Genomic DNA, 115,343 nt, shown 5'->3' with positions numbered 1-115,343 from the left:
GAATTCGTTGCCTTTGTTCAAGTGCTGATCTATGCTGGCGCAGTGTCCATTCTAATGATTTTTGGCATTATGATGACGAAGCATCAGCAAGAGGAGCGGGAGAAAGCGAAGCCGCTCCATGAGACGCTTGCAGCCGTTGGGGCACTGAGCCTGTTCGGCATTTTATTTTATGCCATTCGCACAACGACTTTCCCAGAGCCGACGCCGTTCCAAGGGAGCCATGATAATACGATGGCTATTGGCGAGCTGTTGTATACGGGCTATGTCATTCCGTTTGAACTGCTCTCCGTGCTTCTGACGGTCGCTTTTATTGGGGCAATTGTGCTTGCGAAGAAGGGGGCTGATGAATAGCATGCTTCCATCCTATTTAACGATGGCTGCCATATTGTTTTGTATCGGGTTATATGGCGCGTTGGTGAAACGAAATGCAATTGTGGTGCTCCTGTCGCTTGAGCTCATGCTGAATGCGGTCAATTTAAATCTGATCGCTTTCTCGAAATACGGTGTTGTACCGTCATTGACCGGACAAATTTTCTCGTTGTTCACGATAACGGTTGCTGCAGCGGAAGCGGCGATAGGGGTAGCAATTTTGATTGCGTTGTTCCGTAGTCGAGGCACGGTTAATGTCGATGAATTTAATAAGATGAGGAGGTAGCGAGGAATATGGACATCTATTCACAGACGGCCTGGTTGATTCCTCTCTTTCCGCTTGCAGCCTTCCTCGTGCTAATGGCGCTCGGACGCGGTTATCGGAGAGCAGGAGTATTCATCGGCTCGGTCGGATCGTTAGCTGCCTTTATCCTATCTCTTATTATTGTTATTGATCGGCTTGGTGCGAATTCAGTCGACTACAATTATGCATTTGATTGGATCGTCATAGGTGATTATACGCTGCGAATCGGATTTGAAGTAACGAATCTTACTGCGCTAATGCTGACCGTGGTTACGCTTGTAAGCTTTCTCGTTAACGTCTACTCGGCTGGCTATATGAAGAAGGATGAGCGAATTACCGTATACTACGGCTATGTAGCTTTGTTTACTTTTTCAATGCTCGGCCTTGTTCTCTCTGATAATTTGCTATCTCTTTATATTTTTTGGGAGCTGGTTGGCGTATGTTCGTTTCTGCTCATCGGGTTTTGGTTTACGCTGCCGAAAGCGCGAGCTGCGGCCAAAAAAGCATTTATCGTTACACGTATCGGAGATGCCGGACTGCTGCTCGGCATATTGCTATTGTTCTGGTACATGCCGGATCATGCGCTTGATTTCACTAGAATACAAAGCGTATTTGCGGGACACTCGGGATCGATTGCGAACGGTGTAACAACGCTGATCGCCCTGCTTATTTTTGCTGGTGCCGTCGGCAAGTCTGGACAGTTTCCGCTTCATGTCTGGCTGCCGGATGCGATGGAGGGACCTACTCCAATCAGCGCACTCATTCATGCGGCAACGATGGTTGCAGCGGGCGTTTTTCTAGTCGCACGGACCTATGATATATTTCTGGCTTCAGCGGCTGCTATGGAAACTATTGCGTATATAGGCGGCTTTACAGCTATTTTTGCTGCGACAATTGCGCTCGCGCAAAATGACATTAAGCGAATATTAGCCTATTCCACGGTAAGCCAGCTTGGTTATATGATGATGGCGCTTGGCCTTGGCTCGTTGACAGGAGGCATATTCCATCTGTTCACGCATGCCTTTTTTAAAGCGCTTCTGTTCCTAGGGGCAGGCAGCATTATTCACGCAGTACATACACAAAACATTAAAGAAATGGGCGGTTTGGGCTCGAAGATGCGCCTAACAGCCTGGACCTTCGGAATCGGCGCGTTAGCGCTGTCGGGCATTCCTCCATTATCCGGCTTCTGGTCGAAGGATCTCATCTTAACGATTGCACTCGAGCAAAATCCGCTGCTGTTTGCCGCCAGCTTAGCTGCTGCTTTCTGTACGGCGCTGTATATGTCGCGATTGTTCTTTCTGGTCTTCACAGGCAAGCCGACTGCCGCTGCTTCAAAAGCGAAGGAATCTCCGATTTCAATGACTGTCCCGCTGATTGTGCTTGCCATTCTGGCGATTGTTTCCGGGTTTGTGGAAACGCCTTGGAACGGCTGGTTCGGTTCTTGGCTTAGCGGTGAGGAAGAGGCTGCACACGGAAGCAGCTTTGCAATCATTGCTTCTATATTGGTTGGCTTCCTCGGTATTTATACAGGATGGATATGGTATGGGAAAGAAAGCAGCAGAAGATCAGCTGTCGCCGATAAGTCTCCTGGGCTTGTCAAGCTGCTCGAGCGAGGCTATTTCGTTGATGATCTTTATGCGGCTGTATTTGTTAAGCCGCTTAAAGCGATGGGTGACGTGCTCACTTTCTTTGATGTGCATGTGATCGGGGGCATCGTCAGGATTGTTGGCGCTGCAGCCATCTCTACAGGGAGAACAGCCGCGCGGCTGCAGAACGGGCAGGTGCAGACCTATAGCGTAACAGCTGTAATAGGTCTAGTTATTATTGTGGCTGCCATTGCTTTGAGGAGGTTCTTGTCATGAGCATCCTGAATGATATTCCAATATTGTCGATTATCCTTCTTTCACCGCTTCTAGGACTGCTAGTTGTTCTTCTGCTTCCGAAGCATCGGAGCAGCTGGATGAAAGCTGCGGTTATCATCACGACGCTTGTGCCTCTCGTGCTGTCATTATGGCTGTATGCCAATTTCGACAAGCAGCAGGGCGGAGCTGCCTTTGAAGAGCAGTATGATTGGGTGGAGGTACCGCTTAACAAGGAATTGCAGGATGCAAACGGCGTATCCTCTATTTTATTCAAGTTTCAATATGAGCTAGGAATAGATGGGCTATCGCTTCCGCTAATTCTGCTGACGGTTCTCGTAACGGCGATGGCTGCTCTAGCTTCTGTTCATATTAAGAAGCGCTGGAAATCGTTTTTTGTTTGGTTTCTGCTGCTGGAGACCGGTATGCTGGGTGTATTTCTCGCCCGTGATCTATTTTTGTTTTTTATCTTCTTTGAAATCACCCTCATAGCAATGTATTTCTTGATTGGGATATGGGGCTACTTTAATCGCGAACGAGCGGCCAACCAATTTCTAATTTATAACGGTATTGGATCGGCCATCATGCTGTTTGCTTTTGTGCTGCTTGTTAATACAGCAGGCTTTCATATTGATCAGGCAGGCGAACAAGCAAGCTTTATTTATAGCGGCAGCTACGGCGATATATTGCACAATTTGACCGACCCTGCTGCTTGGGTGAATCTCTCATCCAGCCAGCTAGGCATGAGCAATCCATTTCAAATGACGGATACGTTGCAGTGGGCCATATTTATTATGCTGCTCGTTGCCTTCGGCATTAAGCTGCCCGTTTTTCCTTTTCATACTTGGATGCTGAAAGTACATACGGAAGCTCCGACATCGATCGTTATGATCCACTCTGGCATATTGCTGAAGATGGGAGCATACGGCTTATTGCGATTTGGCATCCTGCTCTTTCCGGAGCAGGCACGAGAATGGGCTTTCGTGCTGGCCGTTCTGGGACTCATCAATATATTGTACGGGGCGCTCCTCGCCTTCAGGCAGAAGGACTTCAAGCTCGTGCTTGCCTACTCATCTATAAGCCATATGGGCATTGTACTGCTCGGTCTGGCTGCATTTAATGAGATTGGATTACAAGGTGCGATATTCCAGCTCGTCTCGCATGGACTTATATCTGCACTGCTTTTCTTAATAGTAGGGAGTATTTATGAGCGAACGGGCACAACTATGCTATCTGAGCTTGGAGGACTGGCACGATCCATGCCGTTCATGAGCGGTGTCCTTCTTACGGCGGGACTCGCTTCGCTTGGTCTGCCAGGTCTGTCCGGATTCGTTGGTGAGATTCTATCCTTTCTTGGGCTGTTCGAAACGATGCGCTGGCTTACAGCTGTTGCATTGCTAGGTGTTATTTTGACGGCGGTTTACGTCCTGCGCGCCGTACTGAAAATAACTTTCGGGCCCGAGCCCGATACATTTGGCGCGCTTAAAGACGCTAGGCTCATTGAAGCAGTTCCGATGATTGTGCTGCTGGCGTTCATACTGCTGCTCGGCTGTTATCCTTCCGTGCTTACGGATACACTGCAATCCAGCCTTGGTGGCCTGTATGATCAATTATTTGCAACTAGGGCGGGGGGTTAGACCATGTACGAAGGCGTTTCTTTCATACCGATAACATGGACGGATATGTTCTATCTTGCCCCGGAAATTTCGCTTGTTGCCGCATTTATATTACTTGTCGTGCTTGATTTGCTGTTGCCAAGACGCGTAACCAGATTAACGATTGGCTGGTTAACCTTGGTTGGCTTGCTTGTGTCACTGGCACTCGTAATATGGCGGATGTGGGATATGAATCAAGGAGGCGTATCGGCAGAAGCCATAGGGTTGCTTGGCAACAGCTATCGGATAGATGATTTCGGCAGTTTGCTCAAGATTGTATTCCTATCAGGGACCGTGCTTATTGTACTGTTAGCGCTTGGCTCGGTACGGGATGACGAGGCAATAACCGATAGAGCTGAATATTTCTATCTGCTCCTGCCTGCTGTCGCAGGAGCCATGATTATGACCTCCTCAGCGAACCTCGTTACGCTGTACATCGGTCTTGAGCTGCTAAGCCTTGCAAGCTATGTACTCGTGGGGTTAAAGCGTAAATCATTTGTATCCGCAGAGGCTGCATTCAAATATGTCGTTATCGGCGGAATATCATCCGCCTTGGTGCTTTTCGGGATGTCATACATTTATGGTGTGACGGGATCGGTAGATTTAGTTGTTATAAGAGATGCTTTGCCAGCAGCGCTGACTAATTTTAAAGCACTTGTTTATGTAGGCTTCTTCTTCATGCTGGCTGGCTTCGGCATTAAGATCGCTGCAGCACCTTTTCATGCTTGGGCACCCGACGTCTATCAGGGCGCTCCAACGCCAGTGTCTGCCTTTCTAGCTGTTATTGCCAAAGGGGCGGCACTTGCGGTTGTGTTTAGAATTTTATATGCAACGGTTTTCTTCTCTGTTAATGGCCAAGATGCTGAAGTGCCCAAAAATATTTTCTACGGCTTGCTGGTGCTTGGAGCAATAGCGATGCTTGTCGGTACAACGGCCGCACTGAGGCAAAGGAACGTAAAGCGCATGCTCGCTTTGTCTGGCGTGGCGAATGCCGGATATATGCTTGTGCCAATTGGGATCTCCATTACCGTCGTCCACAGCAATAACTTCTCAGAATTTATCTATTACTTGATTGCTTACCTCTTTATGACGATAGGCGCATTTGCCGTTGTTACGGTCGTCTGCCGCGCTTCGGGTCATGAGGAGCTCAAGGGATTCTCGGGTATGTATTATCGAGCGCCGTGGACAGCTGCCGCAATGGTTGTGTTTATTTTATCACTCGCTGGCTTACCTATTTCCGGAGGGTTTTTCGGAAAGTTGTTCATTCTGCTCGGAGCGGCTAGTGCCAAAGCATACTGGATTGTTGCTATTATTGTAATCAGCAGCGTCATCTCGTACTATTTCTACTTCGGCTTAACGCGCCAGATGTTCATGCGAAGCGGGAGTGACGATAGCGCGATCTCAGTGTCCGCACCCACAGCAATCGTTATCTGGGTGTGTGCAGCAGCTACACTAGCGCTCGGTATATTTCCGGGACCGCTCATGGGATGGATTGATGCTGTATTCTCGGTTAAAGAAGATCTGATGCTTATTATTAAATAACGCTGGCAGCTATTGTTGGTAAAACCAGATTAAGTAATGCAAATAAAGTGATGGGAATTTCTTTCGTAGAGGCGCTTTAGCGTTTATAGGGAGGAAATTTGCATCACTTTTTTTATGGGTTAAAGCTAATCCAGCTGGTAGGTATTTGAAACTATGCTTAATGAGTAAAATTTTGTTTCAGCATAATGTAGAATGGGTAAATTTGCGGGGAGAGTGCAGGTAGAGTGGAAGTACTAGCTTCGTAGAGGCAGGATAGTAGATTCGCCATTATTCGCTATTATTTATTAACCGGGAAATAATAGAATGCCTCATTCGCGGATTTACGACGGTGAAAAAGCTCGAAGATATAGGACTTTTGTCCTTATGTCTAAAAGAAACAAGGTAAATGTTGTTCGAAAATAGAAATAGTAGTGAGAATGTTTAAATTGGAAGAGGGAACACATTATTAGCTTTATAAATATGATACCCAAAGGCAGAATGCAATGTTAAATCGATTATTACTTCATCTGAAAAGAGCAACAAAACGGACGCTTCTGCGCAGCGGGTTGCTCATGCTCTTAATAGGGAGCGTTACGCTCGGGGGCATAGCCCCCGGGCGGTACGCTCCCGCAGCGACGCCTGCGGCGCTGGCGGCCGCTGAGGATGCGGCCGATGGCGCCAGCGGCGCCGATGCAGAGCAGCCGCAGAGCTGGCTGCTCAAATGGCGTGATCCCGCGCTCGCGCAAGAGCTGCGCGGGACGGAAGTGCTCCGCCGCCAGGATGAGGCGGCGGTCGTGGTTGTACGTCCGCAAGACGAAGACGCGGACGTGCAGGAGTGGCTGCGCCGGCTGCAAAGCACGCCGGGCGTAGAGTATGTGCACCCGAATGCAGCGGTGCACATACTGGCATTGCCTCCCTCAGCGGCTGATGCCGCAGATGAGCCGCCGCCGGAGCAGCTCTCGCCGGCGGCAGCTGATCGCTTGCCTCTGGAGGCTGCTGCCTCGCCCCAGCAAGCCATCGCGCCGGAGGGCTCGCCAGCTGCGCGGACGAGTGCGACTCCTCAAGCAGCAGCGGCCAATGCTGCAGCAGCTGTACCGTCAGCTAATGATCCTGAGCTGGCAAAGCAGCTTTATCTGAACCAAATTGGCGCGATAAAAGCATGGGAAACGGTTCGTGAGCAGCAGGCTATCACGATTGCGATTGTGGATACAGGCATTGATCTGAGCCATCCTGATTTGAAAGCTAATCTTGTCACTGGCGCTAATCTCGTTGACCCTAATGAGCCGCCTAATGACGATAACGGTCATGGAACAAACGTTGCGGGAATAATAGGCGCGGTTGGAAACAATGGAATAGGTGTATCAGGTATCCTTTGGAAGGCCAAAATAATGCCGATTAAAGCTCTTGATCGTCAAGGGGATGGTACCGAGCAGGAGCTCGGAGAAGCTATCCTATATGCTGTTCGCAATGGAGCCAGCATTGTTGTGCTGTCTGTTGGCTTGCACCGCTATTCTCCATACATGCTGGACATTGTACAGTATGCAGAAAGCAAGGGTGTGCTGCTTGTGGCGGCCGCAGGCAATGACGGCGAATCCTTGGGGGAGAAAGCGGAGGTGAAATACCCAGCTGCTTACCCAACGGTGCTCGCGGTCGGAGGCGTGAAAGCGAATAATACGGTGGATACGCGTTCTAATAAAGGTACGGAGCTGGATTTGGTCGCACCTTGGAATGTGTATACGACGGCATTGGGCGGTTTGTATAGGAAAGAAGAAGGCACCTCAATGGCTGCGCCGCAAGTCGCCGCAGCAGCTGCTCTCATATGGGCTCGCAACAAAGAGATGAAGCCTTATCAAATTCGTAATCTGCTAAGGCAAACAGCTAAGGATATAGGCCCGTCAGGTGTAGACAACGAGTCTGGCTATGGCGTGCTTCAAGTGGGCCGGGCGGTCACTACAGCTTTAAAGCCAGACGGCTACGAGCCGAATGACAGCATGGCTACTGCCTCACGCTTTCCGCTGAATTCGCAAATTTCAGCTGTTTTGGAAGGAATAGACGATCATGACTGGTACCGTATTGATGCACCGTATGTCGGGACATTGACGATCAATTATGAAGCGCTTGTGGACAGTGGTAAGATCGTGCCTCCAGTCAGAATGACACATTACACCAATGGTATTCAACAAAGCGCTGCCGATACGAAGCTGGCAAGCAAGTCCTTTGATTTTAACGTGAAGAAAGGACAGCAGCTTATCCATTTGGAGCTTATCAATCCAAGCAGCAAGGATGACTTGCCTTATCTGCTCACGTCAACCTTTACGATGAAGCCGGATGAGTACGAGAAAAATGATAAATCCTATGAGGCGTATACGCTTCAGCCGCGCTCACAATCTATAACGGGAAATTTCCACCAAACAGCGGATCGTGATTGGTTCGTAGTTACTTTTACACAAAGTGGAAAGCTTAGTCTTACACTCAGCACCAATACGGCGCGTATCGATCCTGGGCTTGCCCTCCAAAGAGCGGGTCAGCAATTGCTGCTCTATGATGATGAGGGGGAAGGAGTGACAGAGCAATCACCAGTCATAACTGTGACTCCTGGCAAATATTATATTCGTGTTCATAATGCGATCTCCTCAGAGGCGAGTCCAACGATAGGTACATACACGCTCAAGATGGAATACCAGCCTAAATATGACGATCCGAATGAACCAAATGATAAATCGTATGAAGCTTTTATGGTTAATCCCGGCACGGAATATTTAGGCGTGATCGGAACGAAGTCCGATATTGATTGGTTCCAGTATCGAATCTCAAATGAAAGCATCGTAAGTGCCACAGTCAATGGCGTCCCAACCGATATTGATTTGAGTCTTGTTATGTACGACAAACGTATGAAAGAAATAACGAAAGCGAACACAGCGGTTTCTGGGAAGCTCCAGACGTCAGAGCAGCTCGTTCAGCCAGGCGTTTATTACGTGAAGCTCACCGCGAATGCTCCATTTGACAATCAATACTATCGGTTGAAAATAAAATCGGAGGAGCTTGTAGGCGGGTTTCGTGATATTAGAAATCATTGGGCAGAAAGTGAGATCGTTGATTTAAGCGAACGGGGCATTATTAATGGTACGGGAGCAAATCGTTTCGAGCCAAAGCGGCCTATTACAAGAGCCGAGGCGGTTGCGATGGTAGTAAATGCGTATAAGCCTATCCCTAAAAACACGGCTCAAACGAAACGCTTTAAAGATGTTTCAGCCAATCATTGGGCTTCTGACGCCATTACAAAGGCTGTCCAGCAGGGCTGGATAAAAGGGTTCCCGGATAATACGTTTAAACCGGATCAACCCATTACACGTGTCGAAATGGCGCTCATTATTGGAGGAGCCAATGGTGTTCAGCCTAAATTACCGCTTGTTGATCCGTTTGGAGATGTGGCCAAAACCGATTGGTCTGCTCCAATGCTATCCGTTATGAAGCAAAATGGTCAAATTAAAGGTGAACAATCGAATCTTTATAAGCCGAAGCAGCAGGCAAGCCGAGCTGAATTCAGCGTACTGCTGCACCGGGTGTTTATCCAGAAAAAATAAATTCATTAAATTCATTTCAATAAGTTTAGTTTAGTCATTTCAAGGAGGATTCATGGACGTCGACAATGAGCTTTATAGGGATATACAAAACTATACGGGTATGACAGGGCTGTTTTCCATCATCATTGTCATTCTTTGTATTATATTTGTTTGGTTTGTGCTGCAAGAGGTGAAATGGGAAACCTTTTTCAAATTCCCGCGAAGCCCGAAGGCAAGAGTATTTCAGGTCATTGTCGCGATCATAATGGGCAATTTATTGGCCAAGTTTTTTTTGGATTATTGGGGTTATACCGTATTGCTCAAAAGCTTTGTCGAATAACAAAAGCGAAATATGTCAACAATGGGTAATACATGAGGACTCAAATTCCAACATGCTCACGAATAGTTATGATCTGGGCCTATTAAAGAGTTGTAAACGTATTTTTATGATCAAAAAAAGTCTGATTTTATTGAAAAAAGTCATTTACTGGAAAGAAAACGGTTGTAAAAAAAAGCAAGAATTTAACGCTTGTCGATTCATGTTATGGAGTGATAAGATGAGGGTTGGGTAAAATGTTCAATTCCTAAATATTCACGGTTTGGAAATAGAAATTGCAGTTCGCGGAGGGAACCAAAAGATGACCAAAATTATCGTCCGCGGAGGCCAGCGTTTGACGGGAACGGTCCGTGTTAGCGGAGCAAAGAATGCAGTACTCCCCATTTTAGCGGCCTCATTATTGGCGACAGAAGGAGACAGCGTCATCTATGACGTACCCCTCCTCGACGACGTTATGACGATCCAGAAAGTGCTCGCCTCTTTAGGAGCACAATTAACTTATAACAATGAAACCATGCGCATATCAGCGCAGGATATTACGTCGTTCGAAGCCCCCTATGAATTAATTCGTAAAATGCGGGCAGCCTTCCTTGTCATGGGACCTCTTCTGGGGCGTATAGGCAAGGTTCGGATATCACTTCCTGGAGGCTGTGCAATTGGCACGCGTCCAATTGACCAGCATTTGAAGGGCTTTGAGGCCATGGGCGCTGAGATTACATTAGGCCAAGGCTTTATCGAAGCAAGAACGAAGACACGTCTTAAAGGGGCCAAAATTTACCTCGATGTGGCTAGTGTAGGCGCCACGGAGAACATTATGATGGCTGCTGCTTTAGCAGAAGGAACGACTATTCTTGAGAATGCGGCCAAAGAACCGGAAATTGTTGATTTGGCTAACTATATTAATGCAATGGGTGGTAAAGTTCGCGGCGCAGGCACGGGTCTCATTCGAATCGAAGGCGTAGAACGCATGCATGGCGCAGTGCATAATGTAATTCCTGACCGAGTTGAGGCAGGAACGTATATGATTGCTGCTGCTATTACAGGCGGAGACGTTTTTGTTGAAGGAGCTATTGCCGATCATCTGACTCCCGTTATTTCAAAGCTGCAGGAAATGGGCGTAGAAATTTCGGAAGGCGATAACGGTGTTCGCGTACAGTCAAGCGGCGTATTGAAATCAGTTGATGTCAAAACGCTGCCGCATCCGGGTTTTCCAACAGATATGCAATCGCAAATGATGGCGTTATTGCTTGTTTCTGAAGGCACTAGTGTCGTTACAGAAACGGTATTCGAGAATCGTTTTATGCATGTTGAAGAGTTCCAGAAGATGAATGCTCAGATCAAGGTTGACGGACGTACTGCAATCGTCAGCGGCGGAGTGCCGCTAACAGGAGCTAAGGTTTGCGCAACTGATCTGCGGGCAGGAGCAGCACTTATTTGTGCGGCTCTACGGGCTGACGGCGAGACAGAAGTAACCGGATTGCATCATGTAGATCGTGGATATGTGAATATTACGGGCAAGCTCGCCGCACTTGGTGCCGACATTCGTCGTGTTGAGCTTACGGATGAGAACGCTGCTGTCACAGCATCTTCGACTGCACCAAGCAAGAATTCTTCGTCGCGTACGGAGCATAACTCACGGGATATCGCTTCTGTAGTAGCGATATCCGCAGCAGCAGCTTCCGAGAATGAATCAACTGCAACCTACAAGCGTGAGAAAGAGGTTGTGCTCAAAATACAGCCGACATGGGCGTAATTGCTAATAAATGAATTAAGAAGCTGTATCCAATAAGCCGCTTAGCGCTTGTCGGATACAGCTTCTTTTTATTCTAAATGGTAGAGCATGTATGATTTAATGTTTGATTTCGTTATAATAGTTGGAAACATAGCAAGATGCAAAGGGGCGGCCATGGCAACGATACATGATGTGGCAAAAATAGCAAACGTGTCTGTAACGACCGTTTCCCGTGTTTTAAATAATCGCGGCTATATTAGCGAGGCAACAAGGGCCAAAGTTTACAAGACGATGGAGGAGCTTAATTATCAGCCGAATGAAATTGCTCGCTCTCTTCTGAGAAAGCAATCCAACGTAATCGGATTGATCATACCGAACGTATCCCATCCTTTTTTCAGCGAGCTTACGAATTATGTGGAAAACTATGCATATGAGCAGGGCTTCAAAATGCTGTTATGCAATTCGCAAATGGATCCGGTTAAGGAAAAAGACTACATTGAGATGCTTAAGCGGAACCGTGTCGATGGAATTATAATGGGCAGCCATACGTTGCAAGTGGAGGAGTATAAAAGTCTAAGCTCACCAATTGTTACGATTGACCGCCAAATCAGCAGCGATATACCGTACATCTCTTCTGATAATTACGCGGGCGGAAAGCTTGCGGCTGAGATGTTAATCCATAAGGGGTGTACGAAAATTGCGCATATATGCGGGAATTTAGGACTGCGAATGCTTTCGAACCGCAGAACGGATGCCTTTCAAGCTGTCATGAGCGATAAGGGTGTAGAAAGTATTATTATTCAGACGGATATGAATGTGTTTGATCAGGAGCAGTATGAGCTAATCATGCAAAGGCTGCTTGAGGAGCATCCGGATATCGATGGCATATTCGCAACAAGTGACATTATTGCCGGCTATGCAGTAAAGGCATGCACAGCAGCCGGCAGACGTATTCCAGATGATGTAAAAATTATTGGATATGATGATGTTAATGCGGCCAGGTGGATGATGCCGGAGATTACGACGATTAAGCAGCCGATAAAGCAAATTGGACAAATGGCGTTTGATTTAATTATGAAGCAAATGAATGCTGAACCATTCGAGGTCGACAATATTTTACCGGTGTCGCTAATTGAACGGGCAACTACATAGCAGTAATAAGGAAAAATCCCATAAGCAGCAAGGGATTTTTTATTTTTTTAAAATATGTTAAACCATTGACATGTCAAACGATTGACATATAACATAGCCCCCTATTATAATACGATATGAAAGCGGTTTATACGATCGATAAGCCGTATATGCATCTCAATAAACGGGGGTTGTGAAATGAAATCTTTAAAGTGGATTCAAGCAATTGCATTAATGCTTATGGTAGTTATGATTGTAGCGGCATGTGGCAATAAGTCTGGCGGGTCTGATAAGGAGGCGGCAGTCAAGATTACGCTTCTTAATTCAAAGGGTGAAATTCAGTCACAGCTGGAAGATGCAGCGAAAGCATTTAAAGAAGATAATCCTAACATTACTGTTGAAATCATACCGGTCCCTAGCGGACAATCTCCATTCGAGAAAGCGTCAGCCCTTTATGCATCCGGCAATCCGGCTACCATTACGATGCTGGATACAGGAGATGTTGAGAAATTTAAGGATCGTGTGCTGGATCTTAGCGGCGAGAAATGGATGGCGGACACGGTTGACCGCAGCACGGCTTTGACTACATTTGATGGTAAAAACTACGCATTTCCGCTTGCAATTGAAGGCTATGGATTTATTTATAACAAGGCAGTAGTGGATCAAGCGGTAGGCGGAACATTCGATCCGGCTTCGATTAACACGACGAATGCGCTTGAGCAATTATTCCAAAAAATTGAGGCATCAGGAAAAGCTCCATTGATCATTTCGCCGATGGACTGGTCTCTAGGTGCTCATTATTTGCCGCTTGCTTACGCAGGTCAATCTGCAGATACAGAGGCAGTTGCAAAATTCGTGAACTATTTGAAAGCCGGAACAGTAGATCTAGCCAGCAACAATGTGTTTAACGGCTTGCTTGATACATTTGATGTAATGACTAAATACAATATTGATAAAGCATCGCCATTGTCTGGAACATATGAGCGTGGACCGGAAGTGCTTGGCAAAGGTGAAGTAGGCATTTGGTTCCAAGGAAACTGGGCTTGGCCGCAAATAAGCAGCTTTGATACAGCGAACGGCCAATACGGCTTCCTGCCTGTACCAATAAGCAACAATCCATCTGACTTTGGCAATACGCAAATTTCTTCAGCGGTATCCAAGCGCTTAGTGCTTGATAAGGAAAAAAATACAGCTGAGCAGCAAGCGGCTGGCAAAAAGTTTTTGGAGTGGATGGTTTATAGCGAGAAGGGTCAAGACTTCCTAGTAAACAAAGCGAATATTATTCCAGCATTCAAAAATATTACGCTTGAGGCGAAGGACCCGCTTGCGAAGTCGATTTCCGAATATATAGCGAACGGCAAAACAGAGGATTCCATGAGTACGCTGCCTGCTGATCACTGGGCTAAAATTGGAGCTTCGATGCAGAAATATTTGGCCGGCGCAGGTGACCGTGCAGTACTGACGAAAGAAATCCAAGAATATTGGAAAACGGTTAAGTAATTATTTATTGCTGGACATTGGCTTACCCCGTAGAAATGATGGGGTAAGCCGTTTAATCTTGTTAGCCTATTCTTCACATAAACCAAGTATGAATGCGAGGGATCATCATGATAACGGAAAAAGGGCTGTGGAATCGTTTGCGACTGCGGCTGCTGTTTACCGGACCTACTTTGTTTGCGTTTCTTGCCGTAATGATTATTCCTTTCCTATATGGCATATACTTGACCTTTACGAACTGGGACGGAATATCGACATCAAGCAGCATGGTCGGCTTTGACAACTACTTATCTGTATTTAAGGACACCGTGTTCTGGAAAACATTCCTTCTTACATTGGAATACGTTTTTATTTCCGTTGTGCTTATTAATATTGTTGCTTTCCTGCTAGCCTATATTTTAACAAGTGGCTTGAAGGGTCAAAGCATATTCAGAGCGGGCTTTTTCATTCCGAACCTTGTCGGCGGAATTGTGCTTGGCTTTGTGTGGCAATTCATTTTCTCTAATGTAATCGTGTTTGTTGGGAAAGAAATGAGTATTCCACTGTTCAGCAATTCTTGGCTGGCAGATCCCACTAAAGCATTTTGGGCGATGATTATTGTTACCGTATGGCAATATGCAGGCTATATGATGGTTATCTATGTAGCAGGATTGATGAACGTGCCAAAGGATATTTTGGAGGCGGCTAGTATTGATGGCGCTAGCTTATGGACCAAAATGCGTAAAATGACTTTACCGCTCATGGTCCCATCCTTTATTGTTTGTATTTTCTTGTCGCTGCAAAGATGCTTCATGGTATATGATTTGAACATTTCCTTGACCAAAGGCGGTCCGTTCAAGAGTACAGAGATGGTATCCATGCATGTATATGAGAAGGCTTTTCTATCGAGGGATTACGGAGTAGGCCAAGCGGAAGCATTTGTATTATTCCTGCTTGTTGCTACGATTACAATAGCACAAGTCTATTTTAGCAAGAAGTTGGAGGTTGAGGCGTGATGAGAAATAGAAATTCATCAGCAGTATGGACCAAATCCATCCTCCTCTGTATCTGTTTATTGCTGTTTATATTTCCGTTTCTGATGCTTCTGGTCAATTCGTTTAAAGAGAACAAAGCAATTACTTCAAGCCCACTCTCATTGCCAGACCATTTAAACTTCAGCAATTACATCAATGCATTCGACAAAATGGATTACGTTTCAGCATTTACAAATTCAATTACAATTACGGTACTTAGCGTATTGATTATTTCACTTCTAGCGGCTATGACGGCCCATTATTTCGTTCGAAATCAAACTAAATTTAACCAATATACATTTTTCCTGATGGTTGCGGCAATGATTATTCCGTTCCAGGCCATTATGATTCCTCTCGTGAAAATATATGGCTCCATCGGCTTTCTAAATAGCAAATGGGCCCTCATTTATATGTATATCGGATTTGGCAGCCCGTTGGCCGTATTTATCTATCATGGATTTGTAAAGAGTATTCCTGCTGAATTGGAAGAAGCTGCGCTTATTGATGGCTGCACGAGAACTCAGACCTTTTTCCGTATCGTATTTCCAGTACTTGCTCCGACTACAGTTACGATTGCTATATTGAATGTGTTATGGATTTGGAATGACTTCCTCCTGCCTTCCTTAGTGCTGATTGCACCGAGCGAGAGGACATTGCCGCTGTCGACCTTTTATTTCTTTGGTACGTACTCAGTAGATTATGGCCCGTTAATGGCCGGCCTGATGCTAACCATACTGCCTGTATTAATCGTGTACTTATTCGCGCAAAAATATATTATTCAGGGAGTTATGCAAGGCTCAATTAAATAACAAGTAAGGGTTGGATGCTTTATTTTGTATACACGGGAAAATGCAGATAAATTTATAGCGGAACGTAAATATTTGCTAAACGAGCAATACCGGCTTCGCTATCATCTTATGAGCGATTTTGGCTGGATGAACGATCCGAACGGCTTCATTTATTACAACGGGGAATATCACCTATTTTATCAGCATTACCCTTATCAGCCCGTATGGGGTCCAATGCACTGGGGGCATGCGGTTAGCCATGATTTAATAGAGTGGAAGCATTTGCCGGTATCCCTTGCTCCGGACCAACAGTATGATCGTGACGGCTGCTTTTCCGGCAGCGCCATTGAGCGTGATGGCAAGCTCTATGTCATGTATACCGGGCATCTGGTGACAGGTCCGGATATGAATCATGATTACAGCCAAAACCAAAATATTGCTGTATCGGAGGACGGGATTCGCTTCGAGAAGCTTGCTTGCAATCCAGTCATCGGGCCCGAGCAAATCCCGGCAGGCTTAAGCCAGAAGGATTTCCGTGATCCTAAAGTATTCGAACGCGATGGGGTCTATTATATTGTATTAGGTTCAAATGACGGTCAAGGCAGCGGACTTATACTGCTTTACCGCTCAAATGATCTGATCAGCTGGAGCTTCGTTGGCGAAATAGCACGCAGTGACGGAAAACTGGGCGACAATTGGGAGTGTCCGGACCTCTTTGAGCTGGAAGGACGCGACGTGCTCATTATGTCGCCGCAGAGGATGCCAGCACAAGGAGAAGATTATCAAAATCTCCACTCTACGACCTATATGATCGGTCATCTGGATACCGCGTTAGGTAAATTTCAATATGATCGATATGAGCCGGTAGATTATGGTTTTGATTTCTATGCTCCGCAAACAACCATAGATGACAAAGGCAGACGCATTGTCATGGCGTGGATGGAAACATGGGAAACGGAAATCCCGACGCAGCTTGGGCACTATTGGGCTGGGGCGATGACGATGCCGCGCGAAATTGTTCTGCAAGGCAACGAGCTATGGTTTAAGCCAATAGATGAAATGAAAGCCTATCGCCGAAATGGCTATGAGCAGTCCGATATCCTGCTGAATGGAATGCAGGAAATAGAAACCGATGGCGATTGCTATGAGCTTGAAGTTGTATTCCGGGCAGACGAAGCGGAGGAATTCGGCTTAAACCTGCGCGTTCATGGAGAAGAAGCTACTGTCATCAGTTATCGTCCATCGGATGGCTTATTGCGCTTTAACCGCGACAAGGCTGGCATTGGCCTAGGCGGAGAGCGTAGAACGAAGGTTGAACTGAATGAAGGTCTTCTCAAGCTTCAAATATTCGTAGACAGATCATCCGTAGAAATCTTCATCCAAGGCGGCAAAAAAGTAATGACCGGACGGATATACCCAGGTCCGCAATCGTTAGGCATCCAAGCTTATGCCAAAGGCAGTTGTTCTATGGTATCCTTTAAAAAATGGGATATTAAATGATGATGTCGAAATCGGATTGTGAATGCTGAGGAGGAGCTTGAATTGTCAGTTGTATATACGATTGGAGAAGCATTAATTGATTTTATTCCGGACACTCGCGGCCTTGAGCTGAAGGCTGTCGTTAATTTTAAGAAAGAAGCTGGAGGCGCTCCCGCTAATGTAGCCTGCGCAGTTGCAAGGCTGGGCGGCAAAAGTGCCTTTATCGGCAAGCTGGGCATAGATGCCTTCGGCGATTTCCTAGAAGAAACGTTAGAGAGTGTGGGTGTGGATACACGTTATATTGTTCGTACAAGTGAGGCGAATACGGCTCTTGCATTTGTCAGCCTAAAGGCTGATGGTGATCGGGATTTTTCCTTTTATCGTAATCCGAGCGCAGATATGCTTCTTTCTGAGAGTGAAATAGATGCTTCATGGTTTGCCGCAGATGATATATTACATTATTGTTCCGTAGACCTGATAGAAGCACCGGTGAAATACGCTCATCTCAAAGCGATTAAAGAAATGAAAGCGGCAGGAGGTCTCATAAGCTTCGATCCTAATGTCCGGCTTCCGCTGTGGCGGGATCACGAAGAGTGCAGACAAACGATACTATCTTTCATACCATTGAGTCATATTGTGAAAATCAGTTCTGATGAGCTTGCATTCATCACTGGCATCGAGGATGAGCAACAAGCATTGGCCTCCCTGTTCGTCGGGGAAGTCCAAGCTGTAATATACACACGTGGCTCCGAAGGGGCAGCCTGGTATAGCAAAGATTATCATGCGAACGCCCCTGGCCAAAAGGTTGCAGTAGTCGATACGACAGGCGCCGGGGATGCATTCATCGGAGCATTACTTTATCAGCTGCAGCTTCATAACGGCTCACTAGAAGGGATTAATTCCGTTGAAGCTGAACGTATTATCACCTTTGCCAACACGGCCGCAGCTCTTACAACGACTCGAGCAGGCGCCATCTCTTCCCTCCCTAGTCTTGAGGAGATTACGAAATAGCTCGCAAGCATTGCAATCATATCAATCCCTTAAGGAGTGGCTAATCTGTTTCTACCAGACAGATTAGCCACTCTTTACTAATATATTTCTCCATTTGAAAATAAAGAGTAATTGTCCTTGTTTCTCCTTTGCTTCACTATCCCCTTAGCTCAGAAAAAATAGATCGGTCTAATACAGGTAGAATCGCAAATATGATGTGATGCGGTAACAAATATATATATAGATAATCTATGGAAGCTCATGTTATTATCGTAAACTCTTTATATATTCCTCCGACTCTAACTTCGCTATCGCGAAAACAGCTCTCCATATATTTACAAGTATTCCAACAATACAATCCTCTCAGGCCACATCTTATCCGGAATTGCCTAAAGAAACGATATTGATTGAATGAATATGAATAGTGCTAGTTCATTCAACAACTTAAGCAGCCGCTAATGATTTTGTAGCGCTAGATAGAGTTAAACCTAGTAAATACTCAAATGGACAAGTGCCTAGTTTCGCTTTATGGTTTTGCCTAAAACAAAATTCGTCTAAGTAAAATTGAGAATACGCTAGTCCGATCCCGTGAAATGTTTCGTTCATCCATTCAAAAGCGGATCTAGCTATACCAGGTAAAATAGCTTGGCACCTTGGCGGATGAACAAATCTTCTGTTTATCTCAAGGTGAGTATAGTCAATGCTGACATGATCTTTTATGAATTGTTTCTCCGCATGGTTAGTTAATAGGCCGCGCGGGTGTTTTTGTGCAGGAAGCAGCTTGATCTTGAAGTATGAGCAGTTAGTAGAAGTGACTGTGCGTGCAATAATGGCAGCATGCTCGCGTTGCAGTGCCTCGTATGTCGGTATTGGTTGTTTCATATAGACTTCAAGCTTCGCTTCTACTGCACCCGAGAGGAGGATACCTCGATCTAAGTCAGATATGGCCTGTCTGAGTTTCTTGAGCATAGACCAGGCGGTTTTATAAGTAACGTCAATTCGTTTGGCTAGACTGACAGCATTGATGCTAGTATCCGATGTTGAGATGATGTACATCGTCAGCAACCATTTTCGCAGGGGAGTGCGGCTTTTATCCATCACGGTGTTTGAAGTTAACGAAGTTTGGTGTCGACAATTATGACATTCATATAAGGGAAGCCTTCTAGAACGGATGATATAGGCAGAGCAGTGTTTGCAATATGGACATTGAAAGCCAGAAGGCCATTTAAGCTTGTAAGCGAGTGCGATACACTCTTCTTCACTCGAATATAACCGTTTGAATTGTTTGATTAAGCTTAGAACGTCCAATGTCCCACCCCTCTTTTGCGAAAACAGGAACACTTGTTCGTATTGTTATAATACCGTTTTTGTTTATGAAATGCAACTAATTTAACCTTTTTTATCTTTTTAAATGAGTGACTATTTCTTTTTATAAATGGTTGAAAGTAGATAGGTGGAAATTGCTTTAAGTGGGAGGTTAGGGCTTGTTCCTGAGCAGAAGGGATAGTGAAGCAAAGGAGCAAGAAGTGCCATGCAGCAAGCAGCAGCGTGCATACCAGGATGGGGGAGGGCTGGCTCTCTTTTTGTTCTTGTTCATGTAGCGTTCATTTTTGGATGCTATAGTCGACGTGAATAAGACCGATGGAAGGTGGAGTACAGTAAATGAAAAGATGGGCACTGTGGATCGGAATCATAATCGTTATTGGGGCTGCTGGGGCGGGTGCGTACTATTATTATTTTGCACGCGATGCAGCCGTTGCCGTGAAGACATTGACTTCGAGGACGGTAAAGGCAAGTAGAAGCGATATAGAGGTTAAAATAAGCGGAACGGGAAAGGTTACGGCAGATTCAAGGGCAACGGTAACAGCTCGAACTAGCGGTACGATTGAGAAGCTCGGTTTTAAGATTGGAGATACGGTTAAACAGGGGCAGGTGCTTGCTGTTTTTGAATCGGCGGATGTAAGCAATCAAATCAACCAAATCGAACTCAGCCTCAAAAAACAAAAGCTGCAAATGGCGCAGTATGAGACGCAGTATAAAGAATCAATCGGCACGGATAAAGAAGAGGCTACGAAACAGTCCGTTGAAAACAGCATTCAGCTGCTAAAGCTTGATATGGACCAAAATAATAAATCGCTTGCGGATCTTTACAAGCAGCAGGCAGAGGTTGTGCAAGTGGTTGCGCCGATCTCAGGTAAAGTTACAACTACTGCTGTTGCAGTTGGCGACAGTGTACAGGGCAATACAGTGCTTGCTGAAATTGTAGATTATACAGCGTTGTCGTTTGTTGTCCAGGTTGATGAGCTTGATATCCCTCAGTTGAAGGTAGGACAAGCTGCTCAGGTGCACTTGAATGCTATGACGGATAAGACGATAGAGGGAACTGTTGAGGAGCTTGCATTAGAGGGTACAGTATCAAGTGGTGTGGCAGCCTATGATGTTACGATTGGGTTGTCGCAAATAGATGGCATTCTCGCTGGCATGTCCGGGCAGGTTGATATTATCATTCAATCGAAAAAGAATGTAGTAGTCGTACCTGTTGATGCTGTTGTAAATATGCGGGGATCCACATTTGTTAGAGTGCCAAGCACAGATACTGCAGGTGTGACGGCAGGAACGGAAGGGAAAGCAGGCAGCCAGGTTGAGGGCGGAACACAAGGTCTACCGAATCAACAGGGCAGCCAAGTCGAGCAGGGTTATGCAGGAAGGCCTCAAAGCATGCAAGGCGCAGCGCAAAGCGGTCAAAGATCAGCAGCTGGTGGCAGCAGGGCTGGCGGTATGCAGATGGAAGGAACGCTTATGCCAGTTAAAATCGGGATTAGCAATGAGACCTATGTAGAGATAGAGAGTGGTTTAGAAGAAGGCGCATCTGTACTTGTGCCGCTTCCGCAAGGCACGGTAGGTACAGCCTCATCGCAGCAGACACAGACGACATTCCCAGGAGGATTCGGCGGCATGGGCGGCATGCAGTTTCCAGCTGGTGGCGGCGGTGGATATACAGGCGGCAACGGGGCCAGATCCCAAGGCGGTGGGCGATGAGTAAACAGAACGGTGCAGTTTTAATTGATATTCAAGAGTTGACGAAGTCATATGTAATGGGCCGAGAGGTTGTTACTGTGCTGAAGCAAGTGTCATTGCAGGTGAAACAGGGGGATTTTGTAGCTATTGTAGGTCCTTCGGGGTCAGGCAAATCGACTTTAATGAATGTTATTGGCTGCTTGGATAGTCCCTCAGAGGGCAGCTACAGGCTGGACGGAATTGAAGTGAAAGGGCAAAGCGATAATAAATTGGCAGAGATCCGTAATCGGAAGATCGGATTTATTTTTCAGGGGTTTCATTTGCTGCCAAGGCTTACCGCTTTTGAAAATGTAGAGCTCCCGCTTATTTACAGTGGTTTATCTGCTAAAGAACGGAAAGGGCGCACAATTAAGGCATTAGCGCAGGTGGGGCTCGAGGATAGAATCAATCATCGTCCGAGTGAGCTATCAGGCGGACAGCAGCAAAGGGTAGCAATCGCACGCGCTCTTGCAACACATCCCCCTATTCTGCTGGCGGATGAGCCTACAGGGGCGCTTGATACACGGACAGGACAAGAAGTGCTGAAACTGATTGAGCAGTTGAATAGGGAAGGACACACGATTGTGCTTATTACGCATGATATGGATGTAGCTAAACGCGCTTCGCGCACTGTCATCATGAGAGACGGTGTGCTCAGCGAGCAAAGGAGTGACAGCAATGAAGCTGACGCAAGGCTTCCGAATGGCGTTCAAGAGCGTCTTATCGAACAAGCTTAGAACCGTTCTCTCCATGCTCGGCATATTAATTGGCGTTGCAACCGTAATCGCACTTGTAGCAATGGGCGAAGGCTCTTCCAAGCGGGTGGAGGCGCAGGTCGCATCACTTGGTACGAATATGCTATCTGTCACGATTACAGGTCGTGGTACAGATACGACGCTTTCCAAGGAAGAAGCAATGGCTTTCGCTGATCTTCCAAACGTAGCGGGGGTATCACCTGTTGTTAGCAGTACGGCTTCCGTGAAATTTGAGAAAACGAGCACATCGGTAACGGTTGAAGGCATAACTCCAGAGTATGAGTTTGTTAATGATTTCAGTGTACAGACGGGGAGATACATTGCACCTGTGGATGAAATGAATGCGCAGAAGGTAGCGCTCATTGGTGTTACAACAGCTGATGACTTATTTGGCTCGGATGATCCGCTGGGGAAGATCGTTCTTATTGATGGAATGCGTTTCACTATAGTCGGGCTTCTTGAATCGAAGGGGAGCTCGCTCACGGGATCGAATGACGAGAAGATACTTATTCCTCTTGCAGCGGCGCAGCGGCTGTTTAAAACAGTAGGCGTCCGCACCATTTATATGAAGGTTACGGATATGGATTTGATGGACCGGGTAATGGCGCTGCTTGAAGTACAATTAACGGAGAAATTCCGCGGAGCAACGAATAGTTATCGTATATTCAATCAAGCCGATGCTATGAAAACACTCAATTCGGTCAACGATACGATGAGTACAATGCTCGTTGGCGTTGCTGCCATTTCCCTCGTCGTTGGCGGAATTGGAATAATGAATATTATGCTTGTTTCAGTTACGGAGCGAACGCGTGAAATCGGCATTCGAAAGTCTCTGGGAGCGAAAAGGCGAGATATCTTATTTCAATTTCTCGTTGAAGCCGTTACGATAAGCGCGCTAGGTGGCATACTAGGCATATTACTTGGCTACGCTGCTTCTATTGTAATCGGGAAAGTAATGGCTACGGAGACGTCCGTATCTACGGATATGGTGCTAGCATCGTTTGTTTTTTCGGCATTAGTTGGCATTGTTTTTGGTATTTTCCCTGCCAACAAGGCGGCTGGATTGAAGCCTGTTGATGCTCTGCGACACGATTAATATGGACGTTGATATAGCCGAACGAGTTCTACCCTACTATTTCCGCTCATAGAATAAACCATCAAAGCCGGATTAAGAGAGAGGCTGATCCAGCTCTAAGGAATGGAGCTTGCAGCTCACGGCTAGGATGGGAAGGAGAGGCATGAGACGGAATAGAGAGAGCTTGATAAGGCAGCTGCGTCTGCTTAGGACAAGTCGTTTTTGGCAGATGTTTGGGGTTGGTATTTTGCTAGGCGCATCGATAGTGTTTATAAAATTATCTTTAACCGAAATTGCCGGGAGCAGAAGCTCTGTAACGAATACGAATGAAAGCACTTTGGGATATCATGTATCAGAGGGATTAGGTGCGAATTCAAAAGTGGATCTAAAGCCTATGACGGAGCTGGAAAGCCCGGATGGATCAGATATGAATGCTTTGGATAGGCTGAATGTCCGTGTCTATTTAACAAAGGAAAAAAGAATGGAAATAGTTCCGCTAGAGACGTACGTTCAGGGTGTCCTTGCGGGAGAAATGCCCGTAGATTTCGAACTGGAGGCGCTAAAGGCGCAGGCGATAGCCGCTCGCACCTATATTGTTCGTAGATTGGCACTTAAAGATAGAAGCGGGATGGAGGTAGAGAACGCGGATGTGACGGATACGATCGAGCATCAAGTATATGTTCCTCTCGCAAAGCTTGCTAGTAAATGGACTGGCGAGGATAAAAAAAACAATTTGGCCAAGCTGAAGAAGGCTGTAATGGAAACCAAGGGGCTTATCATTACGTATAAGGGCGAGCCCATTCAAGCTGCTTTTTTCTCAACAAGCAATGGATTTACGGAAAATTCGGAGGATTATTGGGAGCAGTCGCTTCCTTATTTACGCAGTGTGGCGAGTCCGTGGGATGAAGTCATTTCTCCACGATATAAAGAAACGATTGAGCTGAATAGACAAGATTTTTATAGGAAGATGGGTCTCTCTGGCAAGCTTGCTGAAGGGAAGCCTGCTATTAAATTGCTTGAGAAAACAGCCGGAAATAGAATAAAAACAATAGCAATAAATGGTCAAAGTTTTAGCGGCCGAGATGTTCGCGAAAGGCTGGCTCTAGCATCATCCCAATTTACTTGGTTGATTAAGAATGATAGCGTTGCATTTACGACCTTTGGCTTCGGGCATGGTATAGGCATGAGCCAATGGGGAGCTAACGGAATGGCAAAGGAAGGCAGCTCGGCTGAGGATATTATTCGTCACTATTATACCGGCACAAAGGTAGAACAAGCTTCGAAGCTTCCAATTCAATCAAACTCTTAAAAATGCCTTTCACCTCACGTATAAACCTAGCATATTTGGTAACAATGGCTAGTGAGGTGATAGAAAATGAATGATCAAAATCAAAACAAACCGAAGCAAAGACCAGAAGAAACTCCCAAAACTGTTCTGGGAGGAACGTCTGCCGCCAAATCTAGCAGTGGATGGAAGAGCCTTTTTGCAAAGCGATGGGTTTCTCCAGCAATCTTCATGGCCGCGGCAGCAATTATCGTAACCTTAATGTGGATCTATCAGGGGGCGGATGAAGGAAAACCTGCAACAGCAAATCCGGACTCTACTGAAGTTTCACAAGGGGACAAAACAAAACCGCAGGGCAAGGATAATGATGCACCAATGGTTATGGCTGGTGACGAAATGATGGAGTGGCCAGTTGTAGACAAAGCAGCACTGAAAGTTGAGCTTCCGTTCTATGACGAGAAAGCTACCGATGCAGAGAGGGAAGCAGCCGTAGTTCAAATGGGTGACACATTCGCTCCGCACATGGGTATTGATTTTGTTGATCCGAATGGCAAAACCTTCGATGTGCTTGCTTCGATGTCAGGCAAAGTTACACATGTAGAGCAGCATCCGATGAACGGCAACATCATTGAAATTACGCATCCGGGCGGTTTAGTAACCGTGTACCAAAGCGTTACAGATGTTCAGGTGGCTGAGGGCGATGATGTGCGTCAAGGAACTAAGATTGCTGTAGCAGGCCGAAATGATCTGGAACGCGATCTAGGCATTCACCTTCATTATGAAACACGAAATGAAGGCAAAGCCGTCAATCCGAGCTCGTTAATCACGGAATAGTATCGGAACAGAAATAACGTATCGCTTCAAAAAATAGGTCTTTAGACGTACAGGCAGGGGCTAATCCCCTGCCTGTTTTATGTTTTTATGAAAAATTATTAACATTCGGGCTTGTCAGGCTTGGCCATAACGAATATCTATCCGCTCCACTCATATAATGTACCAAACTATCTCGAGTAGGGAGGCGGGAACGTGCACGATTACATTAAGGAGCGAACCATTAAAATAGGCCGCTGCATCGTTGAAACGAAGCATACGGTGCGAACGATCGCCAAGGAGTTCGGTGTGTCCAAAAGTACGGTGCACAAGGACTTAACGGAGCGGCTTCCTGAAATAAACCCCGATTTGGCCGATCAGGTTAAGCACATTCTCGAGTATCACAAATCAATTCGGCATTTGAGGGGAGGGGAAGCAACAAAAATTAAATACAAAAAAACAGGCACAAAAAAACGTGAAGTTTTGGCGGCGGGAAAAGCGTGAAGTTTTTTCGCGATTCATAGAGGGTTTTTGTATTTTTTGGCGAATAATGAACGTAGCGGTTTCTATGACAAGGGAACTAAATGTGCGTTATGCAAACATTATTCGTTGGGGGACTTAAGCCTTATGTTGAGCAAGGATATTGGGATTGATCTTGGTACAGCCAATGTTTCCATTCATGTGAAAGGAAAAGGCATTGTTCTTGATGAGCCGTCAGTCGTTGCGATTGAAAGCGATTCGAAGAAGGTGCTGGCCGTTGGCGAGGAAGCACATAGAATGGTTGGACGTACGCCGGGCAATATAGTGGCAATTCGCCCCTTGCGGGATGGCGTTATTGCGGACTTTGAAATTACGGAAATTATGCTTAAGGAATTCATTAATCGTGTTGAAGGACGGAAATGGTTTAGCCGACCACGTATCCTCATTTGTGCTCCAACGAATATTACTTCGGTTGAGCAGAAGGCGATTCGCGAAGCAGCGGAACGCAGCGGTGCGAAGGAAGTATTTCTTGAAGATGAGCCCAAAGCTGCCGCAATAGGGGCTGGAATGGATATTTTCCAGCCCAGCGGCAATATGGTTGTAGACATTGGCGGAGGCACGACGGATGTAGCCGTTCTTTCTATGGGCGACGTTGTGACCGCCTCTTCTATTAAAGTTGCAGGGGACAAGTTCGACGATGCGATTATGAAATTTATTAAGAACAAATATAAGCTTCTGATCGGTGAGAGAACGAGCGAGGATATTAAGATAAAGATCGGCACCGTGCTTGAGGGAGGACATCAGGAAGAAATGGATATCCGCGGCCGAGATATGGTATCGGGACTGCCTCTTACGATTACTATTCGTTCGGGAGAGGTTCGCGAGGCGCTATGGGATCCCATTATGTCTATCGTTTCCGCAGCGAAGTCTGTGCTTGAACGGACACCGCCGGAGCTGTCTGCAGACATTATTGATCGCGGCGTTATATTGACTGGTGGAGGCGCGCTGCTTGGCGGACTTGATAGTCTTATGGCCGAAGAACTGAAGGTGCCGGTACTAATTGCCGAAAATCCGAAGCTTTGCGTAGTTAGAGGAACGGGTATTATGCTTGATAACTTGGACAAGCTCGGGAAGAAGTAAAGCATGCAGCGGCCAGATTTATTTGTGCGGGTAGGGAGCCTTAGGGGGGCGCAGCCGAGGCGTAAATGAGTCGAAGGTCGCATGGACAAGCTATACATGCAGCCTTGCTTTCAACCGATAATATATAGAGGTAAATTCGATTGTAAGCGGCCAAGGGGGTAGCAACTATGTTAAGAGGATTATTTACCGCAGCGTCGGGAATGATTTCTCAGCAGCGCAGACATGATACGGTAACGAACAACATATCTAATATAAATACACCTGGATATAAACAGACGAATGCGGTTACGCGCTCATTTCCGGACATGCTGCTGTCTTTGACAGGAGCGGGTCCAGAGAATGCAACGACGGTCGGGAAATTGACGACCGGTGTTTTTGCGGAAGAAAGCTTGTCTATCCATCTGCAGGGTGATTTGACACAGACGAATAATGCTTCTGATTTCGCGCTTATTTCGAATATTGAGTTGGATGGGCATGCGTTTGATGCATCAGGTAAATATACAAGTCCTGAAGGCGAGGTTACTTTTCAGCCGCAAGCATTTTTCACGATTCAAGATCAAAACGGCGATGTAAGATATACAAGAGGCGGTAAATTTACGCTAACGGAGCAGGGCTTCCTCATGACAAGCGATGGCTCGAGCGTTCTTGGAACAAATGGTCAGCCTATTCGAATGCCGGCAGGAGTCGGTCTCGACAGCTTGATTCTTACGGGTGATCAACGGTTCGTTGATGCAAATGGAGTAGATGTTGGCGTTCAACTGCTTATTAGCCGAGTTGATAATCCGAATCAGCTTGTACGTGAAGGAAATGGTAATTTTCGCTTCGCAACAGCAGATGGTCAAGCAGCAGCAATTGCTCAAGGCGAACGCGTGGAAGTCAGACAAGGCTATGTTGAGCGTTCGAATGTAGATACTGCACAAGCTGCCGTAGATCTCATGTCAGCACTTCGTGCCTATGAGGCAAACCAGAAGGTTATCCAATTTTACGACCAAAGCTTAAGCAAAGCAGTCAATGATGTCGGCCGTGTATAAAGGCAGAAGGAGGCGCATGAAGCATGAATAGTTCAATGATTAATGCAATGGTATCGATGAATGGGCTTCAGCAAAAGCTGGATCTGCTTGCAGATAATATTGCTAATGTAAACACGGTTGGCTATAAACGGAAGGAAGCAACCTTTGAGGATCTTCTTACGAATGCAACCGTGCAGCCAGAAGCCTTTAATCAGAAAGGCCGACTTACCCCGCTTGACTTTACGCAAGGCTGGGGTGCAAAGATGACGATGGTTCAGCCTAATTTATCCCAAGGCCCTATGCAGCTCACAAACAAGGATACGGATCTTGCTGTGGAAGGAAACGCCATGTTCGAGGTTGTGGTGGACGCGGCAGGAAACCGCGGTTATACGCGCAACGGAGCGTTTCAGTTGACGGTAGGTGCAAACGGTGATACGATTTTGGCAACGGAAGATGGATACCCCGTTGTGTCTAAGATAAGAGATGCGACAACCGGTAATTTGGTTGAAAGCAATATTGTGGTACCTGAGGGCTACAGCCTCCGCGTAAATTCGGATGGATCGGTGCTCGGCGTATCCTCCACAAAAACGATTGAGCTGGGGAGCATAAAGCTGCTTCATGCTTCGCGTCCAGCTGCATTGACTGCGGTTAATGATAACTTGTTTGTTGTTGCAAACGGAATTAACGTGGATGATGTGGTTCAGGAGGTAATCCCAGATTCAGATAATCTTATTTCACTGCGTCAAGGCTACTTGGAGCAATCGAACGTCGTGCTGACGGACGAGGTGACTGAGCTTATTAATGTGCAGCGCGCTTATCAATTGGCAGCTAGAGCGTTATCATCCAGCGATACGATGATGAGCCTTGCAAACGGATTGCGCGCATAAGGATAGGATGATGTTGATGAGTATGGCCGATGAACGAATGGACCGCGATGCAAGCGGGTTCGGGAATCAAGCTGAAGAGGGCGGCTCTAAGAAGAAGAAGCGCAGTAATCGCGTGAAGACTGACGTGAGCTCAAAAAAGAAGCAACGGCCCGCAGGGGTTAGGGTGCTGCTGTGGCTTTTACGCAAAAGCATCGTACCGCTCATAATGATAATTATGCTTATTACAGGTTTATATGTCGGATATGTTGTCGTCGGTAAGCAGCCGGAGGATGAAGTATTCCAGTGGTCTACCTGGCAGCATATTTATGATTTAATATTCGCGGATTCCTAATAAACATAATAAAAAGCAGATCAAGGTTTAATCCTCGATCTGCTTTTTATTATGTTTAGTTACTATTTTACAGTTACTCGTATGGCAACTGTTTTGCCTGCGAAGGTTGCTTTAATAGAAGCAGAGCCTTTCTTGACAGCTGTAATTTTGCCGTCCTTCACGGTAGCTACGCTGGCATTGGACGTTGTCCAGAGCGCTTCTTCTGTCACGACTACAGGATTTCCAGTCGTATAATTAGCTTGCAGCTTGGCTGTGAAAGTACCGCCAGGGCTGAGCTGAACCGACTTGCTGGAGAGAGTAAGCGACTTCAGCTTCGGTGAAATGACTACAGGGATGATAAGTGTCTTTTCTTGATATGATCCAGAAATTTTTGTTGTGCCAACAGCGATTCCTTTTACAGATGTTCCGCTGACGCTAGCGAGATTCGGATTGCCGATTTCCCAGTTCATTCTGGAGCCGAGCGAAACCTGTTTGCCGCTCTTGTAATAACCCGTTACTTTAACTGATTTCGACTTGCTCGGGAAGAGCTCAATAACGGTTGGCTCAGCGACTAGTTTAATGATTTCTTCTTCAATTTTCACACGTATGGTTAGTGTTTTATTCAAGTAAGTAGCAGTTATCGTAATGTTGGATTCCTCAATGCCCTTCATCGAAGATTCCTTCAAAACAATGTTGTCAGATGAAGATTTCCAAATTGCTTTAGCAGTAACATTCTCTTCTTCGCCATCTTCGTTAACAACGTAAAGAGTAGGGTAGGGTCTTTCTTTACCCAGAACAAGGCTAAGATCCTTCGTATCAGACAGAAGCTTTAACGGTTTTATATGAACAATCAGATTAACTTCGGCCGTATAGCCTTGCGCGGTTGCTGTAAGAATGGATTCTCCAAGGGCTTTAGCGGTCCATTTGCCATCCTTAATTTCTGCAATTTTCTCATCTTTAGAAGTCCAGGTTACTAGCTTGGACACATCTACCTTTGAACCATCAAATGTCGTTGCTGTTACTTTAGGCAGGTCGCCGCTTAGTTCGGCAAAGCCGTCAATGGTTTCTGTTTCTATGCTAAGCTCGCTAATGCTAGGATAAACAGTAACCTCGATGCTTCGGCTTACTCCTTTATAATTAGCAGTTATTTTTGTTGTGCCAACTGCTTTCGGATATACTTTACCGTTCAGGACTGTAGCAACTATGATATTGGAGGAAGTCCAATCCGCCTTTAATGTAGCATCTTCAGAGTCATTCTTGTTGTCCAGAACATCGGCTTTTATTTGTAATGGCTCGTCTTGCAAAAGCATATGGTATTCTTTCTCTGGCGAAAGCTTAATCGATTGGTATGCAGTACGCACTACAACTTCGATCGATGTGGACACGCCTTTGTAAGATACGGTGATTGAGGTTTTGCCCGCTGTCTTGGCGGTAACGACACCTTTGTCAACGGAAGCTATTTTATCATTTGCGCTGACCCATTTCGCTGTGCTCGTAACCACTTCAGTTCCACCTGTCTTTGGAGCGACGGTAGCGGTCAATTCTTGGTCATCTGAGCCGAGATCCATCTCAAGCAGTTTGCTTGATGTGTTGGAATCTATGCTGATTGATTTATAAGGTGATGATACATTAATGATAATACTGTCTGATTTTCCTTTAAGCTTGGCCGTAATCGTAACAGTGCCGACACCAATCAGCGTAATCGTTCCGTCGTTAACTGTAGCGATAGCGGAGCTGGAGGTTGTCCAGACTGCATCTGTCGTTACGTCTTTCGTATCGTTTGATTTGGTTCCATTCAATTTAAACACCAAAGGCTGACCAATCTCGATATCCATAGTGGCAGGAGCAGTCACTCCGCCGTTCATTAATGTAACCGTATCATAAATATAATCGGAGGAAGCTTTCACGTTGATCGTAAATCCTTTATAAGTAGCGCTGATCGTCGCGGTTCCCTTGCCAACGCCGGTCAAAACGCCTTTATCCACTTTTACATAGGAAGTATTGGATGATTTCCAGGCTGCCTCTGAGGTAACGTCTTTCTTCGAAGACGAACCTGATAAAGAGGCAAGAACGGAGACAATGACTTTATCATCTTCAACGAATGTTTCGAGCGATGATGTGCTGTTATTGTAATCTGACGGCAGATAATCAAATTCAATGCCAGTCACTGTATCCTCTGCAGCATGCGCAACTCCTGTTACTGACATCATAACAAGCACGAAGGCTAACGCAGCCGCCAACCACCTACGAGTTTCTCTCAACGACATGTTAAATCGTAAACTAAAATTCACTACATCCCTGTCCTTTCTGGCTTAAAGTTTTTGATATCTTCTAATTATTAACGGTTAATAGTGCGGGAAAGTGAATAACGAAGGTGTAATTTGTATTTAAAAATTTGGTTAAATGCTAATAAAGCAGCAATGGATAGGGGAATAACCTTTATTCTGGATTAGTGATAGTTTTATTTTTGGGGGAGGTAGTTGTATAATAGTTGGGAACCTTCGTGGACAGTCAGCAATAGGTAGAGGAGCGTGAATAGTTGAATCTGCCGAATTTATTAACATCATTGCGATTTGTTTTAATTCCTGTTTACATAACCGTGTTTGCACAAGGGCATATGATTCCTGCATTTTTCATTATGGTCGCAGCTGGCATTACAGATGTACTGGATGGATATATTGCACGAAGAAGCGGCCAGGTAACGACGGTTGGCATGATGCTTGATCCGCTGGCCGACAAGCTGATGCTTATTACTGTCATTGTATCGTTGCTTGTTTCTCAGCATATTTCTTGGGCAGCGGCAGCAGCGATGTTTTTGCGCGATTTGGGTATGATAGCGGGAGGGTTTTATTTTCATTTTCGTGGAAAAAAGACAGTGCCCTCGAATTGGATGGGGAAGCTGACTACGGTTTTATTTTATTTGGCGATCATGCTTATTTTCTTTGAAGCGCCCCATGCACATCTGTATTTGTGGGCAGTTATTGCATTTTCGTTCGTAACTTCTATCATGTACATCGTAATGTTCAAAGCGCTTAATAAGCCAGCTGCCTTCTGAACTGCCATGATATATAGCAGCAATGCCATTCATGAACAAAGAGGCTTGGCAATGAACCTAATCTGGTTCAAGCAGCCAAGCCCCTTATCTTAACCTTCATGAACTGCAGTTTCATGAGGGGTAGGCATAGTATTGACCATAGGAATACGTTTTATACCGAATAACAATTGGAGAAGGGAAGTTTTTTAACATGTTGGATATCAATCAAATTCAAGAAATTATACCGCACCGTCCGCCGTTTTTGCTTATTGACCGTATTTTGGAGGTCGAGCCTGGCGTACGAGCAGTTGGACTCAAAAATGTAACCATGAACGAACCTTTCTTCGTAGGACACTTTCCAGGCTACCCGGTTATGCCGGGCGTGCTTATAGTAGAAGCACTTGCGCAAGTGGGTACAGTTGCCATGCTGATGATTGAAGCAAACCGCGGAAAGCTAGGCTTCTTTGCTGGTATTGATGGTTTCCGCTTTCGCGGACAAGTAAAACCAGGCGATACGTTGACCCTTGAGGTGCAAATTACAAGGCTGAAAGGCTCTATTGGAAAAGGACAGGGAACTGCGCGTGTAGGCGATCAGATAGTCGCAGAAGGCGAGCTTATGTTTGCTTTGTCTAATCCTTCATAAAAAAATAAAAGTATGAAAGAGGCTGCTAAATATGAACAAACCAGCGACTGATACGATTAAAGCAAAATATGAAGCATGGCTGAATGATCCGCTTATTGATGCTGCGACAAAGGAAGAGCTTCGCGGTATTGCAGGTCAAGAGAAAGAAATTACGGACCGCTTCTATCGTGATCTTGAATTTGGAACGGGTGGCTTGCGCGGCGTAATGGGTGCGGGTACGAACCGTTTGAATGCATATACAGTCGGCAAAGCAACGCAAGGTCTTGCTAACTGGCTGCTAGCTGGAGCAACTGACGGTGGAAGTCCCTCTGTCGTTATTGCGCATGATTCACGCAATTATTCACCTGAATTTGCTCTTGATGCGGCACTCGTACTGGCAGGGAACGGTATTAAGACATACTTGTTTAAATCTTTGCGTCCAACGCCGCAGCTGTCCTTTGCGGTTCGCGAGCTGAAAGCGGCGAGCGGCATCGTAATTACGGCCAGCCACAATCCGCCTGAGTACAACGGCTACAAAGCTTATGGAGCAGACGGTTGCCAGCTCATCCCTGAGGAAGCGGAGCAGGTTATCGCCTCAATCGGCCAAATTGCTAGCTTTGATGAAATAAAGCGCGTGTGCCGCGAGGAAGCGGAGGGGAGAGGCTTGCTGTGCTGGCTCGGCGAGGATGCGGACCAAAAGTTCATCGACACCGTTGTAGCGCAAAGCTTGAATGCTGAGCTGCTGCGAGGCGGAATTGGCGAGAAGTTTAGCGTGGTCTTCACACCGCTTCATGGCACAGGCAATATGCCTGTTAGTGAAGTCCTCAAGAAGGTAGGCTTCAGCAATGTTCATATTGTGCCAGAGCAGGAGCAGCCGGACGGTTACTTCAGCACTGTGAAATCACCAAACCCAGAGGAGCGCGAAGCATTCACGCTTGCGATTAAACTGGCTCAAGAGGTGAATGCCGATATTATTATCGGTACTGATCCTGATGCAGACCGGATGGGTGCGGTCGTGAAAAACAACGAAGGAGAATACGTTGTCCTGACAGGCAATCAATCTGGCGCACTGATGGTCCATTATGTATTGAGCCAGTTGAAAGAGCGCGGAAAGCTGCCGGAGAATGGCATTGTCATTAAGACGATTGTAACAAGCGAGCTTGGAGCTGATATTGCGCGGTCTTATGGAGCGGCAGTCGAGAATACGCTAACCGGCTTTAAATATATTGGGGAAAAAATGACGCAATACGAGAAAACAGGCGAGCATTCCTTCCTTTTTGGTTATGAAGAAAGCTACGGTTATTTGACCGGAACTTACGCTCGTGATAAAGATGCTGTCGTTGCTGCATTATTAATTTGTGAGGCAGCTGCATACTACAGCAGTCAAGGGAAAACGCTATATGATGTGCTTCTGGAGCTTTATGCGGAATTTGGAGTCTATCTTGAAGCTTTGGAATCTCGTACGCTTAAAGGCTTGGACGGCGTACAGAAGATTGGCGCTATCATGGATGATTGGCGTAATAACCCGCCAACTGAAATTGGCGGAGTCAAAGTTGCTGAAGTAATGGATTATACTAAAGGCCTTGATGGGCTGCGTCCAGAGAATGTGTTGAAATATTTGCGCGAGGATGGCTCATGGTTCTGCTTACGGCCTTCTGGCACGGAACCGAAAATCAAAGTTTATTTTGCTGTTAAGGGTGAGTCCCAAGCTGCAGCAGCTTCTATGCTGCAAACGTTGAAGACAGCCGTTATGGAACGGGTAGACCGCAGCGAATAGAATTTTATAAACCTGTTTAGAACGGAGGAGTTATGTGTTTTCACGTTGGCAGCAATGGAATCGGCAGGTCAAGCTTGCCTTATGGATTATTGCATTAATCGGAGTTGTAGCAGCATTGCCCCTTGGAGCTTTACGGATGGACATGGAGAAAGCTTCGAAGCACGTAGAGTATGTATTTGATTACCGGGATATTATAGAGGTAGCGGAGAAGCAAGCTCAGCCGCAATTATTTCTTGAGGAGCAGCTGGCGAAGCTGAAGGAATCTGGCGTCATGACGATGTCCGTTTATGAGAGCTCACTGAAGGAACTGCAGCAGTCCGGCAGATTGACTTACTACAGCTCAAGAGACGCTGCGCTGCTGCAAGGAAAGTTTGAGCAAGCAGGACAAAACTATACGTATATTTTATTCAATGGACCGCAAGAGGAAGAAAAGGTTGGGCCAATCGTAAAGGCAGCGTTAGATCGCGAGGAAATCGTATATAGGGATTGGTCCTACGGTGGTCGCAATGGCTTGGTCGTAGAAATCCCAGTTGCGGAAGCGGTTATGAAAACATTGGACTTTGACCCGATGGCACTGCAAACGATCCATGATGCAGGCTTTGGCTTGCTGCCTCGCTTCTCTGATCGCGTGAAGCCTTATGATCAAAAGTCGATGGATGTTCTTCTTGGCCAGTTGAAAGAGCTTGGCGTCGATCGGGTGCTGTTTGACGGCGATAAAGTAAAGGGCGCATCTGATCAAGCGAAAGCAAAGAGTTTAGATGGATTCGCGGTATTACTTAATAAGTATCATATTGGTATCGCTACAATTGAAAACTTAAAAAAACCACAACAAGGTATAAATAAATTAGCCTATCTTACAAACTATAATGTGGTAAGGCTTTACTCATTGTCAGAGAAGGACAGCATGGACATGTCTCCCGAAGCTATTACGGATCGTTTCCTCCTAGCGGCGAAAGACCGGAACATTCGGATGTTCTTCCTAAACGGAACCTCTCAATCCAGTGTGGATAAAGCGAAAATAGTTCATTCTTTGGATAATATTAATGAAGCTATGAGCGGTAAAGATGGTGTTGTAGCAACGCTATCAAATGCTGGATTTACGCCTGGACATCCGGAGCCATTTAAATACGAGCAGCCATCCTGGTCGAAGGCGCTGCGTGGAGTGGTGGCAGCTGGAGCCATTGCCTTGATCGCATTAATGGTTGGCGCATTCATTCCTGGCGTCTACATTCCTGTGTTCTTATTAGGGATAATTGGAAGTGCAGGATTGTATCTGACCAGCAGAACCTCGCTTATGGAGCAGGGGCTTGCATTAGGAGCAGCTGTCAGCGCTCCTACGTTAGCCTTAATCTGGGTAATGAATCGAATTTACGCTAGAACCGTTGGTGATCGCCGTATAGTTGGAGGCGGAAGCTGGTCGGTAGGCCGCAGCCAGTCATCGAAAGCGCCGCATCAGCCAGGTGCTGTCTATGATAAAGGCAATCAAATGAAATGGATATTCCCATCCGCTACAATTGGACGCCGCTTTGGCTTAGCGATCACTTGGTTTGTGTCTGCGTCGCTCATTTCGATAATGGCGATTCCGTTAGTATTTGGGCTTCTTAATAACATTACTTACAGCTTAGTGCTGGAGCAGTTCCGCGGCGTAAGCGTGCTGCATCTTGCTCCAATCGCACTCGTTGCGGTTTATGTTCTTTTCTACAATGGTCAAATGTCTGTAGGAAAACTGCGCTCTTTGCTTACTAAACCTATTACTTTGACGTGGATCATAATAGCAGCTGTCATCGGAATAATTGGTTACTACTATTTGTCGCGTACAGGCAATGCCGGTCAAGTATCTTCTATCGAGCTCGTTATCCGCGGCTGGCTGGAATCGACGTTCGGCGTTCGGCCGCGCTTTAAAGAGTTTATGCTGGGCCACCCGCCGCTTGTACTCGGTTTGTTCTTGGCACTGCGTTACCGTGCAGCGTGGCTGCTTGTAATAGCAGGCTCCATTGGACAATTGACAATGGTAGATACATTCGCGCACATTCATACGCCGTTATATATTTCGGTGATTAGATTGCTGCTTGGGTGGGGAACAGGGTTAATTATTGGCTGTATCTTGATCCTAGCGTGGCAGGTCGTGGAAGGAGCAATACGTAAATGGGCGCCAGCAATCATTCGCAAGTTTGTCGCATAGTTATTTCCGGCTATTATGGCTTTCGAAATAGCGGCGATGAAGCGGTGTTAAAGTCGATATTGCTTGCACTGGAAGTTGAAGGAAAAGCACAAGGAATTCAAATTCAACCAATTGTTTTGTCTGGTGATCCGGCATCGACAAGCCAAATGTACGGCGTTGAATCTGTTCGCCGCATGCATCCGGGCGATCTGATGAAAGCACTGCGTAGCTGTGATGGTCTGATAAGCGGCGGCGGAAGCCTGCTGCAGGACGCGACAAGTGCGAAGACAATTCCGTATTACACGGCAGTCATGAAACTTGCTCAACTTCTCGGCAAACCTACCTTCGCCTACTCGCAAGGTATCGGCCCCGTTAACCGACGCTGGATGGACCCGCTGATCCGCAGCGTAATGAAGCGCAGTGCTTATGTGTCCGTACGGGATGCAGAATCGGCATCCTTGCTTGCCTGGATTGGCTTGCCTGAGAACCGAATCGACGTAGTGCCTGATCCGGTTATGGGCTTGCCGCTGCCGCTTAGCTCGAACGAAAGCTTGCAGCGCAGCTCCACAGCGGACGAGCTGCCGCTCGTTGGCGTATCGCTGCGCCGCTGGCGCAGCGACGGCGGCGACCTTGCTCGCGCCGCCGAAGCGCTAATCGCGCTCTCGAAGCGGACGCCTGTGCGGCTGCGCTTCCTGCCGTTCCACACCCCCTCCGACATCGAAGCGTCGGAGGAAGTGCTGGAACGGCTGCGCGGCCGGCTCGGCAGCGGTTCCACCGCCGAGCTGGCCACCGTCGGCGACGACCCCCAGCAAATGCTGCTGGAGGTCAGCCGTTGCGACGCTTTGTTCGGCATGCGCCTCCATGCGCTTATTTATGCAGCCAATCAAATGGTACCGATGCTTGGCTTGTCTTATGACCCGAAGATCGATCAATTCCTTCATCGATTGGGGCTCAAAGCCATCGGCACAACGGAGCAGCTCGATGCCGATGCTTTCGCAGCAGCGGCAAGCTCGCTGCTGGAAGACAAAGCGGGCTGGCAGGCTGAACATAAGCCAGCAATCGACCTATTAAAACAACAATCGCAAAAACCGGCGCAACAAATTGTCCAGTTCATGCGTCAAACCATATTGAGGTGACTTGCACTTGTCAAAACAAGTACCAACCGTATCTATTTACGGCATCCCATTCTCCAAAATGAGCATGGATGAGACGGTTAATTACTTAACAGAAGCCATAGAAAAGAGACAGCAGACTCATGTCATAACGGCTAATCCCATTATGATTATGTCTGCGGTTGAGGATGCGAACTACAGCGCCATGATCAAGCAAGCGGACTTAATTGTGCCAGACGGCGCAGGAGTTGTATGGGCAGCGAAGCATGTGGGACATCCAGTTGCGGAACGAGTAACGGGCTTTGATCTGTTGCATCGTCTGCTTGCGCAAGGGGAGTCCCGCAAATGGAAGGCTTATTTGCTAGGCACCTCGCAGGAGGTCATTGAAGCAGCGGCTGAGAAGCTGCAGCTGCAATATCCACAAGTGCGTATTGTCGGCTATCGCAATGGCTTTTTTGGGCCGGAGCAAGACGAGGAAGTAGTCGAGGCTATTATGCATGTCGCGCCCGATATGTTATTTGTGGCACGCGGAGCTGATACACAAGAGCCGTGGATCGTCAAATTTAAACAGAGGCTTGGAGTACCCCTAATTATGGGAGTAGGCGGCAGCTTTGATGTCGTGTCAGGTAAGCTGAAGCGCGCTCCAATGATATACCAGAAGCTCCGGATGGAGTGGTTTTATCGCCTGCTGCAAGAGCCTAAACGCTACAAAAGGATGCTTGTTTTGCCGAAATTCGTAGTGAGAGTGCTTCGCGACAAGGAAAACGTAACAAAACCGCGTCATACACCGTAAAGATCCGCAAAACCGTGAAAATCGGATGAAAACGGGGTTGGAGTTTCTTTTTCAATCGGAGTATAATTCACTTCGGTAGAAAGAAAAGGGGAGTTGCACACATGCCAGTTGGCTTGCTGTATACAATTGGATTTATTATCGCTCTTATTTTAGCAATTGCAATGACGCCGCTTGTTAAGAAATTTGCTTTCAAAGTAGGCGCAATAGACAAACCAAATCACCGCAAAGTACATACGCGCATCATGCCGCGTCTTGGCGGTCTAGCTATTTATATCGCATTCGTAGGCGCGTTCTTTATTTTATCTCCATTTATTCCAGAAGGCCTGCTTCGCGCGCAGGATTCCAATATGATTAATGCGCTGCTGGTGGGCGGCACAATGATTATTATTTTGGGTGCTTTCGATGATCGCTTTGAGCTTTCCGCAAAAATTAAATTAATTGGCCAGGTTGCTGCAGCTTGCGTCGTCGTATTCGGATTTGACGTTAAGATCGACCTGCTGAACATTCCTTTCGGGGAAACGATGCAGCCGATTGCTGGCTGGCTCAGCATCCCGCTTACGATTCTATGGATCGTTGGCGTAACGAATGCCATTAATTTAATCGACGGCTTGGACGGGCTCGCCGCTGGTGTATCCGGTATCGCAATCGCAACGATAGTGGTAATGGCATCGCTTATGGGCTTCCAGCCTGTTATTCTGCTCAGCACTTTGCTGCTAGGCGGAATCGTCGGATTTCTCGTATTTAACTTCCACCCTGCAAAAATATTTATGGGTGACTCAGGCTCGTTGTTTCTTGGCTTTAGCCTAGCCACGCTTTCCATGCTTGGCTTCAAGCAGGTAACATTGGTTTCATTCGTAACACCGCTGCTTATTATCGGCGTGCCTCTTTCGGATACTTTTTTTGCGATTGTTCGCCGCTGGGTCAACAAGCGTCCAATCTTTGCTCCGGACAAAGGCCATTTGCATCACCGTTTACGTGATCTAGGCTTCAGCCATCGTCGTACCGTCCTAATCATTTGGGGGGTTGCTGCTTTATTCGGAGGGCTGGCTATTGTGCAGTCTGCCGTTGTTCAATCAAGTGCAGCGAACTGGATTACCTTCGCGGTTATTTGCATGCTCATGTTCTTCTTGCAGATCGGCGCTGAGTTAACCGGTATCGTGGACAAAACGCGTAAGCCACTTATTAATTTTTTAAATAGAATGCGCCTCAGGCTTAAAGTGGATGCCGAATCGCGTTCCAAATAATAGAAGGCTCTGAAATCCCTGATGAAGGGTTTCAGAGCCTTTTTGTATATCTGTATATGTATTTTGATAAGAGATTCATGTATTCCTCCAGCCGCTTCTTCTGTATCGTTCATCTTCTTATAGCCCAGCCTTCATCTATTATTCTTTGCTTCACTCTCCCCTCAGCTCAGGAGGCAAAAGCTTAACGAAATTATTTAAGTGTATCATTTGTAAAATTGCTCAAAAAACTAAAAAAATGATGCTTCGGAACCGATAACAAAGGTACAGAACTATTCAGCGGTCAGCACGGCTTTATTTGAATGTAAAGAAGCTGGCTAAAGAGGAACGAGGAGGAAGGTTTATTTCAAGTAGTTAGCTGCTTTGTTGCCTTTACACTAATATTCTGATATCCAGGCACGTTATATAAATAAAGGAGGAACATTGTTTTGAAAAGAATACTTTCATTAGTACTGACGTTAGCTTTGTTGATTACATTGATGCCGCCAGTTGGTTCGTCAGGAATTGTTACGGCCGCAACGGGCAGCTTCAGCTTCCCATTGGAGAAGGATTTGTCTACGCAAGCACGGGTAACGACGGATCCCACCTTGACATTGACTGGTTCTATTACGGGTGTTGATCCATCCTCGGTCTCATACAGTGTCGTACAAGTTATTAATAATAAAGGAACCGACGATCCATCAGATGATCAGCTTGGTTCTAAACGCGAGAATATTACTAGCAATATTTATATCAACGGCTTTAATATTCAGGTTTATAACGTTGAGCTGTTCCCGGGTCTGAACCGTATTACGTTCAGAGGCATACAGGGCGGCGGGGAAGTGACGAATTCGATCTATATCGAATATCACAACGGTCCTGTTTTTTATGATTTAGTAGCTCAGCTGGACGGCAATAAATTTAATATCGAAGAAGCTGGAACGACGGTTGTTCACTCAACTACATCAGCCGGCCGCCAGTCAGCAGATATTAGCATTACGGGCTTTGCGCCCAATTCACAGCAAGTAACTGTTGATGTTAACGGCAACAGTAAAACGTATTCAGTCAATAGCTCTAACAACTATCAGTTCGCAGCTTCACCCATTACACTCCAAAAAGGTAAAAACCTTGTCACGATCAAAGTGAAAAACGCAAACCAAACGGTTGAAACAACGCGTGAGGTTGCCTTTTATAACGGAGAAGTTACGTTCTATGATTTAAATCTCAATGGGAAAGTAGATACGACCGTTGGCGGAACGACAACTACGGTCGATTCTTCGGAGCCACTTGAGTACAATCCGAATTTACTGACGAAAACTACGAACGTTGCTACGGTTACGGGCACGATCATTGTTCCTAACTTTTTGAAGGATGACAGCATTCCACCAGATGGTATTCTAGAACCGCATCCGAACCCGACACAACCAATACCGGTAAAGTATACAATAACTGGAAGTGGGGTTGTTCAGCCTGCTACTTCACCGTCAGTACTTGCTACTCCTGTAGGCCAATATACAGGAAATGAAGCGTTTTTCATTTACCAGTTTACTGCACCAGTAGGCACCGCTTATGCACTTGGATTTGATAAACCCTACAGTATTCAACTAACCGCCAAAAACGCTAGGAAAACAGCGCTCGGACAACCTGATGATGAGGGAACCGGACTTATGGGCTTCTCTTTGCGGAACGCGGCTGCTCAATTTATCGATACCATTAGTTATTTGGGCGGATATCAGTCAGGCACAGGCGAATCATTAACGGGAACACCGCTCGAAGGCGCTAATTTATACAGCGTGCCGTTCGCCATGGAAGTGCTGGTCGGCAATCCGGACTTGTCCGTTACAACGGGACTCGTTTCAGTTACTGACATTAAAAACGTTTCAAATGCATCGGCCACAGGCTACGATTATAATTCCGTAAACAATATCGAGAATAAGTCGGCAAGTCTCGCCAATAAGTTCGTCAACATTAACGGTAAAACCTATAAACGGGAAATCATCGTATTCAAGAAGCTGCCATTCGAAGGCACTCAAACCATAACGCTAAAGGTTGGCAGTGTAACCAAGCAGGTAAAATTCACGATGCTGTTCGGCCCTTATGTGAACTATACAAGCGTGTTCGATAATATGACGGTTTATGATGATACCAATAAGCTGAAAAGTGAACGGATCACGGATGCGATCACAGGCAGCTTGAGTGATTTCAAAGGGATTATCAATAACATTAATAACACTTCTGAAATTCGTTACGACTTTGCTAATAAAGCAGCACAAACCGTATTTTTCTACGTGAACAATACACCGATAAAGCTGCAGCAGCAAGCGGGCAAGCCAGTCACTAATTTCGAGATTATTCCATCCGAAAGAGATAATGCATTCAATGCGTTATTCAGTGGTGAGAATGAAATTAAATTTGTGTTCCAAGGAAGCAAGAACTCATACGAGAAAAAGATTAAGCTTTATCTCATACCGACCAATCTGCCTGTCATACCGGTAGAGGGAACAACCATTTACCCATACAGCAGCAAGCATACGGATCCGCTCCCGAATGATCCAAACTTTGTGAATCGCGGCGGCATTTTTACAACGAATGAAGCGAATATGAATGTATTCGGAACTTTTGATTTTATCGATTTCATCGCAGCAGGTGCTACTAATACGGATATTGTTAACAATATTCAAGCGAAAATCGATCAAATGAATGTAGCCACCAATGGGCTTACTTCACCAGTGAATTATATTTTGAAAATCGAAAGCAGCAGCTCTACAAATGCGATTCGCTGGAATTTAAACAAGCAGCTCATTATCATGAATGGTCCGAATGTAATTGGAACCGTTAATAACACGGCGAATAATGAAGTTGCTAATCTTGCAGTAAGATACGACATCTTGACTAAGACATTTTCATTTATTTTGACTAATCAAACATTAAACCCAGATGGCAGCTCCAGCGTATATACGTTTACGGTGTATAACAACGGCGAGACGGGCCCGAAAGCATCTTACCGGTTAGAGGTTGATCCTACCTCTTTGCCTTACACGATTCTTCGTCCAATATTGCCTAACAAAGCGATCGTGAATCAAAATTTTGTTGAAGTGATTATCGATGCCCCTGGCGCAGATACGATTACGATTAATAAGCAAGCAGCGGAGAAAATTGAGTATGACTCAGATAATAATCCTGCAACTGTAGAATTGCTGTACAAAAATACGTATCGTGTTTACGTGAATAAGCTGAAGGTCGGAAAAAATAAAATCGATTTCGTTATCTCGAACGCCAACAATAAAGTGCAAAGCAGCATAGAAATCACATATGCACCAACTAATATTCCAGGCGCACAATTCATGGAGACTATGGCAAGCAGCCACAAAGTTTTTGATGGCGCACTTTCTTTGAAGTTTGAGAAAGGAACGACTCTAATTCGCACCGATTACAATGTACCGGCGAACTTGAAGAACCAAGTGTTTACCGGACATAATCTGCTATTCGCGATTGCAAATCCAGAGGATGGTGTTGTTGATCGCCGCGAGCTTGAACCATGGCCGCCGAACTTCAACATTATTATGGAAAGCTTTGGGACAAGGTTCCGGCTATCCTATCCAACAAGATTCACTAAAGCGAGTCCTGTATATTGGATCGATGCTGGTTTAGCAGATGATCCGGCTACGACAGCATATGATCCGTTAACGATGGGTGTTGATCCCTACCAATTCCCGAATGCGAAAGGAACAGGCGGGACGAGAATTCCGACCTATGACGATCGCCCAGACAACCGTGAATTAATTACTTCTAAGACAGGAACTTTAACACTAGCATTTGATCCGAAAATGAAGGATAGCGTAGGTACGATCATTACGGCATACCGTTACGATGTTAAAGCGAAATATTGGGAGAACATAGGCGGTACCGTAGATGTGAAGAATAACACAATTACTGTTCCGTTTAGTAAATTCGGTTATTATGTTGTCGGCAAGATGGTGTATTCCTTCTCAGATATGACTTCGCATCCATATGCGAGAAACTATTTAGAGGCTATTTATGCCAAAGGCATCATGAATGCTGCGGGCTTTGATGATTTTGGCGCCAACATCTATATTTCACGCGGCGAATTCGCTAGAATGATGGTTAAGGCACTTGATATTCCGCTCAATTATGAGCTAAGCAAGCCGCACTTCGACGATGTGCCTGCTATCATTAATCCAGATGCATTATGGGATTACCGTTATGTAGAGACGGCAGCGCGTGAGGGCATCATTCGCGGAACTGGTCCGCGTACGTTCCAGCCAAGCGCAAGCTTGACGCGTGAGGAGGCTTCAGTTATTATCTCAAGAGCATTAGATATGAAGCTTGCTACCGATCCTGCGAAAATTTCTAAAGACCTTGAGAAAACATTCAAGGACGCCGGTAATGTAAATTACTACGCGAAGAGCGCGGTTCTGGCGATTTCCAAGAAAAAATACATTTTGGGCTCTTATGTTGACCCGACCAACCCGAAAGCAGGCTCCGTATTTGAGCCTCGATCAAATCTGCTGCGTTCAGACGCAGCGATTATAGTAGCTCGTATATTAGCGGATTTGAAGAAGCTGCCTAGCATCGGTTAATAACCGCTCAAGCAGTGCTTAGAACTGGCCGCAGAGAAATTTCTGCGGCTGGTTTTTTATTTAGGCAGGAAGCCGAAAGTAAAAGGAATGTGCAACATTATCCAAGGAAAAATTTTAGTATATACGTAGTCTATGAAAACAAGCTATACTGACGAGACCATGCGTTAAGTTTAATGCAGGTGCTTGATTGATTGGATCATACATAGTAAAGAGGCTTAAGCACTTATTTGGTGTTATTTTAAAAAAAAGAGTAAAAGTTTTTTTCGCAACATCGCAACTTTTTAGTTTACTGTGCGTTTAAATACATGACAATGTTATACACGCGCCGAAATGATGCGTGAGACCTACACCCATAATGACTAAATTGGAATGAATTCACAACTTCCTCTTTACGGTACGGGAAGCCCATTGTATAATATTATAGTGGCGAAGCAACTCTATTATTTTCCAGTCATCATTTACAAGTTTCTGCGACATGATCTTACAAAGGGTTTATCATGCTCGTAGACATCATTTATATCAAATCCATGCTCAACTCTGGAAAGGGGGTGAATCGGCTATGAGGGAAAAGAGCAATTCATTAGTTAAAGAAAACTCTCAACAACCGAAGGTATTTAGAGGAGGAGAAACAAAGGTTATGAAGAAAAAAATAGCAGCATTTGTACTGGCAACAGCGCTAGTACTACCAACATCTCTAACAGCTTTTGCAGCAACAACACCATCTGACGTGGTGGGCAAACCAGTACAATCCGCAGTTGAAGAACTAACTGCACTTGGCATCATTCAAGGTTATGAAGATGGTACTTTCAAACCTGAGAACCAAATTACTCGCGCAGAACTTGCGAAAATCATCGTTATTGCTTCCGGTAACGAAGCTGCTGCTAACTTGATGGCAGGCGTTAAGCCTTCTTTCAAAGACGTTAAAGCAGGCGCTTGGTACACTGGCTTCATCAACGCTGCTGCTGCTAAAGGATATATCCAAGGTTACAATGGAAACTTCCGTCCAAGCGACAACGTTAAGTTCGAAGAAGTAGTAGCAATCTTGGTTCGTTCATTGGGCTACAAAGAAAGCCAATTGTCCGGCGCTTGGCCGTACAACTACCTTCTTGCAGCACAAGACACTCAAGACAGCAGCTTGTTTGAAGGTCTAGATGTTACTCCTGGTACTACTGCTAACCGCGGTATCGTAGCAAGATTGACTTCTAACACAATCAACTCCAAAACTGTTACTTACAGTGGCACTAACGGCGACGTAGTTAACTACGGCGACAAATTGGTTACAAAAATCGGTGAAACTTCCAAAGCAGTAGTTTCTGCTGCAGCTCTTAACAGCGACAAAGAAATTTCACTTGATGGTCTTAGAATTAAAACTTCTGACAAATTTGTTGTAACTGGCGGAAAAGCTCTTGCTGATCTAGTTGGTCACACAGTTACAGTTGTTAAAACAAAAGACAAAAAACAAGTTCTAGCAATCACTGATGCACAAGCATCTGAGAAAGTAATTGCTTTCGAAAACAACAACACAGCTGGTGTATCTGATACTGTAGGTTACAGCGTTTATCTTACAGCTAAAGACGGTAAAACTTACCCAACTGTACCAAGCACGAAATACCTAGGCTTCAACAAGAACTATGCTGCAGCAACAGGCGCTTTGGCTAAAGGCGAGAAAGCTACATTGTTCTTGAACGCTGATGGCCAAGTACAATTCGTATCAGTAGTAGCTTACACTGATAACAAATTGGTGACTGGATATGAAGCGAAAACTTCATTCCGTCCTGCACGTGTTAACTACTCACCAAATGCTTCTGTAAGTGTTACAGATGCAACTGTAGTTAAGCTTAACGGTGCTCTTGCATCTGCAGCTGATCTTAAAGAAAACGATGTAATTCGTTTTGTAGCAAATGGTACTGAAGCGGTTATCCTTGAAGCTACTCGCAACACTGTAACTGGTAAAGTGGATTCAGTAAGAGTTGAAGGCGGCAAATATTACTATACTGTTTCTGGTAAAGTATACGAAGATCTATTTGCAACTTCATCTGCTAATGCTCTTACATTGGGTTCAGAGTATACTCTGTTCTTGAACAACGACGGCAAAGTTGCTGGTTCAAAAGCAGCTACAGCTAACACTTCAAGCAACTATGCAGTAGCTCTTAAAAATGCTCTTCCTGGTGTTTCTGTAATTGATAACGGTGAAGTTAAAAATGGTTACACTAAACTTGAAGTATTCTCTGTTAAAGAGAACAAAAACCTCACAGTTTACTTGTTGCCTGCTGACATCACTGGAACTATCGCAAAAAATGCTGTTGTTAAGTTGACTTACAATGCTGACGGTAAAGTAACAAAAGCAGCACTTACAAGCACTTCTGCAGCTGCTGGCGTAACTGTTAAAGAAGTAACTGCAACTTCAATTGCAACTACTACTAACTCGACTTACTATGTAAACAGCAACACTGTTTACTTGGATGCTTCGAATCGTGCTAACGATGTAGTGACTGTTGCAACTGCAGCTAACGTAGCTAAAAACGACGAGATCGCTGTTGTTCTTAACAGCAATGGCCTTAACGCTGATCTAGTAGTTATCGTTTCATCTGCTGGTTCTACTAACACAGATACTACAGTTCGTGGTACTTTTGTAACTAAATACACAGTTCTTTCTGGTACAACTACTTCATTCATCGTGAAGCTGAATGTAAAAGGTACTGAAACTGAAATTGCTGTAACAGAAGCAGCTTACGATCTTATTAACACAAATACTGCTAAACATGAAATTCTCACATTGACTGGCCTTGTTGGCGGTAAATACAACACTGTAGGCGGTACTCCTGCGGTAACAGCATTCTCTGCTGTAAATGCTTCTAACGGTACATTTAAAGCAACATCTGCTGGCGTTGCTAAAGACTACATCGTGACACCTGGAACTACTGTTTATGCAGTAGACAAAGACGGTAAAGTTAACATCGATACTTTCGGTGCAATCTCATCCGTTGATGGTGGAACACTTGGTACTGATTTCAATATCTATGTTGTAGCTTCCGATAACCAAATCGGTGGAACTTACACAGAAGCAGCTGTAGTGGTTGTTAAAGTATTGAAATAGTAACAAACGCTAAGTTGAGCTAATCAGCTTACGGGAGAAAGACCGTCGCTTTTGCGACGGTCTTTTTTTGTTTGATTAACAAATTTACTATATATTTACACTTCGTAATAGAGTAAAATATATGTAGTAAAAAAAGGTAAAGATTTAAGAGAAATCTTGTAAAAGTCGAAACTTAACGGAGGTTCAATACGTCTAAACATGTATACCAAAAAAAGATACGGAGTGAATCAGATGACACGAAAGAGCTTCATTGGAATGACTAAGTACGTTTCATTATTAATTGCAATTATTTTTTTTGTAACCGCAGTTCCAGTATCGCAAGCCGCTGCATCTCCAGAAGTATTTAAAAAAGTATACATATCCAAAGATTCGTATATTCAATTAACGGATGCAAATCTTGTACCTAGTACAAGCGGTGCAACTGCTAGTTTTACTTTCACCTTCTATAATGGAGATAATGCTCCGATCAATCTGATTGATTATTGGGCGCGATTGAACTCAACAGGCGGAAGCAAATACGCATTGACGCTTTTGGATGCGGATAAGAAAAAGAAGGTTTCTCCAAAATCTTCAACGACTTTAACATTCTACAGCGAAGTGAGTCCGAAAATCACACTTGATCAGTTAGTAGTCAATATTATTAAATTTGATTTCAGTGTAGCAGGATATGAGAAGTCAGTTGCTAAATTTACTTTTCCTAAAGGGTTTTCCAACTTTGTAAAAGCTGGAGGCTTTAAAACAGTTCAAATGCAAAATTCGAATGTAAACGTTAGAATTGATCAGATCAATGCAACCAAAACAGAGAAAAACTATATTTTCAATTTATCTTTTGTAGCACGTAATATGGGTAAGTTTGGAGTGGCTCTACCTCAATATAACTATTATGTACAAACACCATCAGGATTATATAAATTAGCACTGCGCAACAAAACAGATGAGACATTAACGTTAGAGCCTACTGTCTTAAATGCAGTCCGTTTAACAGGCAATATCCCAACGAGTGTATCGACTGCAGGCTGGAAATTTATTATTACAGAAGGAGTAGGAGCTGCGGAAACATCAAAAGTTAATCTTCCCGTTGTCATCATGGAAGCGCCTTTTAAATTAACGACGACTACGACAACAGCGAAAACATCATTTACAAATGATCAAGGCACTTACGAGGTTGAATTGAAAAACGTTCAGCGCTTCCCTCTTAATAATGAGGATCAAGTTGTTGCAGAATTAGTTATACGAAATAAAGAATCTGTATTTTTACCGCTCCCAGATTTAACTGGTGCATTCTCGATAGATGAAAATATTAAGCTTACAACGAAATTAATTAAGAACAGCGGAGATATTGGAATTGCGCCTGGCGCAGCTACAACAATTAGTTATGTTGGCTCCATTCCATATGCTTATCAATGGAAGAAATTCAATTTGAAATTAAGTGAGAAGGATAATGAAATTACGACTGAAGTAGCAGAGCTTACAAAGTCAACCGTTACTCCGATTTCGGTTATAGGAGTAGGCACTGAATACTCCCAACAAAGCAACGGAGTCCCGTTCACAGCTAAGGTTACGGATGTTAGAACGTATACGGGTACGAAGAATGACACACTTGCAGTATTTGTGGATGTTACGAATAAGCAGAATCGTAACAGTGCTCTTCCAGTATGGTCAGGCTACTTCCAAACGGCAGATGGAAAGATTTTCGATGCCAAGCTTGAGAAGCCTAATGTATTAATCAACCCATCTAAGAAAGAGCAAATGATCGTTTGGACCGAATTGCCTGAAGGTATTGATAAAGCTGGAATTAAGCTGATTCTAGGAGAAGCTTATAATGATGCTGGTCTAATTCAAGGAAAAGGCGATGCAACAGGATACTTGCGCGCTGTGCAATTGAGTTTACCTGAAGAAAAGAAAGCAGCAACTAGCTTTAAAGATCTTCAAGTAGGACCGTATACGGTTGACTTTAACTACTACGATGCATTCATAGACGGTAATGTACTAGTTGGTCATATTGGCGGAAAACTTATTAAAAATAATGATTATGACAGCTATACACAATCACAATTGACTATTGAACTTGAACGTACAGATCTTAATCAGGTTCTTTACTCTAAGCCATTATCATTTGACGGTAATGTAGAGAATAGTATGAAGTGGAAACTAGGCGATAATTATACCGAAATCAAAGAAGAAATTAAAGATCTAGCTATTTGGGATGATTATACATTAAATATATATGATACTTTTAATGGGAATAAGAAATTGCTAGCTAGTATTCCAACCCAATGGTCAATGGTCGTTAACTGGCTTGACGGAAAACATTAATCTATATAAAAAACTGGTGTCTCCTGCTTAAATCTAGTATCTTTATAGGAGATACTAGATTGAGAGGAGATTGCCAAGTGAAACAAAAAGGATTACGCGTATTGGCTGCTGTTGTATTAGTCGGAGCAGGCGTGTGGGCTGGCGTGAACTTTGCTTCGCCGCTCGAAGCAGAATCGAATGCCCTTTCCCCCGGTTCCGTAGAAGACCCGGTCGTAACGAAAAGCTATGTAGATGAGCAGCTTGCTAAACTAAGCGGAGGCCCCACAGGGGGCTCTACCGGCGGTACAGGTGTTGCCGAGAGTGTTGCATTAGAAGTAGTAACTGTGCCGGCAGGCAAGACGTTAATGGCAGGCCAAGGCACTGAGGTTATTGTACGTGTAGGCAAAGCGATTGCTTACAGCTCAGATGCGAGCGGTATAGCGGATTTGACAGGCGGTACCGACTTGACCAAAGGCAAGGCTATTCCAACGAACCATTTGCTATTATTCCCTCGTGAAGGCCGAGGAATTCTGCCTGATCCGGCTCAAAAAAATGGCTTGACGGTATTGGTAATAGGAAAATACACTCTGCAATAAGATGGGTTACTCCCTATAATTTACCCGAACTGACAATAGATTATACGCTTCAAATGAAGGCTTAGGATACACAATATAAATGTGTTCCAACATCTTTTGGAGGTGTCATGTCATGAGTCGTTCGAATAAAGTCGTTGTGCCAACAAGCAAAGCAGCATTAAATCAGCTTAAGTATGAAATTGCGTCAGAATTTGGTTTGACGTCAGGAGCTTATACAGGCATTGGAGCGGACTCTGAATTTGCTGGTGAGCTGGGTATGTCCTCAGGTGCTGGCGGCGGACATAGCGTCCACTGGTCAGCCCTATCTACCCGTCAAGCAGGATCAGTTGGTGGGGAGATCACCAAAAGGCTTATTGCCCAAGCGGAATCCGTTCTACACGGATACCAATAAAGATTGGAATTTCCGGCGTCCATTGACACTAAGCGACATTTTCGGTATCATACTGTTTTAGAAGAGTTGTCAAACAACCTTTTCCTACGGGAAAAGGTTCATTTTTTATGTAGAATGTATGCACTTATTGTATAAATGCACTTATTCTATATTAAGGTTATAGGAGGTTGATGCGGATGTCGGTTAAAGGACGCCACTTGTTCACATCAGAATCAGTTACGGAAGGTCACCCCGATAAAATTTGTGATCAAATATCTGATGCTGTATTAGATGCATTTCTTGAAGCAGATCCATATGCGCGTGTCGCTTGTGAAGTTTCTGTAGCTACAGGTCTTGTTTTGGTTATTGGTGAGATCAGCAGCAGTGCAGATTATGTTGATATTTCTGCAATTGCTCGTCGCACAATTAAGGAAATTGGTTACACACGTGCCAAATTCGGCTTTGACTCCAGCACATGTGCTGTATTGACTTCTCTTAATGAGCAGTCTGCAGACATCGCGCAGGGCGTTAACGCGGCTCTTGAGACGCGTGATGGTAAAGACATGAAGCAAGAGAACGAAGATATCGGTGCAGGAGACCAAGGCCTTATGTTTGGTTTTGCAACGAATGAAACGCCTGAGCTAATGCCGCTTCCAATTGCATTGTCTCACCGGATTGCTCGTCGTTTATCCGAAGTTCGTAAGAATGAAACGCTCTCTTACCTCCGTCCGGACGGTAAAACTCAAGTTACAATCGAATATGCGGATGGTAAGCCTGTTCGCGTTGACACGATAGTAGTATCTACACAACATGCCGAAGAAATTACACTTGAGCAAATTCAAGCAGACATTTTGGAACATGTAATTAAACCTGTTGTTCCTGTGGAATGGCTGGATGAGCAAACGAAATATTTCATCAACCCTACCGGACGCTTTGTTATTGGCGGACCTCAAGGTGATGCAGGCTTGACAGGACGCAAAATTATCGTTGATACTTACGGCGGCTATGCTCGTCATGGCGGCGGCGCGTTCTCTGGCAAGGATCCTACAAAGGTTGACCGCTCTGCGGCTTATGCTGCTCGTTATGTAGCGAAGAACATCGTCGCTGCTGGACTTGCAGACAAATGCGAAATTCAATTGGCATATGCAATTGGTGTTGCATATCCGGTATCTATCAGCGTAGATACTTATGGCACTGGCAAAATTGGCGAAGATAAGCTCGTTGAGCTTATAACTAACAACTTTGACCTACGTCCAGCGGGTATTATCAAAATGCTTGATCTGAGACGCCCAATCTACAAACAAACAGCTGCTTATGGTCACTTCGGCCGTACAGACGTTGATCTTCCTTGGGAACGCGTTGACAAAGCAGATAAGCTGAAAGCAGAAGCTGGCGCACAATAAAGGCGTATAAGCTCTTTCGGTTATAAATATAAGAAAGCTGATCTTCGAGTAGAAACTTTGCTTGAAGATCAGCTTTTTTTGTATGGAAATAATCACAAAAAACGCGTTTAACCTAAATATTTCAATCCCATATACCGACAAATAAGGTACGAGTGTAATTTTTGAGGAGTGAATAGAAATGAATCGTACCAGCAAATTATCTTTATTTATCGCGATTATGCTATTGTTTCAAATTTGCATAGCGATTTGGTCTGTCGGACCCCAGCAGGCAGCAGCGGCCACAGCAGGCCCGATCGTATTAAGTTTAAGTCCCGCAGATGATCTGATTAATGTGTCGGTAACTGCCCCTTTAAAAATGACTTTTGATGAGAATGTTGTAAAAGGCTCAAGCTCGACAGCTATTTATATTTACGATTATGCAACAAGCAATTTGGTGGAAATGATTCCTGTATCCTCCGGACGAGTGAGCATTGATCCATCTCAACGTACCGTCACTATTAATCCAACAAATTCATTTGCATTAAATACAAATTACTATGTACTCATCGATGCAGGAGCGTTCTTAAGCACTTCAAATGGCGCAGGTTATGCGGGAATAAATAGTGCAACCAGCTGGAACTTCCGTACAGTCAATGAAGTAGATACTACACCTCCGTTACATACGGCTATAACGCCGATTGCAGCACCAATAGCGGTGACGACACCGCTAACGATTACGTTTAATGAAGCGGTCTATGTGGCAAGCGGTAGCATTCAAATTAATTCTACAGAAGACAATAGAACGGTTCTTGTGACCTCTAATGCGGTTAGAGGAAGCGGTACGAATCAAATTGTCATTCAGCCTCCTGCTGCACTGCAGCCGAAGACAACATATACCGTCATTATTCCAAACACGGCTTTTCAGGATGCGGCGGGTAATCTTTATGCCGGAACGTCATGGAGCTTCACAACGGATGCAGCGCCAGTGAATGTATCTTCATTTATACCTGCAGATAACGCTACATCTGTACCAGTAAATACTTCGTTTAATATTGCGTTTGATCAAAACGTACAAGCGCGTTCTGGAAAGTATATTGAAATAAGAAGAGTAAGCAATAATACGACATATGAACGATTTGAAGCGACTTCCTCTCGTGTTTCCGTTGCAAATAGGCAGGTGCGCATAACGCCCAGCTCCTATTTAGAGGCGAATACCGCTTATTACATATTGATTGATGCAGGTGCTTTCACGCGTCCCGACCCGAGCGGAGATCAGTGGTATCATGGGATTTCCGGAGCATCCATTTGGAATTTCAGTACTGACCCTGGTTATGAAACGGATCCTCCGGTCGCAACAGCTATCGTTCCCGTACTGAATGGAAGCATTACTACTCTTAGCTCACTTCTGCAAATTACATTTAATGAGCCCGTATTTCCTAGCAGTGGATTAATAGAAATTCGCGAGCAGTCTACCGGAATGTTATTTCGATCGATACCTGTTACCTCAGAACGGGTAACTGGTGGAGGAACCTATCAAATTACGATAGACCCAAATAAAGCGATCACTGGTGAAGCAGAGAAAGCTTTCGTAAATAATATGAAATACTATGTGACCATCGGCAATCATGCAATTCGAGACGCTGCAGGCAATTATTATGCTGGCATTTCTTCTTCCAGTTCATGGTCGTTTAATGTAGCACAAGATACGGAAAGACCAACACTTACACTATTAAATCCGATTAACAATTCAACTGCGGTAGATTTGAACAGCACTTTCTCTGCGACATTTAGTGAACCGATCAAGAAGGGAACGGGTTCCATCACTTTTATTCCTTCGGCTGGCGGGGATGGAATTCCAGCAAGCTTCTCTGTAGACAGCTATAACAATCGGAAAATAAATATAACGCCTGCGACACCGTTTGCTGCAAGTACTTATTACTATGTGCATATCGATGCAAGTGCTGTAATGGATCTAGCTGATAATACGTTTGCCGGCATCCTAAATGAATATCAATGGGTATTCCAGACCATCGGTTCTGATCGCACGCTACCGGAAATCAGCAAGCTTCAATGGAGCGGTTCGACCATTACAATTTCGTACAATAAAGAGCTGAAATACGCTTCGATTCCATCGGCGGGAAGTTTTTATGCAACGGTAAATGGAGCGCCTCGTTCAATCACTGGTGTGCAGATTAAGGGAGAGGCCGTCATCTTATCCCTATCCAGCCCGATTGTAGCAGGTCAGCTAGTTAAGCTTTCTTACACAAAAGCCGCTATAGGATTGATTCAAGACGTTTCTGGCAATGAAGCGGCCAGCTTTAATAACCTGGATGTAAGCGGAGCAAAAGATACGACACCTCCAGCGTTACTGAGCGGCACGGCTTCAGGCAGTGCCATTACGCTAGTATTTAACAAAGAGCTGACGCCAGTGAATAGTTATGCGTATTTGCAATTCACGGTCAATGTCGGCGGTGTCAATTACAATACGACATCAATATCCAGCACAGGCAGCAGCATTCTGCTCACGCTGAGCGGCTCCATTCAAAACTATCAGACCGTTACAGTCTCTTACTCGCCAGGTTCTTATCCGCTGCGTGATATGGCAGGCAATTATATGAACGCGATTGATAGGTATAGTATTTATAGTGTTCCAGAATCAGCGAATCCAAGCTTGCAATCTATTACCGCTAATGGAGCAGTCGTAACGCTGAAGTACAACAAAACGTTAAATCCATCCAGTGTACCATCCGTTGGACAGTATAGCGTCCTGATTGATAATATCGCGAGAACGGTTATTCAGGTTCAGGTTTCCGGCGATTCTGTCCTATTAACCTTATCGTCTGCTGTGACGGCAGGACAGCAGGTATCTGTATCCTACTTAGCATCTGTGAATCTGATTACAGATCTTGCTGGCAATGCTGCACCATCCTTTAACAGCATGTCGTCTGGCGGCGGGAGCGGCGGCGGACAGAATGGCAATATCTATGGCTCAATTGTTAAGGGCAATAAACTGACCTTATCTTTTGGAGATACGCTTAATAGCGGCTATATACCTTCATCCGTTCAGTTTGTCGTTACAGCGAATAATGTAATAAAAACAGTCTCCTATGTCGATATAACTGGATCATCCGTTATCTTGACGCTGGCCTCGCCAGTTGCGATTGGAGAAACCGTAACCGTTAGTTATACCTCAAATAATTATGGGCTTCGAACGAATAATGGAGCCACGATTAATAGTTTTACTAATATTAGCGTAGCCAATCAAACGACCGTACTGGACAGCTTATCCGGCGATTACGAAGCATCTGAAAGAGGCGGAATCGGCTTAAAAACGACTGCGACAACGATGTTCACAGATATATCGCCAGCCGGGATTCAAGCGAATCGTTATACCGTGATGAATGACAAGGTGATTACCGCCTACCAGACAGCGCGTACAGCAGGAATGGCTGTACCGCGTGTTGCATTCAAAGTCCCGAGCTCTGAGAGGGCAGCAATTGTAGCCATTTCAATAAGCACACTGGATTCAGCCTATCGTCTAAACCCGAACTCTGTGTTTGCAGTCGAGTTTGGGGATGCTTCCTATGAGCTGCAGCTGAATGCAGCTGATTATATTAAATTGAATGCACTGCTTAATGGAAATAGCGCAAGCGGGCAGCTGCTTATTCGTATGGACCAAGGGATATCCTTTCTAACGAATAATTTAAGTACTAAGATTAGCAGCTCAAGCTCCCAGCAATTAGCGGGACCCTATCATTTTGACGTAACAGCAATTAGCGGATCATTGCAGAAGCCATTCAATGATTTTAACGGTTATGTCTCACGCACTATTCAAACCTATCAGACAGTTAGTTTTGCAGAGTCTGCTGTTGTGTGGTTAGATCCGGTGACTGGCGCATTATCCTACGTTCCTACGGAACTAACGACAAGCGGCGGGAAAACGACTGCTGTATTTAAGCGTAAAGGAAACAGCTCTTATGCTTTGATCAAAAATACGAAAACTTTCTCAGACGTATCCTCCCACTGGGCAGCTACAGCTATTAATGCGTTATCTCGCAAGTTTATTGTTGAAGGCCGAACGACTTCAAAATTTGAGCCGAACAAGGAGATTACGCGGGGTGAGTTCGCCACCTATATTGCGAAGGGTCTCGGTCTAAGCGGGGATAAGATTTCAGCGGCCAAATATAAGGATGTGAATACGAATACAGCTATGGCAGCTTATATCGGAGCTGCATCAGCTGCTGGAATTGTTGTGGGCAATACCGATGGCACCTTCAAGCCTAATAGTCTAATCACACGCCAGGAAATGGCCGTTATGATGATTAGAGCGGCAAAGGTAGCTGGGATTACGGTAGAGCTTCCACAAACGGCTTCAGCGTATTTGCAGAAATATTCAGATCGAGCGAAGGTTGGTGCTTGGGCTCAAGCTGATGTGGCGAAGGTTGTTTATATTGGAGTCATGAATGGGAAAACAGCTACAACGATAAGTCCAACAACAAACGCCACTCGAGCTGAGGGAACGGTCATGATTATGCGTTTACTGCAGCATGTAAAGTTTATAACTTTATAAAATGAACATAGCTCCGTCCGCGCTGCCAAAGCGTGAACGGAGCTATTAAGGGTTCAAAAAGAGATAGATTATATCTTTCGCAAGTAATAATGCTATAGCAATATGTTATCACACGTAACTTTTCCACTATATTGTAGTCTATAACTAGTAGATTCTGAAAGAATGGGAGAGTTGCTAAAAAAATGGGCAAGAAAAGAGACATCATCGGGCGGAAGTCGGAATATTTAAGCAAACGAGTCATTGTCGTCGTACTAGGAGGAGTATTGCTGGTACAGCCAATCGCATCTATTGTACCAGGCAATTGGCATACATCAGTTATCGAGACAGCACATGCGGCTGCCGCAAACGAGTCGGTTCTTAAGCTATCGAAGCAATCAATTATTACATCGGGAGCTAAGCGACTAGACTATGTCTGGAATACCACTCGGGGAAGCGCAAAGGTGCAGACGGATGTGCATGTCATTGAAATAGATTTAACTAATCCCTACGTTTCCTTAAACGCGATGAGCGGTAAAAATAACAGCATTGGGCAAACAAACACGACCCTCAGCATGTCGAAGGAAAATGGAGCAGTAGCATCCATCAATGCGGATGTTTTCGTTATGGGTAACGAAGGGGCGCCGCTTGGCGGACAAGTGACTAGCGGATTATTTATGTCCAGCCCATCGAGACTAATAGGGATGCACGCTTTCTCCGTATCGAAGGACCGTAAGCCTATGATCGATAATTACAGCTTCGAAGGAACTGTTACGGCAGAGGATGGTTCATCATTTCCGTTGGAAGGCTTGAATCAATCTGCTTATGAGCCGGAAACGACAGGTTCCAAATTCAGCCATTTCGATATGATGTATATGTATACAAGTGCTTGGGGTGGGACTGAGCGTCCGAAGAACTCGAGTACTACACCTACAGAAGTATTGGTTCGCAACGGCGTTATTGAAGCTATATCAGTTGACCAAGCCATTACTTCACCAATACCGACGGATGGTTATATTTTGCGTGCACATGGCAAAGCAGCTGCTTATGTGAAGGAGCATCTGCAAATAGGACAAGTCATTACATCCAACTACTCGCTTAAATCGGAGACGACGGGTGCCAAGGTTGACCCTGCTTCTTTCCAGATGATGGTGGGAGGACATACATTGCTTGTTAATGCTGGTGCGGCTGCTCCTTTCTCGCGTGATGTTACTGGAGTAAGCGGATCGTCCTACACCTCTCGTTCAGCGGTCGGCTATTCCAAGGACGGCACGAAGGTCTATCTGATTACAAGCGAGAGGAATGAAGGCAATACGGGCCTAAACCTTAAAGAGCTGCAGCAAATTATGCTTCAGCTAGGTGTATTCAAAGGCGTAAACCTAGACGGCGGAGGATCCACAACAATGATTGAGCGTCCGCTTGGAAGCTTCTCATTAGGACTGTCCCATCCTACCCAATACGGAACGACGCAGCGCAGTATAGCGAATAGTATCGGTGTATTTACTTCTGCACCGCAGGGCTCGCTTAAAGGAATTACGATAACAGGAAATAATGCGATGCTTATCGGGCAGAAAGCATCATATACGCTGAGCGGCTATGATACGTATTACAATCCGGTGGCGATAGATAATTCATCAGCGGTTTGGAAGGCAGCGAGTCCGCTTGGAACCATTCAAGGCAATGAATTCACGGCTACAAAAGCGGGCAAAACAACGATCAACGTGAAATCAGGCGATATTACTGCGGCGTATGATATCGAAGTAATCGGCCAAGACCAAATTGCATCATTATCAATAGATACAGCGGCAGGCGTTCTCGCGAAAGGTGCTACAGTCTCTGTTCCGCTTACAGTAAAGCTAAAGAACGGCGCCGGCTATAAGCTTAGCGGCAGCTCCGTTAAATGGGAGTATATCGGCTTTACGGCAACACAGAGCGGCGACAGCCTCACAGTACAGTCTGTTAATGCAGGAACGACTGTAGGCTACGCGATTGCTCGTTATGACGGCTATTCCACCATGATTCCCTTCACGCAAGGGGAAACAGTCAAAACGCTAGAGGATTTCGAGAAGCTGAGCTATGCCATAACGTCGCAGGTGACACCTGATACGACTAAGGGCAATGTTAGTGTGGTATCTGATTTGCCAGGCCAAACATCAGCAAAGGCATTGAAAATTGATTATGATTTCACAAATGGGACCGGAACCAAAGCCTCTTATGCGGTATTGAAATCGACAGGCATTACAGTTGATGGTTCGCCTACCTCTATGAGCGTAGATCTTTACAGCGACAACAGCTTGAACTGGGTTCGCGCTGAATTTATCGATGCAGACGGTAAAGCATATTTGCTTGATCTTGCTAAGCAGCTCGATTGGAGCGGTTGGAAAAATGTGAAGGTGAATTTATCTTCCGCGGGCATGAAATATCCGGTTAAGCTGAAGCGAGTCTATGTTGTAACGATTGGAGAAGGACAGGATGAGCGAGCTTATTCAGGATCAATAGGTCTAGATAACCTCATGCTTCAATATCCTCCATCTGTAGTGGTTAATTCGACTAACAAGGTCGAGATGACTGCTGGAAAAACGGCTGCAATCGTGAACGGCAAAGCGGTTAATCTGGACTCAGCACCCATTATCTTGAATGGAACAACCTATGTTCCCGTTCGATTTGTGGCGGATGCTATGGGTCTGAAGTTTCTATTTAATGGCGGGACAGGGCAAATCAATGTGCTTAGAGGCAGTAAGATGATGGAAATGACAATAGGCAAAAGTGATTATATCCTGAATGGCGTTCGTCAGCCATCAGAACTAATGCCAATTATCCGGAATGACAGAACATTAATTCCATTGCGCTTATTTTCGGAGAAACTAGGGTTAACTGTAGGTTATGAAGGTAAAACGAAAAAGATTACCATCGATTAACGATAGACGAATGATAACCAAACTTGGTATGATAGAGTAGAAAAACCTTTAAGTAGGGAAAGGTTGCCGATCTATCGTGGACCATCTTACAGTCGATATTAATCGAATTATCAAAAACGCTACTGAAGTGATGGAAGACAGTAAATACCAAATTTACGAAATATGTGAATCCGCGCGCACAGAGCTGGAGTCGCTCGAGCAGGAGCTGGAGATTGTACTTCAAGAGACCGTACATACAATTGATAAAGTAGACCAGCTTGAGCAAGACTACCGCCGCGCGCGTATTCGCTTAACGGAAGTCAGTAAGGATTTCGTTAAGTACAAGGAAGAAGATATTAAGACTGCCTATGAGAAAGCGACGCAAATTCAGCTCGATCTCATGGTTTATAGGGAGAAGGAGTCTTATTTAAAAGCACGTCGGGATGATTTGCAAAAACGGGTGCGGAATGTCGAAAACTCCATCGAACGTGCAGAAATGATTGCATCGCAAATAAATGTGGTGCTTGAATACTTATCGGGTGATCTGAATCAGGTTACTCGTATTGTCGAGTCTGCCAAAACAAGACAGCTTTTAGGGCTGAAAATTATTTTGGCGCAAGAGGAAGAACGCAAGCGAATTGCGAGAGAAATTCATGATGGGCCAGCTCAATCGCTTGCCAATATCGTTATGCGGACAGAAATTGCAGAACGTATGCTCATCAAGAAGGAATTTGTAATGGTTCAGGAAGAATTAATAGATTTAAAGGTACAGGTTCGATCTGGACTAGAGGAAATACGGAAAATTATTTTTAATTTACGTCCGATGGCTTTGGATGATTTAGGGCTTGTGCCTACGCTTCGCAAGTTTACGCAGGATTTTGAGGAAAAAACAAAAATACATACTATATTTGAACTTATTGGCAAAGAAGCCCGGATGCCTTCTGCCATGGAAGCAGCCATTTACCGTCTGGTGCAGGAAGCTTTCACCAACGCATTAAAGCATGCGAACGCGTCTTATGTATTATTGGAAATCAACTATCAGCCTACGCATATATCACTTGTAATCATTGACAATGGTGTGGGTTTTAATAGCGAAATCATTGAACAAGCTACTGGCCAAGATGCACATTTCGGATTAGTCGGAATGAGAGAGAGGGTTGAGCTGATAGAAGGGAGGATGGATATAGACTCAAATCCCGGGCAAGGGACGAAGATTATAATAGATATACCAACTACTGCCGAATCTAGAAAGGAGTAAGATGATGATGATCCAGAGACCTGCAAGCAGTTCCCATACAATCAAAATTTTACTTGCCGATGACCACCAGCTATTCCGTGAAGGACTTAAGCGTATTCTGAATATGGAAGACGATCTGGAAGTCATTGGAGAGTGCGGAGACGGCATTCAAGTATTAGAATTTTGCAATCATACGATCCCAGAAATTGTTCTGATGGATATTAATATGCCGATAGAAAATGGTGTTGTAACAACAGAGCGATTGAAGGATATGTTCCCGGATGTCAAAGTTATTATTTTGTCCATTCATGATGATGAGAGCTATGTGTTTGAAACGCTTCGCAAGGGCGCTACCGGTTATCTGCTAAAGGATATGGAGGCAGAATCACTAATTAATGCGATTCGCTCTGTCGTTCAAGGCCATGCTTATATCCATCCCAAAGTGACGGGCAAGCTTATTAATCAGCTTCGTCGGATGACCTATTTGGATGAGATGGGGATTGTTTCCGGTGCAGCAGCGGCTCAAGAGCCGGGAGTGAAATTTGTTGCGGGTGATGAAAGTCCGTTGACCAGACGCGAGGCTGAGGTTCTGCGGCTTATGGCGGAAGGAAAAAGCAATAAGCTTATTGGTGAATTTTTGTTTATTAGCGAAAAAACGGTTAAAAACCATGTCAGCAGCATTTTGCAAAAAATGGAAGTTGATGATCGTACGCAGGCCGTTATACACTCTATCAAGTTCGGCTGGGTGACTTTGTAACAGCTGCTTATCCATTACATATAACAAAAAAATCTCGTATCCGAGGGTGGATACGGGATTTTTTTTGTTGTCGATCTTCTTATTCGAAAGTGTGCTGCTGTTTTTTTCTCTTTGCTTCACTATCCCCTTAGCTCAGGATACTAGGGCGGGGTGATCTATCTGAGTAGAAGGGATAGTGAGCAAAAGAGCGAAACTCCGAAACAGCTCGCTGGCTGCTTCGGAGTTTCGGGTGGGAGGAAACGGTCTTAATTATTATTGTGTTTTAGCTTCTTCTTGCGGAGGGATATGAAGCCGGTTGTAATGGCAAATGCTCCGATGAGGTAGTATGGCGCTGGACTCGAATCACCTGTTTTCGGGAGAGTATCTAACGGCACGGACTCCTCTTCCACATCTATAATGGTATCATCTTGATTTTTGACCCCGCCTATTGGAGGCTCTTCATCATCAATTTCTACAATCGTCGTAGTTCCAGGTGTAGGCTTTGTTGAAACAGTAGGCGTTACTGCTGGCCCAGGTGTTGAGGACGGAGAAGCAGTAGGCGATGGCGATGGTGTGACCTCAGGTGAAGGCGATGGTGTGACCTCAGGTGAAGGCGATGGTGTGACCTCAGGTGAAGGCGATGGTGTGGCCTCAGGTGAAGGCGATGGTGTGACCTCAGGTGAAGGTGATGGTGTGACCTCAGGTGAAGGCGATGGTGTGACCTCAGGTGAAGGCGATGGTGTAGGTGTTGAACAGGATGCTCCATCATAGAGTGCGGTCAGTGTTTGTCCGCTGCCCCAATAAATTTTAATCAGATTTGGATTAGAACCATCGTCGGATGTGACTATAGTAGATAATGTTACAGAAGAGCTTCCTGGAACATTTGTCGCACCGTTCTGCGTCGAACCTGGAATTTCCCATGTGATGGGAACATCAATATTGCTTTCATTCGTTACTGTCCATTCTCGAAGTTGTGTTGGATTGTCTGAGCAGGCTGAGATTAAATTCAGCTTAGGTGTATTAATGACAACCTTTATAGCTGTTGAATTATTTGTGACCACGAATGTGGCGGGTTCAGATAAACTTGTTGTAAATCCCGGCAGCGTTATTTCCTTAAGTACATATGTGCCGATTGGCAGGTCTTTAAATTCAACGACTCCATTACTGTCAGTCACACCGCTTTTGAAGAGAACATCTTTACTCCAAAGCTCAAATGAAATGCCGGTATGCGGTTGACCACTTGCATTGAAAAGCAGTTTATTTACAGTGATTTTTCCGCAGTTACCGTATGACTTTATTTGATACGCTTTAATGAAGATCCCATGACCGCCAACGCCAAGCTTTTTTTGTTCATCTCCGCTATATAAATCTAGTTGGTAAGGTGCGCAGGTTGGAATGTCGATTGTGATGGAATATTCTCCAGCTTTACTGTAAACATTAGATTGGCCATCCTTATAAATTTGAACTTCATATGGTTTCCCGGCGTCCGAAGGAATCCAGTCGCTTGGGAACCCATAGGATGAGAAGCTTACTTTTACGCAATCCTGTGTCGTTTTAAATTTCGCAGTAGCAGTGCCATTGCCATTGTCGACAATATTGGAATGGGTTGCAATAATATGGTCACGGTTTGAGGAATATTGTGGACAGCTGTTGTCATTAATGGACGGATTGGAGTTTTTTCCACCGCTATTGTGCTGCTCTTCTGCCCATGCAAGCGATCCTAGCGATAAAGAAAAAATTAATAAAACAGCTAAACCTAAATAAAATTGTTTTTTGAGATACCTCATTGCTCACTCTCCTTTTAGATTAGGTATTTGAGTAATTGAGGGTCGGTTACACTACCAGCTCTGTATAATCTAAGTGTCCACGTACAGATCATACTTCATCGCTTCCCTAAACAAATCCAATGCGTGAAGCTAGCCCCTTCCTATTCATTAAGACAGAATCAAAAGATTATATGCGCTGTGTAGCTAAATAATAACATATACTGTAAATTGCTCAAGGGTGTTTCTTTGTCGCATTTTGACTGGTTTTATTAGGCTTTTCTTCAGCATTTTACCGCAAGTGCATATTTTGTCATCTTGTCCTCGAATGTCGGAACCAGTGGGCTTCCCGTGGCATATAGTGTCACAAAGAGGAGGTGGCCGCCATGTTACAGCTTCTGATTCTGATCATCAGCTGCTATGCTTTGGCTGCACTATCGGTGCATTTGGCACATTGGATAAGGCGAAGACGGCTGCAAACTAGGAAGCATTATGTGTTAGTAGCTGATGCTCGCCAAAAAAATATGGAGTGGTATATGCGCTCGTTGTTTTCTTTCTCGCGCAGGATAGGCAAGGAGGTTCGTGTAACAGTTATTGACCGCGGCGCTACGGAGGAAACGCTCGCAATCGTTCAGCGGTTGGCAAGAGAGGGTGACCATGTAAAGGCTGATCCAAGAGCTATTGAAACCGAATTAGACAATCAAGATGGTAAGCGCTCACATCAAGTTGGTGTGGATGCTACACAATTGCTCTGGCTGCTGCAAGCGGAAGGGATTATATCGCAAGCCGATCATGCGGTATTGGTTGATTTGCAAAATCCAGCGGATTTGTCGAAAATGCCTTTCTAGTATATAATTTACAGTAATTAAAGGATAAAACCAGTGAAGCACACTTAATGACGCGATTAGCGTTGTTGGGTGTGCTTTTTTTTGTTCTATTCCAAATACATTATGGCGAGAGGGCGATCAGATATGAAGGCATATATGTATATTGTCAAATCGGAAGGCTGCTGGCAGGCGAGAATGACAATTGAACCAGAAGTGGACAAAAGGTTCTGGCTGAGTGGAAATTTCGGAGAAGGCGGAGTGTTAAACGAATCGCTTGCAGCTGTGGGCTGGATATGGAGAGAGGCAATGCCGTTAGGAGATGCGTGCAGAGCAGTAGAGTTTTGGAATGGGGAGAAGAGAAAGAGTAATAACGATCAGCAAGCAATACTGGGAATGTTCGCATGTGTGGAGTCGGCAATACGCGAGGCAGAAGGAAAGGAGGCGCGTACAGGACTTCTGAGCTTGTGGCAGATGCAGAAATCGAAGCATGTCCATCAAGCTGCGCAAGTAGATGCTCGGATGTTAGAGAAAATAGAACGTTGGGAGCATGGGGATGCGGGTAGAGCGATTAGCGAGGCGGAGCTGGGAAAGATTGCGGTAGGTGCGAAGCTTGCCGCAGAGGTGATGCAGGGTCGTGCGCTGCTGCGCGGCGAAGCGCACGCCCTGTTGGTGGGCGCAGGCGGTTCTGATGCCGCGGAAAGGTGGAGCGAAGTGCTCCAGCTTGCTGTGCTGCTCGGGCAGGTGCGCCTGAGCGGATCGATCGCCGCCGATTATGGCGGGCGAGCGGACGCATTAGGGCGCCGCAGGCGCGAGCGCAGCTGCTTGCGCTGCGGGAGCGGTGAGGCGTTTATGCGCCGCACGGCATGCGCGGCGTGCGGGCGGGAATGCGCCTATTGTGCGGCGTGCATTGGGATGGGGCGAAGCCGGGAGTGTGAGCTGCTGGTTATCGGGCAGCGAGCTGGTTTGGCTGGCAGAGCTGCGTTTCAGAGCAGCTCTGATGATTTCAGGAGGCTGTCCTTGGAGCGGCGACTTGTGAAATGGAACCTTAGTCCTGCGCAGACTGCAGCAGCTGCAAAGGCACTTCGATTCGTCGAACATGAGGAGGCGGAGGCTGAAGCGGAGTCGATTCGTACCTTTCTTTTATGGGCAGTAACGGGAGCGGGCAAAACAGAGATGATTTTTCCGCTTGTGGAATCGGTGCTGCTAAGAGGCGGGAAGGCACTTATAGCCACACCGCGTCGTGATGTTGTGATTGAGCTGGATCCCCGCATTCGGAAAGCTTTTCCCGAGGCTGAGGTCGTAACCCTATACGGCGGCAGCGAACAACGATGGGAAAGCGGTGATATTACGCTGTCTACGACTCATCAGCTGCTTCGTTTCCATCAAGGCTTCGATCTCGTCATAGTCGATGAAATTGATGCTTTTCCCTACCATGGCGACCCGATACTCCATTATGCGGCAGACAAAAGCTGCGCGCCGGGCTCCGCGCGTGTATTATTATCAGCGACACCTCCAAGGGAGCTGCAGCGGGCTGCACGGAGAGGCAACCTCGCTCACGCAAGAGTGCCTGTCCGATATCATCGGCATCCCCTTCCCGTACCGAGCTTGCTTCAAACTTTAACCGTGAAAGGGATGCTTCAGCGGCGGAGAATTTCGTCAAAGCTGCTGGCTGCCTTGAAGAAATCATTGGCGAGAGAAGCTCAGCTCTTTGTATTTGTGCAGCAAATTGCTCAAACAGAACCGATGGCTGCTCTGCTCCGTGAAGAACTTAGAATTTCGGAAGTAGCTGCAACTTCATCGCAGGACCCTGGGCGCTCGGACAAGGTCAAGCGATTTCGAGCGCGAGAAATACGTGTGCTTGTGACAACAACCATATTAGAGCGGGGGGTTACCATTCCCAAGAGCGACGTCTTTATTTTGGATGCTGACGGCCGGCTGTTTGACGAGGCTTCTCTCGTTCAGATGGCGGGAAGGGCTGGACGCTCCGCGGATGATCCTTTCGGCAGCGTATGCTTTTGCAGCAAGGAGCGCAATCATTCACAAGTAGCAGCAGTGCGCCATATTCGGACGATGAATCGAATGGCTCGCAAGCATGGCTACTTGCTGCCTCCCGGAAAAGGAGGCGGCGTGCAATGAGCTTCCGGCCAACTAAATGGCTTCAGAGATTGCAATCCGCCTTCACCAGCACTGCGCAGTTGCTTTCACCACAAGCTGCCGCATGCCTCTTATGCGGCAAACTCCATAACGAAGCTCGCAGCGCGGAAGGCCTAAACCGAACGAAGCTGACTTTACGGCTTCAGCAATCGGTATGCGGAGTATGCCTCTCCACAATTCCCTGGCTTACGCGCATCGTCTGCCACAGATGTGGACGGGGCATTCATTGCGACGACTGCTTACGCAATCCACAGCGATCATTCATCTTGAACCGCAGCGCGGTTCATTATAATCCTGCTATGCGTTCGCTGCTTGCACAGTACAAATACCGCGGCAATGAAGAACTGGCAACGCTCCTTGCAGATATGCTGGTGCCTGCTTTCGAACGCATGACCGCTGAACTGGCATTACGAATTACTCCACCCGGTCCTGCCCAACACAAGCAATCTCATAAAAATATTGCGCTATACTGGGATGCCATAACATTCGTTCCAATTAGTCCGGAACGTGCGCTGGATCGGGGGTTTAATCAGGCAGAGCAGCTCGCGAATGATTTGGCTCAGCGCTATCGCATTCCGCTCATGCAGCTGCTTGTTCGTGAGCGCCATACGGAAAAGCAAAGCTTTAAGACGCGTTCCGAACGAATGCGGGATACACGACACCTTTTTAATATAAATGAGGTAGAGTTCGATAAGCTTCGAAATATCAAGCTAACTCACAGAAATAAAGAAGAGTCTACTGATAGAGTGCTTCGAGTGTTAATAATTGATGATATTTATACGACTGGAAGTACGGGGGAAGCCTGCTCACAGGCCCTTTCTCTCTATTCAGGCCAGCCGCTTGAAATTTATATTTTGACATGGGCGCGTTCATAAAAAAGACATTTAAAGTTTGCTCGAAAATAGATAACTAGTGAAAAAAAAACCTCTATCGATTAGAATATTAATAATAGATGAATTCGATAAGACGATAAAGGGGGCGCAGAGTGATGAATTTAGATAATTGTCCTCGCTGCGGAAAGCTTTTTGCGAAAAATTTTAAAGATGTATGCCCGGTGTGCTTGCGGGAAATTGATAAAGAATATCAGCTTTGCGCAGACTATTTACGTGAATTCAAAGGCGCGATTATTACGGAGCTCTCTGATCAGACTGGGGTGTCGATCAAGCAAATTACGAAATTCATTCGAGAAGGCCGGATTTCTATGGTAAATGCCCCTAATATGTCCTATCCATGCGAATCATGTGGAACGCTTATTCGTGAGAATCACATTTGCGACACATGTCGTAAAAGGCTTGAGAAGGATAGGAATCAAATGTTTGAAGATTTAGCGAAGCAGCGAGAAAGACAGGAATCACAATCGGCGGCAACGGTTTATAAAGGTTTAGACCGATATAAGGATAAATAAACGATTTTTTGCTAATATTTTCTTGACTATAAAATTTCACAGTAACGAAGCCGATAATACTTGTAAAGGTAATCGGCTTTTTTTATTATCCGTAAATAATGAGGTGGATAAATTGAAGATAAACGAGACGAATCGTATAGGCGGACTGAATCCTTATCAGAAGCAAAACGAAACGCGCGTGAACGGAACGAACAAGGCGCGTCAGAAGGACGAGGTTCAAATTTCCGCAGCAGCCAAAGAAATGCTGTCAACGAGCCAAACAAGCAGCACGGAGAGAACGAAACAAATCGAACAGCTTAAACGCGCTGTAGCATCGGGCACGTATCATGTGGAAGCCGGCAAGATCGCCGAGAAGCTGCTTCCTTACTTGAAGGAGTAATCCTCTAAATGAACGAATACATTCAGCAAATTTTAGTGATACTGCAGGAGCTATTAGACGAGCATCGACAGCTTATCGAATACGGGAATGCGAAGACAGAGGCAATTACAACAAACAATGTAGAAACGCTTTCGTATATTTCCAGCAAAGAAAAGAAAGTTCTTCAGCGTATTTTGGAGCTTGAACAACGCCGTATTTTCTTAATCGGGAAATACATGCTGTATCAGAAGCTGACCAATCATCGTTCGTTCAAGATGGAGAAGCTTGTCCAAGCTGTTTATCATGCGAATGAAAAGCAGCAGCTGCAGGCAATATGGCAGGAGCTATCCGATGTCATGAAGACACTGCAGGATATTAACGAATTCAATCAGCAGCTCGTTAGAATGACATTGGAGCATTTGCATTTCACAGAAGATTTGCTGCTCGGACCAACGGAGGATGAAGCGACCTATCATCGGGCTGTACAAGGCATGGCCTATAATCGCAATAGTCGCTTCAATATGAAATCGTAACAAGAGAGGACAATATACGATGGCATCGACATTTCACGGGTTAGAAACAGCAAGGCGCAGCTTGTTCACGACCCAGTCAGCTCTAAATACAACTGGACATAACATAGCGAATGCAAATACGCTCGGTTATTCGCGTCAAGTAGTGAATATGACGGCGTCAAGACCGATTGATGCGGTAGGCTTCTCTAAATCTACAGCTGCGGGACAGCTCGGTACGGGTGTGGAAGCGAGCTCCATTACGCGTATTCGTGAGAAATTTCTTGATAATCAGTTTCGGAATGAGTATAAATCACATGGCAATTTTACAGTACAACTAGACACACTTTCAAAACTAGAGGGCATTGTGAACGAACCAAGTAGTACAGGCCTAAGGACAGTCATCTCGAATTTCTGGAATTCATGGTCGGAATTGAGCAAAAATCCAGAAAACGCTGATGGCCGCAAAGTGGTTATGGAACAGACGATGGCATTGGTTGATTCATTTAACTACACAGCTAAGCAACTAGACGACTTGAAAGCAGACTTGACTGAAAATGCTGAAATAAATCTAAATACAGTGAATTCTATTGTTACAAGCATAGCCCAATTAAATGGTGAAATTCGTCGAGTTGAAGGATTAGGCGATAACGCAAATGACTTGCGTGATCAACGCGATTTGATAACGGATGAGCTATCTGGCTTGATTAATATTCGCGTAGAAGATCAAGCGAATGGATACCGAATAACAATGGGCGGTATGGAATTGGTTCAAGGCAATGCCACAACGGAACTGGATATGGCAGCCATTAATACAGCATTCGTTTCTGGCGATCTGAATAGCGGGGCCATCTACGGGACTCTTTATTCTAGAGATCATTTCGTTGGCGGTTATATTAGCGAGCTGGATAAGCTCGTACAAACGATGGCAAATGGTGAATTTGAAATTACTCTGCCCAAGGGTTCTGTATTGCCAGAGGGAACTGTATTGAATAATGTCACTTATACAGGAACAAATCGTACGCTGACAGAAGATACAAAAGTTACTGTGAACGGTCTGAATGGTTTGCATCAGCTTGGCTACTCATTAGCAGGACAAGAAGCGGGGCTGCCGTTTTTTACAGACAGCACAGGCGGAACGAGTAATTTGCATGCTGGCAACATTACACTTAACCCTGCGATTGTAGCTAATTCCAACTTGATAGCATCCTCTATGCGGGTTGTTACGAATGCTGACGGCTCGGAATCTGTGATTAGCGGTAACAACTCATTAGCAGTGCTTTTCTCCCAAATGCGAGATGTTCGCTTCGATTTCGATCCTGGTGCAGGCGAGAACAAAAATACGATGGATGCCTATTTCCGTTCCATTGTCGGTCAGCTTGGCGTACAGGCTGCTGAAGCTACTCGGATGCAGGCAAACCAACAAATTATTGTGGATCAGGTAGAATCCCGCAGACAATCTGTTAGCGGCGTTTCTCTGGATGAAGAAATGTCTAATCTGATTAAATACCAGCATGCATACAACGCAGCTGCACGGAATATGACGATGATTGATGATATTTTAGATAAAGTAATTAATGGGATGGGTCGCGTAGGCCTATAAAATATATGGGGGTGAAACATTATGTCATTTCGCGTTACGCAATCTATGATGAATACGCAGCTGCTGCGTAATATCTCGAATAATATGGGACGTATGAACAACCTGCAGAATCAGCTCTCAACGGGAATGAAGATCAATAAACCATCTGATGACCCGGTTGGCATTACATTTGCGCTTCGCTATCGCAGTGAGCTGGATTCCAATGATCAATATACTAAGAATGTAAGCTCTTCGATATCTATGTTGGAGTATACGGACACTACCATTGGACAAGCCGGAGATATTATGCAACGAGCTCGAGAATTATTGGTCAAAGGTGCCAATGGAACGCTGGAGCAAACGAGCCTTGATGCGATAAAAGTTGAAGTAGCACAGTTATACAATCAAATGGTTGAAATAGGAAATAGCCAATTCAACGGTAAACAAGTATTCAATGGTGAATTGACGGGTGACAAGCCTTATCCAACGATGGAAGTGGATGGTACTGTTGATTTAACAGCAAATCCACCTCTGCTAAAAGCGTTTCAGGTTAGTTCGGATACCGAAGCCATTAAATACGAATTAGCTGCGGGCATGAAATTAGCTGTGAACATCACAGGTAATGAAGTTTTTGGTAATGGTATATCAACTAACGCGACTCAAGCGGAAATAGAAAGCAGTGACAATGTTTTCTTACTTCTTCAACGAGCTCATGATATGTTGGATTCAGGAGATCAAAAAGGAATTTCTTCTTTAATTGCGCAGGTCGATACTCGTATGAATACAATGCTTACGAAACGAGCTGAAGTAGGCGCTAAAATAAATCGTGTGGAGCTTGTCCAAAATCGGCTTGATGATATTGGAATCAATTTGAAAACCGTACAGGCGAAAACGGAAGATGCAAATATGGCAGAAGTCATTACCAACATGAAAACGGAGGAAAATGTTTATCAAGCTTCTCTTTCTGTTGGAGCACAGCTTATACGTCCTAGTTTAGTTGACTTCCTGAGATAGGGGAGAGCCATATGCAAATACCTCATATTCAAATGCACTCGATAAATGCGATGTTGTCCATTGATGCCGATATTGGAACACAGCATCTTGAACAGCCGCGTCCTACAGTGGACATGGAGCAAATTAGACCAGAACAACATTTTAAAACGACCAACGGACGGTTAGAGATTAATCAGGATCGTGTATGGGATGCGTTGGCGCTTGGCAATAATTTGGAGACGATGAGTAAAATATATTCGATGGCGTCTGATATTGCATTGCAAGGCATTGCGCGTATTGTGGAGAAAGGCGATCAAATGGCATCCATTCACTTAGGCGGAAATCCGATTGCAGAGATGGCGCGAGAATGGAAACGAACCTTTCCAGAATTTGATTTCCGTGGGCCGGCATCTTTTGATAATATTGATATTGAATATACACCTAGCGAGCTGTCTATTGAAACAACTCCTGGACAGGTGAAATTAAACGTTCAAGTAAATAGGCCCATTCATGAATACGAGCGAGGCAAGTTGGATATTTATATGAGTCAATATCCTAAAGTGGATATTATTCCGCCTGAAATCAATCAGCTTATCTAGACTCTATTATTATTTAAAACTATAGACCGTCTGCGTATGACGCATGAGGTCTATAGTTTTTATTTTCATAAAAAGCAGCCGAATATGGGAGGTAATCTAGTGAACAGTGATTTGCTTATTTATCAATTCGAGCAGGGAATACCGGGTTTTGAACATGTGAATCAATTTATTCTAGAAGAAGTAGGCAATGACCTGCCGATGAAACTTATGAAAGCAGTTGGGGGTCAAGATATATCATTGCTGATTGCGAGTCCGTTTTTGTTTTACCCAGATTATGAATGGGAACTCTCCGAAACGATAAAACAAGAGCTTAACATCGAAAATGAAGAAGAAGTTGAGATTTGGTCAATTATAACGGTACCATTGGAATTGTCGAAAGCGACTATTAATTTGCTTGCTCCAATTATACTGAACAGTAGAACTAAAGTAGGAAAACAGCATATTCTTCATGACAATACTTACAGCTCGCGTGCACCGCTCAATCGAACATAAGGAGGAAGGAAAGATATGCTTGTTCTTTCAAGGAAAAGTAATGAGTCCATTATGATTGGAGCAAATGTTGAGATCATTGTACTGAACGTTGAAGGCGATAATGTCAAATTGGGTATACGTGCTCCTAAGGAAGTGGATATCTATCGCAAAGAAATTTACCTTACTATTCAAGCAGAAAATCTTGCAGCAGCAGCAAGTTCACATACGATCGAGGACATGTCCAAATTATTTAAAAAATAATCTTATTTTTATGAAACTGCTATAAACAAACGAATAAAATCGCCGATATATATATTAGCGCGATAATAGGGCGGCCGAACTATTATCGTAAGCTTCCGCAAGGATGCGGAAATACGAAAATTTCAAGGAGGAAATATCAATGATTATTAACCACAATATCGCAGCTCTTAATACTCATCGTCAATTGTCCAGCAACAATGCAGGCGCAAGCAAATCTTTGGAGAAATTGTCTTCTGGTCTTCGCATCAACCGCGCTGGTGATGATGCAGCTGGTCTAGCAATCTCCGAAAAAATGCGTGGCCAAATCCGTGGTTTGGATCAAGCTAGCCGCAACTCGCAAGACGGTATCTCCCTTATTCAAACTGCTGAGGGTGCTCTTAACGAAACTCACTCCATCTTGCAACGTATGCGTGAGCTAGCTGTTCAATCGGGTAACGATACAAACACAGCTCAAGACCGTACAAACCTTCAAGATGAAATGGATCAATTGGGTAAAGAAATTGACCGTATTTCTAGCACGACTCAATTCAATACTAAGAACCTAATCGATGGTTCGATGGATAAAACTACTACTTCAACTGCAAATATTAACACCAACACTTCAATCAAGGGTCTAGCTGGCGCTGCTCTTGCAGATACAGCGAAATTTAGTGACTTGACAGATAAAGATAAAAATAGTCTAGGTATTGTTGACGGAGATACTATTGAAGTATCCTACGTTAAAAATGGAGTAACTACAACAGTTACACTTGCTGGTGACGACACTATCGCCGATATCAAGAAAGCAGGTGACTTTGGTGCTGCCACTGTTAATGCTACAGGCGGTATCGAAATTGCTGCAACTGGTAAGGGTTATGATGGAGCAATCAATGGTTTGACTTTCACCGTTAAAGATGCAAATGGGGATGTTAAATCTGGAGCTTCAAATGCATTGTCAAGTTTCTCTGAAACTACTGCTGCAGCTCTAGACCATGCTGATAGCCAAGCAACGTTCCAAATCGGTGCTAACACAAACCAAAATATTCAACTTTCGATTAAAGACATGAGCTCTTCTGCTCTTGGTGTTAAAGATCTTAAAATCGGCAACCAAGGCCAAGCTAACGTTGCGATCAAAGTTATCGATGCTGCAACTCAAAAAGTTTCGGCTGAGCGTTCGAAACTGGGTGCTGTTCAAAACCGTCTTGAGCACACAATTAACAACTTGAACACTTCTTCGGAGAACTTGACTGCAGCTGAATCACGTGTACGTGACGTTGATATGGCTAAAGAAATGATGACATTCACGAAGAACAACATTCTTACTCAAGCTTCCCAAGCGATGTTGGCTCAAGCTAACCAACAACCGCAAGGCGTTCTTCAATTGCTTCGCTAATAGCAATCCATTCGAAAAAGCCTTAGGATTTATCCTAAGGCTTTTTCCTTTTACATATAAGTATTCAAGATAAAGAGGTTCTATTATGATTACTACGATAAGCATGAAATATAGTAATGAGAGATTCTGATTTTCCAGAGTCTCTTTTATAATTACTCTAATCATTTTATGAGATATTGCCGATAAATATATTACAAATAAACGTTGGAGGACTGATTTGTGATGAACATAAATACATCGATCACAGGAACTAGCAGTTCAACTGATCGTGTTGCTTCAGGAAGCAAATCTATAGAGCCTTCTAAGGTTGCTGTAAGCCACTCTACAGAAACGAAAACGACTATCACGAATATAAGTGACCTTAAGAATGCAGAATTGCGCGGAGAGCATTACACGGTTAGTGATGAACAGCTGGTTAAAGCAATTGACAAAGCTATAAAATCAATGCAAGGCAAAGCTACCAATTTGGAGTTTACGGTTCATGATAAAACGAAACTGATTTCCGTGAAAGTACTCGATAGTGATTCTGGTGAAGTCATAAGAGAAATTCCTCCAGAGAAGACGTTAGATTTTGTTGCAAAGCTATGGGAAATGGCTGGGATATTAATAGACGAAAAAAGATAATCATTAAAAAAGGAGTGTGAATTATGCGTATAGGTGGATTGGCATCGGGAATGGACACAGATGCTATTATTAAAAAACTAATGGCTGCACAGCGAATTCCTTTGGATAAACTAGCTCAGAAGAAGCAAGCGTTGGAGTGGAAACGAGATGATTATCGAACACTCAATAGCAAAATATTAGAGTTTCGCAACGCTGCATTTGACATGAAATTGCAATCAGGTTATTTAGCGAAGAAGGTGTCTTCCTCACAAGAAAATATTGTCTCAGTAACGGGAACAGCTAATGCAAATGAAGGACAATATACGATCCAGATTAAAGAGCTAGCTGCGTCTGCTTCCTTGACATCTGGCGATTTAGCTGGTCCACCTGGTGTTGGGAAGAAGCTAAGCGTACTTAACTTAAGTAGTGAGACAGAATTGAAAGTTACCGGGGAGAAAGGGACTGCATCCATAACGATTAAGCCGACAGATAGCATTGAAGATCTTGTATCGTCAATTAATAATAACGCGGCATCAACTGGTGTTAAAGTATCCTACGATGCTAATATGGATAGATTATTTTTTAGTTCTTCCAAATCAGGTCAAACATCAAAAATAAACTTGGAACTAGGAAATGGTGATAACATAAATACTATTTTCGGTTTTTCAACGGCTTCTGTTCAATTGGAAGGCTCGAAGATGCTTGTTCCAAGTGAATTAATTGATAACACTTTATCAGGGACTTCTAAATTTACGATTAAGTACGATAATATTAATTATGATTTCGATGTAACAAGTACAACTACTATGGGTGATCTTGTTAATCAGATGAATAATAAATTGACTAAGGTCGGTGTAGACGCTAGCTTGAATAGCAGTGGCAAGCTTACTTTCGCAAATGCAGATAAGACTAAGGCGATTACTTTTTCTGATGATGCTGGAGGTGCTATTGTAAATAAATTAGGAGTTGATACTCCTCTTAAACCGAACTCAGCAGTTATTAGTGCTACTGGTAAAAATGCTAAAGTTCTATTCAATGGTATTGAGGCTGAGTATGACTCTAATACGTTCTCAATTGCAGGAATGTCTTTTACCGCTAAGCAAGAAAGCAGTACTGTTGTAAATGTAGGAGTAACGCAAGACGTCAGCTCAGTAGTAGATACGATTAAAAAATTTGTTGAAAAATATAATTCATTAATTGATGAAGTTAATAAAGAAGTGCAAGAAAAACGTCAGCGAAATTTCCAACCGCTTACGTCTGAGCAACGTGAGGCTATGAGCGAGGATGAGATTAAGAAATGGGAAGAACGTGCTAGAAGCGGGATGCTGTCAAATGATCAGCTATTAACTAGCGGATTGAGCTCTCTTCGTATTTCATTATCAAATTCAGTAAGTGGTCTTCCTGCTGGACAAATAAAAAGTTTAGCGGAAATTGGAATATCGAACAGTAATGTAAATGGTTCTGTAATCAGCGGCACATATGCTGATCGGGGCAAATTATATATTGATGAAGCTAAGCTTACGAAGGCATTGACTGAAAAGCCGGAGGAGGTAATGGCTTTATTTACAGCAAAGGGGGCTACTGAATCAAGCGATGGCATTGCTTCACGTTTGTATGACAAATCAGTAGTGCTTTTTAAGCAAATTACAGAAAAAGCTGGAACAGCAGAAGCAAATGATAATAATTACTCTATGGGTAAAGAAAATAAACTAATTACAGACCAAATAGCCCGTCTGACTGAGCGTTTGGATGATATGGAGAAACGTTATTATAAACAATTCACAGCAATGGAGACTTATTTAAATAAAATGAACTCCCAAAGCGCATGGCTAACTCAGCAATTTAGCTCATAGGAGGTTTTCCAGCATGCAATTGCAGCAGCGCAATAAATACTTAGAAACAACTGTACAAACAGCATCGCCAGCTCAATTGCTCATTATGCTTTACGATGGTGCAATTCGATTCTGTCGTCAAGGTATTGAAGCAATTAAAGAAAAAAAATATTCTGAAGCGCACACTAATTTATTGAAGGTTCAAAACATAATTAGTGAATTTATCATTACTATAGATCGAAATTCACCTATGTCAGAAAATCTATTGAGTTTGTATGAATATTTTAATACTCGACTTGTTGAAGCAAATATGAAAAAGGAAATCGAGCCTGCAGAAGAAGTGCTCGGTCACTTAATTGAATTAAAAGAAACATGGATTCAAGCTGCCAAACAATACAATCAATTAGCGGGGCAAGGCGTTGGAAGCACTCTTAAAGCAACTCACTCGACTGTCGTCTGAATTAATCCAGAGATTAGAAAGTTGTGAACTTGAAGAGTTTGATATTTATATGCAGGAGCGAGATGACCTTTTTACAGAGCTCGAGAAGGTGACTCTTACTCCTGATCAAGTTGCAGCATGTCGACCGATTGTATTGCATATTATGGAGCTGGACAACGTCATTACTGGCAGAATGACGAAGCTGCGTAATGAAGCGAATATAGAGATTGAGAAAATAAATCGTGGAAAACGTTCAAAGTCGATGTATGAGTCAGGCGCTTATGGCGATGATAGCCTTTTCTTCGATACCAAACGATAATAATCTAGTCTAGAAATAGTGATGATGCTGCTCCGCCCATTGGGCGGTTATTTTTTTATTAATGTAGTGATAGTTGTAATCAACATGCGATGTTATCTGACTCTTTCAACATAACCAACTTATTATGAATCCGCTTACAACAAATTGTTTGACAATTCCGTTAAGTGGGTGTTATAGTCAAATTGTGGGTTATACAATGAGATGCCTCACAGTATTTGAAGATGAAGGGAATGTTTGCACATGCAAGGTAAAGTTAAATGGTTTAATGCAGAGAAGGGTTATGGATTTATCGAGACTGAGCAAGGCGGCGACGTATTTGTTCATTTCTCCGCGATCCAAACTGATGGTTTCAAGACTCTTGAAGAAGGCCAATCCGTTGAATTCGATATTGTTGAAGGCGCTCGTGGTCCACAAGCAGCAAACGTAGTAAAACTGTAATCATTTGGCCAATAGGCCACCTTATAGTACGGCTGAATAAGCATACACCCAAAGCTCCGGGCAACCGGGGCTTTTTTCTGTGTGTAGTAGTCAGAAATAATCCTTCTGCTTCAATAAATAAATACTCTATGACGACCAGCCCACATATAGACTAGTGCTTAAGTATTATTTATCTGAATATTCCGAATAAACAAAAAACGGTTTTGATCTGCCTATAAATATGTGTTATAATAAGAGTATGTAAAGGAGGAGTTCCCCATGAACTACAACATTCGAGGTCAACGCTTTCAGGTCACAGACGCATTGAGAGACTACGTCGAAAAGAAACTCAGTAGATTGGATAAGTATTTCGAAACGCCAGTCGCCTCCGACATTAATGTAACACTATCCGTCACCAAAGGAATACATGCAGTAGAGGTGACGATTCCACTCACCGGTGTCTTGCTAAGAGCCGAAGAGAAGAGCGAGGATATGTACGCTTCAATTGATATTGTGGTGGACAAACTCGAACGACAAATACGCAAACATAAAACAAAAGTAAATCGTAAATTCCGTCAAGCAAGCAGTGTACACTCCTTGTTCACGGAATCAACCGCAGCAGTAGGTGTCATGGATGAAGAGGAAGACGAGCTGGAGCTTGTTAGAACCAAGCGTTTCGCCTTGAAGCCAATGGATGTGGAAGAAGCGATTTTGCAAATGAATATGGTAGGACATAACTTCTTCGTGTTCGCCAATGTAGACAGTACAGAGGTAAATGTTGTATACAAACGCAGTGACGGGAAGTATGGATTAATTGAACAAGGCTAGCTGCTATTATACTTAAAACGAAGAGCCTTTTCTTCTTTATGGAGAAAGGCTTTTTCTTTTCCAATCAGACTCGTTGCGGCGATGTCGACAAACTGATACAATTTAAGGCAAAGAGGCGTAATCACGAAAGGGGAAAACCATGCTCGGACTAGTGAAAAAGATATTCGGTGACCATAACGAGCGCGAGGTAAAACGGCTCCAGCGTACGGTTGATGAAATAAATGCGATTGAATCGCAATTCACGGCTCTATCCGATGAGGCTCTTCGCGCGAAGACTGAGGAATTTAAAGCGAGAATTGAAAAAGGCGAGTCTGTGGACAAGCTGCTTCCTGAAGCTTTTGCAACAGTCAGAGAGGCATCCAAGCGTACGCTTGGCATGCGTCACTTCGACGTGCAGCTGCTTGGAGGCATGGTGCTTCACGAAGGTAAAATAGCGGAGATGAGAACGGGTGAAGGTAAGACGCTCGTTGCTACGCTGCCGGTCTATTTAAATGCTCTTCAAGGCAAAGGCGTACACGTCATTACCGTCAATAACTACTTGGCTCAGCGTGATAGCGAGCTGATGGGACAGCTTTACGGCTTTCTCGGCATGACTGTAGGCTGTAACCTGCATGGCTTGTCACATGATGAGAAGCAAGAAGCTTATGCTTGCGACATTACGTATGGTACAAATAATGAATTTGGTTTCGATTATTTGCGTGACAATATGGTGCTCTACAAGGAACAAATGGTACAGCGCCCGCTTTATTTTGCCATTATCGATGAAGTGGATTCCATTCTCGTCGATGAGGCGCGGACGCCGCTAATCATTTCGGGACAAGCTGCGAAGTCGACAGAGCTTTATTTTGCCGCTGACCGCTTTGTTAACCGTTTGAAGCCGGACGAGGACTTTACTATTGATGTTAAAGTGCGCAGCGTTATGCTGACTGAAGCAGGTGTTACGAAGGCAGAGAAAGCTTTTGGAATCGAAAACCTGTTTGACCACGCTAACGTTACGCTTAACCATCATATTCAGCAAGGCTTGAAAGCTAACTTTATTATGAAACGCGATGTCGACTATGTTGTAGAAGAAGACGAAGTCGTCATTGTCGATGAATTTACAGGCCGTCTGATGTCTGGACGCCGTTATAGCGACGGCTTGCACCAAGCGATTGAAGCGAAGGAGCAGCTGGAGGTTCAAAACGAGAGCATGACGCTCGCGACGATCACTTTCCAGAACTACTTCCGTATGTACCGCAAGCTGGCTGGTATGACAGGTACAGCGAAGACGGAGGAAGAGGAGTTCAAACGGATTTATGGGCTTGATGTTATTCAAGTGCCTACGAACCGTTCTATGATTCGTCAGGATATTGCAGATGTGGTATACAAATCAGAGAATGGTAAATTCAAAGCGGTTGTTGAAGAAATTGTGCAGCGTCACAGTAAAAACCAACCCGTGCTCGTAGGTACTATTTCCATCGAGAACTCAGAGAAACTATCAGATATGCTGAAGCGCAGAGGCGTAGCGCATAAGGTGCTTAACGCAAAGTTCCATGCGGAGGAAGCAGAGATCATCTCGCGTGCCGGACAAGCTGGATCGGTAACGATCGCTACGAACATGGCTGGACGTGGTACGGATATTTTGCTGGGCGATTCGGTTGAAAATCTGGGCGGCTTGCACATTATTGGTACGGAGCGTCATGAAAGCCGTCGAATCGACAATCAGCTTCGCGGACGTGCGGGACGTCAAGGCGATCCAGGATCATCACAGTTCTATTTGTCGCTAGAGGATGAGTTGATGCGCCGCTTTGGTTCTGAGAATATTATGGGCATGATGGATAAGCTCGGTCTTGATGAGGATCAACCGATTGAGAGCCGGATGATTTCAAGAGCTATTGAATCTGCTCAGAAGCGCGTAGAGGGCAATAACTTTGATATTCGGAAAGTCGTCCTGCAGTATGATGACGTTATGAATCAGCAGCGTGAGGTTATTTATAAGCAGCGTCGCGATATTCTAGGCTCAGATGATATTCGTCAGGAAGTTATGGATATGATCAAGCCTGTCGTGGAGCGCATTGTTGAAGCTCACACCTCTGAGGATATTCCGGAAGAGTGGGACTTACAAGCAATCGTTGATTATGCGAATGCTACCTTCTTGCCAGAAGGCGCTTTGACCAAAGAAGAGATTTGGGGCAAAGAGAAGGAAGAGATTATTGATTATATTTTTGAAGAGGTCGTTGCTTGCTATGACGAGCGCGAAGAAAATCTTGGACCTGAAACGATGCGTGAGTTCGAGAAGGTTGTCGTTCTTCGTGCAGTAGACAGCAAATGGATGGATCATATTGATGCGATGGATCAGCTTCGCCAAGGTATCCATTTACGTGCATACGGCGGTACTGATCCGCTTCGCGAGTACCAATTCGAAGGCTTCGAGATGTTCAAGGAAATGATCGAGAACATTCAAGAGGAAGTTGCCAAGTATATTATGAAGGCTCGTGTTGAGAGCAACCTAGAGCGCCAAGAGGTAGCTCAAGGACAAACGACAACAACTAGCGGCGGTGGAGAAGCCGTAGAGAAGCGTCCTGCTAAGCGCGAGGTTCGTGTCGGACGCAACGATGCTTGCCCATGCGGCAGCGGCAAGAAATATAAGCAATGCCACGGCAAGTAATCACCACGCAAGAAGGCACGACATAAAGTATGAGATCGAACAATTATTTTGAGGTGAAGCGAACGCTATGATAGACATAACGGTGAAACAAGACCTGCGTGAAATGGCCAAGCGTCTCCAAGAGCTCAGGGGGTCTCTTTGACTTAGATCTTAAGCAGGAGATCATTTCCAACTTCGAAGAGAAGATGACGATGCCCGATTTCTGGGATGATAATGACAAAGCGCAAAGCGTTATTGCTGAGCTCAATGCAGTGAAATCAGTCGTTGATCATTATGATGGGCTGAACAATGAGCAGGAAGAGCTGCAGATGATGCTGGAGCTGGCGGAAGAGGAAAACGATGAATCGCTTGAAGCGGATGTCGTTAGCGGCGTAAAGGAACTTTTGCGGAAGATCAGCGATTTCGAGCTTCAGCTCTTGCTTAACGAGCCTTATGACAAGCTCAATGCGATTTTGGAATTGCATCCTGGTGCCGGCGGAACAGAGTCGCAGGACTGGGGCTTGATGCTGTACCGGATGTATACGCGCTGGGCGGAGAAGCATGGCTTTAAGGTTGAGCTGCTCGATTACTTGCCTGGTGATGAGGCCGGTATTAAGAGTGTGACGATTATGGTCAAGGGTCATAATGCATACGGCTATCTGAAGGCAGAGAAGGGCGTGCACAGACTTGTCCGCATATCTCCCTTTGATTCGGCAGGCCGTCGCCACACTTCGTTTGCTTCCTGTGATGTTGTACCGGAAATTGACGACAGTATTGAAATTGAGATTCGTTCTGAGGATTTGAAGGTTGATACGTATAGGGCAAGCGGAGCGGGCGGTCAGCACGTAAATAAGACGGAATCTGCTATCCGGATTACGCATGTGCCCTCAGGCATTATCGTTGCTTGTCAGCAGGAGCGTTCGCAAATTCAGAACCGTGAGCGTGCGATGAAGATGCTTCGTTCCAAGCTGTATGATCGGAAGATTGAGGAGCAGAAAAAACATTTAGCGGATATTCGCGGCGACCAATCAGAGATTGCTTGGGGCAGCCAAATTCGTTCTTATGTTTTCCATCCGTACAGTATGGTTAAGGACCATCGGACATCCGTAGAAACGGGGAACGTAGGAGCAGTCATGGATGGGGATATTGATGCGTTTATTGATGGCTACCTGCGTCACCAGATCCGACATGATTAACGGAAAGTCGTTAAGCAGCATAGCTTTGATGAAGAGTTCCAACACCGCTTAGGTGTGGGGCTCTTCTTTTTGCGAAAAAAAGGGCATAGGGAGATAGAAAACATGGTGAAGGGAAGCTCGGCGAAACGAAGAAAGGGCGGGCAGAGCCTTACTCCGCGCAAGCAGTCGATTTGGAATATCGTTCAGCTTCTTGTGGGTACGGTCATTGTTGCTTTAAGCTTTAATATGTTCATGGTTCCAAATGGAATTGCATCAGGCGGCGTATCTGGACTATCAATATTGGTTCAGCGGAAGCTGGATATTACACCGGCCATTACACAATGGGCAGTTAATATTCCGTTGTTTCTTGCGGGCTTATGGCTGCTTGGGAAGAAATTTGCGGCAAAAACAGCGCTTGGCTCAATTCTGCTGCCGCTCTTCGTGCTGTTGACTGCCAATTGGCCGACACCGACCCACAATCCGCTTTTAGCTGCTATCTATGGGGGAATTGGTGTAGGTGTTGGACTTGGCCTTGTGTTTCGCGGTGGCGGGTCAACGGGCGGTATGGATTTGGCGGCTCAAATATTGCATCGGTATACTGGAATTCCACTCAGCTTAGCAATTGTATGCTTTGATGGCTGTGTTATTGTGGCAGCAGGGCTTGTTATTTCACCAGAAGTGGCTTTATATGCGTTAATTGGTCTCTTCGTAACGAGTAAAACGATTGATTTCGTGCAAAGCGGTTTACAGCTCTCGAAGGTGGCCTTCATTATTAGCGATCATTCCGATGCGGTGGCGGATATCATTTTGAATGACTTGGATCGGGGATTGACGCGGCTCGACGGGCATGGGGGTTATACGGGGCAGGGCAAGGCAGTGCTTATGGTTGTAGTTGGGCAGAATGAGGTGCCGAAGCTGAAGCAGCTAGTTAAAGCGATTGACCCGGGGGCGTTTGTCATCATAAGCAATACGGCCGAGGTGCTTGGTCAAGGCTTTAAAGTCGAGGGCTAATGCTGCGTAATAAAGAGCTGATGGAACGGCATTTCAGCTTCTGAAATTGTATGCTTGAAAGTATCGAGTATGTGTAAGACAGAGACAGTTATATGAAGCTTTTGGAAGGCTATGTTGGAATCATCCAGGATAGCCTTTTTGTGCTGTGTTTTGTGACAAAATGTTACGAAAAACGAGTCGATTTGTTCGTTGTATTATTATTAATTCGAATGTATAATAATACGAAACGAACTCTATATTTCCATCAACTGCCGAATGATGTACAATAATAAGTTGTAGAAGTAGACAACCTTTTCCAAGTGAAAAGAGTAATAGATGGAGCTGCAGCGAGCTTGGCCGGATAGGGCGAAATCAGCATGTGGTGTCCAGTTTTGGGGAGAGATATAATTATGAGCGCAAAAGTAAAAATAGCGATTGTTGGCTCGACGGGCTACGGCGGTGTTGAACTTATTCGATTGCTTTCATCTCATCCGAATGCGGAGGTGACTTCAGTCATCTCATCATCCAGCGCAGGAACGCCATTTACGGATGGATACCCGCATTTGATTGGTATTCATGAGGAGCTGCTTGATGATATGGAGCCGGCTTCCATTAAAGCAAAGGCTGATGTTGTATTTCTAGCAACTCCTGCCGGCGTGGCCTCCAAGCTCGCGCCGCAGCTGCTCCAAGCAGGTTTGAAAGTAATTGATTTGTCCGGAGATTTTCGATTGAAATCGCCAGCGCTCTATGAGCAGTGGTATAAGAAGCCCGCAGCTGACGAGGATTACTTGAAGCAGGCGGTATTTGGTCTTTCTGAGATTTATGGCGATCAAGTATTGGATGCTTCGTTTATCTCCAATCCCGGCTGTTATCCAACAGCAACCTTGCTCGGCCTTATTCCCGCTGTGAAAGAGGGCTGGATCGATCCGAACACGATCATTATAGATGCGAAGTCAGGGGTTTCCGGTGCAGGCCGCGGCGCTTCGCTAGGAACTCATTACTCGGAACTGAACGAGAATTTCAGAGCTTATAAGCTTAATCAGCACCAGCATACTCCAGAAATTGAGATGGTGCTTTCTGACGCTGCCGATAAGGAGGTCGTTGCGACCTTCACTACGCATCTCGTACCGATGACTCGCGGCATTATGTCCACGATGTACGCATCCATTCAAGGCAAGCGAAGCACGAAGGACTTTATTGATTTATATCGTTCCTATTATGAGGGTCGCCGCTTCGTACGTATTCGTCCGGAAGGACAATGGCCTTCAACGAAAGAAGTATGGGGATCAAATTATTGTGATATCGGCTTTGCTGTAGATGAGCGTACGGGTCGTCTAACGATCGTATCGGTTATCGATAACCTCGTTAAGGGCGCAGCCGGCCAAGCGATTCAAAACTTGAATTTAATGATGGGCTGGGACGAGTCACTAGGACTGCAGTTTGTACCGGTATATCCATAATATATTTACGGCACTTATAACGAATTAACCCATAAATATACTCATACACGTGAAGGAGATTCGATTCTACCATGGAACAGGGGAATACGGCATCACTATTCTCGATCGTCGAAGACGGCTCGATAACATCGCCCAAAGGTTTTAAAGCAGGCGGGCTGCATTGCGGACTTAAGAAATCTTCTCGTCATGATCTAGGCGCTATCGTCTGCGACGTGCCAGCTGCAGCAGCTGGCGTATACACGACGAATGTATTTCAAGCGGCACCGCTTCAAGTAACGCGAGAAAGTATAGGAGCGGGCGGTGTGCTTCGTGCTGTGCTCGTTAACAGCGGTAATGCGAATGCATGCACAGGAAAACAAGGCGAAGCGGATGCTTATGAAATGCGTGCCCGTTTTGCGGAGTCGATTGGTGTAGCGGCAGAGCATGTAGCCGTAGGTTCCACCGGTGTAATCGGCGAGAATCTTAAGATGGATAAGGTTCGCAGCGGTATAGACGGTCTTCCTGTTCGGCTTGAAGGCAATCGCGATGGAGCCGATGGCTTCTGTCAAGCGATTCTCACAACCGATCTTGTTCAGAAAATGGTATGCGTTCAGCTTGAGCTGGACGGTCAAATCGTTCACGTTGCAGGAGCGGCCAAAGGCTCGGGAATGATTCATCCCAACATGGCAACGATGCTTGGCTTCGTAACAACGGATGCAGCGATTGGCAGCGAAGCGCTTCAACAATTACTGCGTCAAGCAACGGATCTGACTTTTAATATGATTACAGTAGATGGCGATACAAGCACGAATGATATGCTCGTCGCAATGGCAAGCGGGCTTGCAGGCAATGCCGAGCTAACTCCGAAGCATGAGGGCTGGACTGCATTTGCAGCAGCTGTACGTTATGTATGCGAAGTGCTCGCGAAAGCGATCGCTCGTGACGGAGAAGGCGCAACAAAGCTCGTTGAAGTACAAGTAAACGGCGCAGTTAGCGACGATTCTGCACAGGCGATCGCGAAGACCGTTATTGGTTCATCGCTTGTGAAGTCAGCCGTATTCGGTGCGGATGCGAACTGGGGCCGTATTATAGCGGCTGTCGGACGTGCAGGCCAGCCTGTAAATCCAGAAACCGTAGATATACGTCTCGGAAATATTTTGACGCTGGAGCAATCACGCCCCGTTGCGTTTGATGAAGAAGAAGCCTTGGAATATTTAAAAGGCGATACGGTTGTTATTCGTGTTGATCTGTATAACGGTGAAGGCAAGGCAACAGCTTGGGGCTGTGATTTAACTTATGATTATGTCCGTATTAATGCGGCATATCGTACGTAAGCGATAGATTCTGGAGGGTATGGAACAGTGACGGAGCAACGTTTTGTAATGAAATGCGGAGGTAGCACGCTAGCGGCGCTTCCGAATCGGTTTTTTGATGAGCTGCGCGAGCTGCAGCAATCGGGGATTCGTCCAGTTATTGTACACGGCGGCGGTCCTGCTATTTCAGAAACGCTTGGCAAGCTGGGCATTGAGACGGGCTTCGTGAACGGTCTTCGCAAAACGAATGACGATGTGCTGGATGTGGTTGAGATGGTGCTTGCTGGCCGCATCAACAAAGAGATCGTCCGCAAGATTCAAACAAACGGAGCCAAGTCGCTTGGACTCTCGGGTGTGGACGGAATGTTAATTCAAGCGAGGCCAGTTGCGAATGCCGCTGAAATCGGCTTCGTCGGTGATGTGACAGATGTTAATGCAGCCATTATTGAGGGCATTATGGATATGGGATTTATTCCAGTCATCGCTCCTATCGGTATCGATGATCAGGGTCAGCGCTACAACATAAATGCAGATACGGCTGCAGGCGCGGTGGCTTCCCGTCTTGGCGTTGAGCGCATGATCGTCGTGACGGACGTTCCAGGTATTCTGAAAACGGTGGACGGCCAGAAGCAGGTATTGCCGGTTGTTACCGTAGAAGAAATAGATGCGATGATTGCGAGCGGAGAAATTTACGGCGGTATGATTCCGAAGGTGCGAGCGGCAATTGCATGCATCCAAGGGCGAGTGCGTGAGGTTGTCATTGTAAGCGGCGAGGAGCCGGGCGTATTAACGAAGGCCGTGCGTAAGGGCGGAGTTGGCACGCGTATTGTTCAATCGAATGAAGGGCGGGTGTAAGGGCAATGAGCGAGACAAATACGGCAGCAGCAGCTGACCAATCCCTGTTTCCAACCTATGCGAGATATCCAGTAGCTTTGGTTAAAGGGGATGGAAGCTGGCTTTGGGATGATCAAGGAAAGAAGTATTTAGATTTTATGAGCGGCATTGCGGTAACAAACTTAGGGCATGCTCCCAAGCAAATTAAAGCGGCGCTGATTAAGCAGCTGGATGAGCTGTGGCATGTTTCGAATTTGTTCCACATTCCGAATCAAGCGGAAGCAGCGAAGCTCATTACCGATAACAGCTGCGCAGACGCAGTATTTTTCTGCAACTCAGGTGCTGAAGCGAATGAAGCAGCTATTAAGCTGGCCCGTCGCTATAATCAGAAGGTTTTGAACAATGGGCGTTATGAAATTATTACCTTTGAGCAGTCTTTCCACGGGCGTACGCTTGCGACGCTTACGGCAACAGGTCAAGCTAAAGTGAAGGAAGGCTTCCTGCCTTTGCCAGAAGGATTCAAGACCATTCCTTTGAATGATCTGGATGCGCTGAAGGCAGCCGTTACCGATAAGACCGCGGCTGTCATGCTGGAGATGGTACAGGCGGAAGGCGGCATTCATCCGGTTGATCCTGCTTACATGAAGGAACTGGCTGCTCTTTGCGAGCAGCAGGGCATACTGCTCATCGTCGATGAAATTCAGACGGGCATGGGACGTACGGGCAAGCTGTTCGCATATGAGCATTACGGCATCGAGCCAGACATATTCACAATGGCCAAGGGGCTTGGCAGCGGCTTCCCTGTTGGTGCAATGGCAGCGAAGGAGAAGCTTCGCGAAGGCTTCACTGCTGGTAGCCATGGCTCAACATTCGGAGGCACGCCGATTGCGACAGCTGTTGTGAAAGCGACACTGGAGACGATTGTCGGTGATGACCTGTCCGCGCGAGCGGCGCAGCAGGGCGACTATTTAATGGCTCAGCTTCGCGAGAAGCTGGAAGGCAATGCTTTTGTCCAAGAGGTGCGCGGACTTGGCCTGCTCGTAGGAATTGAATGCGCTGGACCGATAGCCGAGATTCTGAATGCGGCGCAGGAGCGCGGTCTCATTGTTATTTCTGCAGGGCCGAACGTCATTCGACTGCTGCCGAATTTGCTTGTTACGAAGGAAGAGATAGATACAGCTGTAAGTATTATTACGGAGCTGCTAGAGGCTAAGAGCCTGTAGCTTTTAAGATAAAGAGGTATAGGCTTCAAACTGAAGGAGGACGTTATTATGCAAGGAACTGTAAATGAGGAACTCGCAATTAGTCTCAAAGGGCGCGATTTTCTAATGCTGGTTGATTTTAAGCCAGAAGAAATTCGTTACTTGATCGACCTAGCTATTGATCTTAAGCAAAAACAAAAAGCAGGCGAAACTCACCATATTCTAAAAGGTAAGACACTTGGCATGATTTTTGAGAAATCTTCGACACGTACGCGCGTTTCGTTCGAAGTTGGGATGTATCAGCTTGGCGGCCAAGGGCTGTTTCTAAGCGGCAATGATTTGCAAATCGGCCGCGGTGAGACGATCTGGGATACAGCGCAGACGCTTTCCCGTTACCTCGATGGCATTATGATTCGTACATTTGCACATCGCAAAGTGGTTGAGCTTGCTCGTGGAGCGACAATTCCGGTTATTAATGGTTTGACGGATCTATCGCATCCATGCCAAGCGCTTGCGGATTACCAAACGATTCTGGAGCAAAAGGGACGTTTGGAAGGTTTAAAAATTGCATATATCGGCGATGGCAATAACATGACTCATTCTCTGTTGATGGGTGCAGCGAAGCTTGGTCTTCATATGTCCGTTGCAACTCCTGAGGGTTATGAGCCGGATGCGGATATTATTCAGCAAACGAAGGATCATGCTGCTGAGACTGGCTCGCAAATTCACATTTGCCGCGATCCTAAAGAAGCAATTGCGGATGCCGATATCGTATATACAGACGTATGGGCGAGCATGGGCCAAGAAGCAGAGCAGAAGGAACGCGAGGTTGCTTTTGCCGCTTATCAAGTGAATGAGGCTTTAACGAAATATGCGAAGAAGGACTATCTATTCATGCACTGCTTGCCTGCACATCGCGGCGAAGAAGTGAGCGAGGGTGTTATCGATGGCAAGCGTTCGATCATTTTTGATCAAGCCGAAAACCGTCTTCATGCGCAAAAAGCGATCATGGCCGCTATCATGTCCTAAGCGTTCATTCCAAATATAATTACATTCGAAGGGAAGTAAACACAACTATGGCAAAAGAAAAAATCGTGCTCGCCTATTCGGGCGGCCTGGATACTTCAGTTATTCTCAAATGGTTGAAAGAAACGTATGACGCAGAAATTATCGCTTTTACAGCAGATATCGGGCAAAAGGATGAGCTTGACGGCTTGGAAGCGAAAGCACTCGCAACAGGCGCATCCAAAGTATATATTGATGATCTTCGCGATGAATTCGCAAGCGACTTCATCTACCCGATGTTCCAAGCTGGTACCCTGTATGAGGGCCAATACCTGCTCGGCACATCAATCGCTCGTCCGCTTATCGCAAAGCGTATGGTCGATATCGCACGCGCGGAAGGCGCTGCTTACATTGCACACGGCGCAACAGGCAAGGGCAATGACCAGGTTCGTTTCGAGCTTACGGCTGCTGCACTTGCACCAGAGATCGGTGTTATCGCGCCTTGGCGCCTTGAAGCATTCCGCGAGGAGTTCCCAGGCCGCGCTGAAATGATCGCATATGCAGAGAAACACAATATCCCTGTAACAGCGTCCGCAGCTAAGCCATATTCAACTGACCGCAATTTGCTGCATATCAGCTTCGAGAGCGGTATGCTTGAAGATCCTTGGTTCGATCCAAGCTCCGAGGAGAACGAGAGCATGTACGTGCTGAGCGTATCTCCAGAGAATGCGCCGGACAAAGCGGAATATGTTGAGCTTACTTTTGCAGAAGGCAATTGTACGGCAATTAACGGCAAAGAGCTCAGCCCATTGGAAGTTATGGATACGCTGAATGAGCTTGGCGGCAAGCACGGCATCGGACGCGTTGACATGGTAGAGAACCGTTTCGTCGGCATGAAGAGCCGCGGCGTATACGAGACACCAGGCGGAACCATCCTATTTACTGCTCACCGCAAAATGGAATCCTTAACAATGGACCGCGAGGTTATGCACCTTCGCGACTCCTTGATCGCGAAATACAGCCAGCTTGTATATAACGGCTTCTGGTTCGCGCCGGAGCGTCTTGCCCTGCAAGCGCTAGTTACTGAATCACAGAAAAATGTGAGCGGCGTAGTTCGCTTGAAGCTTTACAAAGGCAATGTAATCGGAGCAGGCGTACAAAGCCCTGTCAGCCTATATAACCCGGATATCGCAACAATGGAAGCAGATCCGTCACAAGCATACGATCAAGGCGATGCAACCGGCTTTATTCGCCTGAACGCTTTGCGTTTGAAAGTATCATCCGCAGTAACGAACAAGTAAGCTTTACAAGGGAGTGTAACGAACTAGTGAGTAAATTATGGGGCGGACGTTTTACGAAAAAAACGGACCAATTGGTTGAGGAATATACAGCTTCGATTATGTTCGATAAAGAGCTTGCCGAAGAAGACGTTCAAGGCAGCTTGGCGCATGTGACGATGCTCGGCAAGCAGGGTATCCTGCCTGCCGACGATGTCGACAAAATTAAAGACGGCCTGCACCGCGTGCTTCAACGCATCAAACGCGATGATATCGAATTCTCGATCGGTGACGAGGATATTCATATGAATATCGAGAAAACATTGATCGACGATGTCGGTTCAGTTGGCGGCAAGCTGCATACAGGCCGCAGCCGCAACGACCAAGTAGCAACGGACATGCATTTATGGCTGCGCAAGCGCGTAGTTGAGTTCGTTGACATGCTGTATAAGCTGCAATTGGCGCTTATTGGTCAAGCCAAGGACAATTTAGATACGATTGTACCTGGCTATACGCATTTGCAGCGTGCTCAGCCGATTTTGTTCGCGCATCATTTGATGGCTTACGTATCGATGTTCGGACGCGATATTGAGCGTCTGCAGGACAGCTACAAGCGCATCAATGTGCTTCCGCTCGGAGCGGGCGCACTTGCGGGAACGACGTTCCCAATCGATCGCCACTTCGTTGCGAGCCAGCTTAAATTTGACCGTGTATACGAGAACAGTCTGGACGCGGTGAGCGACCGTGACTTTATCGTTGAGTTTCTGGCAGACGCTTCGATCATTATGATGCATCTATCGCGCCTTAGCGAGGAGCTTATTCTTTGGTCGAGCACTGAATTTCATTTTGTCGAGCTGGATGATGCATTCTGCACAGGAAGCAGCATTATGCCTCAGAAGAAAAATCCGGACGTTCCTGAGCTTGTACGCGGCAAGACCGGACGGGTCTACGGCGATCTTGTTGGCTTGCTGACTGTCCTTAAATCTTTGCCGCTTGCCTACAATAAGGACATGCAGGAAGACAAAGAAGGCATGTTCGATACGGTGAAGACACTGCAAGGGGCGCTTCAGCTGTTTGCGCCAATGATCGCTACGATGAAGGTGAACAAGGAACGGATGCGTCAAGCGGTCAACCAAGACTTCTCGAATGCAACCGATATTGCCGATTTCCTAGTTGGCAAAGGACTTCCTTTCCGTCAAGCGCATGAGGTTATCGGCAAAACGGTCTTGTACTGCATCGAGCAGAACAAATACTTGCTGGATCTGACGCTTGAGGAGTTCAAGCAATTCTCATCCTTGTTCGATGACCGCATATACGCGGTGCTTCAACCGGAGCAGGTTGTTAATGCGCGCAATGTATACGGCGGTACTGCGAAACCGCAAGTACAGGATGCTATAGGCCGCGCTGAACTAGCGCTGGAGAATACGGCAGCCTGGGTAACGGAATATTTGGAACGCAGCAGATAAGATAATATGAATGTACAAAAGCCCAGCAAGCAGTCTATCAGACTGTTTGCTGGGCTTTTCTGTTGGAATGCTAAACACCATCCTCGAGCAATCGCTCCTTCGGAGGTGGTGTTGGCGTTGCGGAAGGGCCGCCCACCATCGGGCCAACCTCAATAATGGTTGGCTGCGCCTTATACGTATCCTTGGATATACGATTACGCGATATCGTTTTGCCGTCCTGCACAAATGTACGGTAGGTTTCGACGACAAAGCCCTGCTTGCCCTTCTGAACGGTGACCTTCTGGCCGGGGGAAAGATTGGCATTTATCGTTTCTTGCACGGTGGGCTCAATCGTTTTGGTCGTAAAGGATTCAATATCATAGCGGTCATTTGCATCCATCGTACCGAAGAGTTTAATCGTCAGCTTACGATCCTTAACCTCGGTGCGTATGATCATATGCTTGCCTGTCGTATTTTTAAAGCGAAAATTTATGACGCCGCCTGCGTAGGTGGCATCCTGGCCGATCGGTAAATAAGCAACAGGCAAGGAATGGTTGCGGCGTTCCACGATCTCAAGTCCTGCTCGCAAAATAGCATTATAAAGGGTGCTGGATACTTGGCATATACCGCCGCCGATTCCGGGCACCAGCTTTCCGTTTAAAATAACGGGAGCTTCTCGATAGTCATACAGCTCTTCTGTACGGGCGATCAGCTTGCTGTAGTCGAATACTTCGTCTGGAGCGAGATGCCAGTTATTAAGTGATTCGGCTGTGACCGTAACGTTATGGGCACGGCCCTCTGCGCTCGTTCGGAAATCGGTGGAGAACTCCATAATTTTACGGTCAATGCCTTCATCCTTCAGTTTCTCGAGCGTAATCTCCGGATGAATAATAGCAATGGGCAGTTCTGCTTTATATGACTTCTCTATTGGCTTTGAAATTTGCTCCTCCTTAAGAACAACCCAATCATTGACCTCTTTTGCCAGCGTCCCGACATCAAGGCGGAAAGCATCCGAATGAGGCTCGTAGACCACTTCATCCTCGTCGGTAATGGTAAATGACGCGTTTTTTGTTTCGCTTTTTTCAATCCAGCTCCATTGCTTGCGAACGGCAGCCGTAAAGGCATCACGATTCCAGGTTTGCGACAGCGTATAGGATGGCTGGAAATGATAGCGATAGACAGCGCGATCCCACATATTTCCTTCATCTAATTTTTGCAAAGCTTTGCGAATGTCGGAGAATGAAGCCTTATATCCAAGCTCGCTGACGGTCCACTGCTTGCTATCGGTCGCTGCAGCGGTTGCGTGTATCGTAATGGTCCGCTGCTGCAGTGAGTTTTCAATATTTTCGAGCTGCTCTAATGCTGCATCAACCCTCAGGCCTCCGATGGGAATGCCTCCTGCTATTACCTCGTCTGGAACCGTTTTTTGATTGGCGTAATTATACACAATACCCCAGCCGACAGCAGCTGCAAGCAGCAGAGCAGCCATGGCGATAATTCCAATATGAATCCGTTTAGCGATAACGAATCACTCCTTCCAGCGCAATGACAAGAGACAGTTCTACATGTATATGCGACTTGCTCTGTCATATTGCCTATTGGTTTACTGGAGGCTGATTCGACAATCCTTCCAATTATGAGATTTGTGAAAAATGAAGAAAGCCATCTCCTTATGAAGGAATTCAGCGCAAACTGTCGAAATACTAGTACTGACTATAAACAGGATGTGATAATGTGATTGAAATGCAAGACATATGGAAAACGTACATCGATGGAACACACGCTTTAAAAGGCGTTTCTGTTCGTATAGATCGGAATGAGTTTGTTTATCTAGTAGGTCCATCAGGTGCAGGAAAATCAACATTTATGAAATTAATATACCGTGAGGAAGTACCAACCAAAGGACAGATTTCGGTTAATGGATTTAACATTGGGAAATTGAAGCCTCGAAAAATTCCTTTTGTAAGGCGGAATATTGGCGTAATATTTCAAGACTTTCGATTATTACCCAAATTAACCGTATTTGAAAACGTTGCCTTCGCCATGGAAGTTATTGAAGCGCCAACGCGGGTTATAAAAAAACGAACATTGGAGGTGCTTGATCTTGTAGGCTTGAAGCATAAACACGCTAGCCTGCCCTCTCAATTATCCGGCGGTGAACAGCAGCGGGTATCGATTGCGCGAGCTATCGTTAATAATCCCTCCGTTATTGTGGCGGACGAGCCTACGGGCAATCTTGATCCAGAAACGTCGCAAGGCATTATGAATTTGCTGGAGGAAATCAACTTCCGCGGCGCAACAATCGTAATGGCAACGCATAACAGAGATATTGTAAACTCCATGCGTAAGCGGGTCATCGCCATCGAGGACGGCAATATTGTTCGAGATGAAGCTAGAGGGGAGTACGGATATGAAGCTTAGAACAATACTCCGTCATCTGCGCGAAGGCTTCAAAAATATTATTCGAAACGGCTGGATGTCGTTCGCATCGATGAGCTCGATCTTCATCTCACTGCTCATACTCGGTATATTTCTACTGCTGGCACTGAACGTCAACCATATGGCGGCACAAATCGAGAGCCAAGTGCAAATTAGAGTGTTTCTACAACTGAACGTCGACCAAGCGAAAATTACTGATTTAAAAAATAAAATTGGCAACTTGACTGAAGTAAGCAAAATAACTTTTGTATCGAAGGCAGAAGGTCTTGAGATCCTTCGTAAAAACTTAGGCGAGGATAACAAGGATTTACTCGATGGCTATGATAAAGAGAAAAATCCACTGCCCGATTCTTTTACCGTTGAAGTTTATGATCCACAAACGATAGAATCAGCCGCCAAACAAATTGATGCCATTAACAAAGCAGATGAGCTTGCGCCGATTGGCAAGATTAAATATGGACAAGGCACCGTAGAAACTCTGTTCAAAATTACAAATGCCGTACGTTACATAGGAATCATAATCGTAATCGGTTTGGCCGTAACCGCAATGTTCCTCATCTCCAACACGATCAAGATGACGATTATCGCAAGGCGTCGAGAGATTGGCATTATGAAGCTGGTGGGCGCAACAAATTCATTTATCCGCTGGCCCTTCTTTATAGAGGGAGCATTAATCGGCATTATAAGCTCGGTTATTACAACTATTGTTGTATTGGTAGGTTATTCGGAGCTTGTGAAGTACACACAAATGGGATTATCACTCATGATGATTAAACTTGTCACTCTAGAGGAGTCCGGCTGGCTTACCGCCACACTGCTCATCGGACTCGGTACATTGATCGGTATTTGGGGCAGTACCATTTCTGTACGAAAGTATCTGAAAGTGTAGGTGGACGCGAACGTGCTAAAGAGAAGATGGATTTGGGTTATAGTCATTACGATGGTAACGGTTTTTGTTGTACAGCCAACGGATGGTGAAGCAGCTTCCTTAAGTGAGATTAAGAAGCAGCTTGATGAAGCCAAACAGGAAATGAAAAATGCCGAGAGAAAAGCTGCCAATGCGCAGAAGCAAGCAGAGGCTGCTCATAAGCAGGCAAAAACGGCTGCAAACGAGAAAATAGATATCGAAGGCAAGAAGAAGGAAGCTCTGGCATCCATTACGAATCTGATGGCCGAAATCGATAACGTCGTAATAAACAAAACCAAAACGCAGGCGCAGCTTGAAGTGAAGGAAGATGAAGTACTGCAAACGGGTCTAGAGCTGGAGCAAGCTGAAGAGCGAGTTCAAACGCGCGATGAGCTGCTGCAATCCCGTATGCGTCTTATGTATACGAACGGATTTGTTTCTTATATGGACGTATTGCTTAGCGCGAACAGCTTCTCTGATTTTATTGATCGCTTCGATGCGCTTCAATCCATCCTTGCGCAGGATCGCGATATTCTAGAGGAGCAGAGGCAAGAGAAAGAGCTTGTCATCGTCAAAAAAGCTGAAGTAGAAACACAGCTTGCGGAAATAAAAAAGATTTATGATAAGCTGGAGCTATATGAAGAGCATCTCATGAAGAAAGAAAAAGAAAAAGAAGTAATGGTTGCCAGCTTTAATTCGAATATTAAGCAGCTTGATTCCCAGCTTCAGAAGATCGATAGTGAGCTGGAGCAGCTTGAGGACATAAGCGCTGAACAGGAGAAGCTGTTAATCGCACTGGCTGCGAAGGTGTCCAAGCTGAATGCGGAGAAAAACCGCATTGCCAATCCATACACCGGAGGCAAGCTGGGTATGCCGATTAAGGGTACTTATCGAATAAGCTCAAGCTTTGGTACGCGGATTCATCCGATTACCGGTTTGAAGCATACTCATACCGGAATAGACTTTGCTGCCGTACAGGGAACGGATATTTTTGCGGCCGAGGCTGGAGTCGTCATCGTTGCACAAACGTGGAGCGGATACGGAAATTGCGTCATCATTGACCATGGTAATGGTTTGTGGACATTATACGGCCATATCCGCAATGGCGGAATAAAAGTAGAAAAAGGCGATACGGTCAAGAAGGGCCAGAAAATTGCTGAAGTCGGCAGTACAGGCAACTCAACAGGACCTCACTTGCATTTTGAAGTGCGCAAGAACGAAGTGCCTGTCAACCCAAGCGGCTATTTGAAATAGCTCGAAACCTATCATAATCCAATAGAGGCAGCCCATGCGGCTGTCTTTGTTTTTAAATGGAAAATTTGTAAATGGATTAAGTATCGATTATATTTACCGTATAAGACAAATAATTGTAAGCAGCTTGTCATATACTAGATGGGTCTTAAATATAAGGCCGCGTAAGATGAGAAGGTGGTGTAGAGGGGTGCTTTTCAAAGGACGAACAGTATTTGCATTCGTAATACTGTCCATGCTTGCATCCGTCGTTGTTACTCTAACGGTAGCGGAGCAAATAATTAAGCCAGACAAGCCGTCTGTTCCTGCTCTTACGGCTTCTGCAGCTGTTGATGGCGGGAGCTACAAGCTCAAAACGGAAGAGCTCACGAAGCTTAACGCCGTGCTGGAGCTCATCGAAACGAAATACTATCGCAAAGTGGATCGGAGCGAGCTGCTGGACGGTGCTGTCAGCGGAATGATGTCCTCGCTGAGTGATCCATACTCCGTTTATATGGAGAAGGATGTAGCGAAGCATTTTTCTGAATCTATTGAAGGCTCCTTTACAGGTATCGGAGCCGAGGTGACGCTTGAGAATGGACGGATAGTCGTTGTTTCTCCGATTAAAGGCTCGCCAGCTGAGCGTTCAGGCTTGCTGGCCAAGGATGTGCTGCTTTCTGTAAACGGTGCGAAGCTCGATGGTTTAAATCTACAAGAAGCTGTAGCGAAAATTCGCGGCCCGAAGGGTACGAAGGCGAAAATACAAGTGAAGCGTGATGGTTTCTCAGAGCCCATTCAGCTTGTGCTGATCCGAGATGATATTGATGTGGAAACGGTGTATGGAAGCTTGAATCCAGACGGTGTGGGCATCATTGAAATCCGCCAATTTTCCTTGCATACCGCGGAACGCTTTAAGCAGGAGCTCGCGCGGCTTGAGAAGCAAGGAATGAAGGGGCTTGTGCTTGATGTTCGCAATAATCCGGGCGGCGTGCTGCCAGTCGTTGTGGAGATTGCCCAATCCTTTATGGCGAAGGGTTCAACGGTCGTACAGGTAGAAGATAGGGATGGGAAGCGGGAGAAGACGCTGTCCGAGGGACAGAGCAAGTCATATCCTATTGCTGTTCTTATGAATAAGGGCAGCGCGAGCGCCTCAGAAATATTAGCCGGCGCTCTTCAGGAGGGTGCAGGCGCTAAGCTGGTCGGCGAGACCTCCTTCGGCAAAGGAACGGTGCAGGTAAGCTATAATAAAGCGCTCGGCGATGGCAGCCTCGTGAAGATGACGATTGCCAAATGGTTAACGCCGAAGGGCAATTGGATTCATGAGAAAGGTATTCAACCAGATATTATGGTGAAGCCGCCAGACCTCTATACAGTAGCCAGACTTTCCATGACGGACACGTTGAAGCAAGACATGTTAGGCGAGCAGGTGAGAAGCGTACAAATTATGCTTCACGGTCTGGGATATGAACCGAAGCGCGAGGATGGATATTTCGGAGCTGAGATGGCAGAGGCGGTAAATAAGTTTCAAGCAGAGCATGGCTTGCCGGCCACGGGACAGGTCGACAAGCTGACAGGCGAAGCGCTTGAGAAAGCGGTCATCAAATGGATTCAGGATGATAAGAATGATACGCAGCTGCATGAAGCAATTAAGATAGTAGGCAGGAAATAATTCAAGTATGTCGAATGAATAAGAGGTTGGCTCCGTATAAGGGGTCAGCCTCTTATTCATTTTTTTCAAATCAAAGTCAACGTGGCACGAGCGAAGGAGTGTTAGCTTTGGAAACGGCGATGGAACTGCTCGGAATGCTAGGAAAAGCGGCTGCTCAATTAGTTGTGCAGCCATTTTATTATATTGCGGTCTTATTTATTATATTGCAGTATACAAGACAAATTAGGATGGAGCGTCAATTATTTGCGGTTAAGCTTCATAATTGGCCAGCTTTAGTGTTGAAGGCGATGGCAGCAGGCTTGCTGATCGGGGTCGTGATCTCCATTGCCGGGGCATTTGTAGGTGTCGCCTTGTCGGCAGAGGCCGTCCTGTGGCTTTGGTGTACAGCAGCCTTGCTCATGCTGATGCGTATACGTTACTTATGCTTTGCCTATAGTGCAGGCGTCATCGTGCTGCTGCAGTGGCTAATAGGCTGGACAACGTTAGTGGAGAGAAGCGACTGGATTGGCTCTTTAGCGGGGTCGCTTGCACGAATCGATGGTGCGGGATTGCTTCTATTGGTTGCATTGCTGCATTTAGCAGAAGCGGTACTTGTTCGCTGGCAAGGAGATCGGCTGGCCACACCATTGTTTTTGGAGGGCAAGCGCGGCAAGCTGGTGGGCGGCTATATGCTGCAAGGCTTCTGGCCGGTACCGCTCCTTATGCTTGTACCTGCAGGCGGTCAGGGCGTATCAACGATGTCATTGCCTTGGACTCCGTTATTTGGGACAGACTGGTCGCAGGGCTGGTCATTCGTCGCACTGCCGATGATTATTGGCTTCACTGAGATGACTCGCTCACTGCTGCCGAAGGAAAAAGCGAAGCATGCTGCCAAAGGGCTGTTGCTTTACAGTATATGCCTAGCCGCTGCTGCAATAGCAGCTTGGTGGCAGCCGTGGCTGCTGCCTGCTGCGGCAATCGTATCCTTATTGCTGCATGAAGTGATAATATGGCGCAGCCGTGCGTTAGAAGCGGCTCACTCGCCGCTGTTCGTCCATGATGAGCGAGGCTTGCGCATTCTTGGCATCCTGCCCGGAACGCCTGCAGCGACGATGGGGCTCAAGACAGGTGAGGTGCTGCACAAGGTAAACGGCGTGCGTGTAAAAACGAAGGAAGAGCTATATGAAGCGCTCGTTCAAAACTCGGCTTTCTGCAAGCTTGAGGTGCTTAATCTTGACGGCGAGATTAAATTTGCCCAACGTGCAAGGTATGCCGGCGAGCATCATCAGCTTGGCGTTATATTGGCGCCGGATGAGCAGGCCAATTATTATGCGGCTTCAGGACCGGCATCGCTGCTTGAGCTGCTGCGCAACTCGCGCGCATCAAATCGACGCGCGGAGGCAGAGTCTTCCAAGGCTTCGCTATAGGTCAAAGTATAGACTTAACTTAAAAAAACTGTTCTATAGATTCTTGTCAGGGATCCTTAGAGCAGTTTTTTTGTATGGATAAGCAGTTAATAACGGATCAACGATCGTTTAGAACAAGAATAAGATTGTTTAAGTATGGAGTAGGACAGTAGGATAAATGGTAAGCCATTGAGAAATGTATACTTGTTTTTAATCAACTGGAGATCTTTCAATAAAAATCAATGATTCTCTGATCATTTTTTGGAAGGAAGCATCATTGGTTCTTTGTAAGAGGTATAGTGGTGGGAAATGATTTTAATTTTTAATAAAGCGGTTGAAATAAATATTCTGGAAAAAAATATGTTTGAACTTGTTTTGCATGATTGCGTCGCTAACTAGATAACGGTATAATATACGGGAACAAACATTCTTATTTTTATAATGACAGATGAAATGAAATTCCTAAACTTGACTATAATGATAAGAGCATACGGAATGTTGGGGGTGGAGAACAAGCATGAGTGAGCTTACTAAGGAAAGCAAGCTGTTCGAATTGAAATCGGATTATCAGCCTCAGGGAGACCAGCCTAAGGCTATTCAGCAGCTTGTGGACGGTATTGGGGAAGGGAAGCGTCATCAGACGCTGCTCGGTGCAACGGGAACAGGCAAGACGTATACGATTGCGAATGTGGTTGCGAAGCTGAATCGGCCAACACTTGTTATCGCACATAATAAAACGTTGGCAGCACAGCTGTGCAGCGAGTTCAAGACGTTCTTTCCAGATAATGCTGTAGAGTACTTTGTGAGCTATTATGACTATTACCAGCCGGAAGCCTACATTCCTTCTACCGATACATTTATTGAGAAGGATTCAAGCATAAATGATGAAATTGATAAATTAAGACACTCAGCAACGAGCGCATTATTCGAGCGTCGAGATGTGATTATCGTTGCGAGCGTATCGTGTATTTACGGTCTCGGATCTCCGAAGGAATATGGAAGCCTCGTGCTTTCTCTTCGCGTAGGGATGGAGAAGCCGCGTGATTCCATTCTGCATAAGCTGGTTGATATTCAGTATCAGCGCAATGATATTAGCTTCACTCGCGGTACATTCCGCGTGCGCGGCGATATTGTGGAAATTTTCCCTGTGGCGAATAATGAACGCGCAATTCGGGTGGAGCTTTTTGGAGATGAAATTGAACGGATTTCTGAAATTGATGTGCTTACAGGCGAGATTATCGGTGAACGTGATCACATTGCGATATTCCCGGCCTCTCACTTCGTAACACACGAGGACACCATGAAGGTAGCGCTCGTTAATATTGAGCGCGAGCTGGAGGAACGGCTTGTTGAGCTTCGTGAACAAGGAAAGCTGCTTGAAGCGCAGCGGCTGGAGCAGCGAACGCGCTATGACCTGGAAATGATGGCGGAAATGGGCTTTTGCTCCGGCATCGAGAATTACTCGGGGCCGCTAACCTTTAGGGAACGCGGAGCTACTCCGTATACGCTAATGGATTATTTTCCAGATGATATGCTGATCGTTATCGATGAGTCACATGTATCGCTGCCGCAAATTCGCGCCATGTATAACGGTGACCGCGCGCGTAAGGAAATGCTGGTTAATCACGGCTTCCGGCTCCCTTCGGCGATGGATAACCGGCCGCTTCGGTTTGAGGAATTTGAAGAGAAAGCAACGCAGCTGGTTTATGTATCAGCCACTCCAGGTCCTTATGAGATCGAGCATACCGATAAGATGATCGAGCAGATTATTCGTCCGACATGGCTGGTAGATCCTATTATCGATGTCCGTCCTTCGAAAGGACAAATAGATGATCTATTAAATGAAATCCGTGATCGCATCGCCAAGGATGAGCGTGTGCTCGTGACGACGCTCACGAAGAAAATGTCGGAGGATTTAACGGACTATATGAAGGAAATCGGCATTAAGGTCCGATATCTTCATTCCGATATTAAGACACTGGAGCGACTGGCTATTTTGCGGGATTTGCGGCTCGGCGTATTCCATGTGCTTATAGGGATCAACCTGCTTCGTGAAGGTCTCGATTTGCCTGAGGTATCGCTCGTTACGATACTCGATGCGGACAAGGAAGGTTTTCTTCGTTCTGATCGAGCTCTCATTCAAACGATTGGCCGCGCTGCCCGCAATAGTCATGGCCGCGTTATTATGTACGGCGACAAGATTACCGACTCCATGGATAGAGCGATAAAAGAGACGGAACGGCGGCGTACGATTCAACTGGCCTACAATGAAGAGCATGGCGTTACACCGCAAACCATACGCAAAAAAGTACATGACGTCATTGAAGCGACAAAGGTCGCAGAGCAGAAGGCGGATTACTTAACAGGCGTAGGCGCCGAGAAAATGACGAAGAAGGATCGCGTTGCTCTTGTTCAAAGATTGGAAGCAGAAATGAAGGAAGCTGCAAAGAGCTTACAGTTCGAACGGGCTGCAGAGCTTCGTGATGCGCTGCTTGAGCTAAAAGCTGAGATGGGATAAGTAGGAGGAGAATGGCGTGGCTAGTGACAAAATCGTAATTAAGGGCGCTCGAGCCCATAATCTCAAAAATATAGACGTAACCATACCGCGTGATAAGTTTGTCGTGCTCACGGGGCTTAGCGGATCAGGAAAGTCATCTCTTGCATTTGACACGATTTATGCAGAAGGACAGCGGCGGTATGTTGAATCGTTGTCCGCTTACGCGCGTCAATTTCTAGGTCAAATGGAGAAGCCGGATGTAGATTCGATCGATGGGCTTTCTCCTGCTATTTCAATAGACCAGAAGACAACAAGCCGCAACCCGCGTTCCACTGTTGGCACAGTAACCGAAATTTATGATTATTTGCGTCTGTTATTCGCACGGATCGGCAAGCCGCATTGTCCAGAGCATGGCATTGAAATAACGTCTCAGACTGTTGAACAAATGGTTGACCGAATTATGGAATACCCGGAGAAAACGAAGCTGCAAATATTAGCCCCGTTAATTTCCGGCCGCAAGGGCGAGCATACGAAGCTGCTTGCCGACATTCAGAAGCAGGGCTTCGTCCGTGTCCGAGTAAATGGCGAGCTGCGTGAGCTAAGTGAGAAGATCGAGCTTGAAAAAAACAAAAAGCACAGCATCGAGGTAGTAGTAGACCGTATCGTCGTAAAAGAAGATATTCAAAGCAGGCTGGCTGATTCACTTGAAACAGCGCTCAAGCTGTCTGAAGGCCGGGTACTCGTTGATATAATGGGTCAGGAGGAGCTGCTGTTCAGCTCAAATCTGGCTTGTCCGGAATGCGGCTTCAGCATCGAAGAGCTGGAACCGCGGATGTTTTCTTTCAATAGCCCATACGGCGCTTGTCCGGAATGCGATGGCTTAGGTGTCAAAATGATCGTGGATCCTGATCTTCTTGTACCCGATATGAGCAAATCAATTGAAGAAGCAGCTTTTCTGGCTTGGGCGGGCAGTACTTCGAATTATTATCCGCAGTTTCTTAGCGCCGTTTGCGTGCATTATGGGATAAAGCAGAATGTGCCGGTTTCAGAGCTTTCGGCAGAACAGATGAATAAGCTGCTTTACGGCACGGGCGGGGAGCGGGTTCGTTTTCTATATGAGAATGATTTCGGTCATCGTAAAGAAGCGTATGTTCCTTTCGAAGGCATCGTTAATAATTTAGAGCGCCGCTACCGCGATACCGCATCGGATATGATGCGCGAGCATATTGAGAATTATATGAGTGCGAAGCCTTGTGGAAGCTGCAAGGGCCAACGGCTGCGTAAGGAAAGCCTTGCTGTTACGATCAACTCGCAAAATATCGCGACGGTAACCTCTCTATCCATTGGCGATGCACAGCGTTATTTCAGCTCGCTAGATCTTACGAAGAAGGAATTGGCTATTGCGAGTCTAATCCTGAAGGAAATTAACAGTCGTCTTGGCTTTCTCGTAAATGTAGGTTTGGAATACTTGTCCTTGAGCCGCGCAGCGGGTACGCTATCAGGCGGTGAAGCTCAGCGTATTCGATTAGCAACACAAATTGGCTCCAGCCTGATGGGTGTTCTCTATATATTGGACGAGCCAAGCATCGGGCTTCATCAACGCGATAATGATCGCTTGATTGAGACGCTTGAGCATATGCGCAATTTGGGGAATACGCTGATTGTGGTTGAGCATGATGAGGATACGATGCTGGCAGCCGACTATATTATAGATATTGGACCAGGCGCTGGTATTCACGGAGGCATGGTTATCGCCGAAGGCACGCCAGAAGAGGTAATGGCGAATGAAAACTCGTTGACCGGTCAATATTTGAGCGGACGCAAGTTTATCGAGGTTCCGATGGAACGGAGAAAGACGAACGAGAAATGGCTTGAGGTTCGCGGTGCGAAGGAAAATAATTTGCGGAACGTGAATGTCAAAATACCGCTCGGCGTGTTCACGGCAGTGACTGGCGTTTCGGGTTCAGGCAAATCGACGTTTGTTAATGAGATCCTATATAAGACATTAGCTCGTGATTTAAATAAGGCGAAAACTCGTCCCGGCCAATACAAAGAGCTCAAAGGGATCGAGCATTTGGAGAAGGTTATCGATATCGACCAATCGCCAATCGGGCGGACTCCTCGTTCTAATCCTGCTACTTATACAGGTGTATTCGATGATATCCGTGATTTGTATGCAAGCACGAATGAATCGAAGGTGCGGGGCTATAAGAAAGGGAGATTCAGCTTTAACGTGAAGGGTGGCCGTTGTGAAGCTTGTCGCGGCGACGGTATTATTAAAATTGAAATGCACTTCCTTCCTGACGTTTATGTGCCGTGTGAAATTTGCAAAGGCAAGCGCTATAACCGTGAGACGCTGGAAGTGAAATATAAAGGTAAAAATGTTGCAGAAGTTCTGGAAATGACAATTGAGGACAGCTGTACATTTTTTGAGAACATTCCGCGTATTTTGCGAAAGGTTCAGACGCTGCTTGATGTTGGTCTTGGTTATATGAAGCTGGGGCAGCCGGCGACGACTTTATCGGGAGGCGAAGCGCAGCGTGTGAAGCTGGCCGCTGAGCTGTATCGCCGTTCAATAGGCAAGACGCTTTATATTTTGGATGAGCCGACAACAGGACTGCATGTGCATGATATCGACAGACTGTTGATGGTGCTGCATCGTTTGGTGGATTCAGGAGAATCGGTTCTCGTTATCGAGCATAACTTGGATGTTATCAAAACTGCCGATTATTTGATTGATTTAGGACCTGAAGGCGGCAACGGCGGAGGCACGATCGTTGCAACAGGAACGCCGGAGCAAGTCATTAAAGTAGAAGGCTCCTATACAGGCAAATATTTAAAGCCTATTCTTGAGCGGGATCGTGAACGGACGATATCCCAGCAGAAGGAACGGGAAAAAGTAGCTGCAGCCGCAGAATAAGCAAGCAAATGTTATAGATCTTACCAGAGGTGGACATTTTATAGTTAAGTCTTCGTATTTCGGTCTATCCTATAAACTGATCATGGAGTAAATATAATGAATTCGTGACAAAGTTGTTACGAAATGCATTTGAGACTTGCTTCCGTGGCAAGTTAAAGCTAACATATAGTATTATTAGGCCACGTGCGAAGAAAAAGGGGGTCCCTTCATGTTTTTAGCAGAAGAAGCAGCTCAAACAGCAAGTAAGATTGGTACTTTCGATTGGTTTATGCTTGCCTTCACCGTGTTGATTGCGGTTGGTTTCGTTCGACTTTTAATGGCGCGCCCGAAGAAAAATATTTTTGCGATCGGTTTCACATTCGTTGCTCTAGCATTGTTCCTGTTGATTGATTTCATTATGATCACAAAGGTATGGATGGCTTAAGCATTCGAATTAGAAAAAGGTCTGTCGGAGAAGTCCGACAGACCTTTTTTTGATTTAGCAAATTATACCCACCACATCTCGCCAAGCGGTTCTTTGATTAGAATTTGTTGAAGGTTTTGAACAGCCTTAGTGAAGCCTTCGTCAACGGACATCAAGCCGTCTTCGTGCTCAATGCTCACTACGTAATCGTAGCCGACTAAACGAAGCGCGCTAAGAATGTCTGCCCATGTTTTCATATCATGACCGTAGCCAACTGTGCGGAACTGCCAAGCGCGATCCAGCATAAGAGCATATGATTGCATATCGGTTACGCCATGGTGATTGACGTTAATCGGATCAATCGTTGTGTCCTTCGCGTGGAAGTGGTGAATCGCTCCAGCACGGCCAAGAATATGTACCGCTTGAACAGGGTCAATGCCTTGCCACCACATGTGGCTTGGATCAAGATTGGCGCCGATTGCATTGCCTGCAGCTTCGCGAAGACGCAGCAAAGTTGCTGGGCTGTGCACGGAGAAGCCGCCATGAAGCTCAAGACCGATTTTGATACCTTTATCTGTAGCGATCTTGCCAATTTCAGACCAATAAGGAATCACTTTTGCTTCCCATTGCCATTTCAAAATATCTTGGAAGTCGTTAGGCCAAGGAGCAACAGGCCAGTTCGGGTATTTAGCATCCTCATGATCGCCTGGGCAACCGGAGAATGTGTTAACAACAGAAACTTCCAAGCGGTTTGCAAGCTCGATCGTTTTGCGAATGACATCATCATGATCGCTGGAGATTGCTTTTTGCGGGTGCAGCGGGTTCCCGTGACAGCTAAGTGCGCTGATCATCAGTCCGCGTGATTCTACGGCTTGCTTAAACGCTTTCAGTTTTCCTTCGTCAGCTAGCAGCTCATCAACGTTGCAATGAGCATTGCCTGGATAGCCGCCTGTACCGATTTCAATCGCATCAAGCCCTTTGGAGGCAATATAGTCGAGCGATTCTTCAAAAGACTTTTGTGCAAAAAGTACGCTAAATACTCCTAATTTCATTGATTATTACCCTCCCAAATCCATCGAATGGATTGTTTTAGTAGTCCCTTCTATTATACCACTTCTGTAATAGGAACACATGACCGAATCCACATTTGGCTAAATCACATAATAACAGAGCAAAACAAGCATAAAGCGGATAGGATTGGATCATAAATAGGCAATCGGATCGAAAGGCAATGGACTGATTTCGAGATGTCGTGGCTGCCAGTAATGTGTGGTGGATTAGATAGTCGGGGTTTGTTAAAATAAGAGAAGCAGTTTAAGAATGTGAGGATTGATAGTGAAAATGACAGATTCAATTATTAGATCGGATATAGAGCTGCTGGCTCCGGCCGGCGATTGGGATTGTATGCGAGCTGCCGTGGCAAACGGAGCTGATGCGATATTTTTTGGCGTGGAGAAATTTAATGCCCGCGCTCGTGCGAATAACTTCCGCAGTGAGGAACTGCCGGAAATTATGGCTTTTCTTCATACGTATGGCGTAAAAGGTTTTCTAACGTTTAATATACTCGTGTTTGAGAACGAGCTAAGGGATGCTCAGGCGCTTATTGAAATGTGTATTGATGCGGGTGTGGACGCTGTAATTGTTCAGGATCTCGGTTTAGTGAAGCTCATTCGTGAGCTGTCGCCCGATTTTCCGATTCACGGCTCCACACAAATGACGATTACATCACCGGAAGCGGTCGAGTTCACAAAACCGTTTGCCATTGAGCGCGTAGTGCTGGGACGGGAAAATAATTTGAAGCAAATTCGGACGATTGGCGAGCAAGCGAAGCTGCCTATGGAAGTATTTGTGCACGGTGCGCTTTGCGTGTCGTATTCAGGACAGTGCCTCACCTCGGAGATGTGGGGAGGCCGTTCTGCCAATCGCGGTGAATGCGCGCAAGCTTGCCGGCTGCCGTATGATTTGATGGTCGATGGCGAGGTTCAGCCGATGGGAGACATCGCTTATCTGCTATCGCCGAAGGATTTGGCGGCGATTGATATTATACCGGAGCTTATCCAAGCAGGCGTAACCTCTTTTAAAATTGAAGGGCGTCTCAAAAGCCCGGAATATGTTGCGAATGTCGTGAGCAAGTATCGGCGCGCGATCGATAAGTATTTCGACGGCGATCTTTCCAAGCCGTCGGTTGAGGATGTGCGTGAGCTGCAGCAAAGCTTCTCGCGCGGCTTCACGCATGGTTTCTTGTCGGGAACGAACAACAAGCAGCTTGTGGATGGCACGTTCCCGAAAAGCCGAGGCGTCTATCTCGGCCGTGTAGAGCGCATTATGCGCGATGCGGTTACATTGCGAATCGATGCGCCGCTTAAGCGCGGAGACGGCATTGTGTTTGACGCAGGCGATCCTACGAAGAAGGAAGAGGGCGGCCGTGTCTACGATATTCGCCGGCAGGGTGTCAAGATCGAAGGCGAAGCACAGGAAGGCACGATGATTGAGCTGGTAGCAGGTCGGAATGATGTGGATTTACGCAAGGTTCATGTTGGCGACCGCGTATGGAAGACAAACGATCCCGCGCTGGATAAGCGTCTGAGAGCTACCTTTGAAACAGAAAAGCCATATCGTGTATTTCCGCTTCACGTTAGAGTTACTGGTGCTTTAGGACAACCGATGCGTACTTGGTGGACGGATGTTCAGAAGGGAACAACCGTTGAGGTATTGACGGAGCTGGACCTGGAGCAAGCGCAGAAGCGTCCTATGGACGCTGCTTTGCTTGAAGATCAGCTTGGCCGTCTTGGAGGTACCGTGTATCAGCTTGAGAAGCTTGATGTCGAGCTTCAAGGCGAGCTTATTGTACCGATCCGCGAGCTGAACCGATTGCGCCGAGAAGCAGTTGAGCTCTTGTCAGGCGAGCGTCCTAAGCCTCCGGTTTATGTGAAGCATAATGTGGAAGCTCGTGCGAGCTTGTTCCAAGCTGGAGCAGCACAGAAGGATATTCTGGCTCCGCAAAGCGGGAAAGACGCAAAGCTGACTGCTTTATGCCGAAGCTTGGAGCAGGTACAGGCAGCGGTGAAAACCGACGTTTCTTATGTATATGCAGATTTCGAGTTCATCAAGCAATTCTCTGCTGCTGTTGCAGCTGCTCGTGAAGCAGGCAAGCCGATTGCGCTTGCAACACCGCGTATTCATATGCCGGGAGAGAACGGCTACCATGCGAATATTTTGAAGCTGCAGCCTGATGCTGTGCTCGTACGAAATACCGGAGCTCTTTATTATTACTTGCGTGCTCGTGCAGCTAATCCGGATAAGCCTTTTCCTAAGCTCATTGGCGATTTTTCGCTTAATGTAGCTAACCATAAAGCAGTAAACTTGTTTACGGAAGCGGGACTTGACCTTATTACCCCGTCCTACGACCTGAATATTCAGCAAATGGTCGATTTGCTCGAAAACTCAGATACGTCGATGCTGGAGATGGTTATCCATCAGCATTTGCCGATGTTCCATACCGAGCATTGCGTATATTGTACGTTTATGAGCGAAGGTACGGATTTCACCAACTGCGGCCGTCCGTGTGAGGAGAAGCGAGCTTCTCTGCAGGATCGGATCGGTATGGCTCATCCCGTTCGCGTGGATGAAGGCTGCCGCAACACGGTATATAATGCTATCGAGCAATCCGGTGCGGAGTACATCCGCAACTTTGTCGGGCTTGGCGTATCGAATTTCAGAGTTGAGTTTCTGGAAGAAACGCCGGAGAAGGTGCTTGAGGTATTGTCATTATATCGCGACGCTCTTGACGGACGTATTACAGGCACTCAGGTATGGCGCAGTTTGAAAGCTATTAATCAGCTCGGCGTGACTCGCGGCCAATTGGTTAATAGTAAATAAATGAATGACCTGTTATTCGAAATGAGGTGCCGTTCTCTCAAGGCAGGGAGAACGGTATGTTCAACAATTTGTGCGGAAAAAGCGAGGCGTGGTTATTTATGAATGATGGTTGGTTTTCGGGCTGGAGACATGTATTTAAGCTCGATCCTGATCGAGACTTATCGGATGAAGCGCTCGATATGATTTGTACCTCGGGAACTGACGCAATCATTGTTGGAGGCTCCAGCGGAGTTACATTTGAGAATACAGTCGATCTTATGGCTCGAATCCGAAGATATGCAGTGGATTGTGCACTTGAGGTGTCTACCTTAGAGGGTGCTGTTCCCGGCTTTGATGGTTATTTTATTCCACTCGTTCTTAATACGAATCAGGCAGAATGGATAACAGGGCGTCAAACCGCAGGATTGCAGGAGTATGGCTCCTTTATACCTTGGGAAGAGACAGCCGCTCAGGGCTATATTATTTTGAATGCGGAAGCAACAGCGGCCAAAGTGACACAAGCAAAGACAGAGCTGAGTGAAGAAGAATTGATCGCTCATGTTCGTATGGCCGATCGTCTGATGCATTTACCCGTTATTTACTTGGAATACAGCGGGAAATTCGGAGATATGCAGCTTGTGAAGCGAGCGAGAAATGCATCCGTCCATGCACAGCTGTTCTACGGAGGCGGAATCGATAATGCCGATAAGGCGCGGCAAGCAGCTGAGGCTGCACATACCGTTGTTGTTGGCAATGTGATTTATAGCGACTTGGAAGCTGCCTTGTCTACCGTATCAGCGGTGCATGAGGCGATCAAAAGCAGTACGTACGCTAAGTAATAATGCAAATCTTAATATAGCTTACAGCTGGAAATATGATCTTTAAGCATAGTAATATTTTATGACAACAAAGTTTAATGTGAAGTAACAATTCGATGGCGCTGTTCGGCATGAGGGAATACTGTTTCTCTTATAATGTGCGGCGCTATTTTCTGTTTAAGTGAAGCATTTAAATGTCTATGTATATAGGCAGAATTAGGCAGGCGAAAGTACGGATTATTTTTCATATGCAAATTGACATAGGGGTAGCTCGTTGTCTACACTATTGAGAGGCGAACATATGCGAACAAAGGAGTCGGAGCATGTTTAATCATATTAGTATCGATCAAGCGGTGCAGAAGCTCAACCCGCCCCAGCGGGAAGCCGTTCAAGCGACTGACGGACCGTTGCTTATTATGGCGGGAGCGGGCAGTGGCAAGACGCGTGTGCTAACGCACCGAATAGCTTATTTAATAGAGAAGAAGCGTGTGGCGCCATGGAGTATTCTGGCCATCACCTTTACAAATAAAGCATCACGAGAAATGCAAGATCGGGTTAGTGCGCTTGTCGGTCCCTCGGGCCGAGATATATGGGTATCGACGTTTCACTCGATGTGTGTGCGTATTTTGCGGAGAGATATTGATCGGATTGGCTTTACTTCCAGCTTCTCGATTCTGGATTCCTCCGATCAGCTGTCGGTTATCCGCAACTGCATGAAGGATTTGAATATCGATACAAAGAAATTTGAGCCGAAGGCTGTGCAAGCCGCCATTAGCGGAGCCAAAAACGAATTGATCTCGCCAGAGCAATATGAGCAGAAGGTTGGGGATTATTTCGAAGGGCTGGTTGCTCAAGTTTTTACGAAGTATCAGAAGAAGCTGAGAGCCAATAATTCACTCGACTTTGACGATTTGATTATGATGACGATCCAACTATTCAAGGATGTACCTGAAGTGCTAGAGTTTTATCAAAATAAGTTCCGTTATATTCATGTGGATGAGTATCAGGATACGAATAGAGCGCAATATATGCTGACACGCATGCTGGCTGATAAGCATCATAACATATGTGTAGTAGGCGACAGCGACCAATCGATTTATCGTTGGCGGGGCGCAGATATTACGAATATTTTGAATTTTGAAGGGGATTATCCTGAGGCGCGGACGATCATGCTAGAGCAAAACTATCGTTCAACGGCTAATATACTTGATGCAGCCAATGCGGTTATTAAACTGAACTCTGGTCGAAAACCGAAGAAGCTATGGACGGATCAAGGCGCGGGAGATCCCATTTCGCTATTTCAAGCCGATTCGGAGCATGATGAAGGTTATTTCGTAACAGGCGAGATTCGTAAAAATGTGAACAAAGGTGAGAAATTTGCCAACCATGCGATTTTGTACCGAACGAATGCACAATCGCGGGTAATTGAGGAAATACTTATAAAGTCCGATATCCCCTATCAAATAGTAGGAGGCATAAAGTTCTATGATCGCAAAGAGATTAAGGACTTGCTTGGCTATTTGAAGCTCATCTCTAATCCAGATGACGACATCAGCCTTGTTCGTATTATTAATGTGCCGAAGCGGGGCATTGGAGATACGACCGTAGGGAAGCTGGCAGATGAGGCGGCTAGACGAGGAACTTCTATTTATAGAGTGCTGAATGATTTGGGCGAGGTTGAAGTAAACGGGCGGACACGGACGCTGCTGCGTGAATTTTATGACATCATCGATAATTTAACGAGAATGGTTGAATATTTATCTGTGACAGAGCTGACCGAAAAGGTGCTGGAGCTCTCGCAATATCGAATGGAGCTCATTCAAGAGAATACGCTGGAGTCGAAGGCGCGCCTTGAGAATATCGATGAGTTCTTGTCGGTGACGATGGATTTCGAGAAGCGCAATGAAGATCGTACACTGGTTGCATTCTTAACGGACCTTGCGTTAATTGCTGATATCGATTCCTTGAATAAGGATGAAGAAGAAGCAGAGAAGAACAAGGATTCTGTCACACTCATGACGATGCATAGCGCGAAAGGACTTGAATTCCCGGTTGTATTCATTATTGGGATGGAGGAAAGCGTATTTCCTCATAGCAGAGCGCTTGCCGATAATGAGGAGCTCGAGGAGGAACGCAGACTTGCGTATGTGGGAATCACTCGGGCAGAGAAGCGCTTGTACTTGACGTGCGCCCGGATGCGTACGTTGTTCGGACGTACGAGCAGCAATATGCCTTCGCGATTCCTGCAGGAAATTCCAGAGAGTGTTAGAGAGGGCGTTTCAACCGGCGGAGGTTATTCACGTGCGATTGGGCGCAGCGGTACTGGCGCGAGTGGCAGCAGACCAGCATCACAGAGCTCCTCTGGCCAAGCCGTCGGAGGCAGAGGACCAGCATCTCCTGCAGCTGCGGGAGGCAGAGGCGGCGTACGAGTTAGCACGCCGCTTCAGGATGCTGCTCGGGCAGCTCAGAGCAGCGGCGCGGCAGGCGATGCTTCATCCACCAGCTTCGCTTCCGGCGATAGAGTATCGCATGGCAAGTGGGGAATTGGTGTCATTGTATCGGTTAAGGGAACGGGCAAGGACATGGAGCTTAATATCGCATTTCCTGCGCCGATCGGCATCAAGCGCTTATTGGCAGGTTTTGCGCCTATTACAAAATTGTAAGTTGATCAGCTATTTTGGACGATTAGAAGGAGGAGCCTCCCGTGAACGCTCAGTTAGAACGGATGCAACAGCTCGTTGCGATTATTAAAGAGCATAATTATCGATACTACACGCTTGATCAGCCTGCAATAAATGATGCGGATTATGACAAGCTCTATGACGAGCTTATCGCTTTAGAAGCAGCTTCAGGCGTAATTCTTCCTGATTCGCCGACGCAGCGAGTAGGATCGGAGCTTCTCAAAGGCTTTGAGCCTTATCGTCACCGCGCACGCTTGTGGAGTCTCGATAAAGCTCAGAATGGGGATGATTTGATTGCATGGAATAACCGTTTAATCAAATCAGTTGCTGATTATAACGCCAAGCACCCGGATGAAGAACCATTGCCTCAGCCAAGCTATGCAGTAGAATTAAAGTTTGATGGACTAACGTTGAACCTCACATATGAGGATGGACAGCTTGTACAGGCGGCGACTCGCGGCAATGGAACCGTGGGTGAAGGCATTTTACAGCAGGTAAGGACAATTCGTTCCGTTCCGCTTGCTATTCCTTTCACTAATGGCATTATTGAGGTGCAGGGTGAAGGCATTATGCAGCTGTCCGTACTAGCGAGGTACAACGAAACGGCAGTCGAGCCGCTCAAAAATGCGCGTAATGCTGCAGCAGGAGCACTCCGTAATTTAAATCCTAAGGTAACAGCTGAGCGGAAGCTGAACGCATTTTTCTACAATGTTGGTTATGCGGATGGTGTTTCATTTGCAGATCATCGTGAAATGCAGCAGTTTTTGCGAGACAACCATTTCAAAGTGAATCCCTATGTGACGTATAAGGATACCATTGAAGAGGTGCTGGAGGAGCTTGTTCTGGTTACGGAGAAGCGTACAGAGCTTGATTTTTTAATTGACGGGGCAGTAATCAAGGTTGTAGATATGCGAACGCGCGAGGCACTTGGTTATACGGATAAATTTCCACGCTGGGCTGTTGCTTTCAAGTTTGAAGCCGAGGAAACGACTACAGTGTTGGAGTCAGTATCATGGGAAGTAGGCCGTACTGGTAAAATAACGCCGGTAGCAAGGGTTGAAGCAGTAGATCTTGCAGGTGTAACCGTTCAGAATTGTACGCTCAATAATATTGGCGACATCGAGCGCAAAAACCTGAAATATGCGCTCGGTACGCATGTTACGATACGCCGTTCAAATGATGTCATCCCTGAAATTTTGGGCAAGGCTGATGAGGAGCCGGGCGAGGAAATTGTTTTTCCTGTAGTTTGCCCATCCTGCGGAACGGAGCTTGAACAACGCGGCGCTCATTTGTTCTGTAACAATAAGCTGGGCTGTCAGCCGCAGATCATTGGCCGTATTACTCATTTTGCATCGCGGGATGCAATGGATATTGATACCTTTAGCGTCATGACCGCCGATCAGCTATACAAAGAATGCGAGGTTCATGATCCAGCTGATTTGTATGCTCTGACCTATGAGGATCTCATAAAGCTTGATCGCTTTGGTGAGAAGAAGGCGCGAAAGCTGCTTGATGCATTCGAGAAGTCCAAAGACCGCGAGCTGGCATCATTCTTGTTCGCTCTTGGAATTCCGAATACAGGCAAAGCGACGACTAAGACATTAGCCGATCACTATGGCAGCTTGGATGCAATCATGCAAGCTACAGCGGATGAGCTTATTGCTTTGCCCGATATTGGGGGCATTGTGGCCGATAGCATTGTTGGATTTTTTAATGATCCTATTATCAAAGCCAGCATTGCACGTATGCGCGAATTAGGTGTAAAGGCAGAAGCGGAGCAGCAGCAAGCCGTCAGACAAGATAGCATCTTTAGTGGAAAAACAGTCGTTCTGACGGGAACGCTTCCTACGATGTCAAGAGATGAAGCAGCAAAGCTGCTCGAAGCTTGCGGTGCCAAAATATCAGGCAGCGTATCCAAAAAGACTGATTTTGTCATTGCGGGCGAAAGCGCGGGCAGCAAGCTTACCAAAGCAAGGGATTTAGGCATAACTGTTATTGAAGACGAAGCCGAGCTATTACGATTGCTTGGTGAATAGCATTAGAATCAGAGGAGTCCCTGCAGCTGCAGAGGCTCCTTTGAATTATTGATATCGAAGTTAACCTTTCAAAAGTTCATGTGTTATATAGAAGCTTTAATTTAGCATGAAATAAAATTGTTGATTGTAAAATTTTACAACTTGTTTTCTGTATTTATAAGTGATATATTATTTCTTGTCGCTTCCGAGACATTGGACAACAACAAAATGCTTCATAAACAAATATGAAACAAGCTGTTGACAAGTTGAAATGAAGCTGATAGAATAACATCTTGTCACGACAAAATGTGACAAGCAAACAAGTTCTTTGAAAACTGAACAAATGGATCACGTCGATCCGATAATGTTTTAAAATAGCTAGTTAAGTTTTTGAGCAAGTCAAACACCAATTTGGAGAGTTTGATCCTGGCTCAGGACGAACGCTGGCGGCGTGCCTAATACATGCAAGTCGAGCGGAGTTGATGAGGTGCTTGCACCTCTGATACTTAGCGGCGGACGGGTGAGTAACACGTGGGTAACCTGCCTTTAAGACTGGGATAACATTCGGAAACGAATGCTAATACCGGATACGCGATACGGTCGCATGACTGAATCGGGAAAGATGGAGCAATCTATCACTTAGAGATGGACCCGCGGCGCATTAGCTAGTTGGTGAGGTAACGGCTCACCAAGGCGACGATGCGTAGCCGACCTGAGAGGGTGATCGGCCACACTGGGACTGAGACACGGCCCAGACTCCTACGGGAGGCAGCAGTAGGGAATCTTCCGCAATGGACGAAAGTCTGACGGAGCAACGCCGCGTGAGTGATGAAGGTTTTCGGATCGTAAAGCTCTGTTGCCAGGGAAGAATGCTTGGGAGAGTAACTGCTCTCAAGGTGACGGTACCTGAGAAGAAAGCCCCGGCTAACTACGTGCCAGCAGCCGCGGTAATACGTAGGG

The 115,343-nt window shown here is 45.7% G+C and carries 86 protein-coding genes, 1 riboswitch and 1 other annotated feature (2 of these 88 only partly in view); of the genes, 81 read left to right on the top strand and 5 right to left on the bottom strand.

The features are described from left to right. The 14 genes from CEF13_RS26710 to CEF13_RS26640 all read left to right on the top strand — a co-directional run. On the top strand, positions 1-351 hold the 3' portion of the coding sequence (locus CEF13_RS26710) for an NADH-quinone oxidoreductase subunit J (protein ID WP_102715561.1). Its footprint begins 168 nt before the window's first position; 351 of the gene's 519 nt are visible here — the last part of the coding sequence; the start codon falls outside the window, past its left edge; it ends in the stop codon at positions 349-351. After that, on the top strand, positions 344-655 hold the full coding sequence (nuoK, locus tag CEF13_RS26705) for an NADH-quinone oxidoreductase subunit NuoK (protein ID WP_102715559.1): 312 nt from the start codon (positions 344-346) through the stop codon (positions 653-655). The genes CEF13_RS26710 and nuoK overlap by 8 nt, the downstream gene beginning before the upstream one ends. A gap of 8 nt (positions 656-663) precedes the next feature. Next, a complete protein-coding gene (gene nuoL / locus CEF13_RS26700; RefSeq protein ID WP_102715557.1) occupies positions 664-2,535 on the top strand; it encodes an NADH-quinone oxidoreductase subunit L in 1,872 nt (623 codons plus the stop codon). Beyond that, complete coding sequence (locus CEF13_RS26695) at positions 2,532-4,169, top strand: complex I subunit 4 family protein (RefSeq protein WP_208414751.1); 1,638 nt, start codon at positions 2,532-2,534, stop codon at positions 4,167-4,169. Before nuoL ends, CEF13_RS26695 begins: the two co-directional genes overlap by 4 nt. A gap of 3 nt (positions 4,170-4,172) precedes the next feature. Then, a complete protein-coding gene (locus CEF13_RS26690; protein WP_102715555.1) occupies positions 4,173-5,729 on the top strand; it encodes an NADH-quinone oxidoreductase subunit N in 1,557 nt (518 codons plus the stop codon). Between the two features lie 482 nt (positions 5,730-6,211). Continuing rightward, positions 6,212-9,292 (top strand): S8 family peptidase, encoded by a 3,081-nt coding sequence (locus CEF13_RS26685; RefSeq protein WP_243864818.1) that lies wholly within the window; start codon positions 6,212-6,214, stop codon positions 9,290-9,292. 52 nt (positions 9,293-9,344) lie between these two features. Then, a complete protein-coding gene (locus CEF13_RS26680) occupies positions 9,345-9,611 on the top strand; it encodes a DUF1146 domain-containing protein (RefSeq protein ID WP_102715553.1) in 267 nt (88 codons plus the stop codon). Between the two features lie 298 nt (positions 9,612-9,909). Then, positions 9,910-11,361 (top strand): UDP-N-acetylglucosamine 1-carboxyvinyltransferase, encoded by a 1,452-nt coding sequence (murA, locus tag CEF13_RS26670; RefSeq protein WP_102715549.1) that lies wholly within the window; start codon positions 9,910-9,912, stop codon positions 11,359-11,361. A 153-nt stretch (positions 11,362-11,514) separates the two neighbouring features. After that, positions 11,515-12,492, top strand: coding sequence for a LacI family DNA-binding transcriptional regulator (locus CEF13_RS26665; RefSeq protein WP_102715547.1), 978 nt, complete (start codon positions 11,515-11,517; stop codon positions 12,490-12,492). A 177-nt stretch (positions 12,493-12,669) separates the two neighbouring features. Next, positions 12,670-13,971, top strand: coding sequence for an ABC transporter substrate-binding protein (locus CEF13_RS26660; protein WP_102715545.1), 1,302 nt, complete (start codon positions 12,670-12,672; stop codon positions 13,969-13,971). A gap of 107 nt (positions 13,972-14,078) precedes the next feature. Continuing rightward, on the top strand, positions 14,079-14,963 hold the full coding sequence (locus tag CEF13_RS26655) for a carbohydrate ABC transporter permease (RefSeq protein WP_102715543.1): 885 nt from the start codon (positions 14,079-14,081) through the stop codon (positions 14,961-14,963). Beyond that, positions 14,963-15,790, top strand: a complete 828-nt coding sequence (locus CEF13_RS26650) for a carbohydrate ABC transporter permease (protein WP_102715541.1) — start codon at positions 14,963-14,965, stop codon at positions 15,788-15,790. The genes CEF13_RS26655 and CEF13_RS26650 overlap by 1 nt, the downstream gene beginning before the upstream one ends. A gap of 24 nt (positions 15,791-15,814) precedes the next feature. Next, positions 15,815-17,269: a glycoside hydrolase family 32 protein gene (locus CEF13_RS26645; protein ID WP_102715539.1), complete on the top strand. Its 1,455-nt coding sequence runs from the start codon at positions 15,815-15,817 to the stop codon at positions 17,267-17,269. A 42-nt stretch (positions 17,270-17,311) separates the two neighbouring features. After that, complete coding sequence (locus CEF13_RS26640) at positions 17,312-18,259, top strand: carbohydrate kinase family protein (protein ID WP_102715537.1); 948 nt, start codon at positions 17,312-17,314, stop codon at positions 18,257-18,259. A 423-nt stretch (positions 18,260-18,682) separates the two neighbouring features. Here the strand turns inward: CEF13_RS26640 and CEF13_RS26635 are convergent, their stop codons facing one another. Continuing rightward, positions 18,683-19,546, bottom strand: a complete 864-nt coding sequence (locus CEF13_RS26635) for a transposase (protein ID WP_166742933.1) — start codon at positions 19,544-19,546, stop codon at positions 18,683-18,685. Positions 19,547-19,900: 354 nt separating this feature from the next. On the opposite strand from CEF13_RS26635, the gene CEF13_RS26630 reads away from it, so the two are divergent. From CEF13_RS26630 to CEF13_RS26585, 10 genes are all read left to right on the top strand, one after another. Further along, positions 19,901-21,277 (top strand): efflux RND transporter periplasmic adaptor subunit, encoded by a 1,377-nt coding sequence (locus CEF13_RS26630; RefSeq protein WP_102715534.1) that lies wholly within the window; start codon positions 19,901-19,903, stop codon positions 21,275-21,277. Then, positions 21,274-22,032 (top strand): ABC transporter ATP-binding protein, encoded by a 759-nt coding sequence (locus CEF13_RS26625; protein WP_102715532.1) that lies wholly within the window; start codon positions 21,274-21,276, stop codon positions 22,030-22,032. The genes CEF13_RS26630 and CEF13_RS26625 overlap by 4 nt, the downstream gene beginning before the upstream one ends. Beyond that, positions 21,974-23,146: an ABC transporter permease gene (locus tag CEF13_RS26620; RefSeq protein ID WP_102715530.1), complete on the top strand. Its 1,173-nt coding sequence runs from the start codon at positions 21,974-21,976 to the stop codon at positions 23,144-23,146. The genes CEF13_RS26625 and CEF13_RS26620 overlap by 59 nt, the downstream gene beginning before the upstream one ends. A 142-nt stretch (positions 23,147-23,288) precedes the next feature. Beyond that, the gene (gene spoIID, locus CEF13_RS26615; protein WP_102715528.1) at positions 23,289-24,434 is read left to right on the top strand and encodes a stage II sporulation protein D; all 1,146 of its coding nucleotides are present in this window, start codon (positions 23,289-23,291) and stop codon (positions 24,432-24,434) included. 66 nt (positions 24,435-24,500) lie between these two features. Next, positions 24,501-25,244: a M23 family metallopeptidase gene (locus tag CEF13_RS26610; protein ID WP_102715526.1), complete on the top strand. Its 744-nt coding sequence runs from the start codon at positions 24,501-24,503 to the stop codon at positions 25,242-25,244. Positions 25,245-25,436: 192 nt separating this feature from the next. Beyond that, positions 25,437-25,724: a sporulation transcriptional regulator SpoIIID gene (gene spoIIID, locus CEF13_RS26605; protein ID WP_102715524.1), complete on the top strand. Its 288-nt coding sequence runs from the start codon at positions 25,437-25,439 to the stop codon at positions 25,722-25,724. A 123-nt stretch (positions 25,725-25,847) separates the two neighbouring features. Then, a complete protein-coding gene (gene mreB / locus CEF13_RS26600) occupies positions 25,848-26,840 on the top strand; it encodes a rod shape-determining protein MreB (RefSeq protein WP_102715522.1) in 993 nt (330 codons plus the stop codon). 167 nt (positions 26,841-27,007) lie between these two features. Then, a complete protein-coding gene (locus CEF13_RS26595; protein WP_102715520.1) occupies positions 27,008-27,871 on the top strand; it encodes a flagellar hook-basal body protein in 864 nt (287 codons plus the stop codon). Positions 27,872-27,894: 23 nt separating this feature from the next. Continuing rightward, positions 27,895-28,737, top strand: coding sequence for a flagellar hook-basal body protein (locus CEF13_RS26590; RefSeq protein ID WP_102715518.1), 843 nt, complete (start codon positions 27,895-27,897; stop codon positions 28,735-28,737). Positions 28,738-28,753: 16 nt separating this feature from the next. After that, the gene (locus CEF13_RS26585; RefSeq protein ID WP_166742932.1) at positions 28,754-29,068 is read left to right on the top strand and encodes a DNA-directed RNA polymerase subunit beta; all 315 of its coding nucleotides are present in this window, start codon (positions 28,754-28,756) and stop codon (positions 29,066-29,068) included. A 62-nt stretch (positions 29,069-29,130) separates the two neighbouring features. Here the strand turns inward: CEF13_RS26585 and CEF13_RS26580 are convergent, their stop codons facing one another. Beyond that, on the bottom strand, positions 29,131-31,287 hold the full coding sequence (locus CEF13_RS26580; RefSeq protein WP_102715514.1) for a hypothetical protein: 2,157 nt from the start codon (positions 31,285-31,287) through the stop codon (positions 29,131-29,133). 299 nt (positions 31,288-31,586) lie between these two features. Between CEF13_RS26580 and CEF13_RS26575 the strand changes: the two genes are divergently transcribed. The 17 genes from CEF13_RS26575 (at position 31,587) to CEF13_RS26495 (ending at position 61,544) form a co-directional block, all read left to right on the top strand. Further along, positions 31,587-32,102, top strand: a complete 516-nt coding sequence (locus CEF13_RS26575) for a CDP-alcohol phosphatidyltransferase family protein (RefSeq protein WP_102715512.1) — start codon at positions 31,587-31,589, stop codon at positions 32,100-32,102. Between the two features lie 190 nt (positions 32,103-32,292). Further along, entirely contained in the window at positions 32,293-32,724 is a 432-nt protein-coding gene (gene fabZ / locus CEF13_RS26570; RefSeq protein ID WP_102715510.1) for a 3-hydroxyacyl-ACP dehydratase FabZ, read from the top strand. Positions 32,725-32,746: 22 nt separating this feature from the next. After that, the gene (locus CEF13_RS26565; RefSeq protein WP_424991991.1) at positions 32,747-34,480 is read left to right on the top strand and encodes a phospho-sugar mutase; all 1,734 of its coding nucleotides are present in this window, start codon (positions 32,747-32,749) and stop codon (positions 34,478-34,480) included. Positions 34,481-34,514: 34 nt separating this feature from the next. Then, positions 34,515-36,662: a DUF5693 family protein gene (locus CEF13_RS26560; protein ID WP_102715506.1), complete on the top strand. Its 2,148-nt coding sequence runs from the start codon at positions 34,515-34,517 to the stop codon at positions 36,660-36,662. Next, positions 36,626-37,777 carry a polysaccharide pyruvyl transferase CsaB gene (gene csaB, locus CEF13_RS26555; RefSeq protein ID WP_102715504.1) on the top strand — a complete coding sequence of 384 codons (1,152 nt, stop codon included), beginning with the start codon at positions 36,626-36,628 and terminating at the stop codon, positions 37,775-37,777. Before CEF13_RS26560 ends, csaB begins: the two co-directional genes overlap by 37 nt. Positions 37,778-37,835: 58 nt before the next feature. Beyond that, positions 37,836-38,546: a WecB/TagA/CpsF family glycosyltransferase gene (locus tag CEF13_RS26550; protein ID WP_102716581.1), complete on the top strand. Its 711-nt coding sequence runs from the start codon at positions 37,836-37,838 to the stop codon at positions 38,544-38,546. Positions 38,547-38,647: 101 nt separating this feature from the next. After that, on the top strand, positions 38,648-39,790 hold the full coding sequence (locus tag CEF13_RS26545; RefSeq protein WP_102715502.1) for a glycosyltransferase family 4 protein: 1,143 nt from the start codon (positions 38,648-38,650) through the stop codon (positions 39,788-39,790). A gap of 425 nt (positions 39,791-40,215) precedes the next feature. Next, on the top strand, positions 40,216-44,367 hold the full coding sequence (locus CEF13_RS26540; protein ID WP_102715500.1) for an S-layer homology domain-containing protein: 4,152 nt from the start codon (positions 40,216-40,218) through the stop codon (positions 44,365-44,367). A 559-nt stretch (positions 44,368-44,926) separates the two neighbouring features. Beyond that, positions 44,927-47,464: an S-layer homology domain-containing protein gene (locus CEF13_RS26535; protein WP_166742931.1), complete on the top strand. Its 2,538-nt coding sequence runs from the start codon at positions 44,927-44,929 to the stop codon at positions 47,462-47,464. Positions 47,465-47,695: 231 nt separating this feature from the next. Then, positions 47,696-49,780: a hypothetical protein gene (locus tag CEF13_RS26530; RefSeq protein WP_102715496.1), complete on the top strand. Its 2,085-nt coding sequence runs from the start codon at positions 47,696-47,698 to the stop codon at positions 49,778-49,780. Between the two features lie 77 nt (positions 49,781-49,857). Further along, entirely contained in the window at positions 49,858-50,355 is a 498-nt protein-coding gene (locus tag CEF13_RS26525; protein ID WP_102715494.1) for a hypothetical protein, read from the top strand. A 112-nt stretch (positions 50,356-50,467) separates the two neighbouring features. Then, positions 50,468-50,746 carry an alpha/beta-type small acid-soluble spore protein gene (locus tag CEF13_RS26520; protein ID WP_102715492.1) on the top strand — a complete coding sequence of 93 codons (279 nt, stop codon included), beginning with the start codon at positions 50,468-50,470 and terminating at the stop codon, positions 50,744-50,746. 176 nt (positions 50,747-50,922) lie between these two features. After that, a complete protein-coding gene (gene metK, locus CEF13_RS26515) occupies positions 50,923-52,128 on the top strand; it encodes a methionine adenosyltransferase (RefSeq protein WP_102715490.1) in 1,206 nt (401 codons plus the stop codon). 178 nt (positions 52,129-52,306) lie between these two features. Beyond that, positions 52,307-56,677 carry an Ig-like domain-containing protein gene (locus CEF13_RS26510; RefSeq protein ID WP_102715488.1) on the top strand — a complete coding sequence of 1,457 codons (4,371 nt, stop codon included), beginning with the start codon at positions 52,307-52,309 and terminating at the stop codon, positions 56,675-56,677. Positions 56,678-56,859: 182 nt separating this feature from the next. Further along, the gene (locus CEF13_RS26505; protein WP_102715486.1) at positions 56,860-59,571 is read left to right on the top strand and encodes a stalk domain-containing protein; all 2,712 of its coding nucleotides are present in this window, start codon (positions 56,860-56,862) and stop codon (positions 59,569-59,571) included. 76 nt (positions 59,572-59,647) lie between these two features. Continuing rightward, positions 59,648-60,808 carry a sensor histidine kinase gene (locus CEF13_RS26500; protein ID WP_102715484.1) on the top strand — a complete coding sequence of 387 codons (1,161 nt, stop codon included), beginning with the start codon at positions 59,648-59,650 and terminating at the stop codon, positions 60,806-60,808. A 7-nt stretch (positions 60,809-60,815) separates the two neighbouring features. After that, positions 60,816-61,544 (top strand): response regulator, encoded by a 729-nt coding sequence (locus tag CEF13_RS26495; RefSeq protein WP_102716580.1) that lies wholly within the window; start codon positions 60,816-60,818, stop codon positions 61,542-61,544. A gap of 245 nt (positions 61,545-61,789) precedes the next feature. On the opposite strand, the gene CEF13_RS26490 is transcribed toward CEF13_RS26495, so the two are convergent. Further along, complete coding sequence (locus CEF13_RS26490; protein ID WP_102715482.1) at positions 61,790-63,310, bottom strand: SpaA isopeptide-forming pilin-related protein; 1,521 nt, start codon at positions 63,308-63,310, stop codon at positions 61,790-61,792. Positions 63,311-63,341: 31 nt separating this feature from the next. After that, positions 63,342-63,425: riboswitch (cyclic di-GMP riboswitch) on the bottom strand. 247 nt (positions 63,426-63,672) lie between these two features. Here CEF13_RS26490 and CEF13_RS26485 point away from each other — a divergent pair. From CEF13_RS26485 to argH, 28 genes are all read left to right on the top strand, one after another. Then, positions 63,673-64,134, top strand: a complete 462-nt coding sequence (locus tag CEF13_RS26485; RefSeq protein ID WP_102715479.1) for a hypothetical protein — start codon at positions 63,673-63,675, stop codon at positions 64,132-64,134. A 123-nt stretch (positions 64,135-64,257) separates the two neighbouring features. Then, positions 64,258-66,249 carry an ATP-dependent helicase ComFA gene (locus CEF13_RS26480; RefSeq protein WP_102715477.1) on the top strand — a complete coding sequence of 664 codons (1,992 nt, stop codon included), beginning with the start codon at positions 64,258-64,260 and terminating at the stop codon, positions 66,247-66,249. Beyond that, entirely contained in the window at positions 66,246-67,142 is an 897-nt protein-coding gene (locus CEF13_RS26475; protein ID WP_102715475.1) for a ComFC family protein, read from the top strand. The genes CEF13_RS26480 and CEF13_RS26475 overlap by 4 nt, the downstream gene beginning before the upstream one ends. A gap of 113 nt (positions 67,143-67,255) precedes the next feature. Next, positions 67,256-67,672 (top strand): TIGR03826 family flagellar region protein, encoded by a 417-nt coding sequence (locus tag CEF13_RS26470; protein ID WP_102715473.1) that lies wholly within the window; start codon positions 67,256-67,258, stop codon positions 67,670-67,672. A 112-nt stretch (positions 67,673-67,784) separates the two neighbouring features. After that, the gene (gene flgM, locus CEF13_RS26465; RefSeq protein WP_102715471.1) at positions 67,785-68,051 is read left to right on the top strand and encodes a flagellar biosynthesis anti-sigma factor FlgM; all 267 of its coding nucleotides are present in this window, start codon (positions 67,785-67,787) and stop codon (positions 68,049-68,051) included. An 8-nt stretch (positions 68,052-68,059) separates the two neighbouring features. After that, positions 68,060-68,563: a flagellar protein FlgN gene (locus CEF13_RS26460; protein WP_102715469.1), complete on the top strand. Its 504-nt coding sequence runs from the start codon at positions 68,060-68,062 to the stop codon at positions 68,561-68,563. Between the two features lie 19 nt (positions 68,564-68,582). Beyond that, positions 68,583-70,142, top strand: coding sequence for a flagellar hook-associated protein FlgK (flgK, locus tag CEF13_RS26455; RefSeq protein ID WP_102715467.1), 1,560 nt, complete (start codon positions 68,583-68,585; stop codon positions 70,140-70,142). Between the two features lie 21 nt (positions 70,143-70,163). Next, entirely contained in the window at positions 70,164-71,135 is a 972-nt protein-coding gene (gene flgL / locus CEF13_RS26450; RefSeq protein ID WP_102715465.1) for a flagellar hook-associated protein FlgL, read from the top strand. A gap of 11 nt (positions 71,136-71,146) precedes the next feature. Beyond that, positions 71,147-71,713: a DUF6470 family protein gene (locus CEF13_RS26445; RefSeq protein ID WP_102715463.1), complete on the top strand. Its 567-nt coding sequence runs from the start codon at positions 71,147-71,149 to the stop codon at positions 71,711-71,713. Between the two features lie 99 nt (positions 71,714-71,812). Continuing rightward, complete coding sequence (gene fliW, locus CEF13_RS26440) at positions 71,813-72,205, top strand: flagellar assembly protein FliW (RefSeq protein ID WP_244917134.1); 393 nt, start codon at positions 71,813-71,815, stop codon at positions 72,203-72,205. 15 nt (positions 72,206-72,220) lie between these two features. Beyond that, entirely contained in the window at positions 72,221-72,445 is a 225-nt protein-coding gene (gene csrA / locus CEF13_RS26435) for a carbon storage regulator CsrA (RefSeq protein ID WP_102715461.1), read from the top strand. Between the two features lie 139 nt (positions 72,446-72,584). After that, complete coding sequence (locus CEF13_RS26430) at positions 72,585-73,817, top strand: flagellin N-terminal helical domain-containing protein (RefSeq protein WP_102715459.1); 1,233 nt, start codon at positions 72,585-72,587, stop codon at positions 73,815-73,817. A gap of 222 nt (positions 73,818-74,039) precedes the next feature. Then, positions 74,040-74,441, top strand: a complete 402-nt coding sequence (locus CEF13_RS26425) for a flagellar protein FlaG (protein ID WP_102715457.1) — start codon at positions 74,040-74,042, stop codon at positions 74,439-74,441. A gap of 23 nt (positions 74,442-74,464) precedes the next feature. After that, entirely contained in the window at positions 74,465-76,273 is a 1,809-nt protein-coding gene (gene fliD, locus CEF13_RS26420) for a flagellar filament capping protein FliD (RefSeq protein ID WP_102715455.1), read from the top strand. 13 nt (positions 76,274-76,286) lie between these two features. Then, a complete protein-coding gene (fliS, locus tag CEF13_RS26415; protein WP_102715453.1) occupies positions 76,287-76,712 on the top strand; it encodes a flagellar export chaperone FliS in 426 nt (141 codons plus the stop codon). Continuing rightward, a complete protein-coding gene (fliT, locus tag CEF13_RS26410) occupies positions 76,672-77,010 on the top strand; it encodes a flagellar protein FliT (RefSeq protein ID WP_481850193.1) in 339 nt (112 codons plus the stop codon). Before fliS ends, fliT begins: the two co-directional genes overlap by 41 nt. A 240-nt stretch (positions 77,011-77,250) precedes the next feature. Beyond that, entirely contained in the window at positions 77,251-77,448 is a 198-nt protein-coding gene (locus tag CEF13_RS26405; protein WP_028559287.1) for a cold shock domain-containing protein, read from the top strand. Positions 77,449-77,706: 258 nt separating this feature from the next. Further along, the gene (gene hpf, locus CEF13_RS26400; RefSeq protein ID WP_102715449.1) at positions 77,707-78,255 is read left to right on the top strand and encodes a ribosome hibernation-promoting factor, HPF/YfiA family; all 549 of its coding nucleotides are present in this window, start codon (positions 77,707-77,709) and stop codon (positions 78,253-78,255) included. 139 nt (positions 78,256-78,394) lie between these two features. Then, complete coding sequence (gene secA, locus CEF13_RS26395) at positions 78,395-80,902, top strand: preprotein translocase subunit SecA (RefSeq protein ID WP_102715447.1); 2,508 nt, start codon at positions 78,395-78,397, stop codon at positions 80,900-80,902. Positions 80,903-80,969: 67 nt separating this feature from the next. Continuing rightward, positions 80,970-82,077, top strand: a protein-coding gene (gene prfB, locus CEF13_RS26390) for a peptide chain release factor 2 (protein WP_102715445.1) whose coding sequence is annotated in 2 segments (ribosomal slippage) — positions 80,970-81,041 and positions 81,043-82,077 — 1,107 coding nt in all. Because the reading frame shifts where the segments join, the coding sequence is not laid out codon by codon here. Between the two features lie 102 nt (positions 82,078-82,179). Beyond that, positions 82,180-83,067 carry a YitT family protein gene (locus CEF13_RS26385; protein WP_102715443.1) on the top strand — a complete coding sequence of 296 codons (888 nt, stop codon included), beginning with the start codon at positions 82,180-82,182 and terminating at the stop codon, positions 83,065-83,067. Positions 83,068-83,456: 389 nt separating this feature from the next. Further along, positions 83,457-84,506 (top strand): N-acetyl-gamma-glutamyl-phosphate reductase, encoded by a 1,050-nt coding sequence (argC, locus tag CEF13_RS26380; RefSeq protein ID WP_102715441.1) that lies wholly within the window; start codon positions 83,457-83,459, stop codon positions 84,504-84,506. A 71-nt stretch (positions 84,507-84,577) separates the two neighbouring features. Then, the gene (gene argJ / locus CEF13_RS26375) at positions 84,578-85,819 is read left to right on the top strand and encodes a bifunctional ornithine acetyltransferase/N-acetylglutamate synthase (protein ID WP_102715439.1); all 1,242 of its coding nucleotides are present in this window, start codon (positions 84,578-84,580) and stop codon (positions 85,817-85,819) included. Positions 85,820-85,867: 48 nt separating this feature from the next. Further along, positions 85,868-86,653, top strand: a complete 786-nt coding sequence (argB, locus tag CEF13_RS26370) for an acetylglutamate kinase (protein ID WP_102716578.1) — start codon at positions 85,868-85,870, stop codon at positions 86,651-86,653. A 5-nt stretch (positions 86,654-86,658) separates the two neighbouring features. After that, positions 86,659-87,855, top strand: a complete 1,197-nt coding sequence (locus CEF13_RS26365) for an acetylornithine transaminase (protein ID WP_102715437.1) — start codon at positions 86,659-86,661, stop codon at positions 87,853-87,855. Positions 87,856-87,903: 48 nt separating this feature from the next. Next, positions 87,904-88,863, top strand: a complete 960-nt coding sequence (gene argF, locus CEF13_RS26360) for an ornithine carbamoyltransferase (RefSeq protein ID WP_102715435.1) — start codon at positions 87,904-87,906, stop codon at positions 88,861-88,863. A gap of 47 nt (positions 88,864-88,910) precedes the next feature. Then, positions 88,911-90,140, top strand: a complete 1,230-nt coding sequence (locus CEF13_RS26355) for an argininosuccinate synthase (protein WP_102715433.1) — start codon at positions 88,911-88,913, stop codon at positions 90,138-90,140. A gap of 26 nt (positions 90,141-90,166) precedes the next feature. Then, a complete protein-coding gene (argH, locus tag CEF13_RS26350; protein ID WP_102715431.1) occupies positions 90,167-91,582 on the top strand; it encodes an argininosuccinate lyase in 1,416 nt (471 codons plus the stop codon). 70 nt (positions 91,583-91,652) lie between these two features. Here argH and CEF13_RS26345 read toward each other — a convergent pair whose 3' ends face one another. Beyond that, the gene (locus CEF13_RS26345) at positions 91,653-93,050 is read right to left on the bottom strand and encodes a VanW family protein (RefSeq protein ID WP_102715429.1); all 1,398 of its coding nucleotides are present in this window, start codon (positions 93,048-93,050) and stop codon (positions 91,653-91,655) included. 245 nt (positions 93,051-93,295) lie between these two features. Between CEF13_RS26345 and ftsE the strand changes: the two genes are divergently transcribed. From ftsE to CEF13_RS26305, 8 genes are all read left to right on the top strand, one after another. Beyond that, the gene (ftsE, locus tag CEF13_RS26340) at positions 93,296-93,982 is read left to right on the top strand and encodes a cell division ATP-binding protein FtsE (RefSeq protein WP_102715427.1); all 687 of its coding nucleotides are present in this window, start codon (positions 93,296-93,298) and stop codon (positions 93,980-93,982) included. Continuing rightward, the gene (gene ftsX / locus CEF13_RS26335; protein ID WP_102715425.1) at positions 93,972-94,889 is read left to right on the top strand and encodes a permease-like cell division protein FtsX; all 918 of its coding nucleotides are present in this window, start codon (positions 93,972-93,974) and stop codon (positions 94,887-94,889) included. The genes ftsE and ftsX overlap by 11 nt, the downstream gene beginning before the upstream one ends. 12 nt (positions 94,890-94,901) lie before the next feature. Continuing rightward, complete coding sequence (locus CEF13_RS26330) at positions 94,902-96,161, top strand: murein hydrolase activator EnvC family protein (protein WP_244917133.1); 1,260 nt, start codon at positions 94,902-94,904, stop codon at positions 96,159-96,161. A 187-nt stretch (positions 96,162-96,348) separates the two neighbouring features. Next, on the top strand, positions 96,349-97,806 hold the full coding sequence (locus CEF13_RS26325) for a S41 family peptidase (RefSeq protein ID WP_102715423.1): 1,458 nt from the start codon (positions 96,349-96,351) through the stop codon (positions 97,804-97,806). Positions 97,807-97,913: 107 nt separating this feature from the next. After that, a complete protein-coding gene (locus tag CEF13_RS26320) occupies positions 97,914-99,212 on the top strand; it encodes a PDZ domain-containing protein (RefSeq protein ID WP_166742930.1) in 1,299 nt (432 codons plus the stop codon). A 496-nt stretch (positions 99,213-99,708) separates the two neighbouring features. Beyond that, positions 99,709-101,709: an excinuclease ABC subunit UvrB gene (gene uvrB / locus CEF13_RS26315; protein ID WP_102715421.1), complete on the top strand. Its 2,001-nt coding sequence runs from the start codon at positions 99,709-99,711 to the stop codon at positions 101,707-101,709. A 16-nt stretch (positions 101,710-101,725) separates the two neighbouring features. Further along, the gene (gene uvrA, locus CEF13_RS26310) at positions 101,726-104,608 is read left to right on the top strand and encodes an excinuclease ABC subunit UvrA (RefSeq protein WP_102715419.1); all 2,883 of its coding nucleotides are present in this window, start codon (positions 101,726-101,728) and stop codon (positions 104,606-104,608) included. A 208-nt stretch (positions 104,609-104,816) separates the two neighbouring features. Continuing rightward, positions 104,817-105,032, top strand: a complete 216-nt coding sequence (locus CEF13_RS26305; RefSeq protein WP_102715417.1) for a hypothetical protein — start codon at positions 104,817-104,819, stop codon at positions 105,030-105,032. Between the two features lie 62 nt (positions 105,033-105,094). Here CEF13_RS26305 and CEF13_RS26300 read toward each other — a convergent pair whose 3' ends face one another. Further along, positions 105,095-106,063, bottom strand: a complete 969-nt coding sequence (locus CEF13_RS26300) for a sugar phosphate isomerase/epimerase family protein (protein ID WP_102715415.1) — start codon at positions 106,061-106,063, stop codon at positions 105,095-105,097. 289 nt (positions 106,064-106,352) lie between these two features. Between CEF13_RS26300 and CEF13_RS26295 the strand changes: the two genes are divergently transcribed. The 4 genes from CEF13_RS26295 (at position 106,353) to ligA (ending at position 114,404) form a co-directional block, all read left to right on the top strand. Continuing rightward, a complete protein-coding gene (locus CEF13_RS26295; RefSeq protein ID WP_102715413.1) occupies positions 106,353-108,890 on the top strand; it encodes a U32 family peptidase in 2,538 nt (845 codons plus the stop codon). A 98-nt stretch (positions 108,891-108,988) separates the two neighbouring features. Continuing rightward, positions 108,989-109,708, top strand: coding sequence for a heptaprenylglyceryl phosphate synthase (pcrB, locus tag CEF13_RS26290; RefSeq protein WP_102716575.1), 720 nt, complete (start codon positions 108,989-108,991; stop codon positions 109,706-109,708). Between the two features lie 302 nt (positions 109,709-110,010). Beyond that, positions 110,011-112,350, top strand: a complete 2,340-nt coding sequence (pcrA, locus tag CEF13_RS26285; protein ID WP_102715411.1) for a DNA helicase PcrA — start codon at positions 110,011-110,013, stop codon at positions 112,348-112,350. A 62-nt stretch (positions 112,351-112,412) separates the two neighbouring features. Then, the gene (ligA, locus tag CEF13_RS26280; protein WP_102716574.1) at positions 112,413-114,404 is read left to right on the top strand and encodes an NAD-dependent DNA ligase LigA; all 1,992 of its coding nucleotides are present in this window, start codon (positions 112,413-112,415) and stop codon (positions 114,402-114,404) included. Between the two features lie 387 nt (positions 114,405-114,791). Then, positions 114,792-115,343, top strand: a sequence feature (mutual gap in cmsearch alignment for this rRNA model is longer than 100); it runs 910 nt beyond the window's last position.

Source organism: Paenibacillus castaneae, assembly GCF_002884445.1.
Lineage (GTDB): Bacteria > Bacillota > Bacilli > Paenibacillales > Paenibacillaceae > Pristimantibacillus > Pristimantibacillus castaneae.
This window is presented reverse-complemented; position numbering and strand designations above follow the sequence as displayed.

Bases quoted from the DNA above. Each gene is read 5' to 3' on its own strand.
- nuoK (WP_102715559.1), top strand. From the start codon at position 344: ATGAATAGCATGCTTCCATCCTATTTAACGATGGCTGCCATATTGTTT.
- nuoL (WP_102715557.1), top strand. From the start codon at position 664: ATGGACATCTATTCACAGACGGCCTGGTTGATTCCTCTCTTTCCGCTT.
- CEF13_RS26695 (WP_208414751.1), top strand. From the start codon at position 2,532: ATGAGCATCCTGAATGATATTCCAATATTGTCGATTATCCTTCTTTCA.
- CEF13_RS26690 (WP_102715555.1), top strand. From the start codon at position 4,173: ATGTACGAAGGCGTTTCTTTCATACCGATAACATGGACGGATATGTTC.
- CEF13_RS26685 (WP_243864818.1), top strand. From the start codon at position 6,212: ATGTTAAATCGATTATTACTTCATCTGAAAAGAGCAACAAAACGGACG.
- CEF13_RS26680 (WP_102715553.1), top strand. From the start codon at position 9,345: ATGGACGTCGACAATGAGCTTTATAGGGATATACAAAACTATACGGGT.
- murA (WP_102715549.1), top strand. From the start codon at position 9,910: ATGACCAAAATTATCGTCCGCGGAGGCCAGCGTTTGACGGGAACGGTC.
- CEF13_RS26665 (WP_102715547.1), top strand. From the start codon at position 11,515: ATGGCAACGATACATGATGTGGCAAAAATAGCAAACGTGTCTGTAACG.
- CEF13_RS26660 (WP_102715545.1), top strand. From the start codon at position 12,670: ATGAAATCTTTAAAGTGGATTCAAGCAATTGCATTAATGCTTATGGTA.
- CEF13_RS26655 (WP_102715543.1), top strand. From the start codon at position 14,079: ATGATAACGGAAAAAGGGCTGTGGAATCGTTTGCGACTGCGGCTGCTG.
- CEF13_RS26650 (WP_102715541.1), top strand. From the start codon at position 14,963: ATGAGAAATAGAAATTCATCAGCAGTATGGACCAAATCCATCCTCCTC.
- CEF13_RS26630 (WP_102715534.1), top strand. From the start codon at position 19,901: ATGAAAAGATGGGCACTGTGGATCGGAATCATAATCGTTATTGGGGCT.
- CEF13_RS26625 (WP_102715532.1), top strand. From the start codon at position 21,274: ATGAGTAAACAGAACGGTGCAGTTTTAATTGATATTCAAGAGTTGACG.
- CEF13_RS26620 (WP_102715530.1), top strand. From the start codon at position 21,974: ATGAAGCTGACGCAAGGCTTCCGAATGGCGTTCAAGAGCGTCTTATCG.
- spoIID (WP_102715528.1), top strand. From the start codon at position 23,289: ATGAGACGGAATAGAGAGAGCTTGATAAGGCAGCTGCGTCTGCTTAGG.
- CEF13_RS26610 (WP_102715526.1), top strand. From the start codon at position 24,501: ATGAATGATCAAAATCAAAACAAACCGAAGCAAAGACCAGAAGAAACT.
- mreB (WP_102715522.1), top strand. From the start codon at position 25,848: ATGTTGAGCAAGGATATTGGGATTGATCTTGGTACAGCCAATGTTTCC.
- CEF13_RS26595 (WP_102715520.1), top strand. From the start codon at position 27,008: ATGTTAAGAGGATTATTTACCGCAGCGTCGGGAATGATTTCTCAGCAG.
- CEF13_RS26590 (WP_102715518.1), top strand. From the start codon at position 27,895: ATGAATAGTTCAATGATTAATGCAATGGTATCGATGAATGGGCTTCAG.
- CEF13_RS26585 (WP_166742932.1), top strand. From the start codon at position 28,754: ATGAGTATGGCCGATGAACGAATGGACCGCGATGCAAGCGGGTTCGGG.
- fabZ (WP_102715510.1), top strand. From the start codon at position 32,293: ATGTTGGATATCAATCAAATTCAAGAAATTATACCGCACCGTCCGCCG.
- csaB (WP_102715504.1), top strand. From the start codon at position 36,626: ATGGGCGCCAGCAATCATTCGCAAGTTTGTCGCATAGTTATTTCCGGC.
- CEF13_RS26550 (WP_102716581.1), top strand. From the start codon at position 37,836: ATGAGCATGGATGAGACGGTTAATTACTTAACAGAAGCCATAGAAAAG.
- CEF13_RS26545 (WP_102715502.1), top strand. From the start codon at position 38,648: ATGCCAGTTGGCTTGCTGTATACAATTGGATTTATTATCGCTCTTATT.
- CEF13_RS26535 (WP_166742931.1), top strand. From the start codon at position 44,927: ATGAGGGAAAAGAGCAATTCATTAGTTAAAGAAAACTCTCAACAACCG.
- CEF13_RS26530 (WP_102715496.1), top strand. From the start codon at position 47,696: ATGACACGAAAGAGCTTCATTGGAATGACTAAGTACGTTTCATTATTA.
- CEF13_RS26520 (WP_102715492.1), top strand. From the start codon at position 50,468: ATGAGTCGTTCGAATAAAGTCGTTGTGCCAACAAGCAAAGCAGCATTA.
- metK (WP_102715490.1), top strand. From the start codon at position 50,923: ATGTCGGTTAAAGGACGCCACTTGTTCACATCAGAATCAGTTACGGAA.
- CEF13_RS26510 (WP_102715488.1), top strand. From the start codon at position 52,307: ATGAATCGTACCAGCAAATTATCTTTATTTATCGCGATTATGCTATTG.
- CEF13_RS26505 (WP_102715486.1), top strand. From the start codon at position 56,860: ATGGGCAAGAAAAGAGACATCATCGGGCGGAAGTCGGAATATTTAAGC.
- CEF13_RS26495 (WP_102716580.1), top strand. From the start codon at position 60,816: ATGATCCAGAGACCTGCAAGCAGTTCCCATACAATCAAAATTTTACTT.
- CEF13_RS26490 (WP_102715482.1), bottom strand. From the start codon at position 63,310: ATGAGGTATCTCAAAAAACAATTTTATTTAGGTTTAGCTGTTTTATTA.
- CEF13_RS26485 (WP_102715479.1), top strand. From the start codon at position 63,673: ATGTTACAGCTTCTGATTCTGATCATCAGCTGCTATGCTTTGGCTGCA.
- CEF13_RS26480 (WP_102715477.1), top strand. From the start codon at position 64,258: ATGAAGGCATATATGTATATTGTCAAATCGGAAGGCTGCTGGCAGGCG.
- CEF13_RS26475 (WP_102715475.1), top strand. From the start codon at position 66,246: ATGAGCTTCCGGCCAACTAAATGGCTTCAGAGATTGCAATCCGCCTTC.
- CEF13_RS26470 (WP_102715473.1), top strand. From the start codon at position 67,256: ATGAATTTAGATAATTGTCCTCGCTGCGGAAAGCTTTTTGCGAAAAAT.
- CEF13_RS26460 (WP_102715469.1), top strand. From the start codon at position 68,060: ATGAACGAATACATTCAGCAAATTTTAGTGATACTGCAGGAGCTATTA.
- flgK (WP_102715467.1), top strand. From the start codon at position 68,583: ATGGCATCGACATTTCACGGGTTAGAAACAGCAAGGCGCAGCTTGTTC.
- flgL (WP_102715465.1), top strand. From the start codon at position 70,164: ATGTCATTTCGCGTTACGCAATCTATGATGAATACGCAGCTGCTGCGT.
- CEF13_RS26445 (WP_102715463.1), top strand. From the start codon at position 71,147: ATGCAAATACCTCATATTCAAATGCACTCGATAAATGCGATGTTGTCC.
- csrA (WP_102715461.1), top strand. From the start codon at position 72,221: ATGCTTGTTCTTTCAAGGAAAAGTAATGAGTCCATTATGATTGGAGCA.
- CEF13_RS26430 (WP_102715459.1), top strand. From the start codon at position 72,585: ATGATTATTAACCACAATATCGCAGCTCTTAATACTCATCGTCAATTG.
- CEF13_RS26425 (WP_102715457.1), top strand. From the start codon at position 74,040: ATGAACATAAATACATCGATCACAGGAACTAGCAGTTCAACTGATCGT.
- fliD (WP_102715455.1), top strand. From the start codon at position 74,465: ATGCGTATAGGTGGATTGGCATCGGGAATGGACACAGATGCTATTATT.
- fliS (WP_102715453.1), top strand. From the start codon at position 76,287: ATGCAATTGCAGCAGCGCAATAAATACTTAGAAACAACTGTACAAACA.
- CEF13_RS26405 (WP_028559287.1), top strand. From the start codon at position 77,251: ATGCAAGGTAAAGTTAAATGGTTTAATGCAGAGAAGGGTTATGGATTT.
- hpf (WP_102715449.1), top strand. From the start codon at position 77,707: ATGAACTACAACATTCGAGGTCAACGCTTTCAGGTCACAGACGCATTG.
- secA (WP_102715447.1), top strand. From the start codon at position 78,395: ATGCTCGGACTAGTGAAAAAGATATTCGGTGACCATAACGAGCGCGAG.
- CEF13_RS26385 (WP_102715443.1), top strand. From the start codon at position 82,180: ATGGTGAAGGGAAGCTCGGCGAAACGAAGAAAGGGCGGGCAGAGCCTT.
- argC (WP_102715441.1), top strand. From the start codon at position 83,457: ATGAGCGCAAAAGTAAAAATAGCGATTGTTGGCTCGACGGGCTACGGC.
- argJ (WP_102715439.1), top strand. From the start codon at position 84,578: ATGGAACAGGGGAATACGGCATCACTATTCTCGATCGTCGAAGACGGC.
- argB (WP_102716578.1), top strand. From the start codon at position 85,868: ATGAAATGCGGAGGTAGCACGCTAGCGGCGCTTCCGAATCGGTTTTTT.
- CEF13_RS26365 (WP_102715437.1), top strand. From the start codon at position 86,659: ATGAGCGAGACAAATACGGCAGCAGCAGCTGACCAATCCCTGTTTCCA.
- argF (WP_102715435.1), top strand. From the start codon at position 87,904: ATGCAAGGAACTGTAAATGAGGAACTCGCAATTAGTCTCAAAGGGCGC.
- CEF13_RS26355 (WP_102715433.1), top strand. From the start codon at position 88,911: ATGGCAAAAGAAAAAATCGTGCTCGCCTATTCGGGCGGCCTGGATACT.
- CEF13_RS26345 (WP_102715429.1), bottom strand. From the start codon at position 93,050: ATGGCTGCTCTGCTGCTTGCAGCTGCTGTCGGCTGGGGTATTGTGTAT.
- ftsX (WP_102715425.1), top strand. From the start codon at position 93,972: ATGAAGCTTAGAACAATACTCCGTCATCTGCGCGAAGGCTTCAAAAAT.
- uvrB (WP_102715421.1), top strand. From the start codon at position 99,709: ATGAGTGAGCTTACTAAGGAAAGCAAGCTGTTCGAATTGAAATCGGAT.
- CEF13_RS26305 (WP_102715417.1), top strand. From the start codon at position 104,817: ATGTTTTTAGCAGAAGAAGCAGCTCAAACAGCAAGTAAGATTGGTACT.
- CEF13_RS26300 (WP_102715415.1), bottom strand. From the start codon at position 106,063: ATGAAATTAGGAGTATTTAGCGTACTTTTTGCACAAAAGTCTTTTGAA.
- CEF13_RS26295 (WP_102715413.1), top strand. From the start codon at position 106,353: ATGACAGATTCAATTATTAGATCGGATATAGAGCTGCTGGCTCCGGCC.
- pcrB (WP_102716575.1), top strand. From the start codon at position 108,989: ATGAATGATGGTTGGTTTTCGGGCTGGAGACATGTATTTAAGCTCGAT.
- pcrA (WP_102715411.1), top strand. From the start codon at position 110,011: ATGTTTAATCATATTAGTATCGATCAAGCGGTGCAGAAGCTCAACCCG.
- ligA (WP_102716574.1), top strand. From the start codon at position 112,413: ATGCAACAGCTCGTTGCGATTATTAAAGAGCATAATTATCGATACTAC.